The sequence below is a fragment of the Exiguobacterium sp. s124 genome (assembly GCF_018617485.1).
Classification (GTDB): domain Bacteria; phylum Bacillota; class Bacilli; order Exiguobacteriales; family Exiguobacteriaceae; genus Exiguobacterium; species Exiguobacterium aestuarii.
In genome coordinates, this window is record NZ_JACSKH010000001.1 from 860147 (window position 1) to 975489 (window position 115343).

Here is a 115343-nt window from a genome sequence, read left to right on the forward strand (position 1 = left end):
GCTTCTCTATATCGCCTACTTGACGCATCCGACGACAGGTGGAGTTTCAGCAAGTTTTGCGATGCTCGGTGACTTAAACGTCGCGGAACCGGGTGCGCTAATTGGATTTGCCGGAAGACGAATCATTGAACAGACGATTCGAGAAAAACTTCCGGAAAACTTCCAGACAGCAGAGTTCTTACTCGAGTCTGGCCAATTGGATGCGGTCATCCATCGTGAACAGATGCGTTCGTTCTTGAAGAAAATGATCGGATTACACGATGGGGGTGTTCATCATGTTTGACCCAATCAAAGAAGTGACCGAACAATTAAATAAATTGCGTGAAACAGCCGAAACAAAAGGGATTGATCTATCACGTGAGATCCGTCACCTTGAGTTGAAGCTCGACCGATTAGAAAAAGATATTTATGGGAATATGAAACCGTGGGACCGCGTACAATTGGCGCGAAACCCGAAACGCCCGACAACACTCGATTACATTCATCATATGTTCCCAGATTTCATGGAACTCCATGGCGATCGACACGGATATGATGATGCGGCGATTGTATCGGGACTTGCGACATTTGAAGGGGTTCCGGTGACCATCATCGGACATCAGCGTGGTCGAAATACGAAAGAGAACATGAAGCGAAATTTTGGGATGCCACACCCGGAGGGATACCGAAAAGCATTGCGTTTCATGAAGCAGGCTGAGAAGTTTAACCGTCCAATTTTGACATTCATTGACACGAAAGGGGCTTATCCAGGGAAAGCCGCTGAGGAGAGAGGTCAAAGTGAAGCGATTGCTCGAAACTTGTTTGAGATGGCGACATTAAAAGTACCGATTGTATCTGTCGTCATCGGAGAAGGCGGTTCTGGTGGCGCGCTAGGAATTGGTGTTTGCGACCGATTATTGATGCTTGAGAATAGTACGTACTCGGTCATCTCTCCAGAAGGTGCAGCGGCACTTTTGTGGAAGGACGCCAAACAAGCAGAACGCGCAGCAGAAACGATGAAAATTACGGCACAAGATTTGTTCAACCTAGGGATTGTGGATGAAGTTGTAGGGGAAGTATATGGCGGTGCTCACGTTGATGTCTCATTACAGTCATCACTCTTGAAACCTGTATTACTACAGCATATGAACGAGTTGCTCGATCTGTCGACTTCTCAGCTCATTCAAGGACGTGCGACCAAATATCATCAAATTGGCACAATTAGTGAGTGAAAACGGTAACAATGGCTTTGAATATAGCATTATTCATTCATCAAGTGACTGCTTTATGAGATACCCTATGCATTTTTTTCACATACTTGTGTTGTAAAACAAAGGTCAGACATGGTATTTTATTTTCAGATTTCGTTAAAACACATAAGAGGTGAGTGACGTGAATTTAAAACGTATTGCGGTATTAACAAGCGGAGGAGACGCTCCTGGAATGAACGCTGCTGTCCGTGCCGTGACCCGAAAAGCGATTTTCGAAGGTCTTGAAGTGTACGGTGTGTATAACGGCTACCAAGGATTAATCGAAGGTGATTTAGTCGAATTAAACCTTGGATCAGTCGGCGACATCATTCAACGTGGAGGTACGTTCCTTCGCTCTGCACGCTGTCCTGAATTCAGAACAGAAGAAGGACGCGCGAAAGCAGTAGAACAGTTGAAGAAGTTCAATATCGATGCCCTTGTGGTCATCGGTGGAGACGGCTCTTATCGCGGAGCTCAAAAATTGACGGAACTCGGATTCCCAACAATCGGCCTTCCTGGTACGATTGATAACGATATTCCGGGAACGGACGCGACAATCGGTTTCGATACAGCGCTCAACACGGCGCTTGACGCAATCGACAAAATTCGCGACACAGCTTCATCTCATGAACGCACATATGTGATTGAAGTAATGGGTCGCGATGCTGGTGATATCGCACTTTATTCTGGTCTCGCTGGTGGCGCGGAGTCGATTCTTGTCCCAGAACGTCCAGAAGAGTTGAACGCGATCGTGGAACGAATCAACCACGGGATTGCGCGCGGTAAGAAGCACTCAATCGTCATCGTTGCTGAAGGTGCTGGAAGTGCCGAAGAAATCGGTAAATTGATTGCTGAGAAGACGAACTCGGAGACACGTGTTACAATTCTCGGACACATTCAACGTGGTGGTTCCCCAACTGCTGCAGACCGTGTACTTGCAAGTCGTATGGGTGCTTATGCTGTTGAGATTCTTCTCGAAGGAAAAGCGGGCCGCGTTGTCGGTATCCGTAATAACCAGATGATGGATCTTGATATCGATGAGGCGCTCGACAACAACAAGCACACGATCGATATGCAATTGATTGACCTCGTCAACCAATTGTCGATTTAAACGAAGTAAGTTTGCAGAGACGGGATCAGGTCTACGGCCCCCCGTTTTCTGCATGTAAGTTGCACTATATCCCCTAGGAGGTTTTTATATTATGCGTAGAACGAAAATTGTATGTACGATTGGACCGGCTTCTGAGAAGCGTCTTCCTGAAATGATTGAAGCTGGAATGAACGTTGCCCGTCTCAACTTCTCACACGGTGACTATGAAGAGCATGGCGCACGTATCCGTGACATCCGTGAAGCGGCGAAAGCAGCTGGAAAAGTAGTCACAGTACTTCTTGACACGAAAGGTCCAGAAATCCGTACACATACGTTTGAAGATGGAAAAGCTCTTCTTGAAAAAGGGAAAGAAGTTACAATCGTTTCAAGCGAAGAAATCGTTGGAACGAAAGATCGTTTCTCTGTGACGTATGAAGGTCTTTACGAAGATGTAGAAGTCGGTTCACACATCATGCTCGACGACGGTCTCATCGGACTCCGTGTCGTGGAGAAACTTCCGAACCGCGACCTCCGTTGTGTGATTGAAAACGAAGGAATCATCAAGACGAAGAAAGGTGTTAACTTGCCAAACGTCAAGGTAAACCTTCCTGCCCTCACAGACAAAGATATCGCAGACATCGAGTTCGGTATCTCGCAAGACATCGACGTCATCGCAGCATCATTCGTACGTCGTGCGTCTGACGTGGTAGAAATTCGTCAATTGCTTGAAAAGCACAACGCGTCACACATCAAAATCTATCCGAAAATCGAGAACCAAGAAGGTGTGGATAACATCGAAGAAATCTTGGCGATTTCTGACGGCTTGATGGTTGCCCGTGGTGACCTCGGTATCGAGATCCCGACAGAAGAAGTCACACCTGTTCAAAAAGAACTCATCAAGAAGTGTAATGACCTCGGTAAGCCAGTCATCACTGCAACCCAAATGCTCGATTCGATGCAACGTAACCCACGTCCGACACGTGCGGAAGCATCTGACGTAGCGAACGCTATCTTGGACGGAACAGATGCAGTCATGCTTTCTGGTGAGACAGCAGCAGGGGACTACCCAATCGAGTCAGTTCAAATGCAAGCTGCTATCGCAGAGCGTACAGAGCGCATGCTCGACTATAAGAACTTGTTGAAAGATCGTCAGAAGCGCAGTGAGCATACGGTAACGGATGCAATCTCACAAGCGGTTGCCCACACAGCAATCAACTTGAACGCCAAAGCGATCTTGACACCAACACAATCAGGATACACAGCGGCTCGTACTGCAAAATACCGTCCGGAAGCGAACATCATCGCGGTCACTGAATCTGAGCGCGTTGCACGTCAATTGAACCTCGTTTGGGGTGTATACCCGATCGTTGCTGAGACGATGCCGAACAACACGGATGAAATGTTGGTTCAAGCATCTGAAGCAGCTCGTCATGCTGGATTCGTCACTGACGGTGACCTCGTTGTCATCTCGGCTGGTATTCCTGCAGCGACAGCTGGTACGACGAACATGATGAAAGTTCATATCGTCGGTCACGCTCTCGCGGACGGACGTGGAATCGGCGAGCGCGGTGTCGTCGGAGAAGTCGTTGTCGCGAAAAATGCGGAAGAAGCAAACGCAAAAGCGAAAGACGGCATGATTCTCGTGGCACCATTCACAGATAAAGAAATGATGCCTGCTATCGAAAAAGCGGCTGGAATCATCACTGAAGACGGTGGATTAACGAGCCATGCTGGAATCGTTGGACCATCACTTCGTAAGCCAGTCATCGTAGGTGTGGATGCAGCTACAACTTCACTTCGTGACGGTCAGATGATTTCAATCGACCCGCTCACAGGTAAAATCTACAACGCATAATTGAACGACAATCGAACCGGCCTTCTTCAAAGGTCGGTTCTTTTTCCGTTCGAAGAAAGGAACACGTATGAGTGCCTATTTATTTTTAATCTTATTAGTACTAATTGGCGTGATTGCACAAAACCAGTCAATTATTATTGCCAGTAGTGCGCTACTCATTATAAAAGCGCTTGGATTTGGCGATCAGTTATTTCCGACACTCGCAGCAAAAGGAATCAGCTGGGGTGTGACGATTATTACAATCGCCGTCCTCGTTCCGATTGCGACTGGTGATATCGGATTTAAAGAATTGTGGAATAGTATTCGTGGTCCTGTTGGCATAGTCGCATTTGGTTCAGGAATCTTTGTAGCTTTAGCTGCAGCACAAGGAGTTCAGTTGATGCGCGTGGACCCGGTCGTCACGACGGCGCTACTCGCAGGTACGATTCTAGCGGTCGGATTCATGAAAGGTGTACCTGTGGGTCCGTTAATCGGTGCTGGAATTGCAGCCTTGATTTTAGGTGGATATCAAGTCGTTGAAAAATGGTTTTGATATTTTCTGACAACTGAAGCCGCTTACATTTCTTTTTTGCAATAAATTGTTTATACTATATAAAGGACAGGGTAAACGGAGACTGGGTGAATGCAGGGGAAAAGCCCGTCCCGTATCCTTATTCCCTACACATAGACTGTTTTTACGGTCGACCACTTTCAAACAAGACTGAGGGGGAGTTATGAATGTCAACGACAAAAGGGTTAGAAGGTATTGTGGCAGCAGCCTCAAAAGTCAGCTCAATTATTGACGGACAATTGACTTATGGAGGATACACCATTGATGATTTAGCGGACCATGCCACATTTGAAGAAGTTGTATTTTTATTGTGGAATGACCGCTTACCAAATGCAGAAGAATTGAAATCGCTTTCGGAGGCACTCGTTAAAGAAGCGACGTTGCCAGAAGAAGTGATTGATACGTTAGCACGTGCACCAAAATCAGCCAATGCAATGGCGACGATTCGCACGGCGCTCTCGCAGCTTGCTCTCTATGATGAAGAATCTGAAGATATGAGTGACGAGGCAAACATGCGTAAAGCAATCCGTCTTCAAGCTCAAGTTGCTACAATCGTGACGGCATTCGCGCGTCTTCGTAAAGGAGAGCAACCTGTTGCGCCGAAGCCAGGTCTCTCTTATGCAGCAAACTTCTTATACATGTTGAATGGTGAGGAACCAAGCGAAGTCGCAGAAAAGACAATCGATAAGGCGCTCATCCTCCATGCAGACCATGAGTTGAACGCTTCGACGTTCACAGCGCGTGTCTGTGTGGCGACGCTCTCTGATATGTATTCTGGTGTGACGGCAGCGATGGGAGCACTCAAAGGGCCACTTCACGGTGGTGCGAACGAAGCAGTTATGAAAATGCTCCATGAAATCGACACGGTCGACCGCGTCGAAGAATATGTACGTGGCAAATTCGAACGCAAAGAGAAAATCATGGGCTTTGGTCACCGCGTCTATAAGGACGGCGACCCACGTGCGAAACACTTGAAAGAAATGAGTCGTCAGTTGACTGCTCAAATCGGCGAGCCGAAATGGTATGAGATGTCAGAGAAAATCGATCATCTCGTCGAGACGGAAAAAGGATTGAAACCAAATGTCGACTTTTACTCGGCATCAACATACTATGCGCTCGGTCTTGAAGAAGACCTCTTCACACCAATTTTCGCCGTATCACGGATGTCTGGCTGGATCGCGCACATTCTCGAGCAATATGCGGACAACCGTTTGATTCGTCCACGCGCGGAATATGTCGGTGAAACAAGCCGTAAATATGTTCCTGTGAGCGAACGTTAATTCGAGACACATTTTAGACAAAAGTTTGGTAAACTAACAAGTGACGTAGGTCGGCGTACGCGTCGACCTACAGTAATGTACTTAGGGGGATTCATTATGTTGACACAAGGACAAAAAATTACAGTTGAAAACGGTGTATTGAACGTACCAAACGTTCCGACGGTGCCATTTATTATCGGTGACGGCACAGGACCTGATATTTGGAATGCGGCTGTTCGTGTATTTGACGCTGCGGTTGAAAAAGCATACGGCGGCGAAAAGAAAATCGAATGGATGGAAGTATACGCTGGTGAGAAAGCTTATAACGAAAAAGGTGAGTGGCTCCCGGCAGAAACACTCGATCAAATTCGTGAGTACTTGATTGCCATCAAAGGACCGCTTACGACACCGGTCGGTGGTGGAATCCGTTCATTGAACGTTGCACTTCGTCAAGAGCTCGACTTATACACATGCCTTCGCCCAGTTCGTTACTTCACAGGTGTTCCATCACCAGTAAAACGTCCTGAAGACACAGACATGGTCATCTTCCGTGAGAATACAGAAGATATCTATGCAGGAATTGAGTACGCTTCAGGAAGCGACGAAGTGAAAAAACTCATCAAATTCTTGCAAGATGAGATGAACGTGAACAAGATTCGTTTCCCAGAGACTTCAGGAATCGGCATCAAGCCAGTTTCTTCTGAAGGAACTGAGCGTCTTGTCCGTGCTGCAATTGAGTACGCAATTGATAACAACCGTAAATCGGTCACGCTCGTACACAAAGGGAATATCATGAAATACACAGAAGGTGCATTCAAAAACTGGGGTTATGCACTTGCTGAAGCGGAATACGGCGACAAAGTGTTCACATGGGCACAATACGATCGCATCAAAGATGAGTCTGGTGAAGCAGCTGCGAACGAAGCTCAGTCGAAAGCTGAAGCTGAAGGCAAAATCATCGTCAAAGATTCAATCGCTGATATCTTCCTCCAGCAAATCTTGACTCGTCCACGTGAGTTCGATGTCGTTGCGACAATGAACTTGAACGGTGACTACATCTCAGACGCACTTGCTGCACAAGTAGGTGGAATCGGCATTGCACCTGGTGCGAACATCAACTACATCACAGGACATGCAATCTTCGAAGCGACACACGGTACAGCTCCGAAATATGCTGGTCTTGATAAAGTAAACCCATCTTCAGTCATCCTTTCAGGTGAGATGATGCTTCGTCACATGAACTGGAACGAAGCGGCTGACCTCATTATCAACTCGATGGAGAAGTCAATCGCTTCGAAAGTTGTCACTTATGACTTCGCACGTCTCATGGACGGCGCAACAGAAGTGAAGTGCTCTGAATTTGCGGATGAATTGATCAAAAATATGTAAGTCATACGAATAAGTCGCCAATTGAGGGGGAGAGCTCATGATTCGTCGTAACAAAATTTCTGTAATTGGAAGTGGCTTCACCGGTGCAACTACTGCACTGTATCTGGCTCAACGTGAGCTAGGGGATGTCGTCCTACTCGATATGGAAGAAAAAGTTGGACCGACGAAAGGGAAAGCGCTCGACATGCAAGAAGCAGCACCAATCCAAGGGTTTGACGCTTGGATTACCGGAACATCAGATTACGCAGATACGGCTGATTCGGATATCGTCGTCATCACTGCGGGAATCGCGCGTAAGCCTGGAATGAGTCGAGATGATCTTGTTGCGACGAACGCGAACGTGATGCGTTCCGTCGTCAAAGAAATCGCTCGCTATTCGCCGGAAGCGATTTTGATTGTCTTGACGAACCCGGTAGATGCGATGACCTATGCGGCGTTCAAAGAATCGGGTTTCCCGAAAGAACGCGTCATCGGGCAATCTGGTGTACTGGATACGGCTCGTTTCCGGACGTTTGTCGCACAAGAATTAAACGTTTCCGTCAAAGATGTATCTGGATTCGTTCTTGGTGGACATGGCGACGATATGGTGCCTCTCGTGCGTTATTCATACGCCGGTGGCATCCCGCTTGAGAAACTCATACCACATGAGCGAATCGAGCAAATCGTCGAGCGGACACGAAAAGGTGGCGGTGAAATCGTCCAACTTTTAGGTGATGGATCAGCGTATTATGCGCCAGCTGCTGCAATCGTAGAAATGGCTGAGGCGATTTTAAAGGATCAACGTCGAATCTTACCTGCTATTGCTTACTTAGAAGGCGAGTATGGATTTAACGATTTGTATCTAGGCGTTCCGACCATTCTTGGAAAACATGGCATTGAGCAAGTACTCGAGCTCGATTTGACGGATGAAGAGAAAGCGGCGCTTTCGCGATCTGCAGACTCTGTTCGCTCCGTATTGGGCGTCTTATAAGTAAAAGTGCTTCCTGCAATCTTGTGGGAAGCACTTTTTTTGCGGTTTCCATCTTGTGGGGCGTGCTACACTAAAAGTGGATTTGTTTTGTTTTTGTAAAGATTTGCTTTGAGGTTGGTCGTTTCAAGCTTTGATTTGTAAAATAGAGAGTGACATTTGATGGATCAAGAGGAGGAAGTAGTGTGGCTGATAAAGTAATTGTTGTCGATGATGAAGTATCGATTGCGACGTTATTAAAATTTAATTTAGAACAAGCTGGTTTCGAGGTGGAAACTGCGCATGATGGAAAAACCGGATTGGAATTGGCTGAAAAGAAAGATGCCGTCTTAATCGTGCTCGACTTGATGCTTCCGGAAATGGATGGACTTGAAGTGTGTAAACGACTGCGTCAACAAAAAGTCAATACGCCGATTTTGATGCTGACAGCAAAAGACGATGAGTTTGATAAAGTCCTCGGTCTTGAACTCGGTGCAGACGATTATTTGACGAAGCCGTTCAGTCCACGCGAAGTCGTGGCACGTGTCAAAGCGATTTTAAGACGCTCTGCCCCACAAGAGACTGCGGTCGAAGAAGATGTCATTCAAATCGGTAACGTAAAAATTGTCGCCTCTAACTACGAAGTGTTCAAGCAAGGTGAACGCCTCGAATTGACACCGAAAGAATTCGAATTGTTAGCCTACTTGGCAAAAAACAAAGGGCGGGTGCTCACTCGAGATCAATTGCTATCGGCTATTTGGAATTATGATTTTGTCGGTGATACGCGAATCGTCGATGTCCATATCAGTCACCTTCGTGAAAAAATCGAGCCTGTCACGAAGAAACCGACGTATATCAAGACGATTCGTGGACTCGGCTATAAAATGGAGGAGCCGACTTCGGAATGAAGACGTATCGCTCTAGATTCATGACGACGCTCATCCTACTCGTCACGGGCGTCCTCCTGACACTTGGCATCGTACTCGGTCAGCTATTCAAAGATTTTTATTTAGATTCTGAGCGAGACCGCTTAAAAGAGGATGCTCAATTGGCCGCCTTGTATCTTGAAGGAGGAGAGCTAGACGAGATTCGCGAGTATGTCGGTCAAATCGATGACGGGAGTAGCTTTGATATTTTACTACTCAACAGCAGGATGGAAGTCATCGCCGGGACGCCATTTCGTGTCGGATCAATCGATTATAAAATTGAACCGAGTCTAGTACCCGATGAAGGGACGTTCGGTGCAGCGGATGAGGACGAACTGATCCAGTTCACAAAACCAATCGAACTAGCAACAGGCGAAACAGTCTACTTGACGTTCATTCGTTACGTGTCCGACCTTGAAGGGGTGTATGATCGAATCTGGCTGACGATTGCACTGGCGCTATTCTTTTCATTTTTCATCATTTTGTTCGTCCTTCAACATTTGACGAACCAATTCATCCGACCGATCGATGAGGCGACGATCGTCTTACGGGAGCTGGCGGATGGGAATTACCGAGCTCGTGTTTATGAACTGAGAAACGATGAAGAGACCGGCAGTCTGGCGGGATCGATTAATGTCCTCGCCAGAAACCTGGAGTCAATTTCACTTGGAGAATCGGTTCAGCGGGCGAGACTCGAATCGCTGATTGAATATATGGGGGCTGGTCTTCTTCTCGTGGACGAGCGAGGCATCGTCACGTTAGTCAACCGATCGTATCGGGAGATGTTCCAATATGATGACTTGTCGATTGGACAATTTTATCATGGGATTCTACCGAGTCCTGACGTCGAGTCCCTGATTGAGGATGTTTATTTGACGGAAGAAGTCCATCGCCGTCAACTGTCGATTCGAACCGGCTTCAATCAGAAAACGTATATGGTATCTGCTGCGCCGATTTTCAGTGATACCGGAATGCTTCGTGGTACCACGCTTTTATTCAACGATATCACGGAGTTGAAGCGACTCGAGAAGATGCGGAAAGACTTTGTCGCGAACGTCAGTCATGAACTGAAGACCCCACTCACGTCCATTCGTGGATTTAGTGAGACACTTCTCGACGGTGCAAAAGAAGTGCCTGAACTCCGAGACCAGTTTTTAGACATCATTCAAAAAGAGGCGACGCGGATGCAGGTGCTTGTTGAAGATTTGCTTGAGCTGTCGAGATTAGAACGTGATGATTTCCAGATGGAACTGGTCTTTGTCGATTTGAACCAGCTCGTCGATGAAGTATGTCTCCTGCTCAGTCAGAAAGCGAGAAAGAAGTCAATTCAGCTAGAGGCCAAGCATCATGGGACTGCTGTCTTGCAAGCTGACTTGAACCGTATGAAGCAAGTCATCATGAACCTTGTCGCAAACGCCATTAATTATTCTCCTGAAGGAAGTCGCGTTGAGATTTCTGTCGAAGCGGAGGGGGACGCATACAAGTTACGAGTGAAAGACAATGGAATCGGGATCGCTGAAAAAGAAGTGAGTCGCATCTTTGAACGATTTTATCGTGTCGACAAAGCGAGAAGTCGAAACTCAGGGGGGACAGGTCTTGGTCTTGCCATCGTGAAACACATCATTGATTTGCATCATGCATCAATCGATGTCGATAGTGTCGAAGGGAAAGGAACGACGTTCACAATCACGTTCCCGAGGGATTAATTTTCCAGGTTACATTCACTTTACAAAACCTTGCTATTTCATTCATATTTGCTTTACAAAACCTTGCTATTCTATGGATGAGACCTCTTCATCATCTCGTGAATCGATCGGTGCTCATCTCCACACGGTCGAGAATTTGACCCTTTTCTATTCGTAGAAAAGGGTCTTTTTTTTCGAACGCATGTACCCGTATGGTATGATGGATGAAGAGAAGAATGGAGGTCGATTGAATGAATAAACTACTAGTCCTAGATGGGAATTCCTTAACATATCGTGCGTTTTTTGCACTGCCTCCGATGTCGGACGCGTCAGGTCGAAATACGAACGCGGTGTATGGTTTTACGATGATGTTGTTGAAATTGATGGAGGACGAGCAACCGACGCATTTCGCTGTTGCGTTCGATGCATCAAAGAAGACGTTCCGTCATGATACGTTTGCCGAGTACAAAGGAGGGCGCCAGAAAACGCCTGGGGAATTACGGGAACAATTTCCCCTCGTGCGCGACGTCTGTCGGGCCTTTGGCATCTCTGTCTTAGAGCTCGATCAATATGAGGCAGATGATATCATTGGTACGCTCTCAAAAGATGAATCGTTTGATCAAGTGACGATTGTGACGGGAGATAAAGATTTATTGCAACTCATCAACAATCGCGTGACCGTCTATTTGACGAAGCGAGGCATCACCGATGTCGAAAAAATGAACGAGACGGCATTCCAAGAACGTTATGAAGGACTACAGCCGATTCAGATGATCGATTTAAAAGGACTGATGGGGGATAAATCGGATAACATCCCTGGAATACCAGGGGTGGGTGAAAAGACGGCACTCAAGTTGATTTCAACATATGGTACCGTCGAGGCCCTATACGAACATACAGATGAACTAAAAGGGAAACAAAAAGAAAAGGTAGAGGCGAATGAGCGGGAAGCGAAAATGTCAAAACAATTGGCGACCATTTATACGGACGTCCCGCTTGATGTAACCGTCGACGACCTGGTGTTCAAGCCGTATGACGCTTCCGCCGTGAAGCCCCTGTTCATGGAACTTCAATTCAAATCCTTGATTGGCAAACTGTCGGACAGCTCTACAGAAGAAACGGTTGAAAAAGAAGTACGACCGACGATCGACCTTTCTGATCAAGATTTGTCGCGGGCCGTTCTGTTTCTTGAGCAGTTGCACGATGATTATTTTGAAGAGACTATCGTCGGGGTTGCGATCGCATCAGATCGTGGAGTGACGATTGGCGATGTGACGCTGCTACAAGATGAGCGAGTCAAAGAATGGATTGAAGATGAATCCAGGACGACCATTTGTCTCGATGCCAAACAGACAATCATTCAGTTGAAACGCCAACAGCTATCCCTTCGTGGTTATGAGGATTTACTCGTTGCCGGCTACTTATTGAACTTATCTGGTGGAACGTCACTCAGCTCGATTGCTTCTCATTTCGCATACCCTCTTGAAGAAGATGAAACGGTATATGGGAAAGGTGCAAAAATCAAAGTGCCGGAAGAGAATGTGTTCCATACGCATCTCGCTGAAAAAGCACATGCGATTTTGACGTTATTTGAACGGGTCGTTTCAGAACTGAAAGAAAACGAGCAGACGGAACTGTATGAAGCGCTCGAAAAACCGCTCGTCTCGGTGTTGGCTGAGATGGAGTGGGCAGGTATTCATGTAAATGTTGAGACACTTCAGCATATGGAGACAGATCTTCGAGAGCGTCTAACCGCACTTGAGGTGACGATTCATGAATTGGCCGGGGAACCGTTCAACATCAATTCGCCAAAACAGCTTGGGGTTGTCCTATTTGAAAAATTAGCGCTACCTCCTGTGAAAAAGACAAAGACGGGATACTCGACCGCAGCGGATGTACTTGAAAAGTTGGCACCGCTTCATCCAATCATCGAGAAAATCATGCACTATCGCGAACTTGGTAAATTGCAGTCGACCTATGTAGAAGGGTTACAGAAAGTTGTGAAAGAAGACGGCAAGATTCACACTCGATACACGCAGACGTTGACGCAAACCGGGCGACTCTCGTCAGTCAATCCGAACTTACAAAACATCCCGATTCGATTAGAGGAAGGACGTCGTATCCGTAAGGCGTTCACCGCGAGCGAACCTGGCTGGGTCCTTTATGCGGTCGATTACTCGCAGATTGAACTCCGGATTATGGCGCATATGTCACAAGATGAGAAAATGATGGCTGCTTTCTTACACGATGAGGATATCCATACCTCGACGGCGGCGAACGTCTTCAAAGTCGCAAATGAAGAAGTCACTTCCCTCATGCGGCGCCAGGCGAAAGCGGTCAACTTTGGAATCATTTATGGAATCAGTGATTACGGCCTGTCGCAAAATCTAGGAATCACGCGAAAAGAAGCGCAAACCTTCATCGATACGTACTTTGAGCAGTTCCCAGGAGTGAAGACGTTCATGGATGCCGCGATTGAACGGGCTCGTGAACATGGTTTCGTCGAGACGATGTTAAAACGCCGGCGGAACATCCCGGATATCCATTCTCGTAATTTTAACTTGCGAGGATTTGCCGAGCGTACAGCCATCAATACTCCGATTCAAGGAACGGCAGCTGATATCATCAAAAAAGCGATGATTGACGTCGATCACGCTCTTCAATCGTCACATCTTCAATCCAAACTGTTGCTACAAGTTCATGATGAACTGATTTTTGAAGGGCCGGCAGAAGAGATGGAAGCATTAGAAAAATTGGTGACAGATGCGATGGAACATACGGTGACACTCGATGTACCGTTACGCGCGGACGGAGCCGTGGGAACAACATGGTTCGATACGAAATAAGAGGATAGAAAGGAAGTCAGTATGCCAGAATTACCAGAAGTCGAAACGGTTTGTCGTAGATTGCGACCTGCCGTTTCCGGAAAGACGATTCAGTCCGTCGATGTGCTCGACCCTAAAATCATTCGGGGACATGTGCCTGATGAATGGGTACACCACTTGATTGGAGAGACCATCACGGATGTGGAACGTCGTGGGAAATTTATCTTATTCAAATTAACAAACGGGTACCTTGTCTCCCATCTCCGCATGGAAGGGAAATTCTTCCCTTATGAGACAATTACAGAACCGGCCAAACATACACATGTCGTCATCAACTTCACAGATCAATCGACGTTACATTATAACGACGTGCGTAAATTTGGTACGATGGAATTACGGACGAATGAAACGGTTCACACGACACCTCCCCTTTCGCTACTTGCGTTCGAACCGTTTGACGAACGTGTGACAGCGGAAGCGTTGCATCGACGTTTAGAACGGATGAAGACGCGTGCCATCAAGACGGCACTACTCGATCAATCGATCTTCGTCGGATTAGGGAATATTTATGTGGATGAAACACTGTTTCGCGCCGGCGTGCATCCGACACGACCAGCGGCTAGTTTGACACGTGAGGAAGTAGAACGTGTACGCGTGGAAGCGGTCGCTGTACTGAGTGAGGCGATTGAACGTGGGGGAAGTACAATTCGTAGTTATACAAACCCAGACGGGGCTACGGGAACGTTTCAAGAGACGCTTTATGTATACGGACAAGCGGGTGAGCCGTGCCGTCGCTGCGGACAGGAAATCGAAAAGATGAAACTAGGCGGGCGTGGCACGCATTATTGTCCACGCTGTCAACAACGTTAAGGAGTGGGCGTTATGTTGAAGATTGGATTGACGGGTGGGATTGCAACCGGGAAGTCCACGGTGTCTCGACTATTTCGGGAAAGAGGGATCCCGATTATCGATGCCGATTTGATTGCGAGGAAGGTTGTCGAACCCGGTGGAAAGGCGATAGAGGGTGTAAAAACGGCATTTCCAAAATGTTTTAACGGCGATGTCTTAAACCGTCCCGCATTAGGGCGCGAAATCTTTCATGATGAGACGAAGCGACAACAGTTAAACCAGTTGATGCATCCAGCGATACGTGAAGAGATGAAGGAGCAGATGCGTTCACATGAAGCGGCCGGGGAGTCTGTCGTCATTTTTGATATTCCGCTCTTATTTGAAGGGACAATGCTCGATCTCGTCAATTATTCTGTCGTCGTCTATTGCCGCGAAGAGATTCAATTGATGCGTCTCATGGAACGGAATGGATTGACGAAAGAAGAGGCGCTCGCACGCATCCATTCTCAAATCCCGATTGAGGAGAAAAAGCATCAGGCCGATTTTCTCGTCAATAACAACGGTTCACTCGGGGATTTACCCCCGCAAATCGACCGCTTAGTCGAACAATTTAAAGCCATAGAAAAAGAAGGCGAATAATAATTAACGGGTTCGGTTTTGGAGTACAAACATTAAAAAAGTAATTTAAATAGAGGTCCAATTCGCATATGAATTGGACCTCTTGTTTTTGCTGTTATTAAAGGGTTTATGGTAATTTAACACCCTAATTCACAAGGTAATTCGCACCCTAATTCGCAACAGTCTGATGGCTAACATACTCCTGCGAATTGGTGTGTTAAAACGTATACCAATACTTCTGTGAGAAAGGATTCCAAAACGCCTGCTCAGATTCTCGTTAAAAAGCTATATGCAATCAACGAAATGATTTATAAGCAGTAAAACGAAGAAAAAAGACCGATTGCTTAATCGGTCTTTTCGTTTCTATATCTATATTGCCTTATTCAATTAAAGCCCCCTTTAATGGAAGAAAGCCTAGGAATCGTATATGAGATCGTCGTAATAACTGTTCCATTCAGTTCCTAAAAATCTAGCTCTTGTTGCATTTTCAACAGAAGATGGAGACCAAGACTCTAATTCCTTTAACTTGTCTAGTTCAATTAGCTTTTTCCCCTCACTTTTTACGTTTCCTAAATAATCTATTAACTGGTATCCTTCTTGGGTTTCTTCTTTATAATTAGGGAAATGAATTTCTGGAATCGATTCATTTCCTAACACTTCCCATAAACCATCCTCTATTCTTGATATAATTGTCGGAACAAGAAAAATAATTTGCTCCTTAGGAATTCCTTTGACTAATGGATGCTCATCACTCACTAAATCAAAGATAATCAAGAAATCACAAATTGGTCCTATGGAGAGAACTTGCCCGTAGGAAAATAGATTCTCGTTTAGTTTAATTGAAAAAATATCTCCTATCTTGACTTTTACTTTCTTTTTTCTTGCCATAAATTAATACACCTGCTTCAGTTTTGATGGTGAGGTATCTCTTACAGTGGTAGTTTCATATTCAGTAAACCTGCCCTTTAATTGAATAATCCCTTTGTCTACATATTAACATAAAATCCCATAAAACCTTTGGAAAATCCTCTATTATGAATTAAAAACGCACAGATAACCAATCACTGTGCGTTTTTTAGTGTTAATTTAGTGGGATTTATATAGCGAATCGAGTAGTGAATAATGCTGTTATTTGACATTTTGTACTCCAAAACCGAACCCGTTAAATAATAATCGCCTTCTTTTTTAGTTCAATGGATCGGAGTCGGGTGACCCCTTCTTCCATGTGTCATAAATTGCCCGTCCATCACTCGGATGACCGTTTGAATAATAGATAGGATACAGTGAAAAGAAAATATAATAAAACGAGAAATAAGCGAACTGATACGTATATAGGGTCGGTTCAATATCTCGTCTTAAAATAAACGCATTCACAATCAAGATGCTCGCTAAATTAAAGATGGCGCCACCGCCATATACAAGAGAGCGAGTTAGCTTATTGCTCCATTTTAAATCTGTAAACTGACACCACGCATCATAAAAATAGACGCGGTTTACTTGAAGACGCCCTACTTTAAACATTTTCTTACCTGTTCCGATTTGCATGTCGAGTGAGCCACCGAACAATTTTGCGAAAAAGAAGTGACCGAACTCATGAATCAACGTCACAATCGGTAAGATGATAAAGAATGAAATGAAGAATTTATCGATATCTCCCCAATCAAACATGATGACGCCTCCTTTCTAATGTGCTTCACGACAAGAAATTTCCCTCATTTTCAAAAAATAAACAAAGAAAAACGAAAAAAATGTGACGATTCATAGTGAAAACGCTTACAGCAATCCGTTATAATGAAACCGTAATGTAGAAAAAGGGGGATTTAGCATGGGGACAAAAGTTGCGATTAACGGATTCGGTCGAATTGGGAGAATGGTATTCCGAAAATTGATGCTTGAAGGACGTCATGAAGTTGTGGCAATCAACGCGAGCTATCCTGCGGAAACGCTCGCTCATCTCATCAAACACGATTCGATTCACGGACCATTCGGATTAACAGTTCGAGCGCAAGGGGACGCGCTTGAAGTTGATGGGAAACGAATTGAACTGATCTCAGAACGTGATCCATCACGTTTACCGTGGGAAGAACTTGGTATCGATATCGTTGTCGAGGCGACGGGGAAATTCAACTCTGATATCGGAGCGAAGCTACATCTAGATGCAGGTGCAAAAAAAGTGATTTTGACTGCACCAGGTAAAGGGGATTTACGTACGATCGTGATGGGGGTCAACGATCGGGATTATCGCCCAGAAGAAGACCATATCATTTCAAATGCATCGTGTACGACAAACTGTCTAGGTCCAGTCGTGAAGGTATTGCATTCAACGTTCGGGATTGAAACAGGTTTAGTGACGACTGTTCATGCGTACACGAACGACCAAAATAATATTGATAACCCGCATAAAGACTTACGTCGAGCGCGTGCTTGTGGCAGTTCAATTATCCCGACATCAACCGGGGCGGCTAAAGCAATCGGGCTCGTCATGCCGGAACTTCAAGGCAAATTGAACGGAATGGCACTTCGCGTCCCGACACCGAACGTTTCACTTGTCGACTTAGTCGTCGAACTTCACCGTGACGTCACAGTCGATGAGGTGAATGAAGCGTTTGAACGTGCAGCGTTTGGAGAAATGACGGGCGTGTTAGGTGTTTCTCATGAACCACTCGTATCGATTGATTTCAATGGAGACGATCGCTCGTCAATTATCGATATGGATTCGACGATGGTACTCGGCGGAAATCATGTAAAAGTGCTCGCGTGGTATGACAATGAGTGGGGCTATTCGTGCCGTGTCGTCGACTTGTTAGATATGGTGGCGAGCTACCTTCAAATCGGACAACAAGAAACACACGCCTAAAAAATATTACGTTCTAAAAAATATTTCTGATTTTTTTAAACAAATGTCTTGTAACGACGTCCCAAACACGTTACACTCAGTTTCGTGAACTTCAATTGGTCTGACAAACGCAGCTTAAAGGGTTAGGACCTCTTAGGACTAACTTGCCCCCGTGGTTGTGGGCGATTCAGGCACAAAGTGAGTGATCATCAACTACTTTGAGACCATTGATGTAAAGGGGGATCCACTAATATGGATACTATGGGACGTCACATTATTACAGAACTTTGGGAGTGCAATCCCGACAAATTGAATGATATCGACTACATCGAGCGTTTGTTCGTCGATGCTGCTCTTCGTTCGGGCGCTGAAGTCCGCGAAGTCGCTTTCCACAAATTTGCGCCGCACGGTGTGAGTGGAGTCGTCATCATTTCAGAATCACACTTAACGATTCACAGTTTCCCAGAGCATGGCTACGCGTCAGTTGACGTGTTCACATGTGGAGATCGAATCGATCCAGCTACGGCATCGCAATACATCGCCGAAGGTTTGGATGCAAAAGTACGTGAAGATGTGAAACTTGAGCGTGGGATGGGACCGATTCGTGTTCCAGAAGCACAAGTTGCACTAACTAAATAATTCTGAAGAACCTTTTGAGGCTGGCCGTTTAACGGTCAGCCCTTTTAATTGTTTTGTTGTCGCCTTAATTTTGATATGCTTAACGTATATAACTCAGGCGTTGAGGTGGATTATGGGACTGTTAGATAAGTTACAAACACATATCGAAACAAAAGACACACATAAAAATGAAACGCTTCGGACGCGTTACTACGCAGCATCTCCGAACGCAATCTTACAATGGTTAGAAAGTCAGGTTCAATCGAATGGTCAAACGGTACGCCGGATTGATTCAAATCGAGGCGAACTCTCATTTATTGGTGAAGGATGGGACGGGCTCATTACAATCGTGCAAGTAGACGGTGGTCGTACAGCGGTCGACTTCACGTTAAATCGTGAACAGCGACTTGGTGCAGACCTTGCACAAATCATCACGCACTATTATGAGGCGCTCACACAACAATTCCCGCTTCGTGCTATTGGAAATAAATCTGTCGAACGATAAGGAGGCTTGAGCATGCGTTGTCCGAAATGTGATCACAATGGAACGAGAGTGCTCGATTCCCGACCGGTGCAAGACCATTATTCGATTCGACGTCGTCGTGAATGTGAAAAATGCGGGTATCGATTCACAACCTTTGAGACGGTGGAACAGACTCCGCTCATTATCGTGAAGAAAGATGGAAATCGAGAAGAGTTCAGCCGTGAAAAAGTGCTGCGCGGAATCATTCGTGCGTGTGAAAAGCGACCGGTCACCCTCGAACAGCTTGAAGGAGTCGTGACAAAAGTCGAACAGCAACTCCGTGCCCTCGCACAGTCGGAAATCCCGAGTGAACAAGTGGGTGAGTTGGTGATGAATGAACTCGCACGTGTCGACGAAGTCGCATACGTTCGTTTTGCTTCGGTTTATCGCCAATTCAAAGACATCACGGTATTCTTTAAAGAACTTGAAGATTTAATGAAGCAAGAAAATTCGACCAACTAAAGGGCGGCCTGCTGGTCGCCCTTTTTCAGGGGAGAGAGCTATGGAGAAAGAACGTACAATCTTTGGGACGGACGAACTGTTAATCATGAGTACGGGTCTTGTCGACCGTGAATCGTATCAGTCCCTCTATCATTTATATCAACCTGTCATTGGTGTGAAGGCACTCGCACTTTATCAGACGCTGTGGAGCGAATTGAAACCTGGGAAGATGAAGTCGAACTATATGTCACATAGTGCCTTGTGTGAAATGTTGGATTACTCGATCAATGAATTGACGGATAGTCTCTTTCGATTAGAGGCAATCGGGTTGGTCAGAACGTATAAAACGAAAGATGCTCGCTTGACACAATACGTTTATCAGTTGCGTGTCCCGCTCGCACCGCATACTTTTTTAAATGATGGGCTACTGTCTAGCTTCCTCTTCTATAAAGTTGGGGAAGTGCGATTTAAACAATTGCAAGGACGCTTTACCATCGACCCTTTACCGGCAGGAATCGTCGAGGTGACAAAAGACTTTAATGAAGTATTTGACGTGAAAGGTGTCAATCATCGAGCGTTCACACAAAAGAATTACGAAAAACCAGACCGTGCGAAGATTGAAATCAACTATTCGTTCGATATGGACATTGTGAAGAAACTGACGAATTTCCCGGTCGGATTCTTCACAAAAAAATTAGACGAAACCATCACAAAACTCGCTTACGTGTCTCAACTCGATGAAGAGACGATGGCAGAAATGTTAAAAGAATATTTCGTCCACGAAGCGTATCTTCCGCTCAGTGAGCAAGAGAAACGGGACGGATGTCGTCAGATGGTACTGCAGTTGAAGAAGAAACAGACGCGTCATCGGAAAGAGAAAACGGTGGAGCTCGAACAGACAAAACTAGGAGATCTTCATGACCCTGAGGTGATGGAAGCGGCTCATCCTCATCAATATGTATCGACACTACGGAAGACACCTCAGTTATCGAAGAGTGACGAACAATTAGTCATCGAACTTGTCGACACGCTCGGACTCGCTCCAGGTGTGATCAATGCACTCTTCTATTATTGTATCGAAGTGAAAAAGCAGACGCGTCTGAGCGAGAACTATGTCCTCCGCATCGCCACGAGTTGGAAGACGGCGGGCTATACGAACGCAAAAGAAGCATTAGAACGCGAAGAAACACAAGATGCATTGATTGAGAAGAAACAGCAAAAACGTGAAAATGTGCAGCGGACGACTGTCGGGTCACGTCGGAAAAACCAACAAGGTGAGATGCCGAAATGGCTTGAAGATGAAGCGAAACAACAGCGGTCTTACGATCAGGCACGGAAGAAAGAATTGGAATCTTCCGTACCTGATGACGCGGAGCTCGTGAAACTATTAAATGAATTGAAAGAGAAGGGGTGAGGGGATGGAACGTATCAACCAGTCATTATCGCAGTTGATGAATCGAAAAGAAGTCCGTGAAGCGTATGAGTCGATTCGCAGACGAACGCTCAACCATCCGGGCGTGATCGCCTTTTTAAACGCTCATCCTGAACTAGATGAGAAAGCGATTGAGATTGGATTCACGAAACTGAGTGAGTATGCCGAACAGATGGACGGGAAGACGTTCATCGAGGAACAGGCCGTCATCCCGGGGCATCAACCGGTGCTCTATGTCGATCTTGGTCAGATTGCGATTCGTTATGAAGAGACGGTCGCTCACCGACAAGGACGACGACAAAAAGAGATGGATCGAAAGTTTAAGAGCCTGTTCTTACCGGAAGAAGTTCGTGAGGCGAGCTTCGAGTCGTTCGACTGGGCAGATGATGCACGTAAGATTGCGCTTCGAGAAGCGATGCGTTTCGTGACGGGGATGAAGTCCAAACAAAAAGTGAACGGACTCTATTTGCACGGTAGCTTCGGTGTCGGGAAGACGTATTTACTCGCCGCCATTGCCAATGAATTGAAAGTGGCGGATATCGAGACGATTTTGGTTCATGCCCCTGGGTTTGTATCAGAGGCCAAACGAAAAATCCGTACCGACTCATTCGATTCGTTTTTAACGTCGTTTCAACACGTGCCGGTTTTATTGATTGATGATATCGGAGCGGAGGCGATCAGTCCGTGGGTGCGTGACGAGTTGTTCGGCATCATTCTTCAATATCGGATGATGCACCGACTCCCGACGTTATATAGTTCAAACTTTAGTGGAGAAGAACTCGAGACGCACTTTTCAATCGATGGATCCGCACAAAATAAAATGAAAGCGCAGCGTCTCATGCAGCGCATTTCAACGACGACGACCCAAATCGAACTAAAGGGTGAAAATCGCCGTCGGTAAAGGATTGTTTTTCTTGGATGAGTTGACTATACTAATAACCATATAAGTGATGCATAGAAGAGGATATGGATCATCGAGACGAGTTTTAGCGAGGGAAGGGCGGTGGAAGCTTCCTAACGACGACGATGCATTTACTCCCTCAGAGCACCGTACGGGTCAATCGTGCGGCGATTCACACTCGTTATCGTGTGTTCGAGCCAAGCGCTTTGCTTGGGAACGAGGGTGGTACCACGAGAATCAAAGCTCGTCCCTTTTTGAGGGATGGGCTTTTTTTATATTCATTTTTGAGAGGGGACAGATGTACATGATTCAATTGACATTTCCAGATGGCGCGGTAAAAGAATTTGATGCTGGCGTAACAGCAGAAGACGTCGCAGGCTCAATTAGCCCGGGACTTCGCAAAAAGGCAATCGCAGCAAAATTAGACGGAGAACTCATCGACTACCGTCGTCCGATTGAACAAGATGGCAAAATCGAACTCGTCATGCCAGATTCAGAGGACGGTCTCGATTTGATGCGTCACTCGTCGGCACACTTGATGGCACAAGCAATCAAACGTCTGTATGGCGAAGAGAATAACATTTATCTCGGGATTGGACCGACGATTGAGAACGGATTCTATTACGATATTGAAATGGACCGCCGAATCAATGAGGAAGATCTTCCCGAGATTGAGAAGATGATGAAACGCATCGTCGATGAAAACTTAGAAATCACTCGTGAAGTCGTTTCACGTGACGAAGCACTCGCTCGTTATAAAGAGTTGGGAGACCCGCTGAAAATCGAGTTGATTGAGGATATTCCTGCCGATCAGACACTTACAATCTATCATCAAGGTGAATTCTTCGACCTTTGCCGCGGACCACACGTTCCATCGACTTCAAAGTTGAAAATCTTTAAATTGATGAGCGTGGCTGGGGCATACTGGCGTGGTGACTCTGACAATAAGATGTTACAACGTATTTACGGGACGGCTTGGGCGACGAAAGAACAACTCGCTGAGCATTTGCGTCTTCTTGAAGAAGCAAAAGAGCGCGATCATCGTAAACTCGGAAAAGAACTCGATCTCTTCTTCGTTTCGCAAGAAGTCGGTCAAGGTCTTCCGATGTGGCTTCCAAAAGGTGCGTCGATTCGTCGTACGGTCGAGCGCTACATCGTTGATAAAGAGCTCGAGCTCGGATATCAGCACGTGTACACACCTGTGCTTGGATCGGTCGATTTGTACAAGACATCTGGGCACTGGGATCATTACCAAGATGATATGTTCCCGAAAATGGAAATGGACAATGAGGAACTCGTCCTTCGTCCGATGAACTGTCCGCACCACATGACAATCTACAAACATGAGCCACGCTCATACCGTGAGCTTCCGCTCCGGATTGCTGAGCTTGGTGGGATGCACCGCTACGAGATGTCAGGTGCACTCACAGGACTTCAACGTGTCCGTTACATGGTGTTGAATGATGGGCATACGTTCGTCACACCAGAACAAATGAAACAAGAGTTCAAAGACATCGTTCACTTGATTCAAGAAGTGTACGCTGATTTTGGCATTAAAGATTACCGTTTCCGTCTCTCGTATCGCGATCCTGCCGATAAAGAGAAGTACTTCGATAACGATGCGATTTGGGAAATGGCACAGAGCCAGTTGAAAGAAACAATGGACGAGCTCGAACTTCCGTACTTCGAAGCGGAAGGGGAAGCGGCATTCTACGGACCGAAACTCGACGTGCAAGTACGCACGGCGCTCGGGAAAGAAGAGACGCTTTCGACAGTTCAGCTTGATTTCTTGCTTCCGGAACGTTTCGATTTGACATACACTGGACCAGACGGGAAAGACCATCGTCCAATCGTCTTGCACCGTGGTGTCGTCTCGACAATGGAACGATTTGTTGCGTATTTGATTGAGGAGTACAAAGGAGCGTTCCCAACATGGCTCGCACCGGTACAAGTCAAATTGATTCCAGTATCACACGTCCATGATGAGTACGTTGCTGAAGTGAAAGCGGAACTCGTCAAACGTGGTGTCCGGGTGGAAACGGACCTTCGTGATGAAAAACTTGGCTACAAGATTCGCGAAGCACAAATGAAGAAGATTCCGATGACGCTCGTTCTTGGAGACAAAGAACGTGACGAGCGCGCAGTCAACATTCGCCGTTACGGTCAACAAGAACAAGTTTCAGCATCACTTGACGAATTCATCGCATCGCTCACAGAAGAGATCGCGAACCGTTCACGCTAAGTGAAAGGCCACCTTTCCATCTGGAAAGGTGGCCTTTTTTCGGTCTATAGACGGATGTGTATTTAAGCGTCTACACGTATCGTAAACATAAGGAGTGATAATGAATGAATTATATGAAGCCAGTATTGGCACTTACTATTGGAGCAGTCGCATTTACAGGAGCACTTCCGAAAGTCGGGGCGGAGGCAATCGTCAACGACACGATCGTCACACTCGGGGAGTCGCTATCTTCGGAGCAACAAAAATGGGTACTCGAGCGTATGGACGCGCCGGAAGGAATCGAACCGATTATCACAACGGCCGCGGATGAAGAAAAATATTTGGGAGATTCTGTCCCACAAGCGCAACGTGGAGGCGGGATGTATTCATCTGCACGAATCAAATTGACGGACGGTACCGGTCTTGATATTCAAACTGAAAATGTGACATGGGTCACGAAGGATATGTATGCGAACGCGCTTGTCACGGCAGGTGTGACGGATGCCGACATCTATATCACGTCACCGATTAACGTGACGGGGACATCCGCTCTGACAGGCATCATGAAGGCGTATGATCAAACAGCAGCCGAAACGGGAATCGAATTGTCTGAAGAGCGCAAAGAACTTGCGCAAGAAGAGTTGGCGGTCACGTCTGAAATCGGAAAGACGGTTGGTCAAGAGGACGTAGCAGGTCTCATGAACGAGATTAAAGCCGAGATTGCGAATCAGATGCCGGAGACGAACATTGAGATTCGTGACATCGTCATTCAAGTACTGAACCAAAATAACGTTCAATTATCCGAAGCACAACTCGACCAATTGACGACGCTGTTTGAGAACATGCAACAAGCAAATCTTGACTGGTCTGCAATCAGTAACGGATTAAAAGATGCGGGTCAAGACGTACAAGCTTTCCTTGAGCAAGAGGAAGTGCAAGGATTTTTCGCGAGATTGTTCGAAGCAATCAGCAACTTCTTTAAATCGCTCACGAATTGATTGTGTGTCATTGTGGAAAAATAGAAAAGTGGATATAAACATCATTGAACTGGGTAAATAACTCTCATCTATTATCCAATTATTAAGGAGGAATCGTTATGCTCGGTGGGGTCCCGCTACATCCATTGCTCGTGCACGCTCCGATTGGTCTACTATTGTTTGGGACGTTCTTAATTTTACTCAGTTTCAAATGGACAAGTTTTCGACTGTTTGCACTCGTCACACTCGTTGCGGGATTACTTTCAGGTGGGGTCGCCTTTCTATCCGGTGATAGTGCCGAGGAGTATGCAGAAGCAAATCTTCCTTCGGTCACAGAAGCGATGATTGAAAACCATGAACATTTTGCCTTGTATAGTTTGATTGCGTTTGGCATCACGATTGTTTTGCTTGCTGTCGGATATCGTGCGAAAGGGAAGCTGTGGACCACACTTAGTTTCGTGATCGCACTCATTGGAGCAGGACTCCTTGCTTACGCCGGTCACCTCGGTGGTCAAATGGTATATGCACAGTAAATACAAAAAACGTCCGTTTCCTTGATTGTGGAGCGGACGTTTAATATTTATATACGCATGATGAAAGAGCGATCAGATTGTACAACTGGATTCGCTTAGTACCATCTTTTATGGATATAATTTTGAGCCGACTCGTGATCATCGACGATTTTCAATGTGATACGATTCATCTCTTCCAATAAGTCCGTTAACACGGCCTGTAACTTCTCATCCTCTAAGCCGTGTGCTTGCATGGTCTTGCTGACAATCTGCTGAACTTGGTCGTGATAGTCATGTTCGCGCGAGACGTCTTTTCGCCAGTTCATGTAAATCCCTCCTTTGTTAATTCATTATTCCCTTTGAAAAGGTATTGCGAAACGAGAGAATGACTGGTATCATCATAAAAGTGTGAGCTACCAATTATTCATGCGCGATATCTTGACATCTTTTCCTGCTAGTGCTAAGATGACATAGTGATTAAAAACAACAAAGCAGAAGCACCCGCTTTTCACCTCGTCTGAAAATCATCAGGCAGGTCCATCAAGTTCTTGGTTCAATCGGCATCGTCTGCCGTTTTATGACCTCAACTGATGTGTGGGTGGGAAACTGCCGACGCTTTTTTTATTGCCATGTTGTCTTGTCAATCTAAATCTCGTGCAATTGCACGATGGAGGTGCTAACCATTAGCAAAGAGCTCTTTATCAACGAAAACATTCGTGCCCGTGAAGTACGTCTCATTGGCGCAGACGGCGCACAACTCGGTGTGAAATCGCGTAACGATGCGTTACGTTTAGCTGAAGAAGCGGAACTAGACTTAGTCTTAGTCGCGGATAAGGCGAATCCACCGGTCGCTAAAATTATGGATTATGGGAAGTACCGTTTCGAACTCCAGAAAAAGGAGAAAGAAGCGCGTAAAAACCAAAAAGTCATCCAAATGAAAGAAGTACGTCTCAGTCCAACAATCGAGGACAACGATTTCCAAACAAAATTGCGTAACGCACGCAAGTTCCTTGAAAAAGGTAACAAGGTGAAGGCTTCGATTCGTTTCCGCGGACGTGCCATCACACACTCGGAAATCGGGAAACGTGTTTTGGACAAAATGGCAGCGGAATGTGCCGATTTGGCAACAGTTGAACAAAAGCCGAAGATGGAAGGACGCAGCATGTTCTTAGTGCTGGCTCCGAACAAAGAAGATTAATCATCGATTCTCAGTGGGGAGGAAATACTCATGCCGAAAATGAAATCGCACCGCGGTGCTTCAAAACGTTTCAAACGTACAGCATCAGGTAAACTCAAGCGTTCACACGCTTACACAAGTCACTTGTTCGCAAACAAATCGACTAAAGCGAAACGTAAGCTCCGTAAAGGCGCTATCGTATCAGCTGGAGACTTCAAACGCATTCGCAACATGATCGCGAAGTAATACAGAAACAATTTAGGAGGGAATCCATATGCCACGCGTAAAAGGCGGTTATACGACTCGTCAACGTCGTAAAAAGCAAATTAAACTTGCCAAAGGATACTTTGGTTCGAAACACATTCTATTTAAAGTAGCAAAACAACAGGTCATGAAGTCACTCATGTACGCTTACCGTGACCGTCGTCAGAAGAAACGTGATTTCCGTCGTCTTTGGATCACACGTATCAATGCGGCAGCACGCACAAACGGTCTCTCATACAGCCGTATGATGCACGGCCTCAAGCTTGCAGGAATCGACATCAACCGTAAGATGCTTGCTGAGCTTGCTGTGACAGATGCACAGGCATTCGCGTCACTCGCTGAAACAGCTAAATCAAAATTGAACGCGTAATCGTTCAATCGAAAGCGCCGAGACATTCTCTCGGCGCTTTCTTTTTTCTTCAGAATTTCTTAAAATTAAGAGAAGGAGGAAATCGTATGAACCAATCGGTTGTCGCAATCGTTGCCCTTGCTCTGATTGTCTTGAACGTTTATACCTATATTCAGGCAAAGCGTTATACGCACGGCGATGGTGATTTCAACGTGCTATACGCTTATGCGGGAGGAGCCATTGGTGCCTTGTTCGGTCTCCATTTGACACGCAAAAAGACCGTTCATGCCCCAAAATTGCTTCAATTACAAGTATTGATTTTAGCGGTAGGCTGGTCTTTAATGATTTTAGTACTGCTATAAGTGGAGATAGAGGAGGAACATCCGGTGAACTGGACAACATTGTTTGATCGGCAGCGCGAATTAGACGAGCGGATCAAAGAACAACATGGATTATCCGGCAATCAATTTGATGAACGGTTACTGGCGCTGCTTGTCGAGCTCGGTGAACTGGCTAACGAAACACGTAGCTTTAAGTTTTGGTCGAAGAAAGGACCGTCGCCTCAAGATGTGATCTTAGAAGAATATGTAGACGGCATTCATTTTTTACTGTCACTCGGCCTTGCGCTTGGGTATGAACGAGACGCATTTCCTGCGGGAAGCTCATATCTTGATGCGACTGATGCTTTTTTAGATATTTATCGAAAAGTGACGAACTTTGGTCTTTCGAAAACAGAAGCGATGTACGAGACGCTGATGGCAGCGTATCTTGAACTAGGATATACGCTTGGCTTCAACGAGCAGCTGATCCTCATGGCATATATGAATAAAAATGAAGTGAACCATGAGCGACAGCGATTAGGCTATTAATGAAAAGGAGCGGATTGGGATGAATGAATCATTACATATGTTAAAACGCCTGACAGACGCGACTGGCGTCCCGGGAAATGAGGGTGAAGTCCGTCAATTGATGCGTGAATATCTTGAACCACATGTCGAGTCGTTTGAACAGGACGGTCTTGGAAGTTTGTTCGGTCAAGTGACAGGAGACACAGAAGGTCCCCGTGTGATGATTGCAGGTCATATGGATGAAGTCGGCTTTATGGTCACACGTATAGAGGAAGGCGGCTTCCTACGCTTCCAGGCGCTTGGTGGATGGTGGAACCAAGTCTTATTGGCACAACGAATGGATGTGGTGACGCGTTCTGGCGAGAAAATTCCAGGAGTAATCGGTGCGAAACCACCACACGTCCTTCCACTTGAAGCACGTAAAAAACCAGTTGAAATCAAAGACATGTTTTTAGATATCGGAGCGACATCAAAAGACGAAGTGGCTGAATGGGGAATTCGTCCGGGGGATACGGTCGTCCCGCATTGCGAATTCACGGTCATGAAAAATGAGAATTTCTTGATGGCGAAAGCTTGGGATAACCGTATTGGCTGTGCAATTGCAATTGAAGCTGCAAAACGTCTGAAAGAAGAATCGTTCCCAGGTGTCGTCTTTACAGGAGCGACGGTTCAAGAAGAAGTTGGATTACGTGGAGCTGTCACGGCGGCCAACTTGATTCAACCGGATGTGGCGATTGCGGTCGATACAGGAATTCCAAGTGACACACCTGGAATGACGCCTGCAGAAGGATTATCGAAGCTCGGCGATGGCGTTCAGGTCATCTTCTTTGATGCAACGACGGTGACGAATCCACGTCTCGTCGACCTCATTGTCGATGTAGCGAAAGAAAACGACATCAAATACCAACTCGATTTGACACCAGGAGGCGGAACGGATGCAGGACGATTCCATTTGTCTGGGATTGGAATGCCGGCGATCGCGTTGACGGTACCTGTACGTTATTTACACACGAATGTGTCAATCATTCATAAAGATGACTACGAGGCAGCGATTGAACTTGTTGTCGCATTGACGAAACGCTTAGACCACGAGACGGTCCAATGGTTGAAAGAGGGATAATATGACGAAGATTACGTCTACGAAGAGCGAGACGATTAAACGATTAAAACGATTGATGACGAAAAAAGGACGCCAAGAAACCGGTCAATTCCTCGTAGAAGGAGAACATCTGGTCGATGAGGCGATTCGAGCAGGTCGACTTGTACAACTCATCATGGCTGAATCATACGTACCGAAAAAGACGTGGCGCATCGAGGACATGCCGGTTCTCGAATTATCTGATCACGTCGCTGATCTTTTGTCGGAAACAGAAAAGACACAAGGTGTGTTTGCGGTCGTGAAGATGACACCGGTCGAGCGCAAGATGAAGAAAGTTCTCGTGTTAGACCGAGTGCAAGACCCAGGTAACCTTGGTACGATGATTCGGACTGCAGATGCGGCCGGATTTGATACGGTACTCCTTGGGAAAGGAACGGTTGATCCGTTCAATGCGAAAGTCGTTCGTGCGACACAAGGTTCCCTGTTTCACGTGAATGTGACTTCGGTTGATTTGCTTGATAAACTACCTGAACTGAAAGAAGAAGGGTTCCATGTGTACGGGACAGCCCTCTCGAAAGCGACATCATATGAGCAGGTAGCATTTGAGGATAAGATTGCCTTAGTCATCGGAAATGAAGCACAAGGGGTACATGCCGATGTATTGGCTCTTTGTGATACCCGAGTCCATATTCCGGTACTCGGTGAGGCGGAATCGCTCAATGCAGCGGTCGCTGCTGGTATTTTAATGTATCGCATCGCTTTACAATAATCTTGTCAGCACGTGAAAAACGTGATAGGTTAAACACATCGATGAATAGATTATGACGTTGAAAGAACATAGTAAGCGAATGACCGATTCCGTTCAGGGAGCATAGGCCGTGACTGAAAGCCTAAGCTGGAATCGTCGCTGAATTCACTCTGGAGTCGTGTTGGAGACAACACCGGTTTGGCATCTCGATAACGATGCTCTCAAGTGGGCCAATGATTGGCCAAGTAGGGTGGTACCGCGATGATTCGTCCCTTCAGTCAACGACTGAAGGGACTTTTTTATGTAGAGGAGGAAGTGAACACATGAAAGAGCAATTAGAACAGTTACAAATGGAAGCACTTGAAGAAATCAAGCAGGCATCCACACAAAAATCATTAAATGACGTTCGCATCAAATATTTAGGTAAGAAAGGACCGATGACCGAGGTACTTCGTGGGATGGGCAAGCTATCCGCTGAGGAACGTCCAGTCATTGGTGAATTGGCGAACACGGTTCGTACTTCGATTCAAAGTACGCTTGACGCTCGAATCGAAGAAGTGAAGGCGATTGAACTGGAAGAGAAGTTAAAAGCGGAAACGCTCGATGTGACGCTTCCGGGACGTACATCGGCTCCTGGACACCGTCACCTGTTGCAACAAATCATCGACGAGATGGAAGATTTATTCGTTGGACTCGGATATACGATTGCAGAAGGTCCTGAAGTCGAAACAGATCTATATAACTTTGAAATGCTCAACTTACCAAAAGACCATCCGGCACGCGATATGCAAGACTCGTTCTACATTACCGAGGAAACTTTGCTACGTACACATACGTCACCTGTACAGGCACGCACGATGTTAGAGGCGAATGGGAAACCGATTCGCATCATTTGCCCAGGGAAAGTATATCGTCGTGATGAAGATGATGCGACGCACTCACATCAATTCATGCAAATCGAAGGGCTCGTCGTCGATGAGTCGATTTCAATGGCAGATTTAAAAGGCACGCTTGAGGTGTTCGTGAAACAATTGTTCGGGGAAACACGCGAAATTCGTCTTCGTCCAAGCTTTTTCCCATTCACGGAGCCATCAGTTGAAGTCGATATTTCATGCTTCAAGTGTGGAGGCAAAGGTTGTAACGTCTGTAAAGGAACTGGATGGATTGAAATTCTCGGAGGCGGGATGGTACATCCACATGTGTTAGAGATGGCAGGCTATGACTCGTCAAAAGTATCAGGGTTCGCATTCGGAATCGGAGTTGAGCGTATGGCGATGCTCAAACACGGTGTCGATGACATCCGCCACTTCTACACAAATGACTTACGCTTCATCGAGCAATTCTAAGGAGGAAGACAGATGTTACTATCAAAAAAATGGTTGAATCAATATATTGATGTGTCAGATTTGAGTGGAGAAGCACTTGGCGACTTGATCACAAAAAATGGGATTGAAGTCGAAAGTGTCACAAACCGTGGAGAAGGACTTTCTGGTATCGTCGTCGGGCATGTCCTCTCATGTGAGAAGCATCCGGAAGCGGATAAATTGAACGTGACAAAAGTAGACATCGGGGAATGTGATCCCGTTCAAATCGTCTGTGGCGCACCGAACGTACGTGAAGGTCAATACGTCATCGTAGCGAAAGTTGGCGCACGCTTACCAGGATTAAAAATCAAAAAAGCGAAACTTCGCGGTGTCGAATCTCAAGGGATGATTTGTTCGCTTGAGGAACTCGGATTCGAGAAGAAGCAAATTCGGGAAGATGAGCAAGACGGGATTCATACGTTCCGTGAAGATGTTCAAGTCGGGGCAGATGTGCTCGATTTACTCGACTTGAATGATGAGGTCATCGAACTCGGTTTGACTCCGAACCGTTCGGACTGCTTGAGCCTATATGGCATCATCCACGAAGTAGCGGCCATCTTAGAGCGTCCGTACACGTTACCGACGGCCGACGTCACGTCTTCTTCTGCATCTGAAGTGTCCATTGAGCTCGCTACACCGAACTGCCCGTATTATGCAGCGCGTGAAGTGCGAGGGGTTACAATCACAGAATCTCCACAATGGCTTAAAAATATTTTGATTGCCGAGGGCGTTCGTCCAATCAATAACATTGTTGATGTGACGAACTATGTGATGCTAGAAATCGGTCAACCTCTTCATGCGTTCGATGCGAAAAAACTCGGTCAATCGATTGTGGTCCGTCAGGCTGAAAACGGAGAAGAGATGATTACCCTAGACGATGTAACACGTACGCTCGACGCTTCGATGATGGTCATCACAGATGGTCAGGCGCCGGTCGCAATCGCAGGTGTCATGGGTGGCGCAAACACAGAAGTAGATGCCTCAACGACAGATATTGTCTTAGAGTCCGCTTACTTTGATCCTGCCTCGGTACGTAAGACGAGCCGAACGCTCGGTCTTCGTTCCGACTCAAGCGCTCGTTTTGAGAAAGGTGTGGACCCAGAGCGTGTCATGCTCGCGCTTGATCGTGCCGCTCAATTAATTGTGGAGCTTGGTGGAGGTGACATTCGAGAAGCGACTGTGTCTGGTGAAAAAGAATCACGTGCTCGTCAAATCGAGGTCTCGGTCGATTATATCAATAATCGTTTAGGGATGACGCTCGAACGTCAAACGATCGAACGCATTCTAGAGCGTCTCGGTCTTGCTACAGAAGGCGATGACGTATTGAGCGTTCATATCCCTTCCCGTCGACCTGACTTAGAGCTTCCGGCTGACATTACGGAAGAAGTGGCACGTCTATACGGTTACGATAGCCTCCCGTCGACGTTACCTGCATCTCATTCGAAAGGATATTTGCCGGCAATCAACGTGTTGCGCAGAAATACACGCCGCTTGTTGCAAGGTGTCGGCTTATCACAAGCAATCACCTACTCGTTAACGAGTGAGGCACATGCGACGCGATTCGGTGGTCAAGCCGATCAACTCGTTCGTCTGGCAATGCCGATGAGTGAAGAGCGTTCTGTTCTTCGTACATCGCTCATTCCTGGATTGTTGGAGGCAGCACGTTACAATACAGCGCGCCAACAAGCGAACGTTGCACTATACGAAACGGGACGTGTCTATACAGAGCATGGTGATACGTTACCACGCGAAAAAGAACGAGTGGCAGGTGTCGTCACAGGCCTTTGGATGGATCATCGTTCACAAGGTACACGAATCCCAGTCGATTACTTCGTCGCGAAAGGGATTGTCGACACGTTAGTTCAAACACTTCGTCTCGATGTCACGTATGAAGCGGTATCGATGCCAGATATGCACCCAGGTCGTACGGCGAGCATCTTGATGAACGGTGACGTGATCGGATATGTTGGACAAGTACATCCAGGGACGTCAAAAGACGTTTACGGTATGAAAGAAGTGTATGTATTTGAACTCGACCTATTGGCGCTTAGTGGAGAAGAGACCCTTCTTTATCAAGACGTGCCACGTTATCCATCGATTTCACGAGACTTGGCACTCGTCTTGTCGCATTCGATTCCGGCTGGGGCAGTGGAACAAACAATCCGCCAAGCGGCTGGTCCACTCTTGATTGACCTCGTCTTGTTTGACGTGTATACAGGGGAGAATGTCGGACCAGAAGAGAAGTCGATCGCCTTCTCACTCAAGTTCCAAGACCCGACACGGACGTTGCAAGATGAAGAAGTAACAGCAGCATATGAGACAATCGTTGAAGCGGTCCGTGTAGCACACGGCGCTGAAGTACGAGCGTAAAAATAAGGAGCGTTGTCCGATGTGGACAACGCTCCTTTCTTTCATTGAATCTCAAGTGCGAGGTCACCAAACTTCGTCCAACCGACAAGACTTGTGACACGATAAAGTGCCCAAGTAATGAGTGCGGGAAGAACGACACCGGTTACCGTAAAAATGAGAAACGCATCCATCCCTTGAACCGCTAAAATCTGAAGCGGGGCAATGAGGGAATTAAGTCCGAGACCGGCAATTTCATAAGGAACTTGAAGCGAGAACATCAATGTGGCAATCGGAGCAGAAATCATCGCAGCAATGAATGGTGGAACGACGATTCTCGGGTTTTTGATGATATTCGGGAACTGAACTTTCGGCGTGACGAAGAATGAGGCAACCAATCCACCTGGATCGGTTTGACGGTACGCCATCAATGTAAATCCGACAAACTGAGCAGAACAACCAATCAATGCGGCAGCGCTGGCAACCGGATCTAACTGAAGTGCGATGGCAAGTGCGGCCGACGAAGCCGGCGACATGAGCATGACACTGAAGACAAGGGCGATGACGAGAGATGTCGCAATGGGTGATGTTTCAACAGATGCTGTGATTCCTTGACTGATTGAATTGATCAGTGGGGTCGTGACAGCTGCGGCCGCCACACCGACGATGCCGCCTCCGAGAACCGCTGTTACGGGTACGACCATCATATCGAACTTTGTTTTTCCGAGGACACGTTTACCGAGCCATACAGCGGCAGCTGCTGCGATCAACGCACTAATCGGTTGACCAGGTACGAGGACGAGACCGCTTTCGGTCGCTTTAAGTGCGGCACCGCCAATCGTTGCGGCAATCATTGCACTAAACAAGATAAGCGTATTGCCTCCGAGTTGAAAGGCGACGCCGGCTCCTAAAGCTGGAGCCAACAATGATTTAGCGACTTGCCCGATTTGAACGAGCATCGCAATCCCAGTCAAATTACCAATCGTCTCAATCAATAGACCAACACCGAGCGTGACGAGTACGGCGTTTGCCATTCCTGCTGAAATTTTTACCATTCGATCCATCATATACTGCTTCACTTCCATCATCTCCTCTTTGTCTATAGAGCAATAAAAAACCTATCCGATTCGGATAGGCGCGGGTTACATCTACAGGCGCCTGTCCGATTACCACGGGAACAAGGGCCTGAAAAGTCGTTTTCAAGAACAAAACGATTTCAGTCCCTCAGTCGAATAATAATCAGCAGGCTGTTCATATGTACGGGTTTGAACATCTCAAGCATCTCCTCTTTGTTGGATTTGCTAAAGAATACCATCTATTTTTGCAATAATCAATATTTTCTGAAAATAAACTGAAAAAAATTCAGGATGTATGGTGGCATCCTGAATCAGCTCATTTTGAGTGCAAGTGCTTGAATTTGATCATCGATGAATTTCATCGACAATGAATTGAATTGCTCGGGTTGATCCACATTCACGACGTGACCAGAGTCTGCAACGATTTCAACATTGGCAGTCGGTTGATGTTTTGCGGTCCGTTCCACAGCTTCAAGGAACATGTAATCTTCATCGCCCATAATATATAGAATGGGGACGTTCGTTTGAATCGAAGTAATTTGATTTAGTAATGGATTGATGTTCTCCGTCATCTTGAACCAGCGAATAAATTCACGCTGACACAAATTTGCAGCGTCTCGGACAAACATCATCCGCGATTTTTTATGACGTTTTTTCGGTAGTAAAATCCATGCGAACAATTTGTATAACCACATATAGGGAACGAAATTTTGAACGAGGCTACCGAGACGAATGAGAAGCGTTGAACGAACGTTGAACTTGACGATGGCACCTCCGAGAACAACCGAAGCAATCCGGTCCGGATAGTGCTCAAACATCGCCTGGATGACAATCGTCCCTAAAGAGAGACCGACCATATGACCTTTCTCAATACCTAAGTGATCCATCACCTCGATGACATCTTTGGCGACGACATCAAATGTATAGGCGTTCAACGGTTGTTTAAGCGATTGTTCGGCATCGTATGAACCACCGTGTCCACGCAAATCGACGAGTAACACATTATATTTCTTACGGAATGGGCGAAGTTGACGATACCAATGAGACAAACTTCCACCGGCTCCGTGAATAAAGACGACCCAAGGATGGTCATCGCTGATCGTGTAGGTTTTGTAATGCAACATGAACGCTATCCTCCAAAAATTTTAAGTTCACTTAACCATAAAACGAGTATATCATACTTGATAACGAACCTCTACAGACGACGTTCGTTCAAGGTTATTGCTTTTTTGGTATTGGCAAAATGGACTTTGGCGATTTTTTGTAAATAATCCTGCCCATGTCGACGGATGATCTGAGCGGCCACTTGGTCAACTTTTGCTCCTGCCCCTTTCGGGAGCGTCAATCCTGCTTGTTCACTTAGTTTGTCCATTTCTTTTAAGAAAAAGGCGCGGGCTAAGATGGATGCGGCTGCGACTGCGACATGCAGTCCTTCTGCTTTTGTTGAAAAATAAACATCGTCGCGGACGACATCGCGTTCTGACCGTAAGTGCTGATAATAGACCGATTTTTCGGCAAATTGATCAATCAGGATGGCATCTGGTTTCTGTTCAAGTTTGTCGAGCAACGCATGCAGCGCTGCGTTGTGCGCGATGGCAGTCATTTTACCTTGTGTCATCGTACGTTGCATCTTGTTATACGTTGGGTTGTGCAGTGTCGCTTTTTGATAAGGAATTGTGGCGTGTAAATCTCTAGCAATTCGGATAATCTCGGGATCAGACAATTGCTTTGAATCTTTGACACCGAGCTCTTTAACGAGTGCGATTTGGTCCCGTGATACGAAAGCAGAAACGACGACGAGTGGGCCAAAATAATCACCTTTTCCGACTTCGTCGCTACCGACGACGGACCAATCTGAAAAGCCTTTAGGTAATGTCGTATTCGGTGGAAACGCTTGTTTCTTCCCGGCAGGAGTTCCCCATTTCACTGCCTCGGTATCTGCATCTTTTCCTTGAAACATCACTTTTCCTGATTGATAAATCGTGACGACAAATCCAGGTGTCTTTGCGCTGAAAGTTGCGTAAGGTGGAGGTGTGACCGCGTACTTCTTATACATATTTTTTAGTTTTTCTTGGTCAGCAGTTGATAGCTTGATGACTTGGTTGCCCAAAATGAGCACTTCCTTTCTGTCTGGCAAATTCATTTTACATTTTTTTATGATTTTTTGAAACCGATGATGAGGTTTTATCGTATATGAAAGTGATTAGAACAAAGTGAGGTGAAGTGGACGTGTGGTGGCGCGATGACACGCATCAAGATGAGGTAGAGGAATTGTACAAGCACATTCTCGAGCTAGAAGCGAGAATTGCCAAGTTAGTGGCTCATCAAGTGAGAGTGCGTCGGCTGCTGATGCAAGATTCTTCTGAGGACGTGACGGACCAAGTGGTTCAAGTTCAAAAAGAAGTCGAATATTTTTTAAACAGGATGCGACTCGAACGTCAAGAGCTCGTCGATGTATACAATCGAAAACGCATTGAACAATCGATTGGACGAGTTCGGGAAGCGAACGATTTATCTACGTCGTCACTTTCCGAGTGGGATGCGATTGAGGATCAGCTCGCCCTTGAAGTCGAGCAACTTCGGCGTATGTTACTGATGGAACAGAAACGTCGACAGGAGGAGGGGTGGTAATGGAGGCAATCGATCAACTGTACTGGTGGGTGTTGATCATCGCTGGTTTTGGAACCTTTATTTATATGATGTTCTCTGATGCGTTTGACATGTTTGAAGGCTGGTTCAACCCTGCTGTCATTTTATCATTTTTAGCATTAGGTGCCGGGATCGGACTCATTTTAAACGCGTTGGCGCATGTTTCACCGGTGATTGGACTGGCTGTCGCATTGGTCGGGTCACTCGCTCTAACAACACTTCTCTATTTGTTCGTGTTGTTACCATTATCAAACGCTGAAGAATCAATCGGGTTGACGGATGAAGCACTGGTCGGTCGAGTTGGACGGTTGACGGTACCGATACCAGAAGGTGGATATGGCGAAGTGATGATCGAGACAGTAACAGGGTCTCTCTTGAAGACGGCTCAAAGTATGGACGGGACATCGATTTCAGCTGACCACCGAGTCATTATTATTGAAGTGAAGAGTAATATTGCCATCGTCATGACATATGACGAACCTACGATTCGAGAGGAGAAATAACTTATGAATACGGCTATTTTAGTCAGCATCATCGCCGGGGTCATCATCCTTGCACTCGTGTTTGTATTCGTGTTGAAATATCGCACAGTCGGACCTGACGAAGCATTGATTGTTACGGGTAGTTATTTAGGCAAGAAAAATGTACATAGTGATACTTCCGGCAACCGCGTCAAAATTATTCGTGGTGGGGGGACGTTCGTCTTACCAGTGTTCCAACAAGCAGAACCACTTAGTTTACTTTCAAGCAAATTAGAAGTAACGACGCCTGAAGTATATACCGAACAAGGTGTACCGGTCATGGCGGATGGAACAGCCATCATTAAAATCGGCGGGTCAATCAGTGAAATTGCGACAGCTGCTGAACAGTTCCTCGGAAAACCGAAAGTAGAACGAGAGAATGAAGCAAAAGAAGTGTTAGAGGGTCATTTGCGATCTATTCTTGGGTCGATGACAGTCGAAGAAATTTACAAAAACCGAGACAAGTTTTCTCAAGAAGTGCAACGTGTCGCTTCTCAAGACTTGGCGAAAATGGGGCTCGTGATTGTTTCGTTCACCATTAAAGATGTTCGAGATAAAAACGGTTATTTAGAATCACTCGGTAAACCTCGTATCGCTCAGGTGAAGCGTGATGCCGATATCGCGACTGCGGAAGCAGACAAAGAGACGCGCATCAAACAGGCGGAAGCAATGAAAGATGCGAAAAAAGCAGAACTAGAACGAGCATCTGAAATTGCCGAAGCCGAAAAAGAGAATCAACTTCGGATTGCGGCATACCGTCGCGAGCAAGACGTCGCGAAAGCTCGGGCTGACCAAGCGTATGAACTCGAGGAAGCACGTGCGAAGCAAGAAGTTACAGAACAACAGATGCAAGTTCAAATCATCGAGCGTCAAAAGCAAATCGAGCTCGAAGAGAAAGAAATCATGCGTCGTGAGAAGCAATATGATTCTGAAGTGAAGAAAAAAGCCGATGCGGACCGTTACTCGATCGAACAGTCGGCTGCTGCGGATAAAGCACGTCAAATCGCAAGCGCAGATGCGGAAAAATATCGTATCGAAGCACAAGCGAAAGCGGATGCGGAACGTGTTCGATTGGCTGGTCTTGCTGAAGCCGATTCTGAACGTGCGAAGGGTGAGGCGGAAGCTGAAATCATTCGCTTGACGGGTCTTGCAGAAGCGGAAGCGAAAGAGAAAATCGCCGAGGCGTTCGCTCAATATGGACAGGCTGCGATTCTCGATATGGTCGTCAAAATGCTTCCAGATTATGCGAAGGAGATTGCTGCACCACTTGGCAATATCGATCAAATCACGGTCGTCGATACTGGCGGTGGTCAAAACGGTGGAGCAGGGAAAGTGACGGGATATGCAACGGACCTCATGGCTTCATTGCAACAAACGTTGAAAGCATCATCAGGCATCGATATGAAAGATTTGCTTGAAAACTTTGCAGGTAAAGGGAATGTCGCAAAAGCTCCTGCACCGGAGCGAGAGTTAGCAGATACGACAGTCGCTGCTTCAAAAGAATAAACGACACGAGCCATAGACGATGTCTATGGCTCTGTTTTTTGTGTGGCACGATGTTACGCATGATTGACTAGTACGAGATGACTTCTGTCGCTTTTAGAACATCAATCAAGTAATACAATGTTGGTATGAATGTGATGAATAGGCCGATCCATTTCATCCGCGGTCTGAACTGTAAGATAAAGCCGATCGTCCATAGTGCGAACCATAGCATGAAATACCAACGATATTGTGGGATGTCTGATTCTGCTATACCAGGACCACTCAACCAAAGTGATAATCCGAGTACAAACAATCCAGATATGACGTTCCAACTATGTCGAATCATCTTTTCAATCATTCCCTCAATCCTCCCTTCGGATTTGTCATCATCGTCATTCATCTTATAAATTCAACAATTGGGAAAAATCCCCTTTTGAAACATCTCACATTGTCAGATATCCCCGACATTTCATTCCCACAACTTTTAAAAAAAATTATGGAGAACCGCTTCCTCTCTGTCGATAAAAGAGTTGTCAGACCAATAGAGAGAGGGAGTATGGAATACATGAAGAAAAGCATAATAATCAGTACATTCACAGCCTGTTCGTTGTGGCTATCTGGTTGCCAGTCGGTCATCGATGACCCAACTGCCGCTGTTGAAGAACGTCAGACGATGGGTGTCGTCCTATCGGATGTTGGTCTCGGGGACCAATCGTTCAGTGATGCGGCGATGCGTGGTATGGGGGAGTTACGCGAGACGGGCGAATGGTTCGTTGACTATCGTGAATTATCTGAGACCGAGACGTATCAAGCAGGGTTTGAAGAGTTGGTCAAAGAGGGCCATGATGTAATCGTCGGTCTTGGTTTTGCTTGTCAGGAAGATCTCGAGACGGTAGCGACAGCGCATCCGAATCAACAATTTGCCCTTATTGATGGCGTGTCAGAACTGCCGAACGTCTTAAATGTAACGTTTGAAGAAGGAGAAGGCAGTGCGCTCGCGGGAGCGGTTGCAGGTCTCGAGACAGAGTCCGATACAATCGGTTTTATCGGTGGAATGGATATTGAACTTATCCAGAAGTTCGAGTCTGGATTTGAACGAGGAGCAAAATCTGTAAACGAGGATGTCGAGATGCTCGTCGACTTCTCCAACGACTTCGCCTCACCAGAGCTTGGACGCGAGTTAGCGGAGAAACAAATCAAAGAAGGGGCGGACGTTCTCTATGCAGCGGCGGGCCTCACTGGAGTCGGGGTACTCGAGACTGCTGAAAAATATGGAATAAAAGCAATCGGAGTCGATAGCGATCAATCGATGATTGCACCTGATGCGGTCGTGACTTCAATGTTGAAACAAGTCGATTTGGCAATCGTTGAAATCGCTGGTCGTGTGACAAAACAACCATTCAACGATCATGTCATTCTAGGTATTGAAGAAGGTGGTGTCGGCCTAGCGCCGCTTCGTCGTATTCAGTGGGATGAACAAGAGATGACCCAGTATGAATCGGTCGAGCGTCAACTGAAGGAGGGGACACTACAATGAGTTTGCGTAAACGTTTTATCTTCTCAACGGTGTTCACCGTCGTCTTAATTGTCCTCATGATGAGCTATGTGTTATCGACCTTAAATCGCTTGCAGACATACAATGAACAGTACGGTAGTCAAATGATTGAATTGTCTCAGCTCGAGACGTCACTCTTGCAAGAACAGTCGCTCTGGACATCACTCGGAGAGCAGTCGAATCAGTCCACACTTGTTCAGCTTGAACGAGTCCGTGAATTAAATGCGGAAACGTTTGATGAATTAAAACAATCATACTTGATTCCAGAATTTTCGAATCACCTAGATCGTGCCACGATGAAGTATGAACAAGTGAATGAAGATGTCGAATCTGCATTAGAAGGCGGGATTGGTGCTCGAATTCAAGCTGCCAAACTCGAAGGCTTGTTAAATGATATCAATACGTTGATTGCAAAGAACGGTTCGTTCTATGAAGCGTTACAAGTAGAAGCAGCGAATGAGACAGAGCGTCTATTGTTCATCTCGATTTTGTTAACGGTTCTTGTCGTCATAGCGCTTGGAATTTACAACTTCTTCTTTGCACGTTCCATCACTCGCCCGCTCGAGCGAAATGTGAAGGTGGCAGAAGCTATTGCTTCTGGACGCCTCGTCACATTGCCGGAGTCGAATCGAAATGATGAAATCGGACGACTCGAACGCGCCATGCGTGAGATGACGGCATCGTTACAAACGGTCATCGGTTCGATTCGCGTGACATCGATGAAAGTGAATGGGATGACTGAAACGGCAGCAGCTGAAAATGAAGCGGTCGTCAGCACGACGTCAAATATCACGAATGCCGTGGATGAAATGGCACATGGTGCGCAGTCGATTGCCAATGAATTGCAAGAAACGCTAAGTTCGGTCCATACGATGGCAACGTCGTTCGAGACGAGCTTGAATCAAACGAAACAGACGACAGAAGAGACGTCGGAGATGACTCGTGAAGTGGCAGCCGGGATTGAGACGTTAACTGATCAGGAACATATCCTTGATCGCTCGAGTGAACGAAATGAAGTACTTGTCACGAGAATGGATCACTTTGCTAAACAGACGGCCGAGATTGAATCGATGGCGAAGCTCGTGGAAGATGTTGCGGCCCAGACGAACTTGCTTGCCTTAAACGCAGCGATTGAAGCGGCACGCGCAGGAGAAGCAGGGCGTGGGTTCGCAGTCGTAGCGAGCGAAGTGAAAAAGTTGGCGGAAGAGAGCAATAAGGCGACCCGTTCGATTTTCCATGTCGTTGAGACGATTCAACAAGAAGTTGTACGTTTGACGGAAACGGTTAATGAATCGAAACGTGAACAAGAAGCGCAGCTTGAAGCGTTTGGATTGACGAAGGAAGCCTTTAACCGAATCCATGAGCGTACAGACCATGTCGCTTCATTCGTCCGTACGATTGAACAAGAGATGCGGACATCAAGTACTGAAGTGAATAACGTGTTGCGACGAGTCGAGGAAGTATCGGGCGTAACGGAAGAATTGGCGGCTGGAAACGAGGAAGTGGCGGCCTCGATGAAAGAACAACAGGCTAGCTTTGATCAAATCTTTACATTGATGCAAGAACTAGAAGGGCAGGCAGCGGCACTCGCCGACCAAGTCCAGCATTTCGAAGAAGAGTAAGCATCCTTATGCAGAATGACCGAAGACCAACTATTGGTTTTCGGTTTTTTTGCTGTTTTAGTGTTTTAGGATCCGAAACAATTGGGGCGATATAAAATTAGTGATTGTCTTTCATAAAATATGAAAATCGGTTACAGAGCACACAGTGAAACGATTTCGTTCTGAATGGGTAGACACCGTCAACATCACAAGTGTGGTCATTCGTGATTCGCCATACTAGAGTCAACAGTCTAATCAGAGGAGAGAATCGCCTTGGAAAAGTGGAAGCAGGTCATCATCGGTGTTGTCGTCGTCCTGTTTTTAGGGGTTGGTTATTTATTTTATAATAAAGAACCAGAAGAACGTGTCGTCGATGAATTCGTCGTAGAATCAGAAGAAGTGGCTCCACCTGAGACAGTAGAGCGATTAGAAATCGTGGTCTATGTCACAGGCGCGGTCGAGTCTCCGAACGTCTATACCGTTCCAGAAGGCGCGCGAGTCGGGGATGTTCTCTCATTGGCAGTATTAACAGATGAAGCCGACCCGGAACAGTTAAATTTGGCACAACTGCTCGTGGACGGGGTGAAAATCATCGTGCCGAAAAAAGGAGAAGCACCGATCGCGCAAGAGGTACCAAGCACAGAGCTAGAATCAAATGGGGTACATGTGAATAGTGCCACGAAAGAAGAATTAATGTCGGTCCCTGGTATTGGTCCTGCAAAAGCAGACGCGATTCTAAACCATCTAAAAGAGAATGGTCCATTTAAAACATACGAAGACTTAGGTGATGTGAAAGGATTCGGAGAGAAAACATTAGAAAGTATGAAGCCTTACTTATTGGTACCATGAGATGCCGTTATTTCCACTATTTGCGGTATTGATGGTGAGCGGATTGACTGAAGGAGTCTACCTCGTCACACTCGTTTCTGGTGTGTTATACGTGGCGTCACGAGATGGACAAAACCTGTATGCGAAAGTCGGTGTTATTCTCCTCGTCTTGATTGCATGGCTACACGCTGATACAGCAGAATGGACACCGACAGACACAGTGGCGTTTTCGATTGAGAGTCGTAAAGAGAACGGAAATTCGGTTCGGTTATATGGAAACGTCGAGACGCATGAAGGAGTGTTGCGGGGGAGAGAACTTTCTATTGGAAGACCAGGTGAGACGTGTCTCGTAGAAATGGAACACGAAACGTTTCAGCCATTGCGTAATATTGGGGGATTTGATGAAAGGGAGTGGGCGACGAGTTCGAACTTATCTTTTAAAGGAAAGATCAAACGAATCGATGAGTGCCGTCCGACACCTGGAATGAACGGTTGGATGTTAAGGTGGAAAGAAAGACATCTCCAACAAATCGAACAACGGTATCGCGCCGATGTCGCACTTTATATAGAAGCATTACTGTTCGGAGAAAGCCGGATGCTTGATGATGAGACCTCCTTTTCATATCGGGTCACAGGACTCTTACATCTCCTCGTCATCTCAGGTTCACATATCGCTCTTTTGATTGTTGCCTTGCGAGCACTGTTTCGACCAATCCCGATTCGACGAGAGACAAAGACGATATTGATCCTTTTGACGATCACAGCGTTCGGATGGTTGACAGGTTTTTCGCCACCGGTCGCGCGAGCTGTCCTTGTGGCGGATGTCTTGCTCATCCTTTCTTTGTTTAGTATATCGGTCAGAGACCCGATTCGTCTGCTTAGTTGGTGCGCGGCCGCAATGCTCGCCTTCCAGCCATACCTTCTTTCGAATTTAGGGTTTCAGTTAACGGTTGGGATGACGTTTTTCTTGTTGGTCACAAGACAAATGTGGACTGGATTGTTGGGTTTGTCCGTGTTCGCCCAATTATTTGGATTACTTATCCTCTGGCAAGTTCAACCGATTCTATCCGTCACCGCTCCACTTTTCAATATCGTGATGGCCTTTTGCATATCATGGGTGATGATGCCGCTCGCTTTCATCGTCTGGGTCATTCCTGAAACCGAACCTGTATTCATGATGATCCTAGACGCCATCAACGGGATCTTCTCCATGCATGATGCATATCGCCCTTGGATGCCGTTGCATGAATTGCTGTTTCCGCAACAAGTCAGTTTATGGGTTGGAATATGGAGCAGTCTGCTTCTTCTTCAATATAAACGAAGGCTGGGATGGTGTATGGCCCTTGTCACGTGTATTCTCGTTGCTGGATGGTCGGAGTGGTCAGAGTCTCCACGGGTGACATTTTTAGATGTCGGTCAAGGTGATGCGATCGTCGTCGAGTCGGGAGAAACGATTGGTTTGATTGATGTCGGCGGCGTGTTTCAGGATCCAAAGGAACAAAAGCGGACTATATATGACCCCGGTGCGGACGTTGTGGCACCTTACATATGGAAGCGAGGAGAACGCGCAGTCGATTTTGTCCTTCTAACGCATGCGGACCACGACCACATCGGTGGTTTAGAAGGGTTGTTGAAGTTCGTGCATGTAAAAGAAATCTGGTTATCGAAAGAAGTGGCGAATGTTGAGAAACGTGAGGAGATTCTGCGGCTAGCCGTAAAGTACGGGGCGTCCATCCGCTATCTCGAGGCAGGAGATCGTCCGATGCCTTGGATGTGGGTCGTTGCACCGAACAAAGCACATGAGGATGAAAATGATCATTCAATCAGTCTCTACATGAATGTAGGTGGCATGCGGTATTTATTAACAGGAGATTTGCCGATTGAAGAAGAATTGGGGCTTCCGACACTTGATGTCGACGTGTTTAAATTAGGGCATCATGGCTCGAATACGTCTTCAGGAGAAGCGTTGCTCGAGCGAATCAATCCGGAGTGGGTGATTGCAAGCGTCGGGGCGAACAATCGTTATGGTCACCCGCATCAGGAAACGTTAGACCGGATTGTAGGGCGCCGTTTGTTACGGACCGACCTCGACGGGATGATCGTTTGCGAAAAAAGAATGTGTCGGGGGATCATCGACTAGCACATGAACAAATATGATACACTAAAAAACGATTGCTCCCCCGGGGCAATCGTTTGAAAACTTATAAGCTCAAGAATTTGATGACGACACCGATGAAGAAAATCGTGAAGAAAAAGCCAAATGGGACGATGAAGCCAATCGCAGAGTCGATGGCGTCATTACGTTTACATTGAACGTCATTTTCAAACGGGTTTTCACTCGGTGGACGTACAGAGTTGATTTGCATATTAGGTCCCTCCTTATCATACTTCCTTTATAAGTATAGCGAATCATGCGAAGATAATCTATGTTTAGATGAGAATAAATTGTGAAAGTGGTGTGTGTTTTGAATGAACCGTGGTTACATAATGGTAAACTAGCGAGCGTCTATGTTCTCTATGGAACTGAAAAATATTTATTAGAGAACTGGGAACGCGGAATCGTGAAGGCGGCCAATCCATCCGGTGATCAATTTGATGTCATGCAACTCGACCTGCAAGAGACGTCATTAGATACTGCGCTTGATGAAGCAGAGACCGTCCCTTTCTTCAGTGAATTTCGGACGGTTATCGTCAAGAATGCGCAATTTTTGACGGGGGCAAAAGAAAAACAAAAGCATAACGTGGACCGACTCGCCGAATATGTTGTTCAGCCGGCGACTTATTCTGTTCTCGTCTTAATTGTCGAGTCAGAAAAACTCGATGAACGTAAAAAGATTGTGAAACGTCTAAAAGAGCGAGCCATCGTACTCGAAGCCAAGAAGCCGAGCCAAGCAGAATTGATGCGATATGTGAACGATACGCTCAGTCAAGATCAACAAAAAATGGAACGTGCGACTATGGAGCGACTTTTATTTTTATGCCAGGATGATTGGGGAAAATTAGTCCGAGAATTAGAGAAACTGCAACTTTATGCCGGAACAGGTGCAACGATCCCGATTGACATCGTGAATGATTTGGTACCACGTACGTTAGAAGATAACGTGTTTCAATTATCCGAACTACTCGTCAAACGGCGAGCGGATGCAGCGCTTCGGTTAGTACGTGACTTAGAGAAGCAAGGGCAAGAATTGATTGGACTTCTCGGTTTGTTAGCAAGACAATATCGAAACATGTATTTATCGAAACAATTGACAGAGTCAGGGTATGGGGAAAAACAAATCGCATCAAAAATTGGGGCCCATCCTTACACCGTCAAACTAGCGACACAAGCGAGCCGTAACTTCTCGGAAGCCCAACTCGCGCAAGCATTGACATTGATTGCAGATGCAGATGAAGCAATGAAAACAGGTCGTGGCGACAAACAAATTATCTTTGATACACTCGTTTGCCAACTGGCCCTTTTGTGAGGTGAGAAGATGGGGTTGAAACAAGTGACATTACAAGATGTGATTCCACTTCGGCATATTGTTCTTAGACCAGGTAGAGGGATTGAGACCTGTTATTTTGAAGGGGATGAAGCGTCAACGACACGTCACTTTGCCTGGGTCGAAGAAGATCGCGTACAATCGGTCGCGACTGTCATGTTGTCCTCGAGACTAATCAATGGGGAATCGGTACCGTACCAACTGCGTGGAATGGCGACGGACCCGAATCTGGCCGGACAAGGAATCGGATCGTGCTTCTTACAGGCGTTGCATGAAGAAATAGATGGGTCATGGTGGTGCAACGCCAGAGAAGTGGCCGTTCGTTTCTACGAACGGAACGGTCTCGTGCGAATCGGTAAACCGTTCGACATTCCTGGTATTGGTCCTCATTATGTCATGGTATACAAAAAAACAGCCGGCTCCGAGTAGGAGGCGGCTGTTTCGTTTGGTCTCTAATTAGAGAGCAGCGATACGAGCTGCGAGGCGTGATTTATCACGACCTGCTTTGTTTTTGTGGATAAGGCCTTTTGATGCAGCCTTGTCGAGCTTCTTCGTAGCGAGGACGAAAGCTTCTTGAGCAGCTTCTTTGTTTCCTTCGAGTACGAGAGCATCAACACGTTTTACTGCTGTACGCATTGCCGCTTTCTCTTGAGAGTTCGCAACACGACGTTTTTCAGAAGTTTTTGCACGTTTGATTGCTGATTTGATGTTTGCCATTGTTTGTCACCTCCTGAAACAAGAAAGTGTATGTTCTTATTACTTCAAGTAATCATTCAACAGAACAAGCACAATTGTAGCAAACGGTTATATGAAAAGCAACCACTTGATGATTATTCTGAAAACTATATGTGGTATTGTTGTAGTAGGTCGTACACATTACTTTAGGATTTTGATATAATGACACGGTATGCATGAGAAGGATAGGTGAACCCATATATGAACAAACAAGAATTAGAGAATCGTCAGAAGAAGATTCGTAACTTTTCGATCATCGCTCACATCGATCATGGAAAATCGACACTCGCTGACCGGATTCTTGAAAAAACTGGTGCACTCACGGCTCGTGAGATGAAAGAGCAGACGCTCGACGCGATGGATTTAGAGCGCGAGCGCGGAATTACAATCAAACTGAACGCCGTTAAGTTGAATTATACGGCAAAAGACGGAGAAGAGTATATTCTTCACTTGATCGACACGCCAGGACACGTCGACTTCACGTATGAAGTGTCGCGTTCGCTTGCAGCATGTGAAGGTGCGATTCTCGTCGTCGATGCGGCTCAAGGAATTGAAGCGCAAACTCTTGCGAACGTTTACTTAGCTCTCGATAACGACCTCGAAATCATTCCGGTCATCAATAAAATCGACTTGCCGTCAGCGGATGTCGATCGTGTTCGTCAAGAAATTGAAGACGTCATCGGACTCGACGCGAGCGATGCGGTTCCGACATCTGCGAAGGCAGGTATCGGAATTGAAGAGATTCTCGAGCAAATCGTGGAACTCGTCCCACCTCCGACGGGTGACCCTTCAGAACCGTTGCAAGCTTTGATTTTCGACTCGTATTATGATGCTTACCGTGGTGTCGTCGCATCGATTCGTATCGTCAACGGTTCGGTCAAAGTAGGAGATAAAGTTCAAATGATGGCAACTGGCAAGACGTTCGAAGTGACAGACCTCGGTGTATCGACACCGAAGCCGGTCTCGGTCAAAGAATTGAACGTCGGTGACGTAGGTACGCTTTCTGCGTCAATTAAAACAGTTGGAGATGTTCGTGTCGGGGATACAATCACACTCGCGAAAAACCCGGCAACGAGTCAGCTTCCTGGTTACCGTAAGATGAACCCAATGGTGTACTGCGGATTGTATCCGATTGATGCAGCCAACTACAATGACCTCCGTGAGGCACTCGAAAAGCTTCAACTTTCCGATGCTGCGCTCGAGTTTGAACCGGAGACGTCACAAGCGCTCGGATTCGGTTTCCGCTGTGGGTTCCTCGGAATGCTTCACATGGAAATCATCCAAGAACGGATTGAACGTGAATTTGGAATCGACTTGATCACGACAGCACCATCGGTTATCTATCACGTGACGACGACTTCAGGAGAAGTCGTTCACGTCGATAACCCATCGAAGATGCCTGAACAACAAAAGGTAGAGTCGATTGAAGAACCATACGTCAAAGCGGCTGTCATGACACCAAACGATTATGTCGGTGCCATCATGGAGCTTTGTCAGAAGAAACGTGGGACGTTCATCGATATGCAATATATCGATACGACACGAGTCAAAATCACGTATGAAATTCCGCTTAGTGAAATCGTCTACGACTTCTTCGACCAATTGAAATCGAGCACGAAAGGCTATGCGTCTCTCGATTATGAGTTGATCGGCTATCGCCAATCGCGTCTTGTGAAGATGGATATCTTGCTCAACAACGAAGTAGTCGATGCCCTCAGCTTCATCGTACACCGTGACTTTGCATATGAACGTGGAAAAGTCATCGTCGAGAAGTTGAAGGCGCTCATCCCGCGGATGCAGTTCGAAGTCCCGGTACAAGCTGCTGTCGGAACAAAAATCGTCGCCCGCTCGACAATCAAAGCACTTCGTAAAAACGTTCTTGCTAAATGTTATGGAGGAGATATCTCGCGTAAGCGGAAACTCCTTGAGAAACAAAAAGAAGGTAAGAAGCGCATGAAGATGGTCGGGTCTGTCGAAGTCCCGCAAGAAGCGTTCATGTCTGTACTTTCTATGGACGAAGAGTAATTGGATCGAATCATCCTGATTTTCGAATCAGGGTGATTTTTTTGTTTAGGCAGGAAATGGGACTTCGTGTAAGGAAGAGTACACCCTTAGACAGACTATAGAGGAGGAAACACCGTGTCGACGTATACATATTCTGCGGGTCCCGGCATGCTACCAAAAGAAGTGATGCAAGAGATTCAACAACATCTCCTGACGTTTGAATACGATGGGATTTCAATTATCGAAACGAGTCATCGCTCGGAGTCTTTCCAACATGTAGTCGACTCTCTTGAGGCGAGGCTGAGGAGACTCATGCATATCCCTGAGAACTATGCGGTTCTTTGGCTACAAGGTGGGGCGACGCTTCAATTTTCAATGATTCCGATGAACTTGCGGAATCAAAATCGATTCGCCTATGTCGATACTGGGGTGTGGTCTAAAAAAGCGATGGAAGATGCCAAACACTTTGGACAGGTCGACGTCATCCATCCACTCATAGATGAGGCGGGTGGGATGTCATTCGAGCCGAGTCTTGTCCAAGATGTCGACTATCTCCATGTGACGCTGAACAACACGATTGAAGGAACCCGATTTACAAATTTACCAGAAACGACTGTGCCGATTATTGCGGATGCCTCATCGAACATTTTGGCGGAGCACATCGACGTGGAGCGTTTCGGGGTAATCTATGCTGGTGCCCAGAAGAATATCGGACCTGCAGGACTTACGGTCATTATCATACGTCGCGACTTGATTCAGTCGAAGGAGTTGCCGAGCTACCTTGATTATGCGTCTCATGTCGATACGTTATTCAACACACCATCGACGCTCAGTATGTATGCAGCCGAACGTGTCCTGAAGTGGGTGGAAGACCAAGGAGGCGTTGAGGCGATGGAGCGACTAAATCGTGAAAAAAGTGAGGCGGTTTATTCATTCCTTGAACAGTCGAATGTATTTTCTCCTCTCGTTTCAGGTGAACGTCGATCATTGACGAACATCCCGTTCACGACAGGGGATCATGGTCGAGACTTAAGTTTTCAACAATTTGCCATCGAGAGAGGATTGCTTGAACTAGGTGGGCACCGTTCCGTCGGTGGGCTTCGAGCAAGTTTATACAACGCGATGCCACGTGAAGGTGCTGAACGCCTTGTCGACGTCATGAGAGCATTTGAGGAGGAGAACGATGTATCACATCAAAACATTTAACCAAATCGCTGCTGCCGGCCTGAAACGATTTGAGCAGAACGAGTATGTCATCAATGCATCAGACCAAGCCGACGCCTGGGTACTGAGAAGTCATAATGTGCACGATGAAGAGATTCCGCCGCACCTGCTTGCCATCGCCAGAGCCGGGGCTGGTGTCAACAATCTACCGCTCGATCAACTCGCGAAACAAGGCGTTGTGGCGTTCCATACTCCGGGTGCAAATGCGAATGCCGTAAAAGAACTTGTCCTCGCGAGCATGATTCTCTCAGTAAGACCGATTGTCAAAGGTTTCAACTGGGTAAATGAACAGACGACCGAGTCGCAATCTCAGTTAGAAAAAGCGATGGAACAACAGAAACGGCAGTTCCTCGGGGCCGAGTTACGGGGGAAGAAAGTAGGAATCATTGGGCTTGGTGCCATCGGGGCTTCACTTGCCAATGATCTCCTTCAACTCGGGGTCGATGTTATCGGATATGATCCTCATCTCTCGGTCGATGCCGCTTGGAACATTTCGAAACACGTCACACGCGCCAAACATTTAAGTGAGGTTTTAGGAGCGGTTGACCTTTTGTCGATTCATATGCCACTTACGAAAGAGACGCGTTTCAGCATCGACCGTAGTTGGTTCGAGCGGATGAAGCCCGGCATGACCGTTTTAAATTTCGCACGAGGGGAACTCGTGAAAGATGACGATTTAGTAGAGGCATTCCATCATCATGTCGGACTCTACATTACCGATTTCCCTCGTCATACGCTCATCGGTCATCCTCAAGTGATGGCGTTGCCACATCTCGGTGCTTCGACGAGAGAATCAGAAGTCAATTGTGCGATTCAAGCCGTCGACACGCTTAAATTATATCTTGAGACCGGCAACATTCGTTCGTCCGCTAATTTCCCGAATGCGGAGCTTCCGTATACCGGAAAACGTCGCCTCGCGATTTTACATCAAAATGTACCGAACATGGTCGGACAAATTACAGGAGAGCTCGCCTCTCATGGGTTGAATATCGATAATATGATCAACCGTAGTCGTGGTGAGATGGCGTATACGTTGATCGACTTAGACAACAACGAACATGAACCGTTATCGATTCATGCACTGTATGACATCAAAGGCGTCATTCGCGTCCGAGAATTTTAAGGAGGATATTATGGTCGTATTTAAACCGTTTAGCCCGTATATGCCGATACACGCGGAAAACGTTGCCGCAGATCCATATGACGTCGTGTCCGTAGAAGAAGCGAAAGAGATCATCGCGAAGCAACCGAACTCATTTTTAAGAGTGGATAAACCAGAAGCGCTCCAAGCGGAACTCTCACTTGAAGACTGGGGACAACGGGCACGTCAGGAGTTAGAGCGTTTGTATGCAGACGAGTTGACGGTCCGCCCAAGTGGTTTCTACGTCTATCGCTTGACGCGGAACGAACGTCAACAAACCGGGTTGGTTTCCACGTTTTCAGTCGCAGATTATGAAACCGGTCGAATCAAAATTCACGAACATACCCGTGAAAAAAAAGAGCGAGAACGAGTCGAACATGTTCAGGCGACAGGAGCGCACACCGGTCCGATTTTACTCAGCCATCCGCCTCATGCGAGTCTCAAACAGATTTTAAATAGTGCCACGGAAGAAGAGCCGTTGTTCTCGTTTATGGATGAGCGTGGGGTGTTGCACGAAGGGTTCATGATCCCGAGCCGAGAACTCGCTCGTGTCATGATGATTGGCGCCACCATCCCATCCATTTATATCGCAGATGGGCATCATCGTGCGAAAGCGGCAGCGGTCGTTTCCGGGATGGGCGGAGGTCATTCTCAAAAGAACGAGCGCACCCACTTTTTAGGCGTTCTCTTCCCAAGTGACGAGTTGACGATTTTACCATATCACCGTCTGCTTACAAAAATCGTACCTGAAGAAGTGGAACATATGTTGGAAGGACTTTCGTTCTCATATGAAGTGACAGAAGTAGATGAACTCGTCTTGCCTGAAAATCATGGCGTGTTCGGCGCTGCGTATCGAGGAAATTATTACAGGTTATCCAAACGAAAAAATGAAACCGATCTCGATGTCACCATCTTACAACGTGATCTCCTTGCTCCTTACTTCAACGTTGAAGATATTCGTACGGATGCTAGAGTCGATTTTGTGGGAGGGAACAGGTCAATCGAAGAATTGCAACAACTCGCGCAAGTACCGGACCAATTATTATTTACATGCCATGAAACGACGATGCCTCAGCTGATGCGAGTGGCCGATAGTGGTGGCCAAATGCCACCAAAATCGACATGGTTCGAACCGAAATTAAAGAGCGGACTCTTTATTCATCGGTTCGATTGATGGCGCAGGCTGGAAAGAACGGACGAAAAGCGTTATAAATGGAATGAGAAGAAAGGGGTGGCCGAAATTGGCTAAAGCCGTATATCTTCACATTCCATTTTGTGAACATATTTGTTATTACTGTGATTTCAACAAGGTGTTTTTGAAAAACCAACCTGTTGATGAATATTTAGATGCATTAGAACGAGAGATGAAGTTGACACTCGAAGCGTTCCCGACAGAGCAGATCGAGACGATCTTTATCGGAGGGGGCACACCGACCGCGCTCAATGAAGTGCAGATGGCTCGCTTGATGGACATGGTCCGTCAACATCTCCTCCCGTTTGCTTCAGAAGATCTAGAGTATTCTGTTGAAGCGAATCCGAACTTCGTGAGCACGGAAAAACTCGACACGATGAAAGCCGGTGGCGTCAATCGACTCAGTTTCGGTGTCCAGACGTTCGATGATGGTGGACTTGAGCGCATTGGGAGAACGCATCGGGCAGATGATGTGTTTGAAACCGTGAACGAAGCGGCGAAACGTTTTGATAATATTTCAATCGATCTCATGTTCGGATTACCAGAACAGACGCTCGAGCAAATTGAGCGAGACTTAGAACTCGCGCTACAACTTCCGATTCAGCACGTCTCATCTTATTCCTTGATCCTTGAACCGCATACCGTGTTTGCGATACAGGACCGAAAAGGGAAACTCCGTTTACCGGGTGAAGATGTCGAGGTCGAGATGTACCTGAAAGTGATGGAGACACTTGAACGACACGGACTGAAGCAATATGAAATCTCAAACTATGGATTGCCGGGGCGAGAAAGTCGTCACAATCAAGTGTACTGGCGAAATGAAGAGTATTATGGATTCGGGGCAGGTGCGCACAGTTATTTGAACGGTACGCGTCGTGCCAACATCGCACCGATTCCTCACTATATTAAAGCGGAAGGCATCCCGGTGAAACGGGTGACCGAGCTTGAAGAAGTGGAAAAAATGGAGGAAGAGTTATTCCTGGGTCTACGGATGCGTTCCGGGGTCTCCCTTCAGACGTTTAAACAGAAGTATGGCGTGTCGCTTGATGATGTGTTCGGTCACGTCATCGATGAATTGGTGAAGAAGTCACTGATTGAACGGACGGACACACATATCCGTCTGACGGCGTCCGGTTTACCACTTGCGAATGAAGCTTTCGCAGCGTTTATTGGAGAAGCGAAACTCGAGCATGCCGAGTCATGAAAAATGGACAAATCCCTTGTGAGGGATTTGTCCATTTTTGTAGGGTTATAAGACGAGGTCACGATAAAGCGGTGTGAGTCGCGCGAACGTATCTTCGACTAGTGCGAGGAAGGCGTTTTCGTTTTGAAGAATCGATGCGTCGGCAGGAAGTTGTCGCCCGATTAAGAAATCGGCTTTTTTGACAGTACCAAATCGCTCGAGTAACGATTGGATGTCTTCGTTCGATGTCTCTTCGACAAGAAACGCATCTTTTTTCATATGGTCGCCAGCGATATGGAAATCGTTGAACGTTGATTTAAAATCCAATTGTTGCAGATGCTTCGCAATTGCGTCTTTGTTCGGCATCTCATAAATGAACGCGAGCCAGATGAATACACGGTCGTCAAAAAGCCCGACTTGTAAGTGTGGATGCTTTTTATATCCTCGCTTATCATGACAAATGGCCATCCACGTATCTTTCGGAGGGTTCACTGTTCGGCGTGCATGTTTTGCCACATGTAGGTAGAGTGGGATTCCGACATCTGCCTCGAGTTGTGGACCGACCTCGTCATAAATCCGATGAAAGAGCGGTTGGATATCCGAACGGATACCAGACATTCTTTCGTCGAGTCCGTCCTGTTTGAATACGTTAAATTGTTTCGTTGTAAACATTTCATCACCTCACGTTCTATCATAACGAAACACTGCTTCTTTTTCAGGTTTGCTGTCTGTAAAAAAGGTGAAAAAATCGGAGTGTATGAATTGACAAATAGTGAGAACGTGATAATATTTGAAGTGTGATTAGCACTCGTTAAATATGAGTGCTAATAAAGCGAGGTAACATTTTCAGAGAGGAGTGATGTTGTGCTGACAAATCGACAGTTGCTCATTCTTCGAGCCATCATTGATGATTATATTCAGACGGCTCAACCGGTCGGTTCGCGTACGTTATCGAAACGAGACGATTTGACGTTTAGTTCGGCAACGATTCGGAACGATATGGCCGATTTGGAAGACATGGGGTTAATTGAAAAACCACATACTTCCGCGGGTCGAATTCCGTCAGAAGTCGGATACCGATATTACGTGGACCACCTCGTCGAGAAACAAATTATCGACGAGCGTGAAACGGGTCGTTTAGAAGAGCGTTTAAAACAATCTTCGAAAGAGTCTGAGATCCTGATTCGCCAAGCTGCAGATCTCCTTTCTGATTTGACCAATTATACGACGGTCGCCCTCGGTCCAAACAGTCAGTCTGAAACATTGGCACGTGTGGACTTTATGCCATTAGATGAGCGACGGGGTGTCGTCCTCATCGTCACGGATCAAGGTCATGTCGAGCATCGTACCGTCATGTTTGAATCACGTGTAGCTCCTGACGTCATCGAGGAAACGATTCGATTGTTAAACGATCGTCTCGTTGGGACATCGATCGGGCAACTCAAAGTCCGAATCGGGGAAGAGGTTGCAAAATTGCAACTCGCACAGCGACAGCAATACGAAAATATGATGCAACTGATTCAATCAACGGTTGGGATTCAAACGCCGTCTTCGCTCTATCTCGGAGGTAAGAAAAATATCTTTAACCAACCCGAGTTTCAGACGCTGGACACGCTCCGGCCGTTCCTAGAATGGATTGATGAGCAAGAACGTTTGACGCATTGGCTCGAATCGTTGCCAAATCGCGAGATTTATGTGAGCATTGGGAGCGAGAATGGAATTGTCGCCCTTCAGAATTGTAGTGTCATCACTTCGGATTATACACTAGACGGGAAAACATTCGGAACAATTGCCATGATTGGTCCGACTCGGATGAATTACCGTCACGGTGTGCAAATGATGGGACAAATTATCGAAGCGTTGCGACGAACGAAACTAGATGAGTGACGGAAAGGAGTTTTACTATGACAGCAGATCATCAAAACGGGCATGAGCAAGAAGAAGTGCTTGAAGAAAAATCTGTAGACTCGGCACAGACAGAAGACAACGAGTCAACTGAATCAAATGAAGATGAGGTTTTAAATGCTGAGATTGTGGAAGAAAGTTCTGAGGGGACGGACTTACAAAAAGAAATCGAAGCGTTGAAAGCGAGCGAACTCCGTATTCGTGCCGACTTTGACAACTTCCGTCGTCGGACGAATGAAGAGAACGCAAAACGCGTCAAGTTTGCTTCACAGTCTGTCATTGAAAAATTGATTCCGCTCATTGATAACTTTGAGCGTGCACTTCAAGTACAAGCAACTTCGGAGGATGCGAAGCAAATTCAATCAGGCGTTGACATGATTCATCGTCAGCTTCTCGATGTATTGAATGCTGAGCAAGTCGAAGTAATTGAGGCAGTCGGACAACCGTTCGACCCGAATTTCCATCAAGCAGTCATGCAAGAGCCGAGTGATGAGTTCGAGTCTGGCATCGTGACGATGGAGCTTCAAAAAGGATATACGATGCACGGTCGAGTCATTCGCCCGAGCATGGTAAAAGTTGCAGAATAACACTACTTAACGAGACGGAGGAATTAACGATGGGTAAAATTATCGGTATTGACTTAGGGACTACAAACTCATGTGTGGCAGTAATGGAAGGTGGCGAAGCGGTCGTCATCTCAAACGCAGAAGGTAACCGTACGACTCCTTCGGTAGTCGCATTCAAAGGAGAAGAGCGCCAAGTCGGTGAGGTCGCAAAACGTCAGGCGATCACGAACCCGAACACAATCCAATCAATCAAACGTCACATGGGTACTTCACATACAGTTGACGTCGACGGCAAGAAATTCACACCACAAGAAATCTCGGCAATCATTTTGCAGAAGTTGAAGAAAGATGCTGAAGACTACCTCGGTGAAACAGTTACAGAAGCAGTCATCACAGTTCCTGCATACTTCAACGATGCTGAGCGTCAAGCGACAAAGGATGCTGGTAAAATTGCTGGTCTTGATGTAAAACGAATCATCAACGAGCCAACGGCCGCTGCACTCGCTTACGGTTTAGATAAAGGTGAAGACCATACGATTTTGATTTATGACCTCGGTGGTGGTACGTTCGACGTTTCGATTCTTGAACTCGGTGATGGTGTATTCGAAGTTGTCGCAACAGCTGGTGACAACCGTCTCGGTGGAGATGACTTCGACCAAAAAGTCATCGACTATCTCGTTGCAGAATTCAAAAAAGAGAACGGCATCGATCTTGGAAAAGACAAGATGGCACTTCAACGTTTGAAAGATGCAGCTGAAAAAGCGAAGAAAGACCTTTCAGGTGTCACAAGTGCACACATCAGCCTTCCGTTCATCACAGCAGGTGAAGCAGGTCCACTCCACTTGGAAATGACACTCACACGTGCGAAATTTGAAGAGTTGACGGCTGATCTCGTCGAACGCACAATGGAACCGACTCGTCGTGCCTTGAAAGATGCAGGACTCACGCCATCTGATCTCGACAAGATCATCCTCGTCGGTGGTTCGACACGTATCCCTGCCGTTCAAAAAGCGATCCACGACTTCACGAAGAAAGAACCATTCAAAGGGGTAAACCCGGATGAAGTTGTTGCACTCGGTGCGGCAATCCAAGGTGGGGTTCTTGCTGGAGACGTGAAAGATGTCGTTCTTCTCGACGTGACTCCGCTCTCACTCGGTATCGAGACAATGGGTGGCGTGATGACGAAATTGATCGATCGCAACACGACGATCCCGACATCGAAATCACAAGTGTTCTCGACTGCGGCAGATAACCAACCTGCTGTTGACATCCATGTCCTTCAAGGGGAACGTCCGATGGCACCAGACAACAAGACACTTGGTCGCTTCCAATTGACTGACATTCCACCAGCACCACGTGGTGTGCCACAAATCGAAGTTAAATTCGATATCGATGCAAACGGAATCGTTCACGTATCGGCGAAAGATCTCGGTACGAACAAAGAACAATCAATCACAATTCAATCTTCTTCAGGTATCGATGAGGCAGAAATCGAGCGTATGGTGAAAGAAGCTGAAGCGAACGCCGAAGCAGATAACCAACGTAAAGAAGAAGCAGAACTCCGCAACGAAACGGACCAACTCGTCTTCGCAACAGACAAGGCGATCAAAGACCTTGGTGAGCAAGTGGAAGAGGCGGACAAAGAAAAAGCAGAAGCTGCGAAAGAAAAAGCGAAAACTGCTCTCGAAGGTTCAGACCTTGAGGCGATCCGTACAGCCAAAGACGAATTGTCAGCTGTCGTTCAAGAGTTGACGCAAAAAGTATATGCTAAAATGGCTGAACAGCAAGGTGCTGAAGGCGCAGAACCACAAACGGAAGCGAAACAGGACGATGATGTCGTGGACGCAGAGTTTGAGGATCTCGACGACCGTAAATAAACAGCCGTTGTAAAGGAGAGCGCCAAAGCAGGTTTCTGCTTTGGCTCTTTCCATGTTAAGGTAGAATCGGTAAAATCGATACGTAGATCGTAAGGATAGGAGCGAGAATAGTGGCGAAACGAGATTATTATGAAGTGCTCGGGCTCGACAAGTCGGCCTCGGCGCAAGAAATTAAACGGGCATACCGAAAACTGGCCCGTCAATATCACCCGGACATCAACCAAGAGGCAGATGCGGCGGATAAGTTCAAAGAAATCGGTGAAGCCTATGAAGTGCTTTCTGACGAACAAAAACGTGCCCAATACGACCGATTCGGTTTTGAAGGGGCAAACCAGTTCGGAGGCGGAGGCGATTTCCAAGGTGGATTCGGCGATATCTTTGACATGTTCTTCGGTGGTGGCGGACGTCGTCAAGACCCGAACGCACCGCGTCGCGGGGAAGATTATCAATACGTAGTCGACCTCGACTTCATGGAAAGCGTGACAGGAAAGACGGAAACAATCGAGCTTGAAATCGAAGTCGAGTGTGACACATGTATGGGGAACGGTGCGAAACCTGGAACGAAACCAGAAACGTGTAACCAATGTGGCGGCAGTGGCGTTGAAACGGTTGAGCAAAACACAATTCTCGGTCGTATGGTCAACCAGCGTCCTTGTAGCAAGTGTCATGGTAGCGGTAAGACGATTAAAGAAAAATGCCCGACTTGTCATGGTTCAGGTCATGTGAAGAAGAAACAGACCGTCGAAGTGAAAATTCCAGCCGGTATCGATAACGGGCAACAGATCCGTCTATCTGGAAAAGGTGGTCCTGGAGTAAATGGTGGACCAGCGGGCGACTTATATGTCGTCGTACGAGTGAAAGCCCACGAAATTTTTGAACGTGTCGACCAACACATCGCGATGGAAATGCCGGTCACATTCGCACAAGCAGCACTCGGTGCAGAAATCGAAGTGCCGACAGTTCACGGGAACGTGAGTTTGAAAGTGCCGGCCGGGACGCAAACCGGCTCGAAGTTCCGTTTGCGCGGCAAAGGAATGCCGAGTGTACGTGGTGGCGCCAATGGCGACCAGTATGTCAGCGTCGTCGTCATGACACCGAAAAATATGACAGATCGCCAAAAAGAATTGCTTCGTGAATTCGAAGAAATCAGTGGCGAATCGGGTGTCGAAGAGGAACATGGTATGTTCCAAAAAATGAAGAAATTCTTTAGTCACTAAAAGGAGCGTGTACAAACGATGAAATGGTCTGAAATTTGTGTCCACACGACACAGCTTGCGGTGGAAGCCGTATCGAATTTATTACACGAAGTGGGGGCACAAGGTGTCGTCATCGAGGACGTCGAAGACTTCGACCGAATGATGGCGGAAGACCATTTCGGAGAGATTTGGGATGTCTCGGACCGTGAAACGTATCCGACTTCTGGTGTACACGTCAAAGCGTACGTGCCGGCTTCAGGTGATTTCCAAGATGTGCTCGCAAACTTAAGAAAAGAAATCGAGCGCCTCCGGAGCATGCTCGATATCGGATCAGGCGAAGTCACGGTCGCAGAGATTGATGAAGAAGATTGGGCACACTCATGGAAACAGTACTACAAGCCGGTCAAAATCTCACAACATCTGACGATTGTGCCACTTTGGGAAGAGTACACACCACAACCGGAAGAGAATGTCATCTTGCTCGACCCAGGTATGGCGTTCGGTACAGGGACTCACCCGACAACGATGTTATGCATTCAAGCGATTGAGAACTATATCGAGGAAGGCGACCGCGTCATTGATGTCGGCACAGGCTCAGGCGTATTGTCGATTGCCGCAGCGAAACTCGGAGCCACGAGCGTAAAGGCGCTAGATTTGGATTCGGTTGCCGTTGAATCAGCTCGTCAAAACGTCGAGACGAACGGTGTCGAATCACTCGTTCAAGTAGACACTGGAGATTTATTAAAAGGTGTAGACGGAGAATATGACTTGGTCGTGGCGAACATCCTTGCTGATGTCATTCTTCTTTTCATCGAAGATGCGTATGCACGCACCAAAACGGGCGGTCGCTTCATCACGTCTGGTATTATCGGAGAGAAACGGGCGGAAGTCACGAGCGCTCTGATGGCTGCAGGTTTCGAGATTGAAGAGACACGCGTCATGGAAGACTGGGTCGCGATCATCGCCAAGAAGGGGTAAGCTATGCAACGTTATTTTTTGACACCAGAAGCTTTCACAGGTGATGCTGTGGCACTTCCTTCAGATATCGTTCATCATATCGGAACGGTCCTACGACAAGGGGCAGGTTACGAAATGGTACTTCTTGACGGTGCGGGGAATGAGTATGCATGTGTCGTGACGTCACTTGAGAAGAAGAGTGGAGTGGCGAAAGTACTGTCATCTCGTCGTTCTGAGACTGAATTGCCGATTGACGTGACGCTCGCTTACGCGTTACCGAAAGGGGACAAGGTCGAACTTGTCGCTCAAAAAGCGACCGAACTCGGGATTCATCATCTTCTATTGTTTGAATCCTCGCGATCAGTCGCCAAATGGGACGCGAAAAAAGTGCCGAAAAAGGTAGAACGTATCGAAAAAATCATGCAAGAGGCGGCCGAGCAATCTTACAGAGCCGTCGTCCCAACATGTACGTTCCTCACTTCGAAACAACTGTCACAGCAGTTTGAGCAGTACGATGAAGTCATCATCGCATATGAAGAATCCGCAAAAGAAGGCGAACAGTCGGCGCTTGCCAAAATATTGAATCGACTCAATCCGAAACAACGCCTCCTCGTCATCACAGGCCCTGAAGGCGGGTTCGATTCAGGAGAAGTCACGCAATGGGTGGAGGCAGGAGCAACGGCTTGTGCCTTTGGACCACGCATTCTCCGCTCGGAAACGGCTCCATTATATGCACTGTCTGCCATCTCGTACGCGCTCGAATTGGCGAAAGAATAGAAAAACGGCTGTCCCTCGGGGGCAGCCGTTTTTTCATGAAATCCATTATTTTTTATTGATTGTGATTACTTTTTGCGTCACGTTCCCACCAAGGTCAGTTACTTCAAATGTAAAGGTGTTCTGTCCTTTCGTCACAGGGAGTGAGATAGTTTCGGTACGCGAGAATGCTCGCATCGCGTATGGCTCCTTCAACGTGTGGCTCCATTTTAAATCTCCGTTGACACGAAGTTTGATATCGTCAAAGTTGTCCGACACCCGTACTTTCACATTCACGGTGTTTTGCTTCGCCGAAACGTTTTTCGGCACATTGCTGATCGATAGCGTCGCTTCCGTTGAGTCGACAAAGATTGGACGGACGAAGTTCGTCACGTTACCAGACGTGTCTTCAGCGATGAAGCGAATTTTGTGGAATCCATCTTCATACGCACGTGTCGTATTGAACGTGTATTGTTTTAAAGTTGCGTCATATGTGAGTGGTACGTCCACATCATCGACAGTGAACGATACAACGTCAGAGGCGTCTTTAATTTGACCGATGATTGGTACAATCGATGAACCGTATGGAGATAGGGCGAGTGGTGCATCGACGAAGACACCTGGTTTATCCGCATCATTTTCTGTAGATACGTCCCGTGTGATCACGTTACCCGCATTGTCAGAGACACGTACGGAGAGCTGATCTGTTGATTCAAGTGGCGCATCGAGAGTGAAGTTAGCTGTATCTTTTGCTTCTTTCGCTACGACCTTACCGTTGAGAAGGAACTCGATTCCATTAATGCCGGCGAAATCATCTGATGCTTTGACGCTTGCGACGCCATCATTCCATCGAATCGTGAAACGGGGGTCTGTGTAATCCACTTTGACTGGGATACGTAGCGTCTGGGCTTGTTTTTTCATATAGTCGATGCTTGCTTCAATCTCGTAGTAGTACGTTCCTTTTGGCGCCATCTCTCCATTTAGCTTTCCATCCCAAGCGTTATCAGACGTGTAGTAATAAGGGTCGCCACTTCCACCATCGAAATAGTTCTTTCTCAATTCGTCATCCATCTTGAGGGTACGAAGGACGTTTCCTTGCTCATCGACAATCCGGTACTTCATGTCTTTCGCATTACGTAAAAGTGAGAAGACAGGAGTTGCTGTGTCTTTTGAACCGTCTCCGTCTGGCGAAATCGCTACCGCCTCTTCAGCCACGGACTCATCAAGTTTCTCTCCTAAATAGTTCCCAGCCGCATCAACCAATCCAGAGATTCCATAGAATGAGCCTTCTTCATAAATAGTCTCATCAAAGATTGGTGCTTTACCCCAATCTCCTTCGAATCCAACGAACGGTACGACGAGTGACGGGTGACCGTCAGTACCACGTGGATCTGTCAAACGGAGGAATCCATCGACGAAATACCCGTTTTCAAAGACTGATTTTGCGTCTACCGTTCCTTCTAGCGTCTCGGGATTTAAAACTTTTGCCTTTGAGACGTCAATCGAGACCGTGATTTCTTTCTTTTGGTTTGCTTTCAACGTGACTTTACTCGTGTTTTTGCCGTTGATTTTAATGATGGCCTGTTGAAGTGCCTGAGCTTCCATTGCGTTTTGAATGACCCCGTCCTTGTTCGTGACGGCGAGATCTGTCTGTAGGGAAGCCGCTACATCATATGTGAGAGATTCGTCAGACATATTTTCGACGACAATGGTGAATTTCGCCTTACTTTTCGATAATTCTTTTAATGCGACTTTTGCTTCTTTCGTTTTCTTCTCATATGCGACCGCCGGAGAAGTGACAGCAGCATGGAGTTGCATGAGACCCGCTCCCGCACGACGTGGTGAATATGGAAGAGACTGTTTTAGTTCCTGGTTATACGGTCCGATGTCTGTGACAGGTTTCGATGTATTGAGTAGTAAATTCTTGGCCATCGTGACGCGTGACTTTCCACTCAAGTCGAAATCACGATCGACTCGTTCAAGGACAAGTGCTGCTCCGCCTGCCACGTGTGGTGCAGCCATCGATGTTCCGCTCATCAAACCGTATTGGTTGTCGTTAAACGTTGAGAAGATTTGACCGCCTGGAGCTGAAAGCTCTGGCTTGAAGTCAAGGTTCGGTGTGACGCCCCAAGAAGTGAAATCAGACATCGCACCTGCTGCTCGGTTGTTTACGCTAATGCGGTCACCTGCAAACGTGAGTTGGAGTGGTCCATACTCTAATTTCTCTTTTAACTCGTTCCCGTCTTGGATGCTAAGTGATGCCATCGGGATAAGTGGTTGGTCAAGAGCCATCGATACGTAGTCTCCGTGAGAAACGGCACCTCTCACGATGACACCAGCTGCGCCTTGTGCTTCAGCCGTTTTTTGAATCTTCGAATAGAAATATCCACCGTCGCGAACGGCGAGGACGAGTTTTCCTTTTACATCTTTACCAGCATAATTTTCTGGTTGTCCGTCCCCGACATAGACAATGTCGTATGTGCCTTCTGAGAATGCTGGCCCATCTTGCTTTTTCCATCCAATCTTCTCTTCACCAACGCGGAAAGCATCCAATTGGATTTGATCGTTTTCAAGTGAGGCGACCGATGTAGAGGCTTGGCTGACGCTTGGTGCCCCGACGACACCTGTATCAGGATTTGAAGCTGTCGGTAAGTCGAAACCATGGCCGAAGTATGCCGAGTTTCCGGCAGAGATCGACATAAAGACGCCGTTATCAACAGCACGTTGAACGGCTTGCTGTTCAGGTGAGTCAGCATCGACAAAACCTGCTGTAGATCCAAGGCTCATATTGATGACGTCTGCTCCAAGTTTGATCGCATCGTCAATCGCTTTAATATAGATATCTCCGTATGTAGACGCATAGTTCGGATCGTTACTAAATACTTTAAGACCTAGGATTTGAGCTTCAGGTGCGACACCTTTAATCCCGCCGTTTTCTAAATCACCGTTTGCGGCAACCGTTCCTGAAACGTGCTGACCGTGCATGGAAGCACCCGGAGAATCATCTTTAATATCATCGTTCTCGTCGTAGTAGTTATACGCGTATGGAACTTTTTCATTCACATATTCACCAGGAAGACCAAAAGAAGTGATGGCCTGATCGACTTCTGATTTCGTCAATTCTGCTGTTTTCGCATCCGTGATTCGGTAATCTCGGTGGTCGGCATCAATTCCTGAGTCGATGACAGCGACGACGGTGCCTTCCCCAGCGAATCCATAATCGCCCCACGTTTGTTCGGCTTGTACCATTCCGTTACTTGTGACCATATCTGGTTTCACTTCAGGACGTTCATATTCATTGACGACGTAGACAGTCGCCACTTCTGGAAGGGCTTCGACTTTCGCGATTTCACTTGTAGTGAGGAAAGTAGAGAAGCCGTTAAAGACGGTCGTGAACTCTTCAATCGGCGTAGCGGTCACTCCTTGTTTCTTCAAAGCGGATTTTGCACGTTTTTGTTCAGACTGAACAGATTGTTGCGCTTTGTTTTGTTCTGATTTTGTCAACTCGTTAAACTTTTTCCCCTTTTGTGCTGCTTCTGCAATCGCAGGTGCACCGACGAGTTCGACGACGACCCGAACTTTTTTCTGTTTCTTTTCAAGAACGAGTTTTGGTTTGATCGAAGCTTCTGCCGAAACGGATGTTGTACCTGCTTGAATGAAGGCAGGTGTTAAAGCGATACACGTAGCAAGTGATGCATTTAAATAAATGTTTCTTCGTGACAATATAGATACCCCCTAATATTTGTTATTACCTGTAAAAAAATAAAGATTTTACTTACATTGTGAATTATCATATCGTTGTTCAAACGAAAAAGAGTGGATTTTTTTGTAAAATAGGGGAGTGTTTTTGCACAAATTTTAATGTTCAGACAATTACTATAGACCTAAAACATAAGACCTATATCCGATTTTTTTGGATCAGATGATTTGCGCGAATGACTTGAAAAGTGCAAAAAAACCTGTTAATGTAACGTTAATGTTAAATACCAATAAAACATATCAATTTAGTCAGAATTAAGAATGAGGTGGCGCTATGAATTTACCATTCATGGATATCTTTAAAGATTGGGCGAAAGATTACGATACGGCAGTCGGGGGGCATGACGAGCAATATCATGAAGTATTTATCGGATATGATCAAATGCTTGATGATGTTGCGTTATACGTTGAAGGAACAGTCTTGGAATTTGGCGTCGGCACAGGTAACTTGAGTGCCCGTATTTTAAAAGGACATCCTTTAATTGCAATCGAACCTTCTCCGGAGATGAGGCAGATTGCGATTGATAAATTAGGTATTTCGGTAGAAAACGGTGATTTTCTTCGTTATCCATCTTTCTCACAAGTCGATACCGTCGTATCTTCGTACGCTTTCCATCACTTGACGGATTCTGAAAAAGAATCAGCAATTGATCAATACGTTCGGGAATGGGGACATCCGAAATTTGTATTGCTCGATACGATGTTCGAATCTCCAGAAGCTCGACAGGACATCATTGACTGGGCAACGGCACAAGGGTATTCAGACTTGGTCGAAGACCTAAACCGTGAATATTATCCATACACAACAACCATTCGTACAATGTTAGAGGCGAACGGATACAACGTCACGATGACGCAGAAAAATAAATTCGTTTGGCTTGTCGTCGCTACAAAATAATTAGGAGGAATCACTCATGAAAACATATAACGTCGAAAGTTTTAACCTGGATCATACGAAAGTACAGGCTCCATTTGTTCGTTTAGCTGGTGTGAAAGAAGGAACGGCGGATACCATTTACAAGTATGACATTCGCTTCATTCAACCGAACGAAGGACTCATGCCGATGCGTGCAGTTCACTCTCTCGAACATTTGATCGCTGAAAACAGCCGCAACCATTCAGAAGACATCGTTGATATTTCTCCGATGGGATGCCAAACAGGTTTCTATTGGACGATGCTAAATGATGGGAATTATGAACGAATGCTCGACCTCGTCGAAGCAACGTTACGCGATGCGATGAACGCGGAAGAATTACCAGCGCAAAATCCGGTTCAATGTGGGAATGCGAACCATCATGATTTTGAGGGAGCTAAAAAATTAGCGGCTGACATGCTTGCGAAACGTGACGAGTGGCATATCATCTTCAAGGACGAAGCATAAGATGATTGTCCGTGACGTCTATGAACTCATCGGGGACACGCCGCTCATCGAGCTCCGTTCATTACCTGTACCATCTACGGTAAAAGTATATGGGAAGATGGAGATGATGAATCCGGGAGGGAGTGTCAAAGACCGACTCGGCATGAATTTGATTGAGCGGGCGATGAAGCGTGGAGACGTAGCACCAGGTGGTACGGTCATTGAGCCGACAGCTGGGAATACAGGAATTGGCCTCGCACTCGCTTGTCAGCGGTACGACATTCGCCTCATTACCGTGACCCCTGAAAAGTTTAGTCAAGAGAAACAAGCATTGATGCGTCTCCTTGGGGCGACCGTCGTCAATACACCGACCGAGCTAGGGATGAAAGGCGCAATCAGTCACGCGCTCGAGTTGGCGGAAGAATATGATGCGTACGTGCCGGAACAGTTTTCAAACCCGGATAACCCTGAAGCCTATGTGGACATTCTTTCACAAGAACTATTGAAAGACGTGCCGCAGATTGATGTGTTTGTAGCGGGAGCGGGATCGGGTGGTACATTCACCGGTGTCGCTAAATCATTAAAGCCGCAAGGGACGAAAACCGTCGTCGTCGAGCCGGTCGGTTCGATTTTGAACGGCGGTGAGCCGGGGCCACATAAAACTGAAGGAATCGGCGTCGAAAAATGGCCTCCCTTCTTGGAGCGGTCTTATGTCGATGCGATTCATACGATCACAGACGAGGAAGCGTTTTACTATGTGGCGCATCTCGCGAAACAAGAAGGATTGCTTATCGGGAGTTCTTCTGGGGCTGCCATTGCAGCATGTGTAAAGGAAGCAAATCAAATGTCGGAAGGCACGATTGTGACAATCTTGCCAGACAGTGCAGAGCGATATTTAAGTCAAGGAATTGTCAAGGAGGCAGAATATGCGTACAAAGACAGCACTCATTCACGGCGGTAAGACGACGGACCCATTAACAGGGGCAGTCACACCGCCGATTTATCAAACGAGCACATACAAGCAAGACGGGATCGGAAACTTGCGGGAAGGTTACGAGTATTCTCGGTCTGCCAACCCGACACGAACTGCGCTTGAGACGCTGATTGCGGATATCGAGGGCGGCGTGCAAGGTTTCGCATTCGGTTCTGGGATGGCGGCCATCTCGACCGTACTCATGTTGTTGAAATCTGGAGACCACGTCATCGTCGGGTCTGATGTATATGGAGGAACGTACCGTGTATTCAATCGAGTATTTCAGTCACGAGGCTTGGAGGCAACTTTTGTCGACACATCCGATGAAGCGGCGGTTCGTGATGCGCTACAAGCGAACACGAAAATGATCTATGTGGAGACGCCGACGAACCCACTTTTGAATGTGACAGATATCCGTGCAATGCGCACGATTGCGGATGAGGCAGACGTCTTACTCGTAGTGGACAACACGTTCATGACCCCTTACTTCCAAAATCCAATCGACCTTGGTGCCGACTATGTCTTACACAGTGCCACAAAATACTTAGGTGGTCATAGTGACGTCGTGGCGGGACTCGTCGTCGCTCGAACGGAAGAACAAGGAGAAGCGTTGGCGTTCCTACAAAATTCGATCGGGGCAGTACTCGGACCTCAAGACAGCTTCCTCGTCGTTCGTGGGATTAAGACGCTTGCCGTTCGGATGGAAGAAATCGAATCGAACGCACGAGCGTTGGTCGACTTCCTACAATCGAATGAGAACGTGTCACGCGTCCTACACCCGAGTGTCTCAAGTGAAGAGGCAAAACGAGTCCACTTGTCTCAAGCGCGTGGATTCGGTGGGATGATTGCGTTCGATGTCGGTTCGGCCGAGGCGGCGGAAATGATGGTCGCGAAGACGAAGTACTTCACACTCGCAGAAAGCTTAGGTGCAGTAGAAAGCCTAATCAGTGTTCCGGCTCGTATGACACATGCGTCGATTCCAGCCGAACGCCGTGCAGAACTTGGGATCACGGACGGGCTCGTTCGAATCTCAGTCGGATTAGAGGATATCGATGATTTAATCGAGGATTTGGCACAAGCTTTATCCGCCATTGAACAAGTCAAACAATAATGAGTAAGGACGCGATTTTCGCGTCCTTTTTTCATGAGACAAAAGCCTTGTATCGGAAGTCGTTCATCGACTAAACTGTTTTTAACTTGAAAGAGAGCGGGTGAACGTGTGAATAAGGGAGTTTGGACGACAATCGGGGCCTACGTCATGTGGGGCGTCCTCCCAATCTATTGGAAGTTTTTGCAGGAAGTGCCGAGTGGACAAATTTTGGCACATCGTATCGTTTGGTCCTTTTTATTTATTTTACTCGTCTTAAGATGGACGAATCAGTGGAAAGAGTTCGGTTACGCTCTTCGCCACCCTGCCACACGAAACGCATTCATGTTGAACGGATTCATCGTCAGTGCAAACTGGTTTGTGTACATATGGGCTGTCAATCACGGTTATATTATCGAGGCATCCCTCGGATATTACATTAACCCGCTTGTCAGTATGGTGTTAGGGGTGCTCGTCTTTCGGGAATCATTAAATCGAGTCCAATGGATGGCGGTTGGGATCGCGTCGATCGGCGTCCTCGTCTTGACGCTTGGGTATGGTTCATTTCCGTGGATCTCGTTCGTATTAGCGAGTACGTTCGGTTTTTATGGGATGGTGAAGAAACGTCGACCTCTCGCTTCAACCGTGAGTCTCGGGATTGAGACGTTAGCTGTCGTTCCTGTCGCGCTCATCTTTCTCAGCAATCAGGTCGTCACAGACCAAATTGCCTTTGACATGTCACCGATGATTTGGGTCGCATTGCTAGGAACGGGTGTTGTGACGGCGCTCCCGCTTCTTTTGTTTGGATACGGGGCACAACATATCCCGTTTACGCTCGTCGGTTTTCTTCAATTTATCGCACCGACCATCAGTCTGATAATCGGGGTCGTCATGTATCATGAACCGTTCACGGCATATCACGTCTTCGCATTCACTTGTATTTGGCTAGCCATCTTCTTCTTCAGTTGGAATAGCTGGGTCGTCGCTCGCAAACGTCGTCAACTCATTTGAGTTTGAAAGCTGTTACATCTCGAAAAAACGTGGTAATATGTTAGATGTCAGACTTATTTGTCAGAGGAGGAAATGAATAATGGAATTAGCCCGTTATATCGACCACACAGCTTTAAAAGCTGAAACTACAAAAGATCAAGTTACAAAACTTTGTGCAGAGGCACTCGAATATAAGTTCGCAAGTGTCTGTGTCAACCCGACATGGGTCAAATATGCAGCAGAGCAACTTCAATCAGATGACGACGTCAAAGTATGTACAGTCATCGGGTTCCCACTCGGAGCGAACACTCCTGAAGTGAAGGCATTCGAAACAAAAGACGCGATTGCAAACGGTGCGGATGAAGTAGATATGGTCATCAACATCGCAGCGCTCAAAGACGGCGACTACGATCTCGTAGAGCGTGACATTCGTGCGGTTGTCGAAGCGGCAAACGGTACACTCGTCAAAGTCATCTTTGAGACGTGCATGCTTACAAAAGAAGAAATCAAGAAAGCTGCTGAACTTTCAGTAAAAGCTGGAGCAGATTTCGTCAAAACATCAACTGGTTTCTCAACTGGTGGCGCAACGGTCGAAGACATTCGTCTCATGCGTGAAACAGTCGGACCAGACCTCGGCGTAAAAGCCTCAGGTGGTGTTCGTGACTTCGAAGGCGCGAAAGCGATGATTGATGCTGGTGCGACACGTATCGGTGCTTCAGCTGGTATCGCAATCGTCACTGGTGGACGTTCAGACAGCGACTATTAATAAGTGGTTGACCACACGACTTAATTTCACTATAATATGATATGACGTGTGAAACACGTTTCCTTAGTCGTGTAATTCGGAGGGAGGGAAAACTAGTGGAAACTCGTGTCCGTAAAAACGAATCGCTTGAAGACGCTCTTCGTCGTTTCAAACGCGGTGTTTCGAAAGATGGCACACTTGCCGAAGTTCGTAAACGTCGTCACTACGAAAAGCCAAGCGTAAAACGTAAATTGAAATCAGAAGCTGCGCGTAAGCGTAAGAAATTCTGATTCCAGTTTCATTGTGTAGAGAGGGTGTTGGCTCATGAGTCTTCAAGAACGCTTGACGGACGACATGAAGCAAGCCATGCGCGCTAAACAGAAAGATCGTCTCACGACGATCCGGATGGTAAAAGCGTCGCTCCAAAATGAGGCTATCAAACTAGGTCGTCAAGATCTTACCGAGGAAGAGGAACTCACGGTGCTCAACCGAGAGATGAAACAGCGCAGAGACTCCCTCCGAGAATTCGAAAGCGCTGGTCGTGAAGACCTTGCTTCCAAAGTAGCAGAAGAGATTGTCGTCCTAGAAGCCTATATGCCTGAACAACTTTCAGAAGATGAAGTGACTGCGATCGTTCAAGCAGCAATTGCTCAAACGAACGCATCCGCTCCATCTGATATGGGTAAGGTGATGGGCGTCGTCATGCCGCAAGTCAAAGGCAAGGCAGACGGTGGTCTTGTGAACCGAATCGTCAAACAACAATTGACGAATTGATGAAAAAGCAGAACTTTTCGGGAAACCGAAAGTTTCTGCTTTTTTTTGCGTATTCTGAAACCACATTCAATCTTGTTTCGTATACACTAGAGATAGGAGATAGCTTTGAATTTGGAAGGGGGTAGCAAGACGATGACATTTGGTCTCGGAGTGATTCTGACAGTCTTTTTTGTCGGAGTCGTCCTTCTTGGAATTGAAGTGTTCGTTGCAGGGTTTGGATTGTTCGGTTTGCTTGGGATCGGAGCGGTCGTTGCCAGCTTGATTATGGCGGGTGCGACGATCGGTCAGCTATGGCTCTCAATCGGTTTGGCGGCAGCGGTGCTCACTGGACTCGGTTTCTGGGCATATCGCCGATTAAGTACGAATCGACCGCTCATTTATAAAGGGTTGATTTTGACAGATTCGACATCGACCGAAAAAGGTTACTTGTCCCATGATGACCGTAAACAACTTCTTGGGAAAGTAGGTGTGACGTTAACACCACTTCGCCCGGCCGGTACTGCCGAAATCGACGGAGAGCGTATCGACGTCGTGACAGAGGGTGGCTATCTCGATCAGCAGACAAAAATTCAGGTATATAAAGTGGATTCAGGGCGGATTGTCGTTCGGACCTTTATAGAACCGAAGGAGGATGTAACAGAATGACACCAGAACTATTGACGACGTTACTCATCACAGGTGGAGGATTGATTGCGCTTGCCGTGTTCTTCACGTTCGTACCGGTCGGACTATGGATCAGTTCGTTTGCAGCAGGGGTCCATGTCTCCATCTTCACATTAATTGGAATGCGTCTTCGCCGCGTAATTCCATCAAAAATTGTGAACCCGTTGATTAAAGCGGTCAAAGCAGGCATCGAATTAAATACGAACCAGCTAGAGAGTCATTTCTTAGCGGGTGGTAACGTAGACCGTGTCGTGAACGCATTGATTGCGGCACATCGAGCAAATATCGAATTATCATTTGAGCGTGCTGCTGCCATTGACTTGGCAGGTCGTAACGTGCTCGAGGCTGTACAAATGTCCGTTAACCCGAAAGTCATTGAAACACCTTTCATCGCCGGTGTGGCAATGGATGGGATTGAAGTAAAAGCGAAAGCGCGTATTACGGTACGTGCCAATATCGACCGTCTCGTTGGTGGTGCGGGGGAAGAAACGATTATCGCACGTGTCGGCGAAGGGGTCGTATCAACGATCGGTTCGCAAAACAACCATAAACATGTATTAGAAAATCCGGATATGATTTCACGTACCGTACTCACGAAAGGGTTAGATTCGGGAACGGCGTTTGAAATTCTATCGATTGATATTGCAGACATCGATATCGGTAAAAACATCGGTGCGGTCTTGCAGACTGACCAAGCCGAAGCAGACAAAAAGATTGCGCAAGCGAAGGCGGAAGAACGCCGTGCGATGGCGATTGCCCGCGAACAGGAAATGAAGTCTTCTGTTGAAGAAATGCGTGCGAAAGTCGTCGGGGCCGAAGCGGAAGTTCCACTCGCGATGGCAGAAGCGTTGCGTAATGGTAAACTTGGCGTGATGGATTATGTGAATTACCTGAACGTACAAGCAGATACGGAAATGCGAAAAGCGATTGGGGCACCTGTCGATTCTGAATCAGATAGTGAGTGATTGATATGGAAGGACTTTGGGTACTCTTGTTAGCCGCTTTCGGGATCGCCTCGGCTGTGATGAAGCGTCTTGAAAAGTCATCGTCCTCTGGCGATCGTCCTCAAAGCAGTGAGCTTAAGCGTTATTTGGATTCGGTTGGAGACGTGATGAAAGAGATTGAAACGGCGTTTGATGATTCGGAGCAAAAGCCCACGCCGCAAAAGGTGAGACGGCGAGTCGCTCGAGCTGAAGAGCGACCGGTTCCTCAAGAACGTCAAGTCGAGAGACCGAAAGTGAGTGCGCAGTTCGAGCAAGCAGTAAAAATCCCTCCGATTCAGGAGAAGACCAAACCGAAACAACTGAAAGTTTCGAAAAAGCGAATGCAGGAAGCGGTCATTTGGAGTGAGGTGTTACAACCTCCGGTCTCGAAACGAAAGAAGTAAGGCAAAGGCAGTAACCTCGTGTTACTGCCTTTTGCATGGGGAAATTACGCGGTCTTTCTTTCACGATAGGCGTGTTAGTGCTAAAGTAAAAGAGGAATAACCGATATTTAGAGGGGGCAACGTATCCATTGATTATGACTGATAAAATACCATTCGTCATGGAACATGCGAATGAAGCACAAGCTTTACTCGGACCGAAAGATGAAGTGTTCCAAGCGATTGAGACAGAATTGAAAGTGGCGCTTATCCCGAGAGGCGAGGAATTGATTATCCAAGCTGACACAGGAGAGGCATTAGAATTGACGAAGCAAGTCATCATCACGTTACAGACATTGGTGAAAAAAGGTGCGCGTCTCAATGAAAGTGACGCAATCAGTGTCATCCAACATATTCAAGTCGGAAAGGGAGACGAATTGCTCGAGCATTACGAGCGTGTCGTCTTTACGACGAACAAGGGGAAACCGATTCGCGCCAAAACGGTTGGCCAGAGTCGTTATGTTCGCGCGATTGAACGACGAGATCTTGTCTTCGGAATTGGACCGGCCGGAACGGGTAAAACGTATTTGGCAGTCGTTCTAGCAGCACGTGCGCTAAAAGAAGGTCAAGTGAAACGAATTATCTTGACGCGACCTGCCGTTGAAGCCGGCGAGAACCTCGGATTTTTACCAGGTGACTTAAAAGAGAAGGTAGATCCATATCTTCGACCGTTATATGATGCCTTATTCGACGTTTATGGTGTGGAGCAGACGAATCGATTGTTAGAACGAGGGACAATCGAAGTGGCGCCTCTCGCCTATATGCGTGGACGTACGCTAGAAGATGCATTTGTCATTTTAGACGAGGCACAGAATACGACGAAAGAACAAATGAAGATGTTTTTGACGCGACTCGGATTCGGATCGAAGATGGTGGTCACAGGGGATTTGACACAGGTCGATTTACCGAAAGGGAAGGCGTCAGGTTTACAAGAGGCGTTGCACTTATTAGAGGGCGTGGACGGGATTCATTTTGAACACTTTAGCGCATCTGATGTCGTCCGCCATCCACTCGTCAAGAAAATCATTAACGCCTATAGTACAGACCTCAAGTAAGGAAGTGAAAGAGGTCATTGATCGTGAAAGGGGGGGCACGAATGCAGCAAGCTAAACATTGGACAGTCGCGACGATTTCGCTGATTTTCTTTCTCTTATTAGGTGCAATTCTTTACTTCACCGTGCGCCCGTCCATCATCAGTGTGGAACCACTAGGGATTGCTGAACAAGACATCCGGTCTCCGATCACAGTCGAGGACCGAGTGGCGACTGAACGGTTGAAACAAGAAGTGACGAACGGCGTCGGTAGTCAGTTCTCGCTCCGAAGAGAATTTGCTGACCAACAGATTGCGAAAGTCGAGCAATTGTTTGCAGCGTTCGATCAGACGGACGACGAGACGGAACTTGCGGATATTAAGAGCCGTTTGAATTCGACGGAGGCGAACGGGATTCTCGCAGACGAAGAACTAAACTCACTTCTTGAGGCGACGGAAGACACTCGGCAAACCGTCGAAGACGTGACGGTGACGGCGTTGCAACAAGTGATGGACGACCGGATCGAGACGAGTAATGAAGCAGTCGCAGCTGCTCGAGATCGTGCGGCTGCAATCGTCGATCAATCACCGCTCTCGTTCGAATTCCGTGCAATCGCGAAGACGCTCAGTGATGAACTCATCGTTCCGAACTATGTGTTCGATTCTGAGGCGACGCGTCAAAAAGAGCAGGAGGCTGTTGATGCGGTCGACCCTGTCATCATTCAAGAGGGACAACTCCTTGTTAGTCAAGGAGAAGTCGTCACACGTGAGATTTATCGGAAGCTAGAATTAACTGGAGCAATCGATCCGAACCGTTCACTCGCGCCACTGTTTGGCTCGTTCTTGTTGAGCGGATTGTTGACGGGTGGTTTCTTATTCATGCTCATCCGTTCAAAGATTAAAGATTTATTATTGAGCCCAAAAATATTGGTGACTGTCTATGGGTTGCTTCTTTTACAACTTGGTATCTTCTTCGGCGTCGGATATATCGGTGTCGACTATACGACGTATGCTTATCTCTTGGCGCCGACCGCTTTCGTCGTTTTGTTACTCCGAATCTTGATTGACGAACGGGTCGCGCTCGCATCTGCCTTCATTACGATGATTGCGGGTAGTATCGTCGTCACGTTCGGACAAAGTACGAATTTCATGACGTTAGTGTACGTCGCAACCGGGAGTTTTTTAGCTGTCTTTTTAGTCGAGCCGAAAATTCAGCGGAAGCGCTTGTTCTTGTCGGGGATCTTGCTCGGTGTCGTGAACATTATTATGGTCATCGCGTTACTTCTATTACGAAACGTTCAGATCACTTGGGAAATGGCGATGTATCTTTCTGGATTCGCCGTCATTAGCGCCTTGTTGTCCATCGTGTTGACGTTTGGATTCTTACCTTTCCTAGAACCGTGGTTTGGCGTCTTATCGTCTGGTCGACTTGTCGAGTTGATGAGTCCGACACATCCGTTGTTACGCAAACTTTTGATGGAAGCACCGGGCACATATCATCATAGTATGATGGTAGCAAACTTGGCGGAATCGGCATGTGAAGCGATTGGTGCAGACGGCTTGCTCGCAAGGGTAGCGAGTTATTACCATGACCTCGGAAAGACGGAACGTCCTCTTCACTTTATTGAAAACCAACAAGGTGGAGGGAATCCGCACGATCGACTGACGCCAGAAGAGTCCGCGGATATCATCATGGCTCATCCTTATGACGGGGCCGATCTGTTACGACGCTATAAATTACCAAAGGAAATCATTGATATTGCTGAACAGCATCATGGGACTTCCTTATTGAAATATTTTTATGTCAAAGCGAAAGAAGATCATGAGAAAGACGTTGTGGAATCTCGATTCCGTTACCCTGGTCCGAAACCTCAAACGCGAGAAGCGGCGGTCGTCATGATTGTCGATTCGATCGAGGCAGCCGTTCGTTCGCAAAAACAGCCGACGCCTGAGAAAATTCGGATGCTCGTTCGTGCCATTATCCGAGACAAGCTGGCAGATGGGCAGTTTGAGGACTGTGAATTGACGACAAAAGAAATTTGGCGCGTTGGTGAGAGTGCGTGCGAGACGTTAACGGGCTTGTTCCATGAACGAATTGAATATCCAGAGCTAAAGAAAGAGGGAGAATTGCATGCAAATCATCTCGAACGATGAACATGAATTGTTAACGGTGTCTCAAATCGAACTTGTCGAGTCGATTTTACAACATGCCGCACAATTAGAAGACGTGGAAGAACCGAGTGAATTATCCGTCACGTATTTAACGAATGAAGAGATCCATGAAGTGAATCGGGAATGGAGGGGCAAAGATGCCCCGACCGATGTAATTAGTTTTGCCTTTGATGAAATGGGTGAAGACGAGATGGATTTCACGCTTGATGAGGATGAACCACATCTCCTCGGAGACTTGGTCATTTCAGTGGAACGTTGCCGAGAACAAGCGGCGGACTACGGTCATTCGTTCGAGCGGGAGCTCGGTTTCTTGGCCATCCACGGATTCCTTCATCTGTTAGGATACGATCATATGACGCCAGAGGAAGAAGCGGAAATGACCGCAAGACAAGAAGAAGTCCTTACTCACTTCGAGTTGAAGCGAGGCAACGTGTGAGACCGTTCCGTGTGGCATGCGAGGGAATCCTCCATGCCATTCGTACAGAGCGGAATATGCGTATCCACCTCATCGCGGCCTTACTCGTCTTCGCTGTGGCGATATGGTTACAAACGACGAAACTAGAAAATCTAGTTCTTCTCGCCTGGGTGACGTTGGTCATCAGCCTAGAATTGATGAATACTGCCATCGAGCGGGCGGTCAATTTAGTCACACAAGAGGTCCATCCGCTCGCGAAACAGGCAAAAGATGTGGCTGCAGGTGCCGTACTCGTCGCTTCTATAGGAGCCGCTGTAACAGCACTCATTATATTCGGTCCAAGACTATGGAACGTGCTATACTAAGAGTTCTGAAATTGAGAAAGCAGGTGCATTATGTATCAAGAAGATTTTAAATCTGGTTTCGTGTCGATCATCGGTCGACCAAATGTCGGTAAATCGACATTCCTTAACCGCGTGATCGGACAAAAGATTGCCATCATGTCGGATAAACCACAAACGACACGAAACAAAGTACAAGGTGTGTATACGACGGATGATTCCCAAATCATTTTCATCGACACACCGGGAATCCATAAACCGAAACATCGCCTCGGAGACTTCATGATGAAAGTGGCGACAAACGCCCTTCGCGAAGTCGATGCGATTCTTTTTATGGTGAATGTGACGGAACCTCGCGGTGCAGGTGATGACTTCATCATCGAAAAACTGAAAGGACTCGACACACCAATCATTTTGGTGATGAACAAAATCGATTTGATTCATCCGGATGAACTTCCAAAAGTGATTGAGCAATACACGAATGAGTTGGACTTTGCAGCGTATGTACCGATTTCAGCACTGCAAGGCAATAACGTCGAACCGCTCCTAGGAGAAATCAAGAAACTGTTACCTGAAGGACCGATGTATTATCCGGCCGATCAAGTGACAGACCACCCGGAGCGTTTTATCATCTCTGAGATGATTCGCGAAAAAGTGTTGCATAAGACACGTGACGAAGTCCCGCACTCAATTGCTGTTGCAATCGAATCAATCAAGAAACGTGAAAACTCCGAGATGATTGATGTCGAAGCGGTAATCATGGTAGAGCGTGATTCGCAAAAAGGGATCATCATCGGCAAAAAAGGGACGATGCTTCGTGAAATCGGAACAGATGCCCGACAAGATATCGAGGCGCTTCTCGGTACGAAAGTGTATTTGAACCTTTGGGTCAAAGTTCAAAAAGACTGGCGTAACAAGATGGGTCAGCTTCGTGACCTCGGTTTCCGCGACGACGAGTACTAAGCCATGTTACAAAAAGTCACGGGAATCGTCATTCGTACCGTCAATTATGGTGAATCGAATAAAGTCGTGACATTGTTTACGGAAGAGCTTGGCAAAGTTGCGATTATGGCAAGAGGTGCGAAGAAACCGGGAAGTCGGTTCCATGCCTCGAGTCAACCGTTTGTAGAAGGTGTTTATATTTTCCCGTCTAGCCGAGGACTCGCTCAGTTAAAATCATCTGATGTCATGACGTCCTATCCAGAGGTTCGCAAAGATGTCGATCGGATGGCGTACGCGATGTATTGGTTAGAGCTCGTCGACCGATCTGTCGAGGATCGCGTACAAAATCGTCCGTTATTCCGGATTTTACAGGACGCGCTTCAAGCATTGAATGCAGGAATGGACCCAGATGTGATCACGCATCACATGGAACTGCGCATGCTACATCTTCTGGGTGTTTCTCCTGTGCTGACCGGATGTGTCCGCTGCGGGGACGTGACGGACCCGATGTATTTCTCGGTCGCATCCGGAGGATTTTTATGTGGTCGCCATCGAGAAGAAGGATCGATTCAATTGTCAGAGCGCCTAGCCAAACTACTCTATTTGATGAGCAAGCACGAACTGTCGGAATTTCGGAACGTGCCGTTGTCAAACGAGTCGAGACTCCTATTGCGTCAACTGTTCGATGCGTACATGGAATCGTATAGCGGATTGCGACTGAAGACGAAGCGAGTGCTCGATCAAATGATTCGACTTCATCTGAATGAGGATTGACTTTTTAAAGTGAATTCGATACGATGAGTTACGATTAGACAATGAAATAGCGTGCGCGATGAAGGAAATAAGTAACTCTTCATGTCATGAATGAAGCGAGTTCGGGGTGGTGTGAGCCGAGCGTCATGAGAAGAGTGAATGGCGATTCCAGAGCGCCCACATCTTGTTAAGAGTGGTCCCAATGATTGGGGCAAGTAGGGTGGAACCGCGGGAATCAATCCCGTCCCTATGTGCTAGGCACATAGGGGCGTTTTTTGTCGTTTCAATACTATTGGAGGTGTCATCTATGAAGCATATGACTATGCAAGAAATCATTCTCACGCTACAAAACTTTTGGGCATCGAAAGGTTGTTTGACGATGCAAGCGTATGATGTGGAAAAAGGGGCAGGTACGTTAAACCCAATGACTACATTAAGAACGCTAGGACCAGAACCTTGGAATGTCTGTTACACAGAACCGTCGCGCCGCCCGGCTGACGGACGTTACGGGGAGAACCCGAACCGCCTGTATCAACATCATCAGTTCCAAGTCATCATGAAGCCTTCTCCGAGCAACATCCAAGAGTTGTACTTAGAAAGTCTCGAGTTGATCGGAATTAACCCGCTCGAACATGATATCCGCTTCGTTGAGGATAACTGGGAGAACCCGACATTCGGAGCAGCCGGTCTCGGTTGGGAAGTATGGTTAAACGGGATGGAAATCACGCAATTCACGTATTTCCAACAAGTCGGTGGCATCGAGTGTGATCCGATTGCCGTTGAAATCACATACGGTCTCGAACGTCTCGCTTCGTACATTCAAGAAGTCGAGAGCGTTTTCGACCTCGTTTGGACAGACGGATTCAAGTATGGAGATATCTTCTATCAGCCTGAGTTCGAACACTCAAAATATACGTTCGAGTTATCAGATGTCGATATGCTCTTTACTCTATTTGACACATATGAGAAGGAAGCAAAACGTGCTCTTGAAGAAAATCTTGTCTTCCCTGCGTACGACTACATTTTGAAATGTTCACATACGTTCAACTTGTTAGACGCAAAAGGCGCGATTTCTGTGACAGAGCGGACTGGATTTATTCAACGCGTCCGTAATATGTCACGTGCATGTGCTTCTAAATTTATTGAAGAACGGGAGCGTCTCGGTTTCCCACTTTTGAAACAAGAGAAAGCAGGTGACTTGAATGCGTGACCTTTTACTAGAGATTGGATTGGAAGAGCTTCCGGCTCAATACGTCTTGCGTTCAGAAAAACAGTTAGGAGAACGAATCGACTCGTTCTTGAAAGAAGCGCGAGTTGAGTTTGGATCAATCGAAGTATATTCGACACCTCGTCGTTTAGCTGTAATCGTTCGTGATGTGGCGGAAACACAACAAGATTTGACGGAAACACTTCGCGGACCTGCGAAGAAGATTGCTCAAGACGCAGAAGGGAACTGGTCGAAAGCGGCAGAAGGATTTGCCCGTGGTCGTGGATTGTCAGTGGAAGACCTATACTTTGCGGAAGAAAAGGGAGTCGAGTATGTCTTCGCGGAGCGTCATGAAAAGGGACAAGCAACAGGTTCTTTGTTAAGTGGTCTTGAAGACGTTGTTCGAAGCTTGACGTTCCCGAAAAACATGAAGTGGGGAACGAGCAGTTTACGCTACATGCGTCCGATTCGTTGGTTGATTGCCCTCTTCGGTCAGGATGTCATCGACTTTACGATTGAAGGCGTGAAGACAGGGAACGTGACGAGAGGACATCGCTTCCTCAGTAAAGGAGACGTCGTCGTCCATTCACCAGCTGAATATGTGGAAGCGCTAGATGCTGCCTTTGTCATGGCAAGTTACGAAGCGCGTAAAGCAGAAATTGAACGTCAAATCCAAGCGCTTGCGACAAACCAAGGATGGACGATCCCACTTGATGCTGCCTTATTAGAAGAAGTCACAAACTTAGTCGAATGGCCGACTGCTCTCTTTGGTGAGTTTGATGAGACGTATCTTGACTTACCAGAAGAAGTACTCATCACGACGATGAAAGAGCACCAACGTTATTTCCCGGTATATGTCGATGGAACGTTGAAAAATTATTTCGTCACCGTTCGAAACGGAAATGCCGATCATCTTGAAAACGTCGCACGCGGAAACGAAAAAGTCATTCGTGCGCGTCTTGCGGATGCCGTCTTCTTCTATGAAGAGGATAAGAATACGAAAATCGATGACCAGCTTGCTCGTCTCGACCGAATCGTCTTCCATGAAAAATTGGGAACGACTGGAGCGAAAGCACGTCGCGTGACAGAAATCGCACAAACTCTTGCACCACTCTTTGATGCGGATCTTGAAAAAGTGAATCGTGCTGGTGCAATCCACAAGTTTGACCTCGTCAGCCAGATGGTTTACGAGTTTACTGAACTCCAAGGAATCATGGGAGAGAAGTACGCGCTTCAACAAGGGGAGGACAAAGAAGTGGCTGCTGCGATTCGTGAGCACTATATGCCACGTTTCGCAGGAGATGCATCTCCTGAAACAGCGACAGGTGCGGTGCTTGCTCTCGCAGACAAACTCGATTCGATTGCTGCGTTCTTTGGCATCGGAATGATTCCGAGCGGTTCACAGGACCCGTTCGCACTTCGTCGTCAAGCTCAAGGCGTCGTCCAAATCCTTGGCGATTGGAAGATTGATCTCTCAATCGACAAACTTCTCTCGAAAGTTGTCGAATTACAACTGGAAGCAGGACTCTATGAAGCCGATAAAGAACAAGTCAAGGCACAGCTCGTCGAGTTCTTTAAACTTCGCTTGAAATATCGCCTGCAAGAACAGCAGGTACGTTATGATGTGATCGATGCAGTGTTGACGACAACGCTTACGGTCGACCGTCTCGATGCTCGTGCACAGGCGATTCAACAGTTCGTCTCTACGGACGCTAAATCGTTGATTGAACAACTCTCGCGCGTCGTCAATATCTCGAAAAAAGGTGAGCAGGGAGACGTTGATCCTTCATTGTTTGAAAATGACCAAGAGGTTGCGTTACATGAAGCGATTGAACAGACAGCTCCTGAAGCGACGAAGGCCGTTCAAGCGGGAGACTATAACAAAGCGCTTCAACTTCTTCAAACACTCGAATCACCAATTATGCAGTATTTTGAACATACGATGGTCATGAGTGATGACGAGGCGGTACGCCAAAACCGACTCCACGAAATGAACCGACTTGCTACGACGATTAAGAGTGTCGCAGACTTCAACGCGCTCGTACTCTGAACAAACTAGAGGGGGTTGGCTATGCAACTGAATGAACGCCAACAAAAAATCGTCGAGATTGTAAAAGAGAATGGACCGATTACAGGGGAACAAATCGCCCAGGAATTATCGCTCACCCGTGCGACCTTGCGTCCAGACCTTGCAATTTTGACGATGACAGGAATACTTGAAGCTAGACCTCGCGTCGGCTACACGTTCGTTGGCAAACGGAATTCGTCGATGCTCCGTGAAAAGTTAGACTCGTTGACTGTAGGGGACTTCATGTCCTCTGCAAAAGTCGTACGAGATGAGATGACGGTATATGATGCGATTGTCACGTTATTTTTAGAAGATGTGGGCTCACTGTTCGTTGTCGGACGTGACCGGGAACTAGTGGGAGTATTGTCTCGTAAAGACTTACTCCGTGCTGCAATCGGGAACCAAGACTTGGATCAATTACCTGTCAATGTCATCATGACACGTATGCCGAACATCACAGTATGCGAGAAAACCGAGACATTAATCCGTGCGGGCATGAAATTGATTGAAAAGCAAATCGATGCCATGCCGGTCGTTGAAGAGAAGGACGGGAAACTAATTGTTCTCGGTCGGATGACGAAGACCAACATGACAAAGGTGCTCATTGCGTTAGCGAACGATGAGTCGATTTGAGGAGGAAACCGATTTGACTACGAAACAACTCGTATTTGTTGTAAGTGATTCGGTCGGGGAGACGTGTGAACTTGTCGTCCGTGCAGCGAGTATCCAATTCCATGAGAATGCAATCGAAACGCTCCGCATCCCATTCGTTGAGGATGAGCAGACGATTATCGATGTTGTCACACAAGCGAAAGCGCAACAGGCGCTCATTGCATTCACGCTCGTCAACGAAGAGCATCGGGCTCTTCTCATGAGACTCGGGGAAGAACACCAAGTCAAGACGGTCGACCTGCTCGGTGATTTACTTGATGTGTTATCGGGACAATTGAAAGAGGCCCCGCGTGAAAAACCGGGACTCATCTATCGATTAGATGATGATTACTTCCGCAAAATCGAGGCCATGGAATTTGCGGTCAAGTATGATGACGGTCGGGACCCGCGTGGGCTTAAAAAAGCCGACATCGTACTTGTCGGTGTCTCGCGAACGTCTAAGACGCCATTATCCCAATATTTAGCATTAAAACGATACAAGGTTGCCAACGTTCCACTCGTTCCAGAATCACGACCGCCTGAGGAGTTGTTTGACTTGCCGGCAGAACGATGTGTCGGATTGATCATCTCACCAGAGAAGTTGATTTCGATTCGGATGGAGCGACTCAAGTCACTCGGTTTGAAGCCAGAAGCGGACTATGCTCAACTCGAACGAATCAATCGAGAGCTCGAATATGCTCGTGGTATTTATGAGCGAATCGGTTGTGAAGTCATCGACGTGACGAATAAGGCGGTCGAAGAGACGGCGGGTATTATTTTGCGTCATCTCGAGCAATCAAAAGACGACTAATTTGAATAAGTGTTTCAATTAGTAATCATTGCTTTGAGAGGGTATAATAGAGTATTGACAGTACAGTGAAACGGAACGTGATCAGCGTTCCGTTTCGTTGCGAGATTGGAAACAGGGAGTGGTCAAGATGCCACGGATACCAGATGAAGTCATCGCAGAAGTGAAGCAAGCGACCGATATCGTAGAATTGATTGGCGAGCGTGTCGAATTAAAGAAACAAGGACATCGGCTTGTCGGGTTATGTCCTTTCCATTCCGAAAATTCACCGTCTTTTTCCGTCTCACCTGAAAAAGGGATGTATCACTGCTTCGGCTGCGGAGCCGGAGGGAACGTGTTTACGTTCGTGATGGAGACCGAAGGGTTGTCTTTTCCTGAGACAGTCGAACGCTTAGCAACGCGTGCGAACATTTCAGTAGACGGCATACAAGGGGACGAAGAACTAACGCGTGAACAAGTATGGCGCAAACAGATGCGGGATGCGCACCGACTTGTCGCTGACTTGTACCATGAAGTCTTGATGAAGACAGAAGCTGGCGAAGTGGGATTAACGTATTTGCGAAATCGTGATTTAACGGAAGAGACGATTGCGCAATATCGGATTGGATTTGCCCCAGACCAACGGCGCTTTACTGTCGAGTTGTTGGAGCGGCGTGGGTTTGATTTAGAAGTGATGGTTGAGGCAGGTTTGATTTCAAAGTCAAAATCCGGTGAATATTTTGACCGATTTGAAGGTCGGGTCGTCTTTCCGATTGCGGATCGAGACGGCACCATTGTTGGCTTCAGCGGACGTGCGATTGATGACCGACAACCAAAATACGTGAATACGGCGGAAACACCGTTATTCAACAAGAGCGAATTGCTATTTGGCTTCTCACAAGCCCGTGCAACGATGCGAAAGAAAAAGCGAGTCTTCCTCGTAGAAGGTAACGTAGATGTCTTACAAGTCGCACAAGCGGGTATACAAGAAGTCGTGGCATCACTTGGTACCGCGTTCTCTCCACAACATGCAAGAGCATTGTCTCGCATCGTGGAAGAAGTCATCATCTGTTATGACGGAGACCATGCAGGACAAGAGGCGACTCAAAAAGTCATTCGCTTATTAGAGTCATCACCTCTTGATGTACAAATTTTGCCATTACCGGAGAAGACGGACCCAGATGATTATATTCGTCAACATGGGGGAACGCACTGGCAACAGTTTGTCGAGACTGAGCAGTTGAGTGTTCTTGATTTCATGAATCGTATGCTCAGACGAGGAAAAAACTTGAATCGAGAAGGAGAACGGATTCGTTTTATTGAATCTATGCTTGAAGAGATCGGTAAGACGAATGATTCGATTCGAAGAGATTTATACGTGAAAAAATTGTCGGATGAATTTGAGATTCCGCTTGAGACCCTTCGTTCGAGAATCCCTCGTCCGACGTCAAGCGAATCAACACCAGTCCGTACGATGGAACCTGCTGAACCCGTACGAAAGCGTTCGAGTAAAACAGGTGAACCGCGCTGGATGAAAGCAGAGAAATATTTGTTGCGTGCCATGTTGACTGGACCGGAACAAGTTCGATTCGTGCGTGACCGTCTAGGGCTTCGTTATCAAGATGAAATACATCGTATGTTAGGCTCGGCATTGTATGAAATCGTCTCTGAGACGATGACACAAGACGAGTTTGACCAAGTGACGCCGCCATTTATGGAGCGTTACTGCGACCAGCGTCCCGATTATGCGATGCGCTTTGCGGAGATTCGACTGATGGCTGGACCGGATGAACTGTCTGAAGATGTTTTAGACGAATATATTCGGGTCATAAACAGTTATGAGGAGCAACGTCAAATCGAGCGTGCAAAAAGGGAAATCGCACAAGACGCCGAAAGTATTGTTGACCAGGCGTCCAAGCTACAAGAATTGATTGCCCGTAGTCGTCGTCTACGAGAACGATGAACGTGGATGAAGTTTGGAAGGAGTTGAACTGCTAGATGGCAGAGAAGAAGAAAGAGGATTTATTTAACGCCATAGAAGAGCTTGAAAAGTTAGGGAAGAAAAAAGGCGTCGTCTCAATGCAAGCGATTCAAGATCGCCTCAGTCATTTTGAGGTGGACTCGGATTTCATTGATAACTTCATCGAGGATTTAGAAGCAAAAGATATTCGTGTCACAGAGGACGCAGCTGACGCAGAGGAAACACCTGCGAAAAAAGAAGATGAAGAAGTCGACTTAAACGACTTATCGGTACCTCCTGGCATTAAAATTAACGACCCGGTTCGAATGTATTTAAAAGAAATCGGACGTGTCGACCTTCTCAGTGCAAAAGATGAGACGGAGCTTGCGAAACGAATCGAGCAAGGAGACGAAGAGGCGAAAAAACGTCTTGCAGAAGCGAACTTACGTCTCGTCGTTTCGATTGCGAAACGTTACGTCGGTCGTGGAATGCTCTTCCTTGATTTGATTCAAGAAGGGAACATGGGCCTCATTAAAGCGGTCGAGAAATTCGACTATATGAAAGGGTTCAAATTCTCGACTTATGCGACATGGTGGATTCGTCAAGCAATCACACGCGCGATTGCTGACCAAGCCCGTACCATCCGGATCCCTGTCCACATGGTTGAAACAATCAACAAATTGATTCGTGTCCAACGTCAATTGCTCCAAGATCTCGGTCGCGAACCGTCTCCAGAAGAAATTGCGAAAGAGATGGAACTCACACCTGAAAAAGTACGTGAGATTCTAAAAATCGCGCAAGAACCGGTATCGCTCGAGACACCGATTGGGGAAGAAGACGATTCACATCTCGGTGACTTCATTGAAGACCAAGATGCGATGGCCCCACAAGATGCGGCAGCCTATGAGTTGTTGAAAGAACAGTTAGAAGACGTTCTCGATACGTTGACGGACCGTGAAGAGAACGTTCTTCGTCTTCGTTTCGGTTTAGACGATGGTCGTACCCGTACACTTGAAGAAGTCGGTAAAGTGTTCGGCGTCACGCGTGAGCGGATTCGTCAAATCGAGGCGAAAGCGCTTCGTAAATTACGTCACCCGAGTCGTTCCAAACGCTTGAAAGACTTCCTCGATTGATTTCATATTTGAATAAAGTGTGAAGTTTTAGAAGAAAGGAAGGAAAATGAGTGATTTTCCTTCCTTCTTTATTATTTTTTGAGTAAAATAGTGTTGGATAGAAATTTGGAATGAACATGAGGGGGAACTACAATGCGTAATCCATTGTTACCGTTTGCGGCAATCGCAATCGTCGCAATTATTGCCATGGTATCATTATCGTATTTTGGTGTGAATCAGGCGCAACAAGCGGCTGAAGGTCCAGCAGTCACTGAAATGAACCCAGAAGAATTATATGCAGCGAAGGGTTGCACAGGTTGCCACGGCGGAAACCTTGAAGGTGGCGTTGGTCCAGCACTTACTGGTGTTGGCGATCGTCTTTCACCAGAAGAAATCGCAAACATCATTGTCAACGGACAAGGTGCGATGCCTGCAGGTCTTGCTTCAGCTGAAGAAGCAGAAGTTCTTGCAAACTGGTTGATCGAACAATAAGAGATGGCGCACTCCGTAACGGGGTGCGTTTTTTGTTGTCGAAGTCTAGAGAATTCGATACGCTAAGGAAGAAGTAGAACAAAGGAGTTGTCTTACATGCAAGAACGTGTCATCTTAGACCGCCGCTTGAAGCAGGTTGTCGATTATATTCCTAAAGGAAGTGTGCTCGCCGATATCGGATCAGATCACGCATATGTACCATGTTATGCCCTTCAACAAGGAATCATTTCAAAGGGGATTGCAGGTGAAGTAAATGTAGGTCCAATGGAGGCCGCAAAAGCGCAAGTAGACTTGATTGGAGCACGAGAAGTCATCGATGTGCGACTAGGCGATGGTCTCGCCGTGCTTCAAGAAGACGAAGCGACTTGTATCTCGATTTGTGGGATGGGAGGTAGTTTGATTCGTTCGATCCTGGAGTCTGGAAAAGAGAAGCTCGGTGCAGTCGAGCGTCTTATTCTTCAACCGAATGTCGATGGACAACACGTTCGGAGCTGGTTGCTTGAGAATGGTTACGTTCTCGTCGAAGAAGCGATTGTCGAAGAAAATGATAAGGTATATGAGATTCTCGTCGGCGAAAAAGGGACTGAGACGATTTACAGTGACGATCTAAATGAGCGGACTTGGCAACTGTTGTTCGGCCCATATTTGATTCAGGAACGCCCTGAACCGTTCAAACTGAAATGGAGTCGTGAAGCGGATAAGCTCGAATACGTACTCGGTCAAATGGCAGATGGCATTCAATCAGAGGCGTTAGTTCAAAAACAGATCGAATTCAAACGGATGCGTGACAAAATGAGAGAGGTGAGTCAGTAATGGCGAACGGCAATCAAGTGATTCAGTTGTTTGAAGAGTTTGCGCCAAAACACTTAGCTGTCGAAGGTGATAAAATCGGCTTGCAAATCGGATCGCTGAACAAAGAGGTCAAACGGGTCATGGTGACGCTCGATGTGCTTGAATCGGTCGTAGACGAAGCGATCGAGAAAGAAGTGGACTTGATCATTGCACATCATCCGCCTATCTTTAGCCCGTTATCTCAAGTCAACGATCGCTCCACGGCAGGGAAAATCACGATGAAATGTATTCAGCATGACATTGCGGTCTTTGTAGCACACACGAATTTAGATGTCTGTGTGGGCGGTGTGAACGATTGGATGAGCGAGGCAATCGGATTACACGATACGAAAGTACTCGTGCCGACGTATGAGGAACCGGTTTATAAACTAACCGTATTCGTTCCGGAAACACACGCAGAAGACGTTTCCCGTGCATTAGGCAAAGCAGGTGCCGGACATATTGGAGACTATGCGGATTGTCAGTTCCGTGTGGCTGGTACGGGGCAGTTCACGCCGCTCGAAGGGACGACACCGTTCATAGGCACACCAAATGAGACGGAACAAGTGAACGAGGTGAGGATTGAGACGGTCGTTCGCGAAAGTCAGAAGAAACGAGTCTTAAGAGCGATGAAAGATGCTCACCCGTACGAAGAAGTGGCTTACGACTTGATTCGAGATGAGATTGAAGGGCATGTCTACGGTCTAGGACGCATTGGTAAACTTGGACAGGCTTTGACACTTGAAGAGTTTGCCGAACATGTGAAGACGAGCTTTGGCGTGGAAGGTGTGCGTTTCGTCGGAGATTCGAAGCGCTTGATTGAAAAAGTGGCCGTCCTTGGAGGGGACGGAAACAAATATGTTTCCGCTGCGCACTTCAAAGGTGCAGATGCCTACGTGACAGGTGATTTATACTTCCATGTAGCTCATGATGCGATGGCGTTAGGACTCGCGGTCGTAGACCCGGGCCATCACGTTGAGAGCGTGATGAAGCAAGGCGTTGTCGATGTGCTCGCAGAGAAGTTTCAGAAAGCGAAAATCGATGTCGATTTGATCATTTCCGAAGCGAACACGAACCCGTTCCAATTTAAATAAAACGATAAATCCCCCATCCTCTGAGAGAATGGGGGATTCCTTCACTTACGCAATGCTTTTACTTTCGGTAAGATACTGCGAAGTTCGAGATATGGTGTTTTATCATGTGTGCTCAAATCGTCTGGGTCGTACTGTGACAAGAAGTCGATGACCTTCTTCGTGATTGGTGTCGGTGTAGAGGCACCAGATGTCACAGCGACGGTCTCAACGCCCTCTAGCCAGTTCAAATCAAGCTCGCTCAAATCGCCGATACGATATGCATTTGTGCCGGCAATCTCTTTTGAGACTTGTGCCAAGCGATTCGAGTTATTTGATTTTGGATCTCCGACGACGATCAACAATTCACAGTCACCCGCTTGTTCGGCGACGGCTTCTTGGCGGACTTGAGTCGCATTACAAATTTCGTTATGCACTTCAACATGCGGATAGCGGGCTTGGATTGTCTCGATCAGTGTGGAGACGTCCCATTGACTCATCGTCGTCTGGTTTGTCACAAGAATTTTCCGGTCGAATAAACGACTCGGTAACTGATCGATTTCATATTCATATTGAATCAAATGAACATGGTCGGGTGCGACACCGATTGCACCCTCTGGTTCTGGATGCCCGTGTTTTCCAATATAGATGACATCATATCCTTCTGCCGTCTTTTCACGAATCAAGTCGTGTGTGACGAGTACGTCAGGACAAGAGGCATCGACAATCGTCAATCCTTTTTCAATGGCACGTTTGCGGACGAGTGGGGAAATCCCATGCGCTGTGAAAACGACCGTTCCGCGATCGATGGTTTCAAGCGCCTGCATCCGGTCCTCGCCGTCAACCGTTTTGACACCGAGATCTTCGAACGCCTGTGTGACGTGACGGTTATGAACGATCATTCCAAGTATATGAATCGGGCGTGGCAAATCGGGATTTGCAACCGCCTCATTTGCGAGTTTCATGGCATCAACGACACCATAGCAATATCCGCGTGGACTAATTTTTTTAACTTTCATATGAAGACGAAGGCTCCTTTCGAAGTGCTTTCATACGTATTAGTCTAACATTGTTTCGAAAATACGAAAAGATTTGCGTGTATTCATGCTATAATTTTTAGGTTAGAAAGGAGGGACATCGTGAATCGAATGAAACAGTTGCGTGAACTTAGAAAATCATATTTTTTCCAAATCACTTTCATCATCATCATTATTCTAGCACTTGTCATCTCGTCACTTGCCTTTTCTGCTGATCGCGTCACGGTGTCTCGTGCAGAAGAGCTCGCAAAAGAGCAGTTTGACTACGCGATTGACGATAGCATTGAAAATGTCGAGTCCCGACTTGGAAAACTGTATGAAGATTTGGTTTACCTAGGAGCTTACGTCGGAAACGAGCCGTGGATTGAGGAACGGATTCGAACAGGCTATTTGAATCAACGGACAAGTTTTACTTCGATTTTCTATTATGACGTCAGCAAGAACTCGTTTAAATGGTATTCCGAGCGTCAAGTCTCTTCATCTGTCATTAAACGTGATTCAAAGTTCAAAGAAGTGTTGACGGCGAGTGGGAAAGAGCTATATATGAGTGACCCGATCATGATTAGCGGCGACATGGGGACGTTCTTATACGTTCCTGTCATTGAAGATAACCGACCGGTCGGTATTTTTGGTGGAAGTATCAGTGTGCTCAACTCTGACTTATACCGTCGATCGCTCGAATCCGCGAATGATGACATGATTCTTTATTTGTTGGACCAACAAGGAGAAGTGTTGACGACTTCGTTCAATTTGGTCACAGATGCAGAACGCCGAGTGTCACGTGAAGTCATTGACGATGTGTTAGGGCGGAGTACACGTACGATTTTAAGCACGGAAGAAGATACGTTAATGTATGAGCCAGATGCCCGAGTCAGTGGGTGGAGCATGCTTGCGAAACATCAGAACGATTCCGTGTATGAGACGGTCTACGATACCCGCTGGCAATACTTGATGATTGCGCTTGTCACTTTCTTCTTGAGCATCCTTGTCGGATTGTTGCTCTCGCGAACATTGACAAATCCGCTCGTGGAACTTGTCAATCATATTAAGAAGCAACAATCACTCGGAACCATCTCGCTAGAGCGAACCGGTTCAAAAGAAGTAGAGACGTTACTCGATACGTATAACGACTATGCACAGCGAATGGAAACATCAAGGCGTGAGCAGTTGAGCCAGCAACAGTTGATCTTGCATCAGGAGAAACTAGCATCACTCGGTCAATTGGCGGCAGGGATTGCCCATGAGATTCGAAATCCCCTCACACCGGTGCACATCACTTTACAGATGGCGCGAGAAGGGCAAAGCAATAAAGACATGGTGGATGTCGCCATTAAAGAGTTGGAGCGGGCAAACGATTTAATCTCGACGATGCTGACGCTCGCCAAGCCGGATCAGGCAGGAAAAGACGAAGAATGGATTGATATGTTAGACTTTGCGAAACGACTCGAATTCTTAATGGACGCCGAATGCTATAAGCGAGCGACCAAATGGGAATTACTCGTTCCGAATGATATGCCTCCATTCTATGCTTCTTTTGATATGCTCGTTCAAATCATCTATAACCTGTTCAAAAATGCGGTCGAGGCAGTCGAGTCGAAGGGCGCAGAGGGAAGTGTTGTCGTGACCGTCCTCTTTACGGAGCAGGAATATCGGTTCTTGATTGAAGATAACGGAATCGGGATGACAGAAGAACAACTCAAGACGATTGGATCTGCATTCAATACGACGAAAGATAACGGCAACGGTCTAGGGATCTATATGATCAAAGAGTATTTGAAGAGTGTAAACGGATCGATGGAGGTCGATAGCGTCGTCAACAAAGGGACGGCGATGTTGATTAAAATTCCAAGGAGAGATCCATCATGAAAAAACTCAAACATTATTGGATTTGGTTACCAATCGTTTGGGCCATGATAATCCTTCTGATCACATCCATTCAATTACCCGAGCAAAAGACAGATGAAAAAGAGGTCGGGTTCGTGTTTGTCAGCGATAAACATGAGCACGCGAACAAGTTGTTGGATTCATTCGTTCATACGGCCAACCAAAAGGGATTTATCCCGATTCCAACGACGAGTGAAGACTCTCGCGTGTTAGAAAAAGAAAAATTGGACTCTTTGATTGATCGGGGCGTCGAGGCCATCTTCTTGACAACGCTCGATGACACGTTCATCCAACCGTCGTTAGAACGTGCGAAGCGAGAAAACATCCCGATCATTGCGATTGACCGGATGATTGATCATCCGAGTGTGTTAACTTCGGTTGTCTCTGACAATGTCGATATTGGTCGGATGGCAGCGGAACAAATTGCCGCGAAATATAGTGACCTCGATCGACCGATTCGTGTAGTAGAAGTCAGGGGAACACCGAAAGTTCGATCTACGATGGATCGGAGTCTTGGAATTCGAGAGTACGAAAAAGCGAATGCTGATCAATTCCAAATTATCGCCTCCATCACCGGAAACTATGATACGTTTCAGGCAGAGATTGAGATGTCACGTTGGTTAGAAGAAGACATCCCGTTTGACGCCGTCTTTTCGCACAATGACGATAATACGTTCGGTGTCGTTCGTGCTTTAGAAAGTCATGACTTAACAGACAAGACAATCGTATCGGTGGATGGCATTTCTGATATTTATCCACTGATTCAGAATGGGAAAGTCAACGCGACTGTCGTGCAGTCACCGAACGAGATGATGGAAGTGGGCTTCAAAGCGCTCGAACAACATTTAAATGGAAAGAAAATTGCCAAGCACTATTATTCATCGAGTTATTTATATGAAGGCGTGGCAAAAGATTGATTGACAAATGATTTGATTCCGCTATGCTAGGAAAAGTGGAAAGAAACAGGAGGTGTATCGATTGAACAGCTTCCAACAGTTCAAATTGCTACCGTTTATAGTCGATGCGTTAACAGAAAAACGCATCACGAAACCGACCGATATACAAGCACGGATTATTCCGGCTGCACAAAATGGTCGAGATATTATTGGGAAATCACAAACTGGAACAGGGAAAACACTTGCGTTCCTATTACCGATTGTAGAAGCAATCAACCCAGAAGAAGCATCTGTCCAAGCCATCGTTGTCGCACCGACACGTGAACTTGCATGGCAGATTCACGAAGAATTAAAATCAATCCTCATTAAGAATCCGGATTATATCAAATCAAGTTTGATTGTCGGAGGAACAGACCGCGAACGTCAAATCGATAAGATGAAAAATCCACCACAACTCATCATCGGAACACCGGGACGAATCCTTGACTTGATGAAAGCACAAGCGTTGTTCCCACATAAAGTGACGCATTTCGTTGTCGATGAAGCCGACCAAATGCTCGATATGGGATTCTTGCCGGAAGTTGACCGCATTGCGCAATCACTTCCAGAAAAACTTCAAACGATGGTCTTCTCAGCGACAATTCCTGAGAAACTCGAGCCGTTCTTGAAGAAATACTTGCACGATCCACGTTTTGCAGAAGCTAGTGTTGAGCATCGTGTCGCACCAAAAATCAAACACCATGTCATTCCGGTACGTCACCGTGACCGCAAGGAATTGACCGTCGAAATTGCGAAAGCCATCAACCCATTCGTTTGTCTCGTATTCACGAATACGAAACAAGAAGCGGATGAATTGGAGACATCATTCCGTGAAGCAGGTCTGAATGTCGGTACGTTACACGGGGACATGCAAGCACGTCGCCGTAAACAGGCAATCAAAGATATTAACGATGCGAAGTATCAATACGTCATCGCGACGGACTTGGCAGCTCGTGGCATCGACATTTCAGGAGTTTCTCACGTCATCAACCACGGGATCCCGAAAGACCTTGACTTCTACACGCACCGTGTCGGTCGTACCGGTCGTGCAGGTGCGTCAGGTGAAGCTTACACGTTATATGAGGACCATGAGAATGGACCAATCAACCGACTCGAAGAGCGTGGCTTTGAATTCACACACGTCGATGTTCGGAACGGTTCGATTCAACCAATCAAAACACGTCGTCGTCGCCAGACAGACCGGAAGATGAAAGTCTCGCATACGGCACATAGTCGTATGGCCGGTGAAATCAAGAAGGCGAAGAAAAAAGTGAAACCTGGCTATAAGAAGAAATTTAAGTATAAGTTAAAAGAGACGGCTTCACGCGAGCATATGCAACAGCAACGCTCGGATCGTCGTGCCGCTCGTAAGAAAAACAAGCGTTAATCGTTTGAAGAATCGACTTCTTGGAGTCGGTTCTTCTTTTTGTGTAAACTAAAGACAGAAGCTTATGAAGGGAAGATGATGATGTTAAAAATAGGTTCACACGTTTCGGTATCAGGTAAGAAGATGCTACTTGCAGGTAGCGAAGAGGCCGTTTCATATGGAGCGAACACGATGATGGTATACACGGGAGCGCCTCAAAACACGCGTCGAAAGCCAATTGAGGACTTGAATATCGAGGCCGCACTTACCCATATGGCTGCTCATGACATCGAAGAGATCGTCGTTCATGCACCTTATATCATTAACCTCGGAAATACGACAAAGCCTGAAACGTTCGAATTAGCCGTTTCCTTTTTGACACAAGAATTGAAGCGTGCTGAGGCGCTCCAAGTGGCGCGTCATGTCGTCCTTCATCCAGGCGCACATGTCGGTGCGGGGGAAGAGATTGGTCTCGCTCGCATCATTGAAGGACTCAATGAAGTGTTGACGGGTGATGAACAAGTTAAGATTGCCCTTGAGACGATGGCTGGGAAAGGAAGCGAACTCGGAAAGACGTTTGAAGAACTTGCGACAATCATTGACGGTGTGACACACAATGACCGACTCTCTGTCTGTTTCGATACGTGTCACGTACATGACGCAGGATATGACTTGGTCGGTGATTTGGACGGTGTCATCGAAGAATTTGATCGGATCGTCGGACTCGATCGTCTAGGTGTCATTCATGTGAATGATTCAAAAAATGTACGTGGTGCGAGAAAAGACCGACATGAAAATATCGGGTACGGAGAAATTGGATTCGATACGCTAAATCGAATCATTCACCATGAGGCGTTTGCGCATCTTCCTAAAATTTTAGAGACGCCATATATTCCTGTGAATGAAAAAACGAAAGTGGCACCATACAAACAAGAAATCGAAATGTTCCGTGCGAATCAATTTGATGCAGAGTGGCGTGAACGCTTCACGCTTTCATATCAATAAGCAATGACGATCCTGCAGATTGACCCGAATCGATATGATGTCTGGAGTGCATTCCCGACTTATTTCTTAGAACAAAGTCCAGTCTATGTGAAAGGGACGGTGACGACACCGACAGCATTCATCGAAGTGATGGGGCATGGGATCGTGGCAGAGGCAGAAGTATTGTTAGAGGAGATGATTGAGCAACCTGACGATCCGTATTGGCTCGGCGTTGAGGAGGAAGGGTTGGCGACGTATAGCTTAGTCGACTTAATCCAACTTCATTTTCACCATCCTCTTTTAAAAATAGGCATGTATGAGGCAGATGAACCGTACGAGTCGATTCATCAGAAATGGGTAGACGGGAATCACGTGCCCGCATCGAAATGGACAAAAGAGACGTATGAGGCGCATCTGTTTCGGGAGAAGCTCGTGGCCCCTTATGCTCCGGTGACAACATGCTCGGTTTGTGAGATCAATCTTTTCGAACGATATGGAAACGATGCTTCGAAACTGATGGAGTATCATCTGCAAGATGACCACGGGATTTGGGTTTGTCCAACCTGTCATAAAGCGATTCATACGTTAGACTAAAAAAACGATGCCTCTCGGCATCGTTTTTTTAGAATGGCCAGTTCGCCACGGCAAATTGATATACTTTCATCCCGAGGAAAACCCCGAAGATTCCGACGACACCTGGTAATACCGGTGGGGCCGGTAGTGGCAACTTGAGTGCAGTGAAGATGGCACCACAAATTAGGCCGGCGAGTAATGATAATAGAATCTCTTGCATGTATTATTCCTCCGTATCTTCTAATGAAAGCGCTTTATAATGACTGAACCGCATTTATTATACAATGACTTTCTCTTTTTGAGAAGTCTAACATCAGTCATCTGTCATTTTCTCATTTTCGGCTCGGAGTCGTAAAACTTCGCGCTCAGCCCAATTTGAAGGTTCACGTTCGAATACGCTAGGAATGTTGTTCCAGCGTCCTCCCGTATATTGATGAATGATGATTTGAGATTGAATCTCTTCTTCATTGTTCTCCCGTTTCACGTATACATAACGACCGTCGGAACGCTGTCTCCTTGCCTTCACGTTATCGACAAGTTGCAGTGCCATCATATCTTTGATGTACGTTTTATGTGATGCATTGAGGATTGGGAAGAGAATCTCGATTCGCTTCTTCATGTTACGCGTCATCCAGTCTGCAGAAGAACAATATAAGTCTTCTTTGCCATTTTGATAGAAATAAAAGATGCGGGAATGTTCGAGATACCGATCGATAATCGAGATGACCCGAATATTTTCAGAAACACCTTTGATACCCGGTCGTAAGCAACAGATTCCTCGGATGATCAAGTCGATTTTCACACCTGCGGACGAAGCGTCATACAATTTTGTGATGATGGCCCGATCTGTAATCGAGTTCATCTTCGCAACAATTCTACCGTTCCCATATTTCTCGTGTAGTTTGATTTCCTCTTCGATTTTGTTGAGGAAGAAGTCTTTCATATCGTCAGGAGATGTCTCGAATTGGTGCCAGGAAGGTCGTTCTCCATAACCGGATAGCCAGTTGAAAAAGTTTGTGGCATCCTCGGCAAGCTCCTCATTTGTAGTCAGGAGCCCGATATCTGTATACAGTTTAGCCGTAGAGTCATTATAGTTGCCCGTACCAAGATGAATGAACCGCTGCAAGACGCCACCTTCTAAGATGCGAACGACGAGTGTGATCTTCGAATGTGTTTTTAGTTCTTTGTAACCGTATATGACGTGGGCACCTGCTTTTTCAAGTTGTTTAGCCCATTGAATATTTTTTTCTTCGTCAAATCGTGCTTTCAGCTCAACGAGGACGGTGACCTGTTTGCCGCTTTCGGCCGCATCGGTCAATGCCTTGATAATCGGAGAGTCTCCAGAAACTCGGTAAAGCGTCTGTTTAATCGCCAATACGTTTGGATCTTTCGCGGCTTGGACGATGAAGCGTACAATCGGATCGAACGAGTGATAAGGATGATGAAGCAAATAGTCTTGTTTGGCAATGCTTTGGAATAAATCTTTTCCGGATTCGAGACCTTCCGGGATGAACGGAATCAACGTCTCATTGATCATGTCGTCATATTCCATCCCGATTTGACTATATATGCTAAACAGGAAGGTCAGGTCAATCGGACCATCGACAATAAAAATGTCACGGTCATGCAAATCAAGAACGTCCTGAAGCATGAATAACAGCTCTTTTCGTAACGAACGCTGTTGCACTTCGAGTCGGATGGCGACCCCATAGCGTCGTTTTTTCAATTCTTTTTCGATTTGCTTCAAGACATCCCGACTGCCCTCCTCATGAAAAGGCATATCAGCATTTCGGGTGATTCGGAACGGCATCGTCGATTCGACGACAAACCCTTTAAATAGGGAATCGATAAATTGAATAATGATATCTTCGAGCAAAATCAAATCGGTGTGCTCCTCGTCATCGGTAGGTAGTTCAAGATAACGAGGAAGGACAGAGGGAACTTGAACTAGGGCGAGTCGTTTCTTTCCTTCGCCATTCGAAGCGATTTCAACGGCAATATTCAGCGATTTTGATAAAAGCATCGGGAAGGGACGATAGGCATCGACCGCAATCGGTGTTAAAACCGGGAAGACGTGTGTCCGAAAATATTCTTTGACGAATTCTTGTTGCGCCTTATTCAAATGTTTTGGACGTAAAAATCGTACGTTTTGATTTGATAACTGCTTCGTGATTTTCTTGTAAGTCGCGTATTGTGTCTCAACAAGTTCTTGAGCACGCATCGAGATGGCTTTAATCTGTTGCTTCGGAGTGAGTCCTGTCTTGTCTTCCGGACGGTTAAACCCTGCGAGCACCTCATCTTTTAGTCCTCCGACACGAACCATATAAAATTCGTCGAGGTTGGAACTGAAGATTGCTAGAAACTTCAGTCGTTCCATCAAAGGGTTTCGCTCATCCATCGCTTCCTCGAGGACACGCTCGTTGAAGTCGAGCCAGCTAAGTTCACGATTATTGAAATGTTCATACGTATATTCGGACATGCTTACTCCTCCTCGTTCATGACGATTTCAATCGATTGATCAATGGCGCGCTCTAAATGTTTTTTGTGTCGTGTGCTGCGCTGTAACTCAAATCGAGCAGACCCGTTCGTATCAAGCGAGATTGTGAGACCATCCTTCGAGCTAGACACATGAACATCGGAGACGATTTGTCGCTCTGTCAAATCGAGGGCATCGACAAGTTTGACAATCGAACCGAGCAGCTCAAGACTCTTTAATAATTTTTGGTCAAACCACTTAGGGAATGCCTCGATATGTTGTTCTAACACGCGTTTTGATTTAAATGACGTGACGAGCGCTAGTGCGAGCCGGTCTTCATTATTCAATCCTTTGAAATCATTCGTCGTGATCAAATGGAATGTGTGGTCGCTCTTATTATTATGGTCGATATATTCGCCAATATAGGCAAGTCGGCAAGCACCTTCAAGGAGACCAGGTTCGAACGGTTTCGGCTTGATGGCCTTCTCTTCGATAAGTCCGGTATATAGCTGACGAGCCAATCGAATCAAATGTTGATGGCGGGTCGGATTTACATCGTATTGTTTTTCAAAATGACGAAAACTTTCTTCTTTTACATCGGCAAACCGGACTTTATCGTGCTCGTGTAAATAGTTCTCATAGAACAACCCTTCACGAAGTCCATTGTTACTCATCGTGAATTCGGGCACCTTCAAATATTTCGCAAGTTCACCAATCGCTGTGACAGCTGGGGAGATGATATCCACGCGATCTTTTGAAAGTCCATCGAGTCGTCCGAGTTGTTTGCTCGACATGCTTACAAGTTCGTCAATGACTTCCTCGAGTTGATCGGATGAGATTGTATACTGATGGATTCCTTCAAGTGGAAAGTTCGACATGGTCTGTTCGACACGAACTAAGTTACGGGCCGTCCCTCCGACGCCGACAAGTGGGACACCATGTGGTTCTAGCCACTCGATTTCTTTAAAAGCTTTCTTTAAGTATGAGGTCAAAGCTTTACGTTCGTCTTTCGTCATTGTATCGTCTTTCATGAACTCTTTCGTCAAGGTGACGGCTCCAAACGGGAAGCTATGATAAAAGACGAGTTCACGGTTCTGGAAATAGGTGACCTCCATTGATCCTCCACCGATATCGACGGAGTAACCATCTTCAACATACGTCGAATTGACAATCGCAGAGTACCCATAGAATGCTTCTTCATAATCACTTAGTAAGCGAATCGTCATACCAGTGGCGTTTTTCACCTGCTGTAAGATGTCATCCGAATTGTTCGCATTACGGATGGCGGCTGTCGCGACAGGAAGTACATCGGTAACAGTATGATAATCATTCAATTCTTTAAAATGACGTAGCGTATCGATCAAAGCAGCGATTCCGTCATCTGTCATTTCATTCGAATCACTTATATGACTAGATAAACGAGCAACTTCTTTCACGTTTAAGCGCTCGAAATATTGACCTTCCTCATTGACTTCAAAGATGACATTCCGGATCGAGTTGGACCCGATGTCAATGACTGCAAGTTTCTTTTCCATAAAAACATCCCCTTCATATTCTTAGTGTAATCGACAAGGTTTTGGACGAACATATGATTTACGTGAATTTTAACATTTAGCATAGGAGAAACGGTCTGGCTTGAAGGCATGCCAGATATTCTGTATAATACAAACGCCTAGAAAGTAGAAATGATTACGATTTATCAAATGAGAGAAGGGATTAGATGACAGCATCCGTCGTCAAATTAAACGATGTGTCCTACTACTATGATGGGACACCGGCCTTACAACAAGTTTCGATTGATATTCGACAAGGGGACTTCGTCGCAATCGTTGGAGAAAACGGTTCTGGGAAGTCGACATTGATTCGAACGATTCTTGGTTTACTCCATCCACAACAAGGATCCGTCGAACTGTTCGGCAAGCCGATTTCGCAGTTTAAAGACAAGTCTCGTATCAGTTACGTTTCCCAAAAAGCGGCTTCATTTAACTCGGGATTCCCGGTTACCGTTGAAGAAGTTGTGGCGATGGGAAGATATGGCCGCCTCGGTTTATTCAAGCGTCTCAAAATGGAGGACCAGGCAGCGATTCAAAATGCATTAGAAACGGTCAACATGTGGCAGTTCCGCCATCGTAAAATTGGAGACTTGTCAGGAGGACAACAACAACGCGTCTTTATCGCACGGGCGATGGTAAACCAACCTGACCTTTTGATTTTAGACGAGCCGACGGTTGGCGTTGACCAGAAACATTTACAGGATTTTTATGAAGTGTTGCATATGCTCAGAGAACACACGACGTGTACGTTTGTTCTCGTCACTCACGACTTAAACGTTGTAACAGACCTCGTTACGAAAGTCGTCCATCTCGACCGTGGGCGCTTAGCATGTAATTGTGGTCTCCGAGAGTATAGTGAGCTCGGTGAATTGGCAACGTCTATCAAGCCATATCCGGTGAAAGTGCTTGTTCATGAGGGTACAACATGATTGCAGACCTTTGGACATACAGTTTTCTACGCTATGCGTTCATTGCAGCGCTTGTCATCGGTTTTACGGCGCCGCTCATCGGTTCATTCATCGTCGTAAGACGAATGAGCTTGATTGCCGACGCGCTGTCCCATATGACACTTGCCGGTATTTCATTCAGTTTGTTTCTCGGGCAATACATCGCCCTGTTCGCGGACCTCAACCCGCTCTATATGGGAACGTTAATCTCAGTATTGGCGGCACTTGGACTCAACTGGTTACGAAGTAAATATGTACACTTCCAGGAACTATCGATTCCAATCATGATGTCAGCTGGGATGGGATTGAGTGCAATCTTTATCTCTCTATCGAGAGGGTTCTCCGTGGATTTGTCGACGCTTCTGTTCGGATCGATCTCTGCAGTGAGTCAATCAGACATCACGTTGATTGTCAGTGTAGCGGTTTTAACGGTCCTCGTGATTTTTATCTTCTATAAACAGTTACTTTTCTTGTCATTTGATGAAGAGCAAGCGAAAGTGTCAGGACTACCAAGTACGATGCTCCATCTATTGTTCATGTTCATTGTGGCACTTGTGATCGCTGTCAGTATGCGAATCGTCGGTACACTCCTCGTATCTAGTTTGATTACGTTACCGGTTGCAGCGGCGTTACGATTCACCTCAAGCTTCAAACAGACCATCCTTTGGTCGATCATCTTCGGTGAAGTTGCGACAATCGGCGGACTCGTCCTCGCTTATGACCTTGATGTTGCGCCAGGTGGAGTCATCGTCTTGATCGCGGTCGGCATCTTAGCTGGGGTCATGGTTCTTGAGAACGTGATGAGTTTCAGGAAAAAGGAGGCACAACATGAATGAGACTGAACAATTGAATCGTCTTCGTGCGTCTTCTTTGAAAGTCACGCCGAAACGTCTTGAAATGTACGCCTTTCTCTCTGAGGAAGATCGCTATATCAGCGCTAAAGAAGTGCTGGAATATATGCGAGATAAGCATCCGACGATGAGTTTTGATACGGTATATCGAAACCTCAAGTCATTTGCTGAGGAGGGGCTTCTTGAGGCGACGGAGCTTGAAGGAGAAAAATCGTTTCGTGTCACATGTGGCACGTCACATCATCATCACCATTTAATTTGTCGAAGTTGTGGAAAGACAAAGCTCCTCGATTTGTGTCCGATGCGATTTGTGGAAACGGTCGATCCTGAATTCGAAGTGGTCGATCATAAATTCGAGATATATGGGTATTGTAAGGAATGTAAGCAAAAGGGATTGAATTGATTCAATCCCTTTTTTGTATCGAAAGGGGAGGTCAGATGATTTACACAGCTGCAGAAATCAAACAGATTGATCAAACCGCCAACCAAAGCGGAATGCCCGATACGGTACTGATGGAGCGAGCAGCCTCGGCAATTGTACCGAAGATTCAAATCGATTCGTCTTCAACCGTTCTAGTGATTTGTGGGAAAGGAAACAACGGAGGAGACGGATGGGTCGTCGCTAGAGAGCTTGCGATGAAAGGTCATGAAGTGAGCGTGTGGTCACCACTTGGGGAGAGTAAGTCTGAGGCCGCATCGGCGCATGCCGCCTATGCGTCATCGTTTGTTCAAGTTATAGAGCAACCGATCTCTACGGACGTCATCATCGATGCCTTGTTCGGTGTCGGGTTATCGGGAGCAGTTACAGGAAAAGCAAGAGACGTCATCGAATGGGTGAACCAACAATCGGCGAAGGTGTTGTCGATCGATGTCCCTTCAGGTATGCCGAGTGACCACGCCCGTGAGTTTGACGGCTTTGCTGTTCAGGCGAACCATACTTATTCCTTACACGGTTATAAACGGACAGCGTTTTTAAACCGTACTGCGCCGTATTATGGACAACTTGAACGAATTGACATCGGGCTCCCACATACAGCGGACTGGCGTATGTTGACCGAATCGGATTTTGAACGATCACTTCTAATGCGAGATCGTTACAGCCATAAAACGGATTATGGGCATGGCATGCTGATTGGAGGGAGTCGTCATCTTCTCGGGGCGCCGTTTATGGCGGGCCGTGCGGCACTACGTTCTGGCATCGGCCTGTTAAACCTTTCGATTCCGAGAGAGGCAAGCCCCCTCATATCGACGTTACCTGAAGCGATGTACAATCAACATTCAGATCAATTGGAAAAAACATATGATGCGATTGCAATCGGTCCTGGAATGGTAGAGGGGGAAGGGGTGGATCATATTTGGCAACAAGTAACTCGACAGTCTTGTCCCGTCATTGTAGACGCGGGAGCATTATCGAAGAGGCGACTTGAGACCCGGGGACCGCTCATCCTTACTCCACACCCTGGTGAATTTTCTAAACTGACAGGTAAGTCGGTCGAAGAGATTGAAAGTGACCGTTTCACGATTGCCTCCGAATTTGCGAAAGAGTATCGAGTCCATTTGATTTTAAAAGGAACGTTTACACTCATCGTCGCCCCAGACGGAACAGGTGCCGTCAATACAGTTGAAGCCTCTGCTCTTGCCAAAGGAGGAAGTGGGGACGTATTGACCGGGATTTTACTTGCACTATGGGCACGTGAAGGGGGAACATGGTCACCGAATGAACAAGCCGTGCTATGGCATGCGCTCGCGGCTAAATCGATCAGTCAGACGATTCATCCAGCAAGCGTACTCGCAAGCGATGTGATTGAAGAACTTAGTCGTATATAAAAAGAAGGCATTCCCGTTTACTGGACGGGAATGCCTTTTAGCGTTGATTGAGAATCATTTGTTTTTCGATGTGGGCAATCTGATGATGGGCTTCGCGCCACGTTGAAATACGTGTCACGCCTTCGGGCAGCGTTTTACGATTATAGGGGGCATCGAACAATAGTACGGGAATGGATGTCTCTTCATGGATGGAAATTGCATTTTCATAACGGTCCTCCATGAATAGTTCGAGTGACAAGTCTTTGACGACATTGATTTTATCGTGTGATCCGGTCATCACCAGTGAATCGAGTGGAAGACGGTGACTCGTGATCCATTCTTCCGTGACTGGTCGAACCGCCTCGCTTCTTGCAGTCACGTAATGAAGATGATGTTCGTCCTTCAACTTCCACAGTACTTCTAAAACATCAGAGTGGGGAAGGGAACGACGATAAATCGCTTCTTCATGCCCTTCTTCAATCATAAATTTCCAAAACTCGTGCTGTTCCATCGTGGTATACGTATGCAACTCATACTCTGTCGCACGATGATAATCAATGGAGTAACCGAGTGATTCATTCATATATATAAAACAACTTCTCGGGTCCGTAACGGTTCCATCTAAATCAATGCCGATTCGCATCTCATCACTCCTCCTCACATGCCCTCTATTCTATCAAAAACCCGCACGGTTGCAACCGTGCGGGAATGGTTAATCATTAATTGGATTGATTGGCAAGCTCTTGTTCTTCGCGCTCACGCTCAGCCATTTTCTCAGCAGCGATTGCATCGATTTCTTTTTTCAATTCCTCGACCATCGTAGCTTCAGGAACTTTACGGATGATCTTACCGTGGCGGAAAAGAAGACCTTCATTCCGGGCACCGGCGATACCGATATCAGCCTCACGGGCTTCACCAGGACCGTTTACTGCGCATCCTAGAACGGCAACTTTAATGTTGACGTTAATATTTTGGATATATTCCTCGACTTCTTTTGCAATCGAAATCAAATCGATTTCGATACGACCACATGTCGGACAAGAAATCAATGTTGCAGCGTTCGCTGCAAGACCGAATGACTTAAGCACTTCTTTCGCAACTTTCACTTCTTCTACCGGGTCATCTGAAAGCGAGACACGAACCGTTGAACCGATTCCGAGTGAGAGGATTGCACCAAGTCCAGCTGCTGATTTAAGTGAGCCAGAGAAGAGTGGTCCTGATTCCGTGATCCCGACGTGAAGTGGGTAATCAAACGTTTTCGCAGCGAGCGTATACGCTTCAAGTGCCAAGTTCACGTCAGAGGCTTTGAGCGAGATAATTGTGTTATAGAATCCGAGATCTTCGAGAATCTTCACGTGATGCATTGCGCTCTCGACCATTCCTTGTGCAGTCGGATAGCCATACTTTTCAAGGAATTGTTTTTCGAGTGATCCAGCGTTGACACCGATTCGAATCGGGATACCTTTTGCTTTCGCAGCGTTTACGACAGCCTCGACTTTTTCACGGCGACCGATGTTACCCGGGTTGATGCGGATTTTATCGACGCCACTTTCGATGGCTTTTAAAGCAAGCTTATAGTCGAAGTGAATATCGACGACGAGCGGGATGTTGATGCGGCTCTTGATTTCAGCGAGTGCGTCAGCTGCACGTTCGTCTGGACATGCCACGCGAACAACTTGACACCCAGCCTCTTCTAGACGTTTAATTTCGGCGACTGTCGCCTCGACGTCGTGAGTTTTTGTTGTGGTCATAGATTGAATGACGACTTCGTTCGATCCTCCGATAATCAAGTTACCGACACGAATCGGACGAGTTAATGAACGATGCAAAATTTCTGACATATACGTAATCTCCTTCTTTTGGAAAGATTCCAATCGATTTAAGAAAATAAGGTTTCTTCATTATCATAACGAAAAGAATGTGAAAAAGCATCTAGGATGCGTAATGGATGTGTGCTCTTTACAAACTCTAACGCTATCTTAACATCTACTTCATAATTTTCCACCGTCTCAAGACCGATATAAAGGCGAGAATAGAAAAAGAGGTGACATCACATGAAGTGGGTCTTTAAACGGAATTTAAGTGAGAAGGCGAAACTACACAATCGATCGAATCGACAGTTCAAAATGGCGCACCGTCTCCAATGGACACTCATGCCGATTATTTTACTTGTCTTTACCATTACATTTAGTTGGTTCGCCATAAAGTCGGAACAACTGTTGTCCGCAGAAATCGAGCAACGCCTCATGCGGGAAGTCACAGTCATGCGAGAATCGGTGAAAACCTCCTACAACGCGTATGTCGCAAACGAGAAGCAACTAAATCGTTCATTGAAGTCCACGTATATGCAACAAGCTTCTATTCTATCAGGAGATGAATTCGAAGCCGCACAATTTTTAGTACGTGGAGATTCTGTTGATCAATTGAGTGGATCAAAAGGAATGAAGACAGAGCAGATTATGGAGAAAATTTCACAAACGACGAATACGGAAGTGGAAGAGACAGAAGAATGGTTAATGGCTTCAGTTACGATACCAGAACTAAAAGCAGATTACGTTCTCGTCGTCACGAAAGAATCTGCGCTCGGTCCAATGGCTGAATTGCGACAATATATCATTTTCATCTTATTGATTGCGATGATTGGGATGGCCATCCTCTTCACACGATTCATTCATCGCGAAGTCAAACCGTTGAGTATATTGGCCCATTCATTGCGCCACGCCGTTGAAACGCGTCGATTCGATGATGTGGCACTCGGAGCAAAATCAAAAGAAATACATATACTCGAAACCGAGTTCAACACATTCATTCATTTATGGAATCAGTCCATGGACATGATGGGCAAGACAGCGAGCGCATTTCATCAAAGTCTTCCGGTTTTTAAAAAAGAACTGATGAACAGCCATCACCAAGTTGAACAATTCCGTGAAGTTGCGGCAACAGTTGAACATACGAGTCATTCGTATCAGTCAGTGACGAGCGATTCTACATTTAAAATGAGAGAAGTCACACAACAAATCGAAACGCTGGAACATCAAATTTCGAGTGTGGACGACCGTGGTAATCGACTGAAATCAATTTTACATGAAGAGCTTGAAACGTTCTCTTCCGTGAAAGAGGCGAGTGATTATGTCGAGCAACAAGTGGAGAGCATTCAACAAAAACTTGTGGAAAGTGAGTCGAACTCCTCAAAAGCGGATGAGGCACTAAAGAGCATCCTTTCGGTGTCGGCAGCCACGAAGATGTTGTCGCTTAACGCGTCGATTGAGGCGGCTCGAGCTGGTGAGCACGGTAAGGGGTTTGCCGTTGTCGCTAGCGAGGTCGGAAATCTTGCAAAAATGACGAGTGAAGCAACGTTACTCGCAGTCCATGCCATTGAAGCACTGAACGAAGAACGAAAAGACTTACTATTAGAAGTCAATGATTTTATTAAAGAAGTACAGGTATTAAAAGATGCCGTTTTTCGAGTGGAAGGTGGGATTGAGGTCATTGACCGTGAAATCAAGGTTCAGTTAGATGAGTTTCAGTCCATCACGGATCAAACCTCACATACAGGAAGACAGCTCTTGCAATTAATTGAATCAAATGAGCGGTTGCGAGAAATCAGTTCGTTACTCGAACGAAAGTTATTTGAGCTGAACGATGGTGTCGATCGGTGGTCACATGTTCAGTCCGCTTTACAATCTGCAGGTACGGATTTGGGCGACCAAAGTGATGCGTTGAATCGGACGTTAGAGGAATTATCACCAAAATAAAAACAACGACGAGCGTTTACGAAGACGCTTGTCGTTGTTTTTTTTGTGGCACTTTCGTTAAAGGGTAGGTGATATATCCGAGTCCAATGATGAAACCAATCGATATAAGGGAAGGGTTCATATGGTATAACGTCACTAATAAAATAGTCGGAACGAATGTCATCGACACGGTATATGGCCAAGCTTGACGGTAGGCCCACATGTTTTTCGAGTAGACTTTTGTAAACAACTGAACGTATAAAGCCATGATGGCGACCCAAAGTAAATAGAAAAAGAAGATGGCGAATCCATGTAAGAATAGCCACATCGGAATGAAAAAGTCAGGACGAATCACAACAAAGTCCAAGACGGTGATCAGGAGCGTCAACACGAGAGTGGCTCCCATATAGGCATGAAGCGGAGCGAGTCGAAGGCGTAGTGTTCGCTTTGATGGCACTAAACTTGTTCGAAGGAACGTAAAGATGGTGGACAACATGCTAAAAACTCCAATCTGTTATATTACAACTAATAGAAAAATGGTTAAAATAGTACAGTGTTTTAATAAAACTTTTACATAAAACGTGTTTACATGAAGACGCCGATGAAGGCATAATGAGTAGGGCATTAAAAACCAAGCAAATCCAACCAATTCTTAATTAAAAGGAGTACAAAAATCGTGGAATACAATTTGCAAGAAATGTTATTCATGTTTTTTGGAGGTCTAGGGATCTTCCTCTTCGGGATCAAATCGATGGGAGACGGACTCCAAAAGTCTGCAGGGAATCGCCTGCGTGACATCCTAGATAAGTATACAACGAATCCATTCCTTGGTGTACTCGCCGGGATCATCGTTACTGTATTGATTCAATCTTCTTCAGGTACAACCGTTATTACGGTCGGACTTGTTAGCGCCGGCTTCATGACACTCCGTCAAGCAATCGGAGTCATCATGGGGGCAAACATCGGTACAACGGTGACAGCATTTATCATCGGATTCGATGTCGGTGAGTATTCACTCCCGATGATTGCAATCGGTGCAGTCTTACTCTTCTTCTTTAAGAAAGAGCGTTACCAGCACCTTGGACAAGTTATCTTTGGCCTCGGGGCATTGTTCTATGGTCTTGAGTTGATGGGCGACGGAATGCGTCCGCTCCGCTCAAGTGAGTATTTCATCGACTTGACGCAATCAATGAGTGACAATCCGTTCCTCGGTGTCATCGTCGGTACGGTATTTACAGTCATCGTCCAGTCATCTTCTGCAACAATCGGAATTTTGCAAGAGCTCTATGCGGGTGGTTCAATCGATTTGGATGCCGCTCTTCCGGTATTGTTTGGTGACAACATTGGTACGACAATCACAGCCATTTTGGCATCAATCGGTGCATCAGTTGCCGCACGTCGCGCAGCTGCAGCGCATGTTATCTTTAACTTAATCGGAACAACGATCTTCATGATCTTGTTAATTCCGTTCACAAACTATATTTATTGGATTACAGACTTCTTGGCAATTGAAGACAAGATGCAAATTGCATTCGCACACGGTACGTTTAACGTCGTCAACACTTTCGTCCAGTTCTGGTTCATCGGGTCGATTGCGTGGATCGTGACGAAATTGGTGCCTGGTGAAGATTCAATCGTCGATACGAAAGCACAGCATTTGGATCCAATCTTCATTCAACAGTCGCCATCGATCGCAGTGGAACAAGCGAAATACGAAGTCATCCGCATGGGAGATTTCGCAAAACTTGGTCTTGACGAAGCGCGTAACTATTTGACAACAGGCGACAAGAAACATGCTGAAAAGTCAGCGCATATCGAAGAAGCATTGAACTCGTTGAATGCTAAAATTACAGATTACCTCGTAAAATTGGCAGCTGTCGATTTGACCGAGCAAGAATCACAAGAACACAAGACGCTCATGCATGCGATCAACGATATCGAACGAATCGGTGACCACGTTGAAAACATCATTGAGTTGATTGACTATAAGACTGCTACGAAAGTGACACTTTCAGCAGATGCTCAAAAAGAATTGACTGAAATGTATGACCTCACACGCGAAACGTTAGAGAAATCCCTTCAGACGTTAGCGAGCGGTGACATGGTCGAAGCACGTAAAGTCATCGAAATGGAAGCGAAACTCGATATGCTCGAGCGTCAATTCCGTAAAAACCATGTTGTTCGCTTGAACACGGGTGCTTGTGATGGACAAGCAGGTATGTTCTTTGTCGACATGCTCTCAAACCTTGAGCGGATCGGTGACCATGCCATGAACATCACAGAAATCACACTTGAAGATGCGAACGAAGTAACTGTATAAAGATGGAGCACTCCGGCTAAATAGTCGGAGTGTTTTTCTGTACTTAGCAAGGAATTTTCCTTGACACTGTATAACATATTCAGTATATTATTACTGTATAACAACATGGCGGTGTAGCTCAGATGGCTAGAGCGTACGGTTCATACCCGTGAGGTCGTGGGTTCGACTCCCTCCGCCGCTATTTATAAGGACCCTTAGCTCAGCTGGTTAGAGCAGACGGCTCATAACCGTCCGGTCGTAGGTTCAAGTCCTACAGGGTCCATTCCAAAACAACTTTCATTTTGTGAAAGTTGTTTTTTTGTTTTCAATCTAAATTTCATGGGTAAATACTCGTTAGCATTTTGTTTTTTGAAAAATATGAAATGAGGCGGACAAAATGGAACGAAACCACACCATGATGCAGTTTTTTGAATGGCATGTCGAAGCGGATCAAAAACATTGGAAGCGGTTAAAAGAGAGAGCAGAAGATTTAAATAAAGCCGGAATTACAGCGCTCTGGTTACCTCCTGTCACAAAAGGACAGAGTGATAAGGACACGGGTTATGGCATTTATGACTTATATGATTTAGGAGAGTTCGATCAAAAAGGATCGATTGCCACAAAATATGGCACGAAGAAAGAACTTCTTGAAGCGACATCGTTCTGTCAGCAAGAACTAGGGATGCAAATTTATATGGACGTCGTTATGAATCATAAAGCAGGTGCGGATGCGACCGAGAAGTTTGAAGTGCTAGAAGTGGACCCGGATGACCGCACAAAAGTCCTTTCAGATGAGCCTTTTGAAATCGAGGGATGGACAAAGTTTGATTATGAAGCCCGGGATGGGAAATACTCTTCGTTCAAATGGGACTTCACTCATTTTAATGGGACCGATTACGATGCGGCGACAGACCGTTCCGGGATTTTCTTCATTGTTGGAGAAAACAAGAGATGGAATGATAATGTCGATGATGAATTCGGTGTGTATGATTATTTGATGTTCGCGAACATCGATTATCATCATCCTGAAGTCAGGGAAGAAGTGCTGAATTGGGGTAAATGGTTCATTGAGGAAACGAAGTGTGACGGATTCCGATTGGATGCAATCAAACATATCAACTACGATTTCGTCAAAGAGTTCAGTCAAACGATGCGAGAAGAGAAAGGCGACCAATTCTATTTCGTCGGAGAGTTTTGGAAATCAGATCTCGATGCTTGCCGCGAATTTCTCGATAACATCGATTACCACGTCGATTTGTTCGATGTTCCTCTCCACTATAAACTGCATCAAGCCTCGGAGGAAGGTGCCTCGTTCGATATGCGAACCATTTTTGATGACACGCTCGTCCAGTCACACCCGCTTCACGCGGTAACGTTCGTGGACAATCACGATTCACAGCCTGAAGAGGCGCTTGAGTCATGGGTGAAAGATTGGTTCAAGCAAATCGCATACGGTCTCGTTTTACTTCGTAAAGATGGCTATCCATGTGTGTTCTATGGAGATTATTATGGCATAGATGGCCCTCACCCAACCGACGGAATGAAGCTAGCCATCGATACACTTCTTTATGCTCGTCGAGAAAAAGCTTACGGGGAACAGGACGACTATTTCGATGATTCAAACGTCATCGGATGGGTGCGTAAGGGTGTGGAAGAAATTGAACGTTCAGGATGTGCCGTTCTCATCTCAACTTCGGACGAGGCTGAAAAGCGTATGTTCGTCGGGGAAGAGCGAGCTGGTGAAACATGGGTCGACTTGACGAATACGCGTGAAGATAAAATTGAGATTGATGATGAAGGATTTGGGGTATTTAAAGTGGCGGCGGGATCAATTTCGGTCTGGGCATTACCAGAAGAAGATGTAGAGTGAGGCATTACAATTGAGTCGACCGTCACAAATCTGTTACATTTATAACGAACGATGTTCAAAACAATTTTAAGGGGGATTTTAGTAATGGCTAAATTTGAATTACCACAACTTGATTACGCATATGATGCACTCGAACCACACATTGACGCACGCACGATGGAAATCCACCACACGAAACACCACAACACTTACGTCACAAACGTAAACAATGCACTCGAAGGAAAAGACGTGGAGTACTCTTCACTCGAAGACTTGCTCCAAAAAATCGATTCACTTCCTGCTGACATTCAAACTGCTGTCCGTAACAATGGTGGCGGTCACTGGAACCACTCGTTCTTCTGGAAACTCTTGAAGAAAAACGAGAATGGCACACCGTCTGGCGAACTCGCTGCTGCAATCGATGAGTCGTTCGGTAGCTTCGATGCATTCAAAGACGAATTCACAAAAGCTGCAACAACTCGTTTCGGATCAGGATGGGCATGGCTCGTCGTGAAGAACGGTAAACTTGAAGTGACGTCTACACCAAACCAAGATTCACCGATTATGGAAGGCGTTTCGCCAATCCTCGGACTTGACGTTTGGGAGCACGCTTACTACTTGAACTACCAAAACCGTCGTCCTGACTATATCAATGCATTCTTCCACGTCATCGACTGGGATTATGTTGCGAAATTGTACGCTGACGCAAAATAAGCCGACAAACCCTGAGATTCTTCATAGAGTCTCGGGTTTTTTTGTGTCTTTCATTAATTTGTAAACAAATTATGATATAGTGAAAAACGGACAAAATAATAGATGACCATGTACTCTATATTATAGAAGGAATCGATTGTGGAAGGAGATAACGGACTTGGCTAAAAATCGTGTGAAAGTGCCGAAAAAACGGCGAAACCACTTACCGTTACGTTTGAATTTGTTATTTTTCATCGTCTTCGTTCTATTTGCGACCTTGATTTTTCGATTAGGTGTCGTTCAAATCGTGAATGGAGAATTGATTGCGCGTGAAGTACAAAAAACGGAGTCAAGTAAGATTAAATACGAGGTACCACGAGGGAAAATTTATGACCGTAACGGTCAAGTGCTCGCGGATACGATTTCGAACTACTCGATCATGTATCGACGTTCGCAAGTGACGAAAGCGGATGAACGTTTAGATGTCGCCAAAAAGTTGTCAGAAATCGTCGATATTCCAGAAAAGGATCGCAAAATGACGGAACGTGACCGCAAAGACTACTGGATTGCGACGAATCCTGAATTGGCACAAGAACGCACGCAGGCATTGTTGGAAGAGTTACCAGAAGATGAGCGAGCTGCGTTGTCCAACCAGGACGTGGATCGACTCTTGCTCGACTCTATCACAGAAGAAGAAATCACGTTCGATGATGCGACCGAAGAAATCATCGCGATTAAACATAATATGGAGAGCGGCTATGCGCTCGATCCACAAGTCATCAAAATCGGCGCCAGCCCGAAAGAGATGGCAGTCATTGAAGAGAACTTAGAAATGTTGCCAGGCGTGAGTGTCGAACCATACTACCAACGGGACTATCCGTTCGATGAGACGTTCAAGAGCTTTTTAGGAAGCTATCGTCAAATCCCAGCCGAACAACGAGCTTCTTATCAGGCGAAAGGGTACGGATTGAATGACCGGGTCGGGACGTCCTACTTGGAGCAACAATATGAAGATGTCCTTCGCGGGACGCCTGCCTACGATGTGTTCACGACATATAAAGGTGAACCGGTCGGGGAGCCGACACGCGTGAGTGGGAACCCGGGGAAAGATATCGTGTTGTCGACTGACATTGAATTCCAGAAAGAAGTCGACGAGATTTTGAAAAAAGCGATTCGTGCCGGACGCTCTGGAAGTCCTCATTTCGATCGCGCGTTCGCTGTCGTCATGAACCCGCAGACAGGTGAACTACTCGCCTTGTCAGGACAGGAGCTTGATTTAGAGACGAATGAGTTCAATGACGTCTCAACAGGGACTGTGCTTCGTGCCAGCCAAATTGGGTCAACCATCAAAGGGGCGACCGTCGCCTATGGATTTGAAGAAGGCGTCGTCGAGCCAGGAGAGTATATTTATGATGCGCCGATTAAAATTGGATCATCTACCAAAGCCTCTTACCGCAATATGGGGAACATTAACGATTTAGATGCACTCGCTATGTCGTCAAACATTTATATGTTCCAAATCGCGTTACGTTTAGCTGACTATTATTCTACCGGACAAATCGTCGGGGATAATGTCACACAAGCATTTGAAACGATGGAACATTACTATAAACAGTTTGGTCTCGGAATCGAGACTGGGATTGATTTACCGTTCGAGTCGATCGGATTCCGTAGCGTTCCCGACCGTGTCACGCTCCTCATGGATATGTCGATCGGACAGTATATCTCGTATACGCCGATCCAATTGGCACAATATACGTCTACGTTAGCGAATGGCGGTTATCGCATTCAGCCACACTTACTAAAAGAAATCATTGAGCCGGGTTCGCTCGATGAAAACAAGAAGCAAGTCGTCAGCACGTTCCAACCAAACGCGTTGAATAAAGTGGATATTCAAGACGAGTATATTGAGCGGGTTCGTGAAGGGTATCGTCAAGGGGTTGAATCTTCGTCTGGATCATCTCGAATCTTGCAACAGACAGGGATGACTGCGGCCGGTAAGACCGGAACAGCGCAGGCCATTGCTGAAGGTGCAGACGGTCAGGCGAAACGGAACGCAAAAGGGGAACCAATCAAGACGCTTAACTCGAACCACGTCGGTTGGGCACCGTTTGATGATCCTGAAATCGCATGGGCGATTATCATGCCTGGACTTGAGGCGGAAGGAATCAACACTCGGGTCGCGCACGATATTATGAAAGCTTACTTTAATTTAGAAGACGTGAATGCAATGCTTCAATGAAAGGAGTCACTTCGGTGACTTCTTTTTTGTCTTTACAATTCTTTTACGTTCCGTTTATTTCTCGTTAATAGAAGTTCATTAGGATATTAATTGTAGGACAGAACAACAGATCCACAACAAAAATCAAAGCAAACTCAAGGAGGACGTCACAAATGTCTTGGATGAAAAAATCAGCTTTACTCGCTTCAATCACTTCGGTCGCACTCGTAGGTGCAGCCTGTGGGAACAATGAAGAAGGTGGCGCTGCTGAAGGCGAAGGGCTCTCAGGAAAAGTCGTCATGGACGGATCATCAACTGTATTCCCAATCATGGAAGCAGTCGCAGAAGAATATTCAGCTGAGCAACCGGAAGTTGAAGTGACAGTCGGTGTCTCTGGTACGGGTGGTGGCTTCAAACGCTTCGTGACGGGAGAGACAGACTTCTCGAACGCATCACGTGAAATCAAAGAAGAAGAAGCAGCCGAAGCTGAGAAAAATGGTGTGGAATTTACACAACTCTCAGTCGCACTTGATGGTCTTTCACTCGTTGTCAACCCGGCGAACGATTGGGCACAAGATATCACGATTGAAGAATTGAATAAAATGTGGACTGACACAAGCGTGAAAACGTGGAAAGATGTTCGCTCTGACTGGCCAGATGAAGAGATCTCATTCTTCGCACCAGGTAAAGATTCAGGTACGTACGATTTCTTCGACGAG

The 115343-nt window shown here is 46.5% G+C and carries 110 protein-coding genes and 2 tRNA genes (2 of these 112 running past the window's edge); 94 read left to right on the forward strand and 18 right to left on the reverse strand.

Annotated features, from left to right (window positions below; all coding sequences use genetic code 11):
* The 13 genes from accD to coaE form a co-directional block, all read left to right on the forward strand.
* On the forward strand, positions 1 to 283 hold the end of the coding sequence (accD, locus tag KNO85_RS04510; protein WP_214787295.1) for an acetyl-CoA carboxylase, carboxyltransferase subunit beta. 572 nt of this gene lie to the left of the window's left edge; only the last 283 of its 855 coding nucleotides appear in the window; its start codon lies off the left edge, out of view; it ends in the stop codon at positions 281 to 283.
* On the forward strand, positions 276 to 1211 hold the full coding sequence (locus KNO85_RS04515; protein ID WP_251126883.1) for an acetyl-CoA carboxylase carboxyltransferase subunit alpha: 936 nt from the start codon (positions 276 to 278) through the stop codon (positions 1209 to 1211). Before accD ends, KNO85_RS04515 begins: the two co-directional genes overlap by 8 nt.
* Before the next feature lie 160 nt (positions 1212 to 1371).
* The gene (gene pfkA / locus KNO85_RS04520) at positions 1372 to 2340 is read left to right on the forward strand and encodes a 6-phosphofructokinase (RefSeq protein WP_214787299.1); all 969 of its coding nucleotides are present in this window, start codon (positions 1372 to 1374) and stop codon (positions 2338 to 2340) included.
* A 91-nt stretch (positions 2341 to 2431) separates the two neighbouring features.
* Complete coding sequence (gene pyk, locus KNO85_RS04525; protein ID WP_214787301.1) at positions 2432 to 4174, forward strand: pyruvate kinase; 1743 nt, start codon at positions 2432 to 2434, stop codon at positions 4172 to 4174.
* 67 nt (positions 4175 to 4241) lie between these two features.
* Entirely contained in the window at positions 4242 to 4706 is a 465-nt protein-coding gene (locus KNO85_RS04530; protein WP_214787303.1) for a DUF441 domain-containing protein, read from the forward strand.
* Positions 4707 to 4891: 185 nt separating this feature from the next.
* Positions 4892 to 6004 (forward strand): citrate synthase, encoded by a 1113-nt coding sequence (citZ, locus tag KNO85_RS04535; RefSeq protein WP_214787305.1) that lies wholly within the window; start codon positions 4892 to 4894, stop codon positions 6002 to 6004.
* Between the two features lie 99 nt (positions 6005 to 6103).
* A complete protein-coding gene (gene icd, locus KNO85_RS04540) occupies positions 6104 to 7372 on the forward strand; it encodes an NADP-dependent isocitrate dehydrogenase (protein WP_214789804.1) in 1269 nt (422 codons plus the stop codon).
* 37 nt (positions 7373 to 7409) lie between these two features.
* The gene (mdh, locus tag KNO85_RS04545; RefSeq protein ID WP_214787307.1) at positions 7410 to 8342 is read left to right on the forward strand and encodes a malate dehydrogenase; all 933 of its coding nucleotides are present in this window, start codon (positions 7410 to 7412) and stop codon (positions 8340 to 8342) included.
* A 182-nt stretch (positions 8343 to 8524) separates the two neighbouring features.
* Positions 8525 to 9226, forward strand: coding sequence for a response regulator transcription factor (locus KNO85_RS04550; protein WP_214787309.1), 702 nt, complete (start codon positions 8525 to 8527; stop codon positions 9224 to 9226).
* Complete coding sequence (pnpS, locus tag KNO85_RS04555; RefSeq protein WP_214787311.1) at positions 9223 to 10950, forward strand: two-component system histidine kinase PnpS; 1728 nt, start codon at positions 9223 to 9225, stop codon at positions 10948 to 10950. The genes KNO85_RS04550 and pnpS overlap by 4 nt, the downstream gene beginning before the upstream one ends.
* A 230-nt stretch (positions 10951 to 11180) precedes the next feature.
* The gene (gene polA, locus KNO85_RS04560) at positions 11181 to 13775 is read left to right on the forward strand and encodes a DNA polymerase I (RefSeq protein WP_214787313.1); all 2595 of its coding nucleotides are present in this window, start codon (positions 11181 to 11183) and stop codon (positions 13773 to 13775) included.
* Positions 13776 to 13796: 21 nt separating this feature from the next.
* Positions 13797 to 14624 (forward strand): bifunctional DNA-formamidopyrimidine glycosylase/DNA-(apurinic or apyrimidinic site) lyase, encoded by an 828-nt coding sequence (gene mutM, locus KNO85_RS04565; protein ID WP_214787315.1) that lies wholly within the window; start codon positions 13797 to 13799, stop codon positions 14622 to 14624.
* 12 nt (positions 14625 to 14636) lie between these two features.
* Positions 14637 to 15242 carry a dephospho-CoA kinase gene (coaE, locus tag KNO85_RS04570; RefSeq protein ID WP_214787317.1) on the forward strand — a complete coding sequence of 202 codons (606 nt, stop codon included), beginning with the start codon at positions 14637 to 14639 and terminating at the stop codon, positions 15240 to 15242.
* A gap of 393 nt (positions 15243 to 15635) precedes the next feature.
* Here coaE and KNO85_RS04575 read toward each other — a convergent pair whose 3' ends face one another.
* Together KNO85_RS04575 and KNO85_RS04580 are read right to left on the reverse strand one after the other, a co-directional pair.
* Positions 15636 to 16109 carry an Imm26 family immunity protein gene (locus KNO85_RS04575; protein ID WP_214787319.1) on the reverse strand — a complete coding sequence of 158 codons (474 nt, stop codon included), beginning with the start codon at positions 16107 to 16109 and terminating at the stop codon, positions 15636 to 15638.
* Between the two features lie 297 nt (positions 16110 to 16406).
* On the reverse strand, positions 16407 to 16889 hold the full coding sequence (locus tag KNO85_RS04580; protein WP_214787320.1) for a site-2 protease family protein: 483 nt from the start codon (positions 16887 to 16889) through the stop codon (positions 16407 to 16409).
* A gap of 157 nt (positions 16890 to 17046) precedes the next feature.
* Between KNO85_RS04580 and KNO85_RS04585 the strand changes: the two genes are divergently transcribed.
* From KNO85_RS04585 to KNO85_RS04625, 9 genes are all read left to right on the forward strand, one after another.
* Positions 17047 to 18078, forward strand: a complete 1032-nt coding sequence (locus KNO85_RS04585) for a glyceraldehyde-3-phosphate dehydrogenase (RefSeq protein ID WP_214787322.1) — start codon at positions 17047 to 17049, stop codon at positions 18076 to 18078.
* A 231-nt stretch (positions 18079 to 18309) separates the two neighbouring features.
* Positions 18310 to 18696 (forward strand): adenosylmethionine decarboxylase, encoded by a 387-nt coding sequence (speD, locus tag KNO85_RS04590; protein WP_026825618.1) that lies wholly within the window; start codon positions 18310 to 18312, stop codon positions 18694 to 18696.
* Between the two features lie 112 nt (positions 18697 to 18808).
* Positions 18809 to 19180: a hypothetical protein gene (locus KNO85_RS04595; RefSeq protein WP_214787324.1), complete on the forward strand. Its 372-nt coding sequence runs from the start codon at positions 18809 to 18811 to the stop codon at positions 19178 to 19180.
* Between the two features lie 12 nt (positions 19181 to 19192).
* Positions 19193 to 19660 carry a transcriptional regulator NrdR gene (nrdR, locus tag KNO85_RS04600; RefSeq protein ID WP_012726705.1) on the forward strand — a complete coding sequence of 156 codons (468 nt, stop codon included), beginning with the start codon at positions 19193 to 19195 and terminating at the stop codon, positions 19658 to 19660.
* A gap of 40 nt (positions 19661 to 19700) precedes the next feature.
* Entirely contained in the window at positions 19701 to 21053 is a 1353-nt protein-coding gene (locus KNO85_RS04605; RefSeq protein WP_214787326.1) for a DnaD domain protein, read from the forward strand.
* A gap of 4 nt (positions 21054 to 21057) precedes the next feature.
* Positions 21058 to 21972, forward strand: coding sequence for a primosomal protein DnaI (dnaI, locus tag KNO85_RS04610; protein WP_214787328.1), 915 nt, complete (start codon positions 21058 to 21060; stop codon positions 21970 to 21972).
* A 298-nt stretch (positions 21973 to 22270) separates the two neighbouring features.
* Positions 22271 to 24214 carry a threonine--tRNA ligase gene (gene thrS / locus KNO85_RS04615; RefSeq protein WP_214782220.1) on the forward strand — a complete coding sequence of 648 codons (1944 nt, stop codon included), beginning with the start codon at positions 22271 to 22273 and terminating at the stop codon, positions 24212 to 24214.
* Positions 24215 to 24318: 104 nt separating this feature from the next.
* Complete coding sequence (locus tag KNO85_RS04620) at positions 24319 to 25191, forward strand: DUF1002 domain-containing protein (protein WP_214787330.1); 873 nt, start codon at positions 24319 to 24321, stop codon at positions 25189 to 25191.
* Positions 25192 to 25289: 98 nt separating this feature from the next.
* Positions 25290 to 25703 carry a DUF2231 domain-containing protein gene (locus KNO85_RS04625; protein WP_214787332.1) on the forward strand — a complete coding sequence of 138 codons (414 nt, stop codon included), beginning with the start codon at positions 25290 to 25292 and terminating at the stop codon, positions 25701 to 25703.
* 95 nt (positions 25704 to 25798) lie between these two features.
* Here the strand turns inward: KNO85_RS04625 and KNO85_RS04630 are convergent, their stop codons facing one another.
* Positions 25799 to 26008, reverse strand: coding sequence for a hypothetical protein (locus KNO85_RS04630; protein WP_012726699.1), 210 nt, complete (start codon positions 26006 to 26008; stop codon positions 25799 to 25801).
* Between the two features lie 341 nt (positions 26009 to 26349).
* Here KNO85_RS04630 and infC point away from each other — a divergent pair, with 341 nt between their 5' ends.
* The 9 genes from infC (at position 26350) to pheT (ending at position 33901) form a co-directional block, all read left to right on the forward strand.
* On the forward strand, positions 26350 to 26880 hold the full coding sequence (infC, locus tag KNO85_RS04635) for a translation initiation factor IF-3 (protein ID WP_074033409.1): 531 nt from the start codon (positions 26350 to 26352) through the stop codon (positions 26878 to 26880).
* Between the two features lie 30 nt (positions 26881 to 26910).
* A complete protein-coding gene (gene rpmI, locus KNO85_RS04640) occupies positions 26911 to 27105 on the forward strand; it encodes a 50S ribosomal protein L35 (protein ID WP_012726697.1) in 195 nt (64 codons plus the stop codon).
* Positions 27106 to 27133: 28 nt separating this feature from the next.
* Positions 27134 to 27493 (forward strand): 50S ribosomal protein L20, encoded by a 360-nt coding sequence (rplT, locus tag KNO85_RS04645; RefSeq protein WP_012726696.1) that lies wholly within the window; start codon positions 27134 to 27136, stop codon positions 27491 to 27493.
* Between the two features lie 86 nt (positions 27494 to 27579).
* On the forward strand, positions 27580 to 27834 hold the full coding sequence (locus KNO85_RS04650; protein ID WP_214787334.1) for a hypothetical protein: 255 nt from the start codon (positions 27580 to 27582) through the stop codon (positions 27832 to 27834).
* Between the two features lie 24 nt (positions 27835 to 27858).
* Positions 27859 to 28341, forward strand: a complete 483-nt coding sequence (locus KNO85_RS04655; protein WP_214787336.1) for a dUTP diphosphatase — start codon at positions 27859 to 27861, stop codon at positions 28339 to 28341.
* 19 nt (positions 28342 to 28360) lie between these two features.
* Positions 28361 to 29440, forward strand: a complete 1080-nt coding sequence (locus tag KNO85_RS04660; RefSeq protein ID WP_214787338.1) for a M42 family metallopeptidase — start codon at positions 28361 to 28363, stop codon at positions 29438 to 29440.
* Position 29441: 1 nt separating this feature from the next.
* Positions 29442 to 30188, forward strand: a complete 747-nt coding sequence (locus KNO85_RS04665; RefSeq protein WP_214787340.1) for a TrmH family RNA methyltransferase — start codon at positions 29442 to 29444, stop codon at positions 30186 to 30188.
* 302 nt (positions 30189 to 30490) lie between these two features.
* Positions 30491 to 31513: a phenylalanine--tRNA ligase subunit alpha gene (gene pheS / locus KNO85_RS04670; protein WP_214787342.1), complete on the forward strand. Its 1023-nt coding sequence runs from the start codon at positions 30491 to 30493 to the stop codon at positions 31511 to 31513.
* Positions 31514 to 31525: 12 nt separating this feature from the next.
* Positions 31526 to 33901, forward strand: coding sequence for a phenylalanine--tRNA ligase subunit beta (gene pheT, locus KNO85_RS04675; RefSeq protein WP_214787344.1), 2376 nt, complete (start codon positions 31526 to 31528; stop codon positions 33899 to 33901).
* A gap of 41 nt (positions 33902 to 33942) precedes the next feature.
* Here the strand turns inward: pheT and KNO85_RS04680 are convergent, their stop codons facing one another.
* From KNO85_RS04680 to rnhC, 3 genes are all read right to left on the reverse strand, one after another.
* Complete coding sequence (locus tag KNO85_RS04680; RefSeq protein ID WP_214787346.1) at positions 33943 to 34965, reverse strand: PTS sugar transporter subunit IIC; 1023 nt, start codon at positions 34963 to 34965, stop codon at positions 33943 to 33945.
* Positions 34966 to 35264: 299 nt separating this feature from the next.
* Complete coding sequence (locus KNO85_RS04685) at positions 35265 to 36077, reverse strand: alpha/beta fold hydrolase (RefSeq protein ID WP_214787348.1); 813 nt, start codon at positions 36075 to 36077, stop codon at positions 35265 to 35267.
* Between the two features lie 71 nt (positions 36078 to 36148).
* Entirely contained in the window at positions 36149 to 37063 is a 915-nt protein-coding gene (rnhC, locus tag KNO85_RS04690) for a ribonuclease HIII (RefSeq protein WP_214787349.1), read from the reverse strand.
* Between the two features lie 119 nt (positions 37064 to 37182).
* On the opposite strand from rnhC, the gene KNO85_RS04695 reads away from it, so the two are divergent.
* From KNO85_RS04695 to KNO85_RS04705, 3 genes are read left to right on the forward strand one after another with little or no spacing between them, the layout of a single operon-like run.
* The gene (locus KNO85_RS04695; protein ID WP_214787351.1) at positions 37183 to 37584 is read left to right on the forward strand and encodes a hypothetical protein; all 402 of its coding nucleotides are present in this window, start codon (positions 37183 to 37185) and stop codon (positions 37582 to 37584) included.
* The gene (locus tag KNO85_RS04700) at positions 37584 to 38105 is read left to right on the forward strand and encodes an NfeD family protein (RefSeq protein ID WP_214787354.1); all 522 of its coding nucleotides are present in this window, start codon (positions 37584 to 37586) and stop codon (positions 38103 to 38105) included. The genes KNO85_RS04695 and KNO85_RS04700 overlap by 1 nt, the downstream gene beginning before the upstream one ends.
* A gap of 3 nt (positions 38106 to 38108) precedes the next feature.
* A complete protein-coding gene (locus tag KNO85_RS04705) occupies positions 38109 to 39629 on the forward strand; it encodes a flotillin lipid rafts scaffold protein FloT (RefSeq protein WP_214787356.1) in 1521 nt (506 codons plus the stop codon).
* Between the two features lie 67 nt (positions 39630 to 39696).
* Here KNO85_RS04705 and KNO85_RS04710 read toward each other — a convergent pair whose 3' ends face one another.
* Positions 39697 to 39966, reverse strand: a complete 270-nt coding sequence (locus KNO85_RS04710; protein WP_214787358.1) for a hypothetical protein — start codon at positions 39964 to 39966, stop codon at positions 39697 to 39699.
* A gap of 207 nt (positions 39967 to 40173) precedes the next feature.
* Between KNO85_RS04710 and KNO85_RS04715 the strand changes: the two genes are divergently transcribed.
* From KNO85_RS04715 to KNO85_RS04730, 4 genes are all read left to right on the forward strand, one after another.
* The gene (locus tag KNO85_RS04715; protein ID WP_214787360.1) at positions 40174 to 41145 is read left to right on the forward strand and encodes a BMP family lipoprotein; all 972 of its coding nucleotides are present in this window, start codon (positions 40174 to 40176) and stop codon (positions 41143 to 41145) included.
* Positions 41142 to 42785 carry a methyl-accepting chemotaxis protein gene (locus KNO85_RS04720; protein WP_214787362.1) on the forward strand — a complete coding sequence of 548 codons (1644 nt, stop codon included), beginning with the start codon at positions 41142 to 41144 and terminating at the stop codon, positions 42783 to 42785. Before KNO85_RS04715 ends, KNO85_RS04720 begins: the two co-directional genes overlap by 4 nt.
* Positions 42786 to 43037: 252 nt before the next feature.
* Positions 43038 to 43613: a helix-hairpin-helix domain-containing protein gene (locus tag KNO85_RS04725; protein ID WP_214787364.1), complete on the forward strand. Its 576-nt coding sequence runs from the start codon at positions 43038 to 43040 to the stop codon at positions 43611 to 43613.
* A gap of 1 nt (position 43614) precedes the next feature.
* Positions 43615 to 45732, forward strand: coding sequence for a DNA internalization-related competence protein ComEC/Rec2 (locus KNO85_RS04730; protein ID WP_214787366.1), 2118 nt, complete (start codon positions 43615 to 43617; stop codon positions 45730 to 45732).
* 61 nt (positions 45733 to 45793) lie between these two features.
* On the opposite strand, the gene KNO85_RS04735 is transcribed toward KNO85_RS04730, so the two are convergent.
* Entirely contained in the window at positions 45794 to 45958 is a 165-nt protein-coding gene (locus KNO85_RS04735; RefSeq protein ID WP_214787369.1) for a YqzM family protein, read from the reverse strand.
* A gap of 90 nt (positions 45959 to 46048) precedes the next feature.
* On the opposite strand from KNO85_RS04735, the gene holA reads away from it, so the two are divergent.
* Together holA and KNO85_RS04745 are read left to right on the forward strand one after the other, a co-directional pair.
* On the forward strand, positions 46049 to 47059 hold the full coding sequence (holA, locus tag KNO85_RS04740; protein WP_260569857.1) for a DNA polymerase III subunit delta: 1011 nt from the start codon (positions 46049 to 46051) through the stop codon (positions 47057 to 47059).
* Positions 47060 to 47068: 9 nt separating this feature from the next.
* Entirely contained in the window at positions 47069 to 47506 is a 438-nt protein-coding gene (locus KNO85_RS04745; RefSeq protein WP_214787373.1) for a GNAT family N-acetyltransferase, read from the forward strand.
* A 27-nt stretch (positions 47507 to 47533) separates the two neighbouring features.
* On the opposite strand, the gene rpsT is transcribed toward KNO85_RS04745, so the two are convergent.
* On the reverse strand, positions 47534 to 47794 hold the full coding sequence (rpsT, locus tag KNO85_RS04750; protein ID WP_012726675.1) for a 30S ribosomal protein S20: 261 nt from the start codon (positions 47792 to 47794) through the stop codon (positions 47534 to 47536).
* Between the two features lie 219 nt (positions 47795 to 48013).
* On the opposite strand from rpsT, the gene lepA reads away from it, so the two are divergent.
* The 5 genes from lepA (at position 48014) to hemW (ending at position 54577) form a co-directional block, all read left to right on the forward strand.
* Positions 48014 to 49837 carry a translation elongation factor 4 gene (lepA, locus tag KNO85_RS04755; RefSeq protein WP_214693159.1) on the forward strand — a complete coding sequence of 608 codons (1824 nt, stop codon included), beginning with the start codon at positions 48014 to 48016 and terminating at the stop codon, positions 49835 to 49837.
* A 114-nt stretch (positions 49838 to 49951) separates the two neighbouring features.
* Positions 49952 to 51022: a 3-phosphoserine/phosphohydroxythreonine transaminase gene (serC, locus tag KNO85_RS04760; protein ID WP_214787375.1), complete on the forward strand. Its 1071-nt coding sequence runs from the start codon at positions 49952 to 49954 to the stop codon at positions 51020 to 51022.
* The gene (locus KNO85_RS04765) at positions 51000 to 52163 is read left to right on the forward strand and encodes a phosphoglycerate dehydrogenase (protein WP_214787377.1); all 1164 of its coding nucleotides are present in this window, start codon (positions 51000 to 51002) and stop codon (positions 52161 to 52163) included. Before serC ends, KNO85_RS04765 begins: the two co-directional genes overlap by 23 nt.
* A 10-nt stretch (positions 52164 to 52173) precedes the next feature.
* Positions 52174 to 53355, forward strand: coding sequence for a DUF1015 domain-containing protein (locus tag KNO85_RS04770; RefSeq protein ID WP_214787379.1), 1182 nt, complete (start codon positions 52174 to 52176; stop codon positions 53353 to 53355).
* Between the two features lie 67 nt (positions 53356 to 53422).
* On the forward strand, positions 53423 to 54577 hold the full coding sequence (gene hemW / locus KNO85_RS04775) for a radical SAM family heme chaperone HemW (RefSeq protein WP_214787381.1): 1155 nt from the start codon (positions 53423 to 53425) through the stop codon (positions 54575 to 54577).
* Positions 54578 to 54622: 45 nt separating this feature from the next.
* Here the strand turns inward: hemW and KNO85_RS04780 are convergent, their stop codons facing one another.
* Positions 54623 to 55228, reverse strand: coding sequence for a DUF1054 domain-containing protein (locus KNO85_RS04780; protein WP_214787383.1), 606 nt, complete (start codon positions 55226 to 55228; stop codon positions 54623 to 54625).
* Between the two features lie 192 nt (positions 55229 to 55420).
* Between KNO85_RS04780 and hrcA the strand changes: the two genes are divergently transcribed.
* From hrcA to KNO85_RS04810, 6 genes are all read left to right on the forward strand, one after another.
* On the forward strand, positions 55421 to 56443 hold the full coding sequence (gene hrcA / locus KNO85_RS04785) for a heat-inducible transcriptional repressor HrcA (RefSeq protein WP_214787385.1): 1023 nt from the start codon (positions 55421 to 55423) through the stop codon (positions 56441 to 56443).
* Between the two features lie 17 nt (positions 56444 to 56460).
* Positions 56461 to 57048: a nucleotide exchange factor GrpE gene (gene grpE, locus KNO85_RS04790; protein WP_214787386.1), complete on the forward strand. Its 588-nt coding sequence runs from the start codon at positions 56461 to 56463 to the stop codon at positions 57046 to 57048.
* A gap of 29 nt (positions 57049 to 57077) precedes the next feature.
* A complete protein-coding gene (dnaK, locus tag KNO85_RS04795; protein WP_214787388.1) occupies positions 57078 to 58904 on the forward strand; it encodes a molecular chaperone DnaK in 1827 nt (608 codons plus the stop codon).
* A gap of 110 nt (positions 58905 to 59014) precedes the next feature.
* Positions 59015 to 60121, forward strand: coding sequence for a molecular chaperone DnaJ (gene dnaJ / locus KNO85_RS04800; protein ID WP_214787390.1), 1107 nt, complete (start codon positions 59015 to 59017; stop codon positions 60119 to 60121).
* Positions 60122 to 60139: 18 nt separating this feature from the next.
* On the forward strand, positions 60140 to 61078 hold the full coding sequence (gene prmA, locus KNO85_RS04805) for a 50S ribosomal protein L11 methyltransferase (RefSeq protein ID WP_214787392.1): 939 nt from the start codon (positions 60140 to 60142) through the stop codon (positions 61076 to 61078).
* A gap of 3 nt (positions 61079 to 61081) precedes the next feature.
* Positions 61082 to 61834 carry a 16S rRNA (uracil(1498)-N(3))-methyltransferase gene (locus KNO85_RS04810; protein WP_214787394.1) on the forward strand — a complete coding sequence of 251 codons (753 nt, stop codon included), beginning with the start codon at positions 61082 to 61084 and terminating at the stop codon, positions 61832 to 61834.
* A gap of 45 nt (positions 61835 to 61879) precedes the next feature.
* On the opposite strand, the gene KNO85_RS04815 is transcribed toward KNO85_RS04810, so the two are convergent.
* The gene (locus KNO85_RS04815; protein ID WP_214787395.1) at positions 61880 to 65533 is read right to left on the reverse strand and encodes a S8 family serine peptidase; all 3654 of its coding nucleotides are present in this window, start codon (positions 65531 to 65533) and stop codon (positions 61880 to 61882) included.
* A 310-nt stretch (positions 65534 to 65843) separates the two neighbouring features.
* Between KNO85_RS04815 and KNO85_RS04820 the strand changes: the two genes are divergently transcribed.
* From KNO85_RS04820 to KNO85_RS04945, 26 genes are all read left to right on the forward strand, one after another.
* A complete protein-coding gene (locus tag KNO85_RS04820; RefSeq protein ID WP_214787397.1) occupies positions 65844 to 66467 on the forward strand; it encodes a class I SAM-dependent methyltransferase in 624 nt (207 codons plus the stop codon).
* Between the two features lie 16 nt (positions 66468 to 66483).
* On the forward strand, positions 66484 to 66951 hold the full coding sequence (locus tag KNO85_RS04825) for an S-ribosylhomocysteine lyase (protein WP_214787399.1): 468 nt from the start codon (positions 66484 to 66486) through the stop codon (positions 66949 to 66951).
* A gap of 1 nt (position 66952) precedes the next feature.
* Positions 66953 to 67891, forward strand: coding sequence for a PLP-dependent cysteine synthase family protein (locus KNO85_RS04830; protein WP_214787401.1), 939 nt, complete (start codon positions 66953 to 66955; stop codon positions 67889 to 67891).
* Positions 67857 to 69014: a bifunctional cystathionine gamma-lyase/homocysteine desulfhydrase gene (locus KNO85_RS04835; RefSeq protein ID WP_214787403.1), complete on the forward strand. Its 1158-nt coding sequence runs from the start codon at positions 67857 to 67859 to the stop codon at positions 69012 to 69014. The genes KNO85_RS04830 and KNO85_RS04835 overlap by 35 nt, the downstream gene beginning before the upstream one ends.
* Positions 69015 to 69122: 108 nt before the next feature.
* Positions 69123 to 70001, forward strand: a complete 879-nt coding sequence (rarD, locus tag KNO85_RS04840) for an EamA family transporter RarD (RefSeq protein ID WP_214787406.1) — start codon at positions 69123 to 69125, stop codon at positions 69999 to 70001.
* 79 nt (positions 70002 to 70080) lie between these two features.
* Positions 70081 to 70746 carry a deoxyribose-phosphate aldolase gene (gene deoC / locus KNO85_RS04845; protein WP_214787408.1) on the forward strand — a complete coding sequence of 222 codons (666 nt, stop codon included), beginning with the start codon at positions 70081 to 70083 and terminating at the stop codon, positions 70744 to 70746.
* Between the two features lie 74 nt (positions 70747 to 70820).
* Entirely contained in the window at positions 70821 to 71015 is a 195-nt protein-coding gene (gene rpsU, locus KNO85_RS04850) for a 30S ribosomal protein S21 (protein ID WP_029334745.1), read from the forward strand.
* 34 nt (positions 71016 to 71049) lie between these two features.
* Complete coding sequence (locus KNO85_RS04855) at positions 71050 to 71499, forward strand: GatB/YqeY domain-containing protein (protein ID WP_074033373.1); 450 nt, start codon at positions 71050 to 71052, stop codon at positions 71497 to 71499.
* 105 nt (positions 71500 to 71604) lie between these two features.
* Entirely contained in the window at positions 71605 to 72144 is a 540-nt protein-coding gene (locus KNO85_RS04860) for an NfeD family protein (protein WP_224861488.1), read from the forward strand.
* Positions 72141 to 73127 carry a flotillin-like protein FloA gene (gene floA, locus KNO85_RS04865; RefSeq protein WP_214787409.1) on the forward strand — a complete coding sequence of 329 codons (987 nt, stop codon included), beginning with the start codon at positions 72141 to 72143 and terminating at the stop codon, positions 73125 to 73127. The genes KNO85_RS04860 and floA overlap by 4 nt, the downstream gene beginning before the upstream one ends.
* Before the next feature lie 5 nt (positions 73128 to 73132).
* Positions 73133 to 73549 (forward strand): hypothetical protein, encoded by a 417-nt coding sequence (locus KNO85_RS04870; RefSeq protein ID WP_214787411.1) that lies wholly within the window; start codon positions 73133 to 73135, stop codon positions 73547 to 73549.
* A gap of 134 nt (positions 73550 to 73683) precedes the next feature.
* Positions 73684 to 74640: a PhoH family protein gene (locus tag KNO85_RS04875; RefSeq protein ID WP_214789806.1), complete on the forward strand. Its 957-nt coding sequence runs from the start codon at positions 73684 to 73686 to the stop codon at positions 74638 to 74640.
* A gap of 41 nt (positions 74641 to 74681) precedes the next feature.
* Positions 74682 to 76769: an HD family phosphohydrolase gene (locus KNO85_RS04880; protein WP_214787413.1), complete on the forward strand. Its 2088-nt coding sequence runs from the start codon at positions 74682 to 74684 to the stop codon at positions 76767 to 76769.
* Positions 76747 to 77223: an rRNA maturation RNase YbeY gene (gene ybeY / locus KNO85_RS04885; protein WP_214787415.1), complete on the forward strand. Its 477-nt coding sequence runs from the start codon at positions 76747 to 76749 to the stop codon at positions 77221 to 77223. Before KNO85_RS04880 ends, ybeY begins: the two co-directional genes overlap by 23 nt.
* The gene (locus tag KNO85_RS04890; RefSeq protein WP_214787417.1) at positions 77220 to 77567 is read left to right on the forward strand and encodes a diacylglycerol kinase family protein; all 348 of its coding nucleotides are present in this window, start codon (positions 77220 to 77222) and stop codon (positions 77565 to 77567) included. Before ybeY ends, KNO85_RS04890 begins: the two co-directional genes overlap by 4 nt.
* A gap of 30 nt (positions 77568 to 77597) precedes the next feature.
* Positions 77598 to 78506: a GTPase Era gene (gene era / locus KNO85_RS04895; RefSeq protein ID WP_214787419.1), complete on the forward strand. Its 909-nt coding sequence runs from the start codon at positions 77598 to 77600 to the stop codon at positions 78504 to 78506.
* A gap of 3 nt (positions 78507 to 78509) precedes the next feature.
* Positions 78510 to 79259, forward strand: coding sequence for a DNA repair protein RecO (recO, locus tag KNO85_RS04900; protein ID WP_214787421.1), 750 nt, complete (start codon positions 78510 to 78512; stop codon positions 79257 to 79259).
* A 295-nt stretch (positions 79260 to 79554) separates the two neighbouring features.
* Positions 79555 to 80448, forward strand: a complete 894-nt coding sequence (glyQ, locus tag KNO85_RS04905) for a glycine--tRNA ligase subunit alpha (protein ID WP_214789808.1) — start codon at positions 79555 to 79557, stop codon at positions 80446 to 80448.
* Positions 80441 to 82495 carry a glycine--tRNA ligase subunit beta gene (glyS, locus tag KNO85_RS04910; RefSeq protein WP_214787423.1) on the forward strand — a complete coding sequence of 685 codons (2055 nt, stop codon included), beginning with the start codon at positions 80441 to 80443 and terminating at the stop codon, positions 82493 to 82495. The genes glyQ and glyS overlap by 8 nt, the downstream gene beginning before the upstream one ends.
* A 21-nt stretch (positions 82496 to 82516) precedes the next feature.
* Complete coding sequence (gene ccpN / locus KNO85_RS04915) at positions 82517 to 83146, forward strand: transcriptional regulator CcpN (RefSeq protein ID WP_012726643.1); 630 nt, start codon at positions 82517 to 82519, stop codon at positions 83144 to 83146.
* Positions 83133 to 83975 carry a pyruvate, water dikinase regulatory protein gene (locus tag KNO85_RS04920; RefSeq protein ID WP_214787425.1) on the forward strand — a complete coding sequence of 281 codons (843 nt, stop codon included), beginning with the start codon at positions 83133 to 83135 and terminating at the stop codon, positions 83973 to 83975. The genes ccpN and KNO85_RS04920 overlap by 14 nt, the downstream gene beginning before the upstream one ends.
* Before the next feature lie 127 nt (positions 83976 to 84102).
* Complete coding sequence (gene dnaG, locus KNO85_RS04925; protein ID WP_214787427.1) at positions 84103 to 85914, forward strand: DNA primase; 1812 nt, start codon at positions 84103 to 84105, stop codon at positions 85912 to 85914.
* Between the two features lie 35 nt (positions 85915 to 85949).
* Positions 85950 to 87044, forward strand: coding sequence for an RNA polymerase sigma factor RpoD (gene rpoD, locus KNO85_RS04930; protein WP_012726640.1), 1095 nt, complete (start codon positions 85950 to 85952; stop codon positions 87042 to 87044).
* Positions 87045 to 87176: 132 nt separating this feature from the next.
* Positions 87177 to 87515 (forward strand): cytochrome c550, encoded by a 339-nt coding sequence (gene cccA, locus KNO85_RS04935; RefSeq protein ID WP_012726639.1) that lies wholly within the window; start codon positions 87177 to 87179, stop codon positions 87513 to 87515.
* Between the two features lie 96 nt (positions 87516 to 87611).
* Positions 87612 to 88328 (forward strand): tRNA (adenine(22)-N(1))-methyltransferase, encoded by a 717-nt coding sequence (locus KNO85_RS04940; RefSeq protein WP_214787429.1) that lies wholly within the window; start codon positions 87612 to 87614, stop codon positions 88326 to 88328.
* Entirely contained in the window at positions 88328 to 89440 is a 1113-nt protein-coding gene (locus KNO85_RS04945) for a Nif3-like dinuclear metal center hexameric protein (RefSeq protein WP_214787431.1), read from the forward strand. The genes KNO85_RS04940 and KNO85_RS04945 overlap by 1 nt, the downstream gene beginning before the upstream one ends.
* A gap of 41 nt (positions 89441 to 89481) precedes the next feature.
* On the opposite strand, the gene KNO85_RS04950 is transcribed toward KNO85_RS04945, so the two are convergent.
* On the reverse strand, positions 89482 to 90435 hold the full coding sequence (locus KNO85_RS04950; protein WP_214787433.1) for a 4-hydroxy-3-methylbut-2-enyl diphosphate reductase: 954 nt from the start codon (positions 90433 to 90435) through the stop codon (positions 89482 to 89484).
* Between the two features lie 129 nt (positions 90436 to 90564).
* On the opposite strand from KNO85_RS04950, the gene KNO85_RS04955 reads away from it, so the two are divergent.
* The 5 genes from KNO85_RS04955 to KNO85_RS04975 all read left to right on the forward strand — a co-directional run bounded on the left by KNO85_RS04955 (position 90565) and on the right by KNO85_RS04975 (position 96216).
* Positions 90565 to 92319 carry a sensor histidine kinase gene (locus KNO85_RS04955; protein WP_251130651.1) on the forward strand — a complete coding sequence of 585 codons (1755 nt, stop codon included), beginning with the start codon at positions 90565 to 90567 and terminating at the stop codon, positions 92317 to 92319.
* The gene (locus tag KNO85_RS04960) at positions 92316 to 93254 is read left to right on the forward strand and encodes a sugar ABC transporter substrate-binding protein (protein ID WP_214787436.1); all 939 of its coding nucleotides are present in this window, start codon (positions 92316 to 92318) and stop codon (positions 93252 to 93254) included. Before KNO85_RS04955 ends, KNO85_RS04960 begins: the two co-directional genes overlap by 4 nt.
* A 61-nt stretch (positions 93255 to 93315) precedes the next feature.
* Positions 93316 to 94659, forward strand: coding sequence for a DEAD/DEAH box helicase (locus KNO85_RS04965; protein WP_214787439.1), 1344 nt, complete (start codon positions 93316 to 93318; stop codon positions 94657 to 94659).
* Positions 94660 to 94740: 81 nt separating this feature from the next.
* Entirely contained in the window at positions 94741 to 95643 is a 903-nt protein-coding gene (locus KNO85_RS04970) for a deoxyribonuclease IV (RefSeq protein WP_214789810.1), read from the forward strand.
* A gap of 3 nt (positions 95644 to 95646) precedes the next feature.
* The gene (locus KNO85_RS04975) at positions 95647 to 96216 is read left to right on the forward strand and encodes a hypothetical protein (protein ID WP_214787440.1); all 570 of its coding nucleotides are present in this window, start codon (positions 95647 to 95649) and stop codon (positions 96214 to 96216) included.
* Between the two features lie 28 nt (positions 96217 to 96244).
* On the opposite strand, the gene KNO85_RS04980 is transcribed toward KNO85_RS04975, so the two are convergent.
* From KNO85_RS04980 to KNO85_RS04990, 3 genes are all read right to left on the reverse strand, one after another.
* Entirely contained in the window at positions 96245 to 96415 is a 171-nt protein-coding gene (locus KNO85_RS04980) for a DUF1427 family protein (RefSeq protein WP_012726630.1), read from the reverse strand.
* A gap of 93 nt (positions 96416 to 96508) precedes the next feature.
* A complete protein-coding gene (locus KNO85_RS04985) occupies positions 96509 to 98674 on the reverse strand; it encodes an RNA degradosome polyphosphate kinase (RefSeq protein WP_214787442.1) in 2166 nt (721 codons plus the stop codon).
* A 2-nt stretch (positions 98675 to 98676) separates the two neighbouring features.
* On the reverse strand, positions 98677 to 100206 hold the full coding sequence (locus KNO85_RS04990) for a Ppx/GppA family phosphatase (RefSeq protein ID WP_214787443.1): 1530 nt from the start codon (positions 100204 to 100206) through the stop codon (positions 98677 to 98679).
* Between the two features lie 185 nt (positions 100207 to 100391).
* Between KNO85_RS04990 and KNO85_RS04995 the strand changes: the two genes are divergently transcribed.
* The 4 genes from KNO85_RS04995 to KNO85_RS05010 are packed head-to-tail and all read left to right on the forward strand — an operon-like array spanning position 100392 to position 103849.
* Positions 100392 to 101153: a metal ABC transporter ATP-binding protein gene (locus tag KNO85_RS04995; protein ID WP_214787445.1), complete on the forward strand. Its 762-nt coding sequence runs from the start codon at positions 100392 to 100394 to the stop codon at positions 101151 to 101153.
* Positions 101150 to 102007 carry a metal ABC transporter permease gene (locus tag KNO85_RS05000; RefSeq protein ID WP_214787446.1) on the forward strand — a complete coding sequence of 286 codons (858 nt, stop codon included), beginning with the start codon at positions 101150 to 101152 and terminating at the stop codon, positions 102005 to 102007. Before KNO85_RS04995 ends, KNO85_RS05000 begins: the two co-directional genes overlap by 4 nt.
* Complete coding sequence (locus KNO85_RS05005) at positions 102000 to 102425, forward strand: Fur family transcriptional regulator (RefSeq protein ID WP_214787447.1); 426 nt, start codon at positions 102000 to 102002, stop codon at positions 102423 to 102425. Before KNO85_RS05000 ends, KNO85_RS05005 begins: the two co-directional genes overlap by 8 nt.
* A gap of 35 nt (positions 102426 to 102460) precedes the next feature.
* Positions 102461 to 103849, forward strand: a complete 1389-nt coding sequence (locus KNO85_RS05010) for an NAD(P)H-hydrate dehydratase (RefSeq protein WP_214787448.1) — start codon at positions 102461 to 102463, stop codon at positions 103847 to 103849.
* 37 nt (positions 103850 to 103886) lie between these two features.
* Here KNO85_RS05010 and KNO85_RS05015 read toward each other — a convergent pair whose 3' ends face one another.
* Positions 103887 to 104471: a 5' nucleotidase, NT5C type gene (locus KNO85_RS05015; protein ID WP_214787449.1), complete on the reverse strand. Its 585-nt coding sequence runs from the start codon at positions 104469 to 104471 to the stop codon at positions 103887 to 103889.
* A gap of 76 nt (positions 104472 to 104547) precedes the next feature.
* On the reverse strand, positions 104548 to 105669 hold the full coding sequence (gene ispG, locus KNO85_RS05020) for a flavodoxin-dependent (E)-4-hydroxy-3-methylbut-2-enyl-diphosphate synthase (RefSeq protein ID WP_074033343.1): 1122 nt from the start codon (positions 105667 to 105669) through the stop codon (positions 104548 to 104550).
* A gap of 213 nt (positions 105670 to 105882) precedes the next feature.
* Between ispG and KNO85_RS05025 the strand changes: the two genes are divergently transcribed.
* A complete protein-coding gene (locus KNO85_RS05025) occupies positions 105883 to 107583 on the forward strand; it encodes a methyl-accepting chemotaxis protein (RefSeq protein ID WP_214787450.1) in 1701 nt (566 codons plus the stop codon).
* A 16-nt stretch (positions 107584 to 107599) separates the two neighbouring features.
* On the opposite strand, the gene KNO85_RS05030 is transcribed toward KNO85_RS05025, so the two are convergent.
* Complete coding sequence (locus KNO85_RS05030; RefSeq protein WP_214787451.1) at positions 107600 to 108058, reverse strand: hypothetical protein; 459 nt, start codon at positions 108056 to 108058, stop codon at positions 107600 to 107602.
* A gap of 180 nt (positions 108059 to 108238) precedes the next feature.
* Between KNO85_RS05030 and KNO85_RS05035 the strand changes: the two genes are divergently transcribed.
* From KNO85_RS05035 to KNO85_RS05065, 7 genes are all read left to right on the forward strand, one after another.
* Complete coding sequence (locus tag KNO85_RS05035) at positions 108239 to 109882, forward strand: Na/Pi cotransporter family protein (RefSeq protein WP_214787452.1); 1644 nt, start codon at positions 108239 to 108241, stop codon at positions 109880 to 109882.
* A gap of 107 nt (positions 109883 to 109989) precedes the next feature.
* Positions 109990 to 110063 (forward strand) — tRNA-Met (locus tag KNO85_RS05040).
* 7 nt (positions 110064 to 110070) lie between these two features.
* Positions 110071 to 110144 (forward strand) — tRNA-Ile (locus KNO85_RS05045).
* 114 nt (positions 110145 to 110258) lie between these two features.
* Entirely contained in the window at positions 110259 to 111731 is a 1473-nt protein-coding gene (locus KNO85_RS05050; protein WP_214787453.1) for an alpha-amylase, read from the forward strand.
* A gap of 84 nt (positions 111732 to 111815) precedes the next feature.
* A complete protein-coding gene (locus KNO85_RS05055; protein ID WP_214787454.1) occupies positions 111816 to 112424 on the forward strand; it encodes a superoxide dismutase in 609 nt (202 codons plus the stop codon).
* Between the two features lie 157 nt (positions 112425 to 112581).
* Positions 112582 to 114645, forward strand: coding sequence for a peptidoglycan D,D-transpeptidase FtsI family protein (locus KNO85_RS05060; protein WP_214787455.1), 2064 nt, complete (start codon positions 112582 to 112584; stop codon positions 114643 to 114645).
* A gap of 152 nt (positions 114646 to 114797) precedes the next feature.
* Positions 114798 to 115343, forward strand: the 5' portion of a protein-coding gene (locus tag KNO85_RS05065) for a PstS family phosphate ABC transporter substrate-binding protein (RefSeq protein WP_214787456.1). 390 nt of this gene lie beyond the right edge of the window; 546 of the gene's 936 nt are visible here — the first part of the coding sequence; the start codon lies at positions 114798 to 114800; its stop codon lies off the right edge, out of view.

Coding starts and splice junctions, on each gene's coding strand:
- KNO85_RS05015 (WP_214787449.1), bottom strand. CDS start 104,471: ATGCGAATCGGCATTGATTTAGATGGAACCGTTACGGACCCGAGAAGT.
- KNO85_RS04625 (WP_214787332.1), top strand. CDS start 25,290: ATGCTCGGTGGGGTCCCGCTACATCCATTGCTCGTGCACGCTCCGATT.
- KNO85_RS04660 (WP_214787338.1), top strand. CDS start 28,361: ATGAATGAATCATTACATATGTTAAAACGCCTGACAGACGCGACTGGC.
- KNO85_RS04720 (WP_214787362.1), top strand. CDS start 41,142: ATGAGTTTGCGTAAACGTTTTATCTTCTCAACGGTGTTCACCGTCGTC.
- rpsT (WP_012726675.1), bottom strand. CDS start 47,794: ATGGCAAACATCAAATCAGCAATCAAACGTGCAAAAACTTCTGAAAAA.
- KNO85_RS04955 (WP_251130651.1), top strand. CDS start 90,565: ATGAAACAGTTGCGTGAACTTAGAAAATCATATTTTTTCCAAATCACT.
- glyQ (WP_214789808.1), top strand. CDS start 79,555: ATGACTATGCAAGAAATCATTCTCACGCTACAAAACTTTTGGGCATCG.
- KNO85_RS04650 (WP_214787334.1), top strand. CDS start 27,580: ATGAACCAATCGGTTGTCGCAATCGTTGCCCTTGCTCTGATTGTCTTG.
- coaE (WP_214787317.1), top strand. CDS start 14,637: ATGTTGAAGATTGGATTGACGGGTGGGATTGCAACCGGGAAGTCCACG.
- KNO85_RS04945 (WP_214787431.1), top strand. CDS start 88,328: ATGGCGAACGGCAATCAAGTGATTCAGTTGTTTGAAGAGTTTGCGCCA.
- dnaK (WP_214787388.1), top strand. CDS start 57,078: ATGGGTAAAATTATCGGTATTGACTTAGGGACTACAAACTCATGTGTG.
- KNO85_RS04680 (WP_214787346.1), bottom strand. CDS start 34,965: ATGATGGAAGTGAAGCAGTATATGATGGATCGAATGGTAAAAATTTCA.
- KNO85_RS04765 (WP_214787377.1), top strand. CDS start 51,000: ATGTATCACATCAAAACATTTAACCAAATCGCTGCTGCCGGCCTGAAA.
- polA (WP_214787313.1), top strand. CDS start 11,181: ATGAATAAACTACTAGTCCTAGATGGGAATTCCTTAACATATCGTGCG.
- KNO85_RS04735 (WP_214787369.1), bottom strand. CDS start 45,958: ATGCAAATCAACTCTGTACGTCCACCGAGTGAAAACCCGTTTGAAAAT.
- KNO85_RS04710 (WP_214787358.1), bottom strand. CDS start 39,966: ATGATTGAAAAGATGATTCGACATAGTTGGAACGTCATATCTGGATTG.
- KNO85_RS04875 (WP_214789806.1), top strand. CDS start 73,684: ATGACTGATAAAATACCATTCGTCATGGAACATGCGAATGAAGCACAA.
- KNO85_RS04825 (WP_214787399.1), top strand. CDS start 66,484: ATGAAAACATATAACGTCGAAAGTTTTAACCTGGATCATACGAAAGTA.
- KNO85_RS04685 (WP_214787348.1), bottom strand. CDS start 36,077: ATGTTGCATTACAAAACCTACACGATCAGCGATGACCATCCTTGGGTC.
- KNO85_RS05005 (WP_214787447.1), top strand. CDS start 102,000: ATGAATGAGACTGAACAATTGAATCGTCTTCGTGCGTCTTCTTTGAAA.
- floA (WP_214787409.1), top strand. CDS start 72,141: ATGACACCAGAACTATTGACGACGTTACTCATCACAGGTGGAGGATTG.
- KNO85_RS04730 (WP_214787366.1), top strand. CDS start 43,615: ATGCCGTTATTTCCACTATTTGCGGTATTGATGGTGAGCGGATTGACT.
- KNO85_RS04585 (WP_214787322.1), top strand. CDS start 17,047: ATGGGGACAAAAGTTGCGATTAACGGATTCGGTCGAATTGGGAGAATG.
- KNO85_RS05050 (WP_214787453.1), top strand. CDS start 110,259: ATGGAACGAAACCACACCATGATGCAGTTTTTTGAATGGCATGTCGAA.
- nrdR (WP_012726705.1), top strand. CDS start 19,193: ATGCGTTGTCCGAAATGTGATCACAATGGAACGAGAGTGCTCGATTCC.
- KNO85_RS04830 (WP_214787401.1), top strand. CDS start 66,953: ATGATTGTCCGTGACGTCTATGAACTCATCGGGGACACGCCGCTCATC.
- KNO85_RS05030 (WP_214787451.1), bottom strand. CDS start 108,058: ATGTTGTCCACCATCTTTACGTTCCTTCGAACAAGTTTAGTGCCATCA.
- cccA (WP_012726639.1), top strand. CDS start 87,177: ATGCGTAATCCATTGTTACCGTTTGCGGCAATCGCAATCGTCGCAATT.
- KNO85_RS04880 (WP_214787413.1), top strand. CDS start 74,682: ATGCAGCAAGCTAAACATTGGACAGTCGCGACGATTTCGCTGATTTTC.
- KNO85_RS05000 (WP_214787446.1), top strand. CDS start 101,150: ATGATTGCAGACCTTTGGACATACAGTTTTCTACGCTATGCGTTCATT.
- dnaI (WP_214787328.1), top strand. CDS start 21,058: ATGGAACGTATCAACCAGTCATTATCGCAGTTGATGAATCGAAAAGAA.
- KNO85_RS04745 (WP_214787373.1), top strand. CDS start 47,069: ATGGGGTTGAAACAAGTGACATTACAAGATGTGATTCCACTTCGGCAT.
- prmA (WP_214787392.1), top strand. CDS start 60,140: ATGAAATGGTCTGAAATTTGTGTCCACACGACACAGCTTGCGGTGGAA.
- rpoD (WP_012726640.1), top strand. CDS start 85,950: ATGGCAGAGAAGAAGAAAGAGGATTTATTTAACGCCATAGAAGAGCTT.
- KNO85_RS05025 (WP_214787450.1), top strand. CDS start 105,883: ATGAAGTGGGTCTTTAAACGGAATTTAAGTGAGAAGGCGAAACTACAC.
- pyk (WP_214787301.1), top strand. CDS start 2,432: ATGCGTAGAACGAAAATTGTATGTACGATTGGACCGGCTTCTGAGAAG.
- KNO85_RS04810 (WP_214787394.1), top strand. CDS start 61,082: ATGCAACGTTATTTTTTGACACCAGAAGCTTTCACAGGTGATGCTGTG.
- KNO85_RS04530 (WP_214787303.1), top strand. CDS start 4,242: ATGAGTGCCTATTTATTTTTAATCTTATTAGTACTAATTGGCGTGATT.
- KNO85_RS04580 (WP_214787320.1), bottom strand. CDS start 16,889: ATGTTTGATTGGGGAGATATCGATAAATTCTTCATTTCATTCTTTATC.
- rpmI (WP_012726697.1), top strand. CDS start 26,911: ATGCCGAAAATGAAATCGCACCGCGGTGCTTCAAAACGTTTCAAACGT.
- KNO85_RS04990 (WP_214787443.1), bottom strand. CDS start 100,206: ATGGAAAAGAAACTTGCAGTCATTGACATCGGGTCCAACTCGATCCGG.
- KNO85_RS04715 (WP_214787360.1), top strand. CDS start 40,174: ATGAAGAAAAGCATAATAATCAGTACATTCACAGCCTGTTCGTTGTGG.
- pheT (WP_214787344.1), top strand. CDS start 31,526: ATGTTACTATCAAAAAAATGGTTGAATCAATATATTGATGTGTCAGAT.
- mdh (WP_214787307.1), top strand. CDS start 7,410: ATGATTCGTCGTAACAAAATTTCTGTAATTGGAAGTGGCTTCACCGGT.
- pheS (WP_214787342.1), top strand. CDS start 30,491: ATGAAAGAGCAATTAGAACAGTTACAAATGGAAGCACTTGAAGAAATC.
- KNO85_RS04700 (WP_214787354.1), top strand. CDS start 37,584: ATGGAGGCAATCGATCAACTGTACTGGTGGGTGTTGATCATCGCTGGT.
- KNO85_RS04940 (WP_214787429.1), top strand. CDS start 87,612: ATGCAAGAACGTGTCATCTTAGACCGCCGCTTGAAGCAGGTTGTCGAT.
- KNO85_RS05010 (WP_214787448.1), top strand. CDS start 102,461: ATGATTTACACAGCTGCAGAAATCAAACAGATTGATCAAACCGCCAAC.
- KNO85_RS04980 (WP_012726630.1), bottom strand. CDS start 96,415: ATGCAAGAGATTCTATTATCATTACTCGCCGGCCTAATTTGTGGTGCC.
- KNO85_RS04975 (WP_214787440.1), top strand. CDS start 95,647: ATGACGATCCTGCAGATTGACCCGAATCGATATGATGTCTGGAGTGCA.
- thrS (WP_214782220.1), top strand. CDS start 22,271: ATGTACATGATTCAATTGACATTTCCAGATGGCGCGGTAAAAGAATTT.
- KNO85_RS04605 (WP_214787326.1), top strand. CDS start 19,701: ATGGAGAAAGAACGTACAATCTTTGGGACGGACGAACTGTTAATCATG.
- KNO85_RS04985 (WP_214787442.1), bottom strand. CDS start 98,674: ATGTCCGAATATACGTATGAACATTTCAATAATCGTGAACTTAGCTGG.
- rplT (WP_012726696.1), top strand. CDS start 27,134: ATGCCACGCGTAAAAGGCGGTTATACGACTCGTCAACGTCGTAAAAAG.
- KNO85_RS04870 (WP_214787411.1), top strand. CDS start 73,133: ATGGAAGGACTTTGGGTACTCTTGTTAGCCGCTTTCGGGATCGCCTCG.
- lepA (WP_214693159.1), top strand. CDS start 48,014: ATGAACAAACAAGAATTAGAGAATCGTCAGAAGAAGATTCGTAACTTT.
- ybeY (WP_214787415.1), top strand. CDS start 76,747: ATGCAAATCATCTCGAACGATGAACATGAATTGTTAACGGTGTCTCAA.
- ccpN (WP_012726643.1), top strand. CDS start 82,517: ATGCAACTGAATGAACGCCAACAAAAAATCGTCGAGATTGTAAAAGAG.
- glyS (WP_214787423.1), top strand. CDS start 80,441: ATGCGTGACCTTTTACTAGAGATTGGATTGGAAGAGCTTCCGGCTCAA.
- recO (WP_214787421.1), top strand. CDS start 78,510: ATGTTACAAAAAGTCACGGGAATCGTCATTCGTACCGTCAATTATGGT.
- KNO85_RS04920 (WP_214787425.1), top strand. CDS start 83,133: ATGAGTCGATTTGAGGAGGAAACCGATTTGACTACGAAACAACTCGTA.
- citZ (WP_214787305.1), top strand. CDS start 4,892: ATGTCAACGACAAAAGGGTTAGAAGGTATTGTGGCAGCAGCCTCAAAA.
- KNO85_RS04620 (WP_214787330.1), top strand. CDS start 24,319: ATGAATTATATGAAGCCAGTATTGGCACTTACTATTGGAGCAGTCGCA.
- KNO85_RS04950 (WP_214787433.1), bottom strand. CDS start 90,435: ATGAAAGTTAAAAAAATTAGTCCACGCGGATATTGCTATGGTGTCGTT.
- deoC (WP_214787408.1), top strand. CDS start 70,081: ATGGAATTAGCCCGTTATATCGACCACACAGCTTTAAAAGCTGAAACT.
- KNO85_RS04630 (WP_012726699.1), bottom strand. CDS start 26,008: ATGAACTGGCGAAAAGACGTCTCGCGCGAACATGACTATCACGACCAA.
- KNO85_RS04960 (WP_214787436.1), top strand. CDS start 92,316: ATGAAAAAACTCAAACATTATTGGATTTGGTTACCAATCGTTTGGGCC.
- infC (WP_074033409.1), top strand. CDS start 26,350: ATGGAGGTGCTAACCATTAGCAAAGAGCTCTTTATCAACGAAAACATT.
- ispG (WP_074033343.1), bottom strand. CDS start 105,669: ATGTCAGAAATTTTGCATCGTTCATTAACTCGTCCGATTCGTGTCGGT.
- KNO85_RS05055 (WP_214787454.1), top strand. CDS start 111,816: ATGGCTAAATTTGAATTACCACAACTTGATTACGCATATGATGCACTC.
- KNO85_RS04770 (WP_214787379.1), top strand. CDS start 52,174: ATGGTCGTATTTAAACCGTTTAGCCCGTATATGCCGATACACGCGGAA.
- KNO85_RS04970 (WP_214789810.1), top strand. CDS start 94,741: ATGTTAAAAATAGGTTCACACGTTTCGGTATCAGGTAAGAAGATGCTA.
- KNO85_RS04855 (WP_074033373.1), top strand. CDS start 71,050: ATGAGTCTTCAAGAACGCTTGACGGACGACATGAAGCAAGCCATGCGC.
- KNO85_RS04820 (WP_214787397.1), top strand. CDS start 65,844: ATGAATTTACCATTCATGGATATCTTTAAAGATTGGGCGAAAGATTAC.
- KNO85_RS04835 (WP_214787403.1), top strand. CDS start 67,857: ATGCGTACAAAGACAGCACTCATTCACGGCGGTAAGACGACGGACCCA.
- mutM (WP_214787315.1), top strand. CDS start 13,797: ATGCCAGAATTACCAGAAGTCGAAACGGTTTGTCGTAGATTGCGACCT.
- KNO85_RS04575 (WP_214787319.1), bottom strand. CDS start 16,109: ATGGCAAGAAAAAAGAAAGTAAAAGTCAAGATAGGAGATATTTTTTCA.
- KNO85_RS04595 (WP_214787324.1), top strand. CDS start 18,809: ATGGGACTGTTAGATAAGTTACAAACACATATCGAAACAAAAGACACA.
- KNO85_RS04780 (WP_214787383.1), bottom strand. CDS start 55,228: ATGTTTACAACGAAACAATTTAACGTATTCAAACAGGACGGACTCGAC.
- grpE (WP_214787386.1), top strand. CDS start 56,461: ATGACAGCAGATCATCAAAACGGGCATGAGCAAGAAGAAGTGCTTGAA.
- KNO85_RS04705 (WP_214787356.1), top strand. CDS start 38,109: ATGAATACGGCTATTTTAGTCAGCATCATCGCCGGGGTCATCATCCTT.
- KNO85_RS04995 (WP_214787445.1), top strand. CDS start 100,392: ATGACAGCATCCGTCGTCAAATTAAACGATGTGTCCTACTACTATGAT.
- speD (WP_026825618.1), top strand. CDS start 18,310: ATGGATACTATGGGACGTCACATTATTACAGAACTTTGGGAGTGCAAT.
- KNO85_RS04515 (WP_251126883.1), top strand. CDS start 276: ATGTTTGACCCAATCAAAGAAGTGACCGAACAATTAAATAAATTGCGT.
- dnaG (WP_214787427.1), top strand. CDS start 84,103: ATGCCACGGATACCAGATGAAGTCATCGCAGAAGTGAAGCAAGCGACC.
- KNO85_RS04665 (WP_214787340.1), top strand. CDS start 29,442: ATGACGAAGATTACGTCTACGAAGAGCGAGACGATTAAACGATTAAAA.
- era (WP_214787419.1), top strand. CDS start 77,598: ATGTATCAAGAAGATTTTAAATCTGGTTTCGTGTCGATCATCGGTCGA.
- pnpS (WP_214787311.1), top strand. CDS start 9,223: ATGAAGACGTATCGCTCTAGATTCATGACGACGCTCATCCTACTCGTC.